The sequence below is a fragment of the Bacteroides acidifaciens genome, from assembly GCF_024623065.1.
Classification (GTDB): Bacteria; Bacteroidota; Bacteroidia; order Bacteroidales; family Bacteroidaceae; genus Bacteroides; species Bacteroides acidifaciens.
Genome location: NZ_JANJZR010000004.1, coordinates 1 through 115343 on the forward strand (window position 1 = coordinate 1; position 115343 = coordinate 115343).

Consider the following 115343-nt stretch of genomic DNA (forward strand, 5'->3'; position numbering starts at 1 on the left):
TCAGGGACTTTCGCAAATTTAATCACTTAAAAATTAGATGTTTAACAGCATAAATTTAAATTTTGTCATCTACAAAAATATCAGCTATAAAATTATGACTGAAGAGAATTTAAACAGGATCTGAGATTTCATGTTCTTCTTCCTCTTCCTCGTCCGCAAAAGGTTCCGGTCGCTGAGGCCCGTGGTTCACGAATGCAAATGCACAGAGCACTCCCATGATTCCACCGCTGAGATGTCCTTCCCATGACATATTGGCGGGGGAGAAATAAGGAAACATATGCCAGATAATCCCCCCATATAGAAAGGTGACAAGTAGGGAAATAGCAATCAGTGGGACGTATTTGCGGAGAATACCGCTGAAAAAGAGAAAGAAGGCAAGTCCGTAGATGAGTCCGCTGGCACCGATGTGCCATCCCGGTTTGCCTATAATAAAGGTAAGCAGTCCCGCACCAAGCCAGATTAGGACAAAAATCTTGCCGGCTATCTCTCGGTAAAAATAAAAAAGACACCAGGAAAGGAAGAATAAAGGAATTGTATTTGCCAATAAATGGCTGAATCCGCTGTGTATCAGCGGATGAGCCAAAATGCCTGTTACACCTCGCTTTTCCATGGGATATATCCCCAAGTGAGAGAAGTCCCAGTCCATCCCGATTTCCAGAAACTTGAGTATATATAAGATGAAAATTAAGAACAAGGGCTTTGCGGCAGCCACCGTGATACGCTGAATATCTTGCTTCATGACATTCTTTTCTTTAGATATTTTGCGCAATACTACGAATATTTGCACAAAATCTGAAAATAAAAAGGCTTTTTATTTTTGTTTTTATCTATAATTTGTACATTTGGGCGTTATACCTGTTATGTATGGGGCTACAACTATTTAATATACAATGTGGCGATAAATATCAGGTGCGATATAATGACCAATAATTAACCTTTAAATAATGCACAACTATGAGTTATTTACGATTTGACAAGACCCTCATGACGAATCTGGAAGAGTCTCTTCAGAGAGAAATTCTCCGGACGAACAAGGCAGGAGCTTATCATTGTACAACGATTGTTGATTGTAACACACGCAAATATCACGGACTGTTGGTAATTCCGGTTCCCAATCTCGACGATGAAAATCATGTGCTGCTATCTTCTCTTGATGAAACGGTAATTCAACACGGTGCAGAGTTTAACCTGGGGTTGCATAAATATCAAGGAAACAACTTTAGTCCGAATGGGCACAAGTATATCCGTGAGTTTGATTGTGAGCATATTCCGGCGACAACTTACCGTGTTGGAGGTGTGGTTCTCCGCAAAGAAAAAATCTTTGTACATCATGAAAACAGAATCCTGATTCGTTATACTCTACTTGACGCGCATTCGGCAACGACTTTGCGCTTCCGGCCGTTCCTCGCTTTCAGAAGCGTACGCGAGTATACCCACGAAAATGCACAGGCAAGCCGTGAGTATCAACTTGTGGAAAACGGTATAAAGACTTGCATGTATCCCGGCTATCCGGAACTTTATATGCAGTTGAACAAAAAGTGCGAATTCCATTTCCAGCCCGATTGGTATCGCGGCATTGAATATCCGAAAGAGCAGGAACGCGGGTACGACTTCAATGAGGACCTGTACGTTCCGGGATATTTCGAGGTGGATATCAAGAAAGGAGAGAGTATTGTATTCTCTGCCGGAATTTCAGAAACAACTCCGCGTAAACTGAAACAGACCTTTGAGGCGGAAGTGGCCGACCGTACGCCACGTGACAGTTTCTACCACTGCCTGAAGAATTCTGCCCATCAATTCCATAACAAACAGGAAGGTGAGCATTACATTCTTGCCGGTTATCCTTGGTTCAAATGCCGTGCACGTGATTTGTTCATTGCTTTGCCGGGTCTGACACTCGCTATTGATGAAGTTGACGAGTTTGAAGACGTGATGAAAACGGCAGAAAAAGCGATTCGTAACTTTATCAACGAAGAGTCTGTCGGGTACAAGATTTATGAAATGGAGCATCCGGATGTCCTGCTTTGGGCGATCTGGGCTTTGCAGCAATATGCCAAGGAGACTTCCCGCGAGCAATGCCGTCAGAAATACGGTGAACTTTTGAAAGACATCATGGAATTTATCCGCCAGCGGAAGCATGACAATCTTTTCTTGCACGAGAACGGATTGCTTTATGCAAATGGTACTGAGAAAGCAATTACATGGATGAATTCCACGGTGAACGGACATCCGGTGATTCCTCGTACAGGATATATTGTTGAATTTAACGCATTGTGGTATAATGCATTGCGCTTTATAGCCGATTTGGTACGCGAAGGTGGTGATGTATATTTGGCAGATGCGCTTGATGCACAGGCAGAAGTGACTGGAAAGTCATTTGTCGATGTATTCCGTAACGAATACGGATATCTGCTCGACTATGTTGATGGTAATATGATGGATTGGAGTGTACGCCCCAATATGATATTTGCCGCAGCATTTGATTACTCTCCGTTAGACCGGGCACAAAAGAAACAAGTGCTTGATATTGTGACTAAAGAATTGCTGACTCCTAAAGGAATCCGTTCTTTGAGTCCGAAGAGCGGGGGATATAATCCGAATTATGTAGGTCCGCAGGTACAACGTGACTATGCATATCATCAGGGAACGGCATGGCCTTGGCTGATGGGATTCTATCTGGAAGCTTATCTTCGGATTTATAAGATGAGCGGATTGTCATTTGTTGAACGCCAGTTGATTGGTTATGATGATGAGATGACGAGCCATTGTATTGGTTCCATAGCCGAACTGTTTGACGGGAATCCACCTTTCAGGGGACGTGGTGCTGTGTCATTTGCGATGAATACGGCAGAAATCCTGCGTGTTTTGAAGCTGCTGTCTAAATATTATTAAAGAAAGGAGGAACGAAGATGAAAGTTTTAATGTTTGGTTGGGAATTCCCCCCAAAAATATATGGTGGTCTTGCAGTTGCTTCTTACGGAATAACTAAAGGATTGAGTTTGCAAGGTGATATGGAAACGATTTTCTGTATGCCCAAGCCTTGCGGAGAAGAAGAAAAGTTCTTGAAAATCATCGGTATGAATCAAGTGCCTATCGTGTGGCGTGATGTCAACTATGACTACTTGAAATCCCGTTTGCTGGAGATGTCGCCGGAAGAGTATTACTCTTTCCGTGATCATATCTATGCCGATTTTTCTTATATGCATGTCAATGATTTGGGATGTATGGAGTTTGCCGGCGGTTATCCTGGAAACTTGCATGAAGAAATCAACAATTTCTCCATAATAGCCGGAGTAGTTGCCCGCCAGCAGGAATTTGACATTATCCATGCACACGATTGGCTGACTTATCCTGCCGGTGTACATGCCAAGATGGTAAGTGGCAAACCGCTTTGTATCCATGTGCATGCAACAGATTTCGACCGTTCCCGCGGTAAAGTAAATCCTACTGTTTATTCGATCGAGAAGAATGGCATGGATCATGCCGATTGCATCATGTGTGTGTCCGAACTTACCCGCCGAACGGTTATTAACGAGTATCACCAGGATCCGCGCAAGGTATTTGCCATGCACAATGCCGTCTATCCGTTGTCGCAGGAATTGTTGGATATTCCGCGTCCCGATCATTCTAAAGAGAAGGTGGTTACTTTCCTCGGACGTATCACCATGCAGAAAGGGCCGGAGTACTTTGTGGAAGCTGCCGCACTTGTATTGAAACGCACCCGTAATATCCGTTTCGTGATGGCGGGTTCGGGTGATATGTTGAATGCCATGATTAACCTGGCGGCAGAACGCGGCATTGCCGACCGTTTCCACTTCCCGGGCTTTATGAAAGGTAAACAAGTATATGAGGTTTATAAGAATAGTGATGTGTTTGTCATGCCTTCCGTTTCCGAGCCTTTCGGTATCGCTCCTTTGGAAGCTATGCAGTGTGGGACGCCTTCCATCATTTCAAAGCAGTCGGGTTGTGGTGAAATTCTCGACAAAGTGATTAAGACCGACTACTGGGATATACATGCTATGGCCGACGCCATTTATTCCATCTGTACCAATCCGTCGCTTTTCAGTTATCTGCAGGATGAAGGAAAGAAAGAGGTGGACGGAATTACTTGGGAAAAAGTCGGTTTGAGAATCCGTGCTCTCTACGAGGATGTGTTAAGAAACTATGGTAAATAACGAAACAATATATAAAAATGAGAACTATCTGTCTTTATTTTGAGATACATCAGATTATACATTTGAAACGCTACCGTTTCTTTGATATCGGTAATGATCATTATTATTATGATGATTATGCGAATGAAACGGGCATGAATGAAGTGGCCGAACGTTCATATATTCCTGCTCTCAGCACATTGATTGAGATGGCGAAAAATTCAGGCGGTGCCTTTAAGGTTGCGCTGTCTATTTCGGGAGTAGCTTTGGAGCAACTTGAAATCCATGCTCCGGCAGTGATTGACTTATTGCATCAGTTGAATGATACCGGTTGTTGTGAATTCCTTTGTGAACCTTATTCGCATGGCTTGTCCTCACTTGCCAATGAAGATTGCTTCCGTGAAGAAGTGCTTCGTCAGCGTGATAAGATGAAACAAATGTTTGGAAAGGAACCGAAAGTGTTCCGCAATTCCAGTTTGATTTATTCGGACGAGATTGGTGGTCTGGTGGCTTCTATGGGGTTCAAGGGAATGTTGACAGAAGGTGCCAAGCATGTGTTGGGATGGAAGAGCCCACATTATGTATACCACTGTAATCAGGCTCCGAGCCTTAAACTTCTATTGAGAGATTTCAAACTGTCAGATGATATAAGTTTGCGTTTTTCTAATTCGGATTGGGCGGAATATCCTTTGTTTGCGGACAAATATATCAATTGGATTGATGCATTGCCACAAGAAGAACAAGTTATCAATATCTTTATGGAATTGAGTGCGCTGGGTATGGCTCAGCCGTTATCTTCCAATATTCTCGAATTCCTGAAAGCTTTGCCGGAATGTGCGAAAGCGAAAGGCATTACTTTCTCTACGCCAACGGATATCGTGACGAAGTTGAAATCTGTTTCTCAGCTTGATGTTGCTTATCCGATGTCATGGGTAGATGAAGAGAGGGATACTAGCTGCTGGCTGGGCAATGTAATGCAACGTGAAGCTTTTAATAAACTGTATAGTGTAGCAGAGCGCATTCATTTAAGTGACGACCGTCGTATCAAGCAGGACTGGGATTATTTGCAGGCCAGCAATAATTTCCGTTTCATGACTACAAAGAATAACGGTATGTGGTTGAATCGTGGTATCTATGACTCTCCTTATGATGCTTTCACTAACTACATGAATATTCTGGCTGACTTTATCAAACGGGTGGATTCATTGTATCCTTCAGATGTTGACAGCGAAGAACTTAACTCTTTGTTGACTACGATTAAGAATCAAGGTGACGAAATCACTGAGTTGGAGAAAGAGGTTGAGAAATTGCAGGCAAAGGTTGCAAAGGAAGCTGCTAAAAAGACTACGGCAAAGAAGCAGACTGCGGCTGCTGCTGAACCTGTAGTAAAAGAGTCTGGTGCTAAAGCTGCTAAACCTGCCGCCAAGAAAGCTACCGCTAAAAAGGCTACTGAACCAAAGAAACCGGCTGCAAAAGCTAAGAAAACTACAGCAAAGAAAGAAGGATAAGATAAGTCGCTCTTAATATAAAAAGCCGTGAATCTGATGAAGGTCAAATTCACGGCTTTTTCATTATATCATTGTCTTTTGAATATTTCTATAAAATAATAGCGCGAATTACATTCAAGTAATCCGCGCTGATATTTTATAGATGTGTCTCTATTATTTTTTATTTTGATATTGGTTCAAAGTTAGTGGATACAACTTCTAATTTTAATACATTATTAGGGTATTCATGTATCATTTTAGGAGTTCCATCTTGGTTGTATTGAGGTTCTCCATTTTTTACTTCTTGAATCATTTTTTCTCCATTTTTACCACCTTTCAAACGTACATAACCAGGCTTTAAGTCATGTTGTATGCTTATTATGTTAGAAGAACTTCCATAATAACTATTACTTGAAGAAGAATCTTTGGTAACAAGTACTGGGATAAGTATGAACTTGTTCCATTCACTTAATTCTTCCCATTGTTCGATGGTAGTTGCTATTTCTTTTTTAGGTTCTTCTTCAGGATCGTTTGGATCGGGGATATAAAATGTTATAGGTAATGCTTTTCGGGCAGCTTCTCTATCCGCTAAACAATTGTTAATCATTTGAGTGATATTGTTGAATGTATATTGGGTAAAGCTAAGTGAATTATTTGAATAATCAAATAGGGCTGAAGTTGTACCATCACTAAGTTGATTCTTTTCAAAAAAAGTATCTTTGTACTTTTTGCGTATCAATAAAACATTTCTTGGTTTGGACATTTCAAATTTCTTATCATTCGTTTCATTATAAATGGGAATTCCAAGTTTTACAGCATTCAAAGTGTCCCCTTGTAATTCTTTTGCTATTTCGCTAACAGGAATAGTTACCTGAGTGAAAATGCCAGCAGGACTTTTTATATAAGTCAAATCGGGATTTTCAATGCAACTCTCAATAGCATCTTGTTCATTATTCAAACTGTTTGCTTGAATAATTTCACGGGTAGAAGTAAATGAACGTCTACTATATACTACAGAGTCTTTTCCAGTAGATGTATGTAGTAGACCACCTGTAACGCTATCTCTTGCATGTTCCAAAAATGTCACATCCATTTGTATGGTATTGATATAGAGAATCGTTCCATCACCATAGTCGCTTTTTACATATAATCCAGGAAATATATTTTGAAATTTTTGATATAAATCCTTAGTGCGGCCTTCTTTAAGGAGTTCTTTTCCTAGTTCTTTTGTTTTTTCTTGATCCAATGTAATTTTAACATAAGGGACGTATGTAGAAAGGTTACGTATGGAGTCGCTGATAGATAAGTCAACTGCTGTATAAGCTTTATTACCTAATAAACTTGTTGTTTTGTCATAATATGCTGCAGGGTTAATATTAGTATAATATGCTTTTGGGTCTTCATACCAATAATGTTTATTTCCCTTATCATCTACCTTTTTCTTGTCTAATTCATACATACTTAGGCGACATGCTGTCAATGAATCTCCAAAATAACTGTCATACCAAAGATAAATATTAATTTGGCAGTTACCGATAGGAGTACTTCCATCTTTAATGATTGTGTAGTTTTTAGATACGGCATCTTCTACATTACTGAAACTTGTCATCATCTTTCCTGTTCCACTTGTGGTAGTCCCAGAAAAAGCTTCAGGGAAAGTCATTCCTTGCGGACAATTTAGTTGAGCCAGAAATCCTGCTTCATAAGTTCCAAATGTTGCATCTGTGAATTTCCCAACATATCCAATATTTGTTTTGGCGTAAATTTCTCCTGCAGGAACGGATTCCGTTGTAACATCAAATGTCGTCAGCTTTCCATTAATATCTCGGTCGCTTCCCGGAAACATTCCCAATCCCAATCCTGCTGTGTTGTCATCACAACCGAAAAAAGAGATTGCCAGTAAAGCTATTAAGGCGTATTTTGCTTTCATGATCGTCGTATCTTGATTTTTTTATTCTTCTTTTTCGTTTGCAGTGGCTTCCCATACCTGGTCGTAGAACTCGTTGCAAGCATCTGCGTAGTTTTCCGGGTTCTGGTAGTCAAGTACCAATTTGCCTGATTGGCGGGCGTATTCAATAATAGACTCGTCTACCTTTTCGCTATTCTGTATAACTCCGTCAGAGTAGTCGACAGCTAGTTTGCAAAGAGCGGCGTAGTCCATTGGTACATTCAAGTCGCCTAAATCTTTCTTTGAAATACCTTTTAGCATCAGCTTTGCGGCGAAGTCGTCGCTAAGTGTATTCTTGAAGTCGTCCTCATAAACCGAGAATACTACCTTGGCATCACGGAAAGAAGGCTCGTCTTTGTAGGCTTTCTTAATATAAAGAGGAGCCAGAGCCGTCATCCAGCCATGGCAATGGATTACATCCGGACACCAACGAAGTTTCTTCACTGTTTCCAGTACACCCCGTGCATAGAAGATGGCGCGACTGTCGTTGTCATCATATTCCACACCATTTTCGTCCGCTGTCTGCAAGCGGTTCTGGAAATAATCATCGTTGTCGATGAAATATACCTGCATACGTGCGGATTGGATAGAAGCGACTTTTATAATCAGTGGGTGGTCAGTATCATCGATAATCAGGTTCATCCCGGAGAGACGGATCACTTCGTGCAGTTGGTTTCTGCGCTCGTTGATGTTTCCCCATTTGGGCATGAAGGTTCTGATTTCACGGCCTTTTTCTTGTATTGCCTGTGGAAGGTTTCTACCTATATTGGCCATTTCGGATTCTGAAACGTAAGGTGTAATCTCTTGAGTAATAAATAAAACTTTATTCGCCTTTGTCATAATAACAATAGTTCTCTATAATATTCTGCAAAGATACGAAAAAAAAGACACATTAAATAAGATATTCTTTCTTTATGTGGCAAATATTAGTTTATTTTGCAGAGTTTTTGCAAACGAGTAAAACATAAACCAATTGACGAAAATGAAAATAGTGCACACTATCAAGGACTTACAGGCAGAATTGACTGCCTTGAGAGCCCAAGGTGAAACGGTAGGACTGGTTCCTACAATGGGTGCTTTACACGCGGGACATGCATCTCTGGTAAAGCGCAGCGTAAGTGAGAATGGTGTAACTGTTGTGAGTGTTTTTGTGAATCCCACACAGTTTAACGATAAAAACGATTTAGAGAAGTATCCGCGTACATTAGATGCAGATTGCCGTTTGTTGGAAGAATGCGGAGCGGATTTCGCTTTTGCTCCTTCGGTAAGCGAAATGTATCCGGAGCCGGATACTCGTCAATTTAGCTATGCACCATTAGATACGGTGATGGAAGGTGCTTTCCGTCCGGGACATTTCAATGGGGTTTGCCAGATTGTCAGCAAATTGTTTGATGCTGTACAGCCGGACAAGGCCTATTTCGGTGAGAAAGATTTCCAGCAATTGGCGATTATCCGTGAGATGGTGCGCCAGTTGCAATATGAGTTGGAGATTGTAGGTTGTCCGATTGTCCGTGAAGAGGATGGTTTGGCATTGAGCAGCCGGAACAAGCGTTTATCTGCACAAGAACGTGAAAATGCTTTAAATATTTCTCAGACCTTATTTAAAAGTCGTAACTTTGCAGCCACTCACACAGTGAGCGAAACGCAGAAGATGGTGGAAGATGCGATTGAAGTTGCTCCAGGCTTGCGGTTGGAGTATTTTGAAATCGTAGACGGAAATACATTGCAGAAGATAAATAATTGGGAGGATACTTCTTATGCAGTAGGATGCATTACTGTATTCTGTGGGGAAGTCCGCTTGATTGATAACATTAAATATAAAGAATAACTAAAAAGACGAAACCTTATGATGATTGAAGTGTTGAAGTCGAAAATTCATTGTGCACGTGTCACGGAGGCCAATCTGAACTACATGGGTAGTATTACGATTGATGAAGACCTGTTGGACGCCGCGAACATGATTGCGGGAGAAAAAGTGTATATCGCTGATAATAACAACGGTGAACGCTTTGAAACCTATATTATCAAAGGTGAACGCGGTTCGGGTAAGATTTGCCTGAATGGTGCTGCCGCCCGTAAGGTGCAACCGGATGATATTGTCATTATCATGTCTTACGCATTGATGGATTTTGAGGAAGCCAAGTCGTTCAAACCGACTGTCATATTCCCGGACCCCGCGACGAACAAAGTGCTGTAAACGATTAACGGAGTAGTGGCCGGTGATTGACAATCGCACCATTACTTGATGATAAAAAATAAGCGGTGGATAAACTTAATTATCCACCGCTTATTTTTTATCATCAACTTCAGCCGTTAATCACTAACCGTTAACTGTTCATTCATGGCAGCGGCAGCCTTGCGGCCGTCTCCCATAGCAAGAATCACGGTAGCTCCACCGCGAACGATGTCGCCACCTGCATAAATCATCGGGATAGAAGATTCCATATTTTCATTGACGGCAATCGTTCCTTTGCGTCCCAATTCCAGTCCTTTGATTGAACTTGGGACAATCGGGTTGGGAGATACACCGACACTTACGATAGCCAAATCAATGTCAATCGTCTCTGTCGCACCGGGTATAGCCACAGGGCTACGACGTCCGGAAGCGTCCGGTTCGCCCAATTCCATCTTTTGCAGGATTACCTGTTTCACGCATCCTTGTTCGTCTGCGATATATTCAATCGGATTATGTAGTGTCAGGAATTCCACTCCCTCTTCCTTGGCATGTTTCACCTCTTCGATACGGGCGGGCATTTCCTCTTCCGAGCGGCGATAGATAATCATGGCGCGTTCAGCTCCCAGGCGTTTTGCCGTACGGACGGAGTCCATAGCGGTATTACCGCCACCAATCACAGCTACGTTCTTGCCGAAAGCTACCGGAGTATCAGATTCTTCGCTGGCAGCATCCATCAGGTTGACGCGAGTGAGGTATTCGTTCGAAGACATGATATTGATGGAATTCTCTCCGGGGATATTCATAAAGTTGGGCAGACCGGCGCCGGAAGCCACGAATATACCTTTGAAACCTTCTTCTTTCAGGTCTTCTACGCTGATAGTCTTTCCTACGATGCAGTCTTTGACGAAGTTGACCCCCATCTTGGAAAGGTTGTCAATCTCCACATCTACAATCTTGTTGGGTAGACGGAATTCGGGAATACCATATTTCAATACACCGCCGATTTCGTGCAAGGCCTCGAATACAGTTACATCATATCCATATTTCGCCATATCACCGGCAAATGCCAATCCGGCAGGTCCCGAACCGATAACAGCTATTTTGATGCCGTTTTTATCTGCGATGACAGGAACGGAAATCTGTCCGCTTTCGCGTTCGTAATCGGCTGCAAAGCGTTCGAGGTAACCGATAGCTACCGGCTTTTCGTTCATCTTCAGATGGATACATTTGGATTCACACTGTTTCTCCTGCGGACAAACACGACCGCAGACAGCCGGAAGTGCACTTGTCTCTTTCAGTGTCTTGGCTGCTTCGAGAAATTCTCCACGTTCGATGTTTTTGATGAAGCGGGGGATGTCGATACCTACCGGACAGCCTTCCGTACATCCCGGATTAGCACAGTCAAGGCAACGTTTTGCTTCTGTAACCGCCTGTTCTGCCGTCAAGCCTTGGTTTACTTCTTCTTTGCGGCTATGTGAACGGTATTCTGCATCGAGTTCGTTCATCTCAACGCGGGGAATAGCCGTACGTTCTTTCGGTTTCATTGCTTTACGCAATTCCTGTCTCCAGACGGCGTTGCGGCTCTTTTCGTCGATTTCTTTAGTCGCTTCACATTCGGGTTGCAACTTGTGCATTTCTTCGCGTTCTACTTTTTTGAACGCGCCCATGCGTTTCAGCATTTCGTCAAAATCTACTTGGTGACCGTCGAATTCGGGTCCGTCCACGCAGACGAATCTTGTTTTTCCGCCCACAGTAATACGGCAGGCACCGCACATACCTGTTCCGTCCACCATGATGGTGTTCAATGAAACATCAGTCGGAATCTCATATTTTTTAGTCAGCAAACAAACGAATTTCATCATGATGGCAGGGCCGATAGCGAAGCACTTATCTACTTTTTCGCGTTTGATAACTTCTTCCACGCCTTCTGTCACCAGACCTTTGCGGCCATAAGAACCGTCGTCTGTCATAATGATTACTTCGTCAGAGCTTTCGCGCATTTCTTTTTCCAGGATAATGAGGTCCTTGTTACGTCCGGCCAGCACAGTAATCACACGGTTGCCGGCAGCTTTCAAAGCCTGTACGATAGGAAGCATCGGAGCTACACCTACACCGCCACCGGCGCAGACTACTGTCCCAAACTTCTCTATATGTGTAGCTTGTCCCAGCGGACCTACTACGTCGGTAATATAGTCACCCTCGTTCAGTTCACAAAGACGGGTAGAGGACAGCCCGACTTCTTGTACAACCAAGGTAATAGTGCCTTTTTTCACATCGGAACCAGCGATAGTCAAAGGCATACGTTCTCCCTTTTCGCCTACACGTACGATGACGAAGTGTCCGGCCTTGCGGGATTTAGCAATTAGAGGGGCTTCAATTTCAAATTTGAATACTTTCTCTGAAAAACGTTCTTTGCTAATGATTTTGTTCATTATCTAATTAATTTGTTGGTTTTATTACGTAACTGCTGGCAGAATGTTATAAATTTTGGCAAAGATACGGCTTATTTACGAAAAACAAAAAGAAAAGCCACTCTTTTGATGAGTGGCTCCCTATATATAAGTGAATATCTCTTTTTATTTCGTTCTGATTTTGTATCCGGCTACTCCATAATATAAGATAAACAGGAAGCAGGGGAGACACAACCAGTATGCCTGTTGCGGAGTGGCTATGTCTTTCAGCCAACCGTAGAGGGTAGGGATAACGGCTCCGCCGAACATTGCCATGATGAGTAATGACGAGCCTGCTTTTGTAAACTTGCCGAGGTCTGCCATAGCGAGCGGCCACAAAGCCGGCCACATCAGCGAGCATCCCAATGCCATAAACGAGATGAAATAGATAGAAATATGACTTGGTGCGAGTACAACCAGCAGTGAACCGATAATTGCCAGAATGGAGCAAATCTTTAAGGCTGTAGCCTGACTGAGGTATTTCGGGATAAAGATGATACCGCAGATGTAACCGATGACAATACCGATAGGAGCAATCCATGCATAGTTGGCAGCACCTTCCAGGCCGAGTTCTTTGGCATAATCGACCAGCGTGCCGAGTGAAACCGTCTCAACACCTACATAAAGGAACAAAGCCAGGCAACCCAACAGCAAGTGCGGGAACTGGAAAACGGAAGTTTTACTTGCAGCATACGGACAGGCTTCGGCTTCGTCCTCGTTTTCATCTTCTCCGGCAGCTTTTACTTCGGGTAGCGGTGCGAAGAATGCCATGACACCCAGGGCGACAAAAGCGCAGATGATGATGATAAACGGCTTGCTCAAGTCTTCAATACCAATCAGACTGACATCTTTGCCCAGTAACCATACAATGAAGATGGCAGGAATAGGCCACGCCAATTTGTTGCAGATACCCATGATACTGATGCGTTTTGCGGCACTGTCCAATGGTCCCAAGATGGTGATATAAGGGTTTACAGATGCTTGCAGATACGCATTGGCGGCTCCGCTAATGAAAGATGCCAACAGGAATAAGGTGAAGCTTTCCTGTGATGCCGATAGGATAAACAGGTAAAATGCCACAGCAAAAATAAAGAAAGACAGTGACATGGTGCGTTTGTAGCCAATCGCCTTGATGGTGAGCCCGGCAGGATAGCCGAATACAAGGAATGGAATAAAGGTTGCAGCAATAATAAGGTAAGAAGCCGTGTTTGAGATTCCCAGTGATTTTTGTAATACGGGAACTAATAACGAGTTAATTCCTAACGCGAAACCAATCGCAAAGAACATGATGCCGATGAATGTCAAAGGCAGTACAAAACTTTTTGTGTTTTTTGTCATGGGGGTAAATGTGTTAAAAGGTTATATAAAAGCTCTTGTAAGAAGAGGAACTTCCTGATTCTTACAAGAGTGAAATTTTCTTTTCTTTAGTCTATGATGTCGAAACCGCAGTACGGAACCAATGCTTTCGGAATTCTGATACCTTCCGGAGTCTGGTTGTTTTCGAGCAGGGCGGCAACGATGCGTGGCAGTGCCAATGCGGAACCGTTCAACGTGTGGCAAAGTTCGGTTTTCTTGTCTGCATTACGATAACGGCATTTCAGACGGTTCGCCTGATATGTGTCGAAATTGGAAACGGAACTTACTTCCAGCCAACGTTTTTGTGCTTCGGAATATACCTCAAAGTCAAAGCAGAGCGCAGCAGTAAAACTCATGTCACCACCACAAAGACGGAGGATACGATAGGGGAGTTCCAGTTTTTGCAACAATCCTTCTACATGGTCCAACATTTCCTGGTGAGACTGCTTGGAGTGTTCCGGCTTGTCAATGCGCACTAATTCTACTTTAGAGAATTCGTGCAGGCGGTTCAATCCACGTACGTCTTTACCGTAAGAACCTGCTTCGCGACGGAAACATTGCGTGTAGGCGCAGTTCATAATCGGCAATTGCTTTTCTTCCAGGATGACATCACGATAGATGTTAGTGACAGGGACTTCTGCTGTCGGAATCAGGTATAAGTCGTCCACTTCACAATGGTACATCTGGCCTTCCTTGTCGGGAAGCTGTCCTGTGCCATAGCCGGAAGCAGCGTTGACCACTGTCGGCGGCATGATTTCAGTATATCCTGATTTGCGTGCTTCGTCGAGGAAGAAATTGATAAGGGCGCGTTGAAGCTGTGCACCTTTACCTTTATATACAGGGAAGCCAGCGCCTGTGATTTTAACACCCAGGTCAAAATCAATCAAGTCATATTTCTTTGCCAGTTCCCAGTGAGGGAGTGCATCCTTGGGAAGTTCGGTTTCCATACCACCCATTTTTTCTACGACGTTGTCTTCGGCGCCTACACCTTCGGGCACTTCATCATAAGGAACATTGGGGATGGTATAGAGAATATTCTGCATATCAGTCGCAGCCTGTGTCATGGTGGCGTCCAGCTCTTTGTTGCCTTCTTTCAGTTCGGCAACACGGGCGCGTGCAGATTCAGCTTCTTCTTTCTTGCCTTCTTTCATCAGTTGGCCGATGGTGCGTGAAAGCGAGTTTACCTCTGCCAGGTTTTTATCTAATTGATTTTGCGTGCTACGTCTCTTGTCGTTTAGAGCGATCACTTGTTCGATCGTTTCTTTTGCATTCTTGAAATGCTTCTTTTCCAGTCCGCGGAGTACCGCCTCTGTGTTTTCTGTAATTTGTTTAATGGTAAGCATATCTATACTTTTTATGTACTTTCGTTTAATGGATGCAAAGATAAAGAAAAAACGAACAATCAAGCAATGAAAACGGACATAAAAAAAGAAAGGAGATGCAATCCTTTTCGGATTACATCTCCTTCTCTCAAATATTTTTGGTTGTGCAATTATGCTTCAGTTGCAGGAACTACAGAAACATATCTTCTGTCTCCTTTGCCTACTTTGAAGTTAACTGTACCATCTACTAAAGCGAAAAGAGTGTGGTCTTTACCCATTCCCATGTTTTCACCCGGGTGGAATTCAGTACCTCTTTGACGAACGATGATGTTACCTGCTTTGCAAGCTTCGCCACCAAATATCTTAACGCCTAATCTCTTACTTTGTGATTCGCGGCCGTTCTTAGAACTACCGACACCTTTCTTGTGTGCCATTTCTTCTTACTGTTTTAAATTGATTAAGCTACTACTTCTGTGATTGTTAACTCTGTAAACTGTTGACGGTGACCGTTCAGTTTTCTGTAACCTTTTCTTCTTTTCTTGTGGAAAACAAGAACTTTGTCGCCTTTTACCAAGTTTGAAACAACCTGACAAACAACTTTTGCGCCTTCTACAACAGGGGCACCTACAGTTACATTTCCGTCTTTGTCTACCAAAAGAACTTTTTCAAATTCTACTGTTGAACCGTTTTCTGCACCTTCGATGTGGTGAACGAACAACTTCTGACCAGCTTCTGCTTTGAATTGCTGACCGTTAATTTCTACAATTGCGTACATCTTATATATAAATGTATAAGTTAGCTCCGGCGGGTGGTCTTTAATCACTTAAAGAGCTCTTTGTCGAACCCGTTGCGGAATAATCGGGCACAAAAGTACTGCTTTTATTCAATCTGAACAAATGTTTCCGCTCTTTTTTTATTGTTTTGGGATACTTCTCCCTCTTTCCCGTAGTAAAAAATGCATTTTCTCTTTCAACCTATCACCTGATGTTACAAATCATTCATTTATAATGCTTTGCCTGGTGATAGGTTGTGTTTATAACCTATCACCCGCATCTATCACCTATCACCCGTTTTTTGCCTTCGCGGAGATGCTTATGCCATTCCCTATATTTCTATTGGCCGATTTACTATGGCTTTCTACTCCTGTCTGGCTAGGTGTGTCGAATGTTTCAAAATGATTGTCCTATAGCTAAGTCAAGAAAAAGGCAAAGTTTTATTCTTATACGATGTGATTGTTTTAAAAAGATAGTATATTTACAATACCTAACATTACACGTATAACAGTGAATCTGTTTCAATTTCAGTAGTAGGTATATTTTATGTCTACTGCTGTTAGAGATATGTGGTTCTTCTATCACAATCCGGTCGGTTGATAAGCCAATTAACTACTTTTTGCCATGAGGAGTCCGGAATGTTGAAGAAGTGGATGGATGAAAATAAAAAGTAATCCATCTAATCTACTTTTTGGGTATTGCTATATCATTTATTGGATGTAAACAGGTCATTTATCAGCTATTAATACTTGACTTCTCAGCTATTACTAGTTGGGAAGTCAAGTATTAATAGTTGAGATGATAACTGTTAACATCCTGTGATTCAAGCATTATTGTTTGGAATTGCAGTCGGGAAGAGTCGGTGATGTATGAGAGTAACTTTTACCCTCATAGTTACCCTCATAGTTGCTCTCATAGCTGAAACGTCGATGAATAAAGGGATTCAGACGAACTATGAGAGTATGAGGGCAAAATCGCTATTAAACTTTTTTTCGTGGGTGCGGGAGAGTCGAATTGTTGTCTATAACAGTCCATGAGCTAGTTACAGAAAGTTAGTGCGACATTTATAGATGTTGGCTATAGAAGATAATGAAGAAGAGAACTCAAACGAGAAAACAAGTAAGATGCTTGTTCCATCCCGTTGCCGGATACTTTCCATAAAAGTTGCGCATTTGCGCTGAATGCCACGCAGATAAATATGACAGCTCCGATAAATGACTTTATAATGATATATTATTGAGAGTTGATGATTAACGTATTCTGCCACCGCATATCCAATGCCTGCTATAATATTCTTCGCCCAACCTGCTGACGATTACTCCCCGGCTCGTACTGGAATGGATGAACTTCCCGTTCTTCAGATAGATGCCTACATGGGCTACTTTCTTTTTGGAACGGTTGCTGCTGAAGAATACCAAATCACCTTCTTTGAGGTTACGCTTGGCTATTTTATTGCTTTTGTTTTTCAGTTCTTCCGAGTTTCGAGGCACTTGGGTACGATATACTTTCCGGTATATCTGACAGACCATGCCCGAACAGTCGGTTCCCTTTTTCGAATCTCCGCCACTGCGATAAGGGGTGCCTATCCAGTCGGCAGCTTCCATATAGAGTTTATGGTTGTCTTCAAGGTTGATGTCTACGCCCAATAAGATGGAAGCCTGCGCCAATGCCTGGTAATCCAAACGGGGGGCGGACGTGCGGCAGGAACTAAGAATGGCGGTCAGTCCTATCAGTAAGAATATCAGTTTGAATTTTGCTTTCATCATCTGTACTTAACTTATAAACAGCAAAAGTAACTCATAAATAGTCAGTCGTAACTTGTAAATAGTCAATCCCCTTACTCTTCCACGTTGAAATAAGCTTCGAGCTCTTTCTCTGCTGAATTATCCTCATTGATAATGTCACGGATGATGAACCCGTATTCCAACAAAGCAATTCGCGGACATATATCTACGGTATGGTTCAGGTTATGGCTGGAAATGATGACCGTAGCCCGATGCTCTTCATTGTACTTTTTGAGCAGGTGCTTGATGATAGATTGCGAACTGGGGTCGAGGAAATTGAACGGCTCGTCCAATATCAATAATTGCGGATAATGAAGCATGGCGGAGATAATGCCAATCTTCTGTTTGTTTCCGGCAGAGTAGTTGCGGATTAGTTTTTTTTGTCCGATGACTTCTCCGTTCATGAAACGTTCGAAGGGAATGAGACGTTCGTCCACTTCCTCTTTCTTCAATCCGTACATCTTTCCGATAAAGTAGAAATATTCTTCGGGAGTGAGGTAATCAATCAAAAAGCCGTCGTCGATAAAAGCGCCGGTGAAGGCTTTCCAATCTTCGTTTTGGCTCACATCAATGTCGTTAATAACCACTTTCCCATCTTCCGCTTTCAGCAAGTCCAGCATTAACCGGAAGAGAGTCGTCTTTCCTGCACCGTTATTTCCCACCAATCCGAGCATATCGCCTTGATTGATTTCATAGTGTTCTATGTTTACGGCAACCTTCTCACCGAAATTCTTTCTAAGTTTGTCAATGGTAATCATGATTTTCTATGTTTATATAGTTAATGCTCCATGAAGGTCTATTGGCGGCTGTCTCTGAAACCTTCCATGTTTTCATATCTCCGTTTCATGAAGCGATGATATACATTCTTTATCCATAAAGGAGACGTCAGGGTAAATCCAAGGCCGATAGCCAACAGGATAATATAAGTAACTGTTTCACCTAAAAGTGCATTTAATATACTGTACAAGATGAGCGGCACCCCGAACGCTCCGAAGTTAACCAGCATTTGTATCGCGCTGTTGGTCTGGCGGCCTGTCACTTTTTCGTTCAGGGGGACGGTCTGCTTGTTGTAGACTGCCAGTTGGAAGAAGCAGAAATAGATAAAGCCGATGGTATAGAAAAACCAGGCGAAAGCCCCCAGCAGGGTAAGCTTGTTCATGATGATGGCGGGAATCATTAATATGAAAGGTATGATTTCGCCGATGCTGTATGTATAATATTTCGCTTTCAGCAGGCTCATGATTGATTCTTTGCGAGACATCAGTCCATCGATGTAATTGCCTTCGAACGACATTAGCTGCGAAAGGATAATCATTCCGAATACGGCAAAGTTATAAACACAGATAAAAGAGGTCATAAAGTTTCCGTCGTAGACACTAGAGAAACTGAGAGCGATGGAGAAAGCCAGGACTATGATACCTATACTACGCAGCGCACCTTTGCAACGGCGGTTGCGTAAAAGCATTTTCAGTTCCAGTCTCATGTATTCGCCGACTTCTCCGTAGCGTTCGAAGAATTTGTATTCGGAGACATTTTTAATTTGGGTATCGTCTGTTTTTGCCAGTTCTGCATAGATAAGGCCCGACATAATCTTGCGGTTTATCAGCCATAAAAGGAAGATAACCAGTATAGTGCCGAGAAAATAGAGAATGTTTCCCTGAATATACCCGTCGCCCAAATCCATGAAGAAATAGAAGAGAGGGCTATCCTTGGGAATAAAAAGAAGGCAGCCTATTCCACCGTAGAAAGCGATGGGTAATAGAATCCACCAAATACGTTCGTTGATAAGTGTGCGGCACAACAGATACCAGTAATTGTTGGCAAGAATCAGAAGTAGGATACCTATAAGATAGGTGATGACACCGAGGACACCAAAATATTTGGTAATAGTGATGAAGGAAAAAGGGACAAACAGGAACAACCAGAAGAGGTTGAACAGGCTGAGCCCGGAGCGGATAAGCAGGAAGTCGATGACACGGTTTCGTTTAACCGGCAGCAAGAGGTAAGGTTTTACCTCCTGTGTCGGTGTTTTTTGTAACGGAACACGTAACAGGAAGTCCAGTGCCAGGATAAAGATCAGAACCACTGCGTTCATTACATGATATGGTTCCCGGTTGGGAACCATATCTGAAAATCCGAACGCGAACGTCGTACCGAAGAATATCAGGTAACCGGCCCAAAATGCGCCCATGACATAACCGAGTATTTTAGCGACTTTGTTCTTTTCATACATCGGATGCCGTTTGGCGGCGAGCCTTCCATGTTTACGTAGTTCGTTGAGTATCATCATTCTGTTGATATGCTAGAGAATATTATTTGCTTTCTTCCGGCATAGTCATAACGACTTGGATTTCGTTGTTCTGTTTCAGCAGCTTGGCAAGGAAATTCTGGACTTCTTTTGCTGTGATGCTGTTGACCAACTTTTCATAGTCTTTTGTATTGTCGATGCCGGTGTAGAAGAATTCGTCCAGATTATTGAGCCAGTAGCCGTTTTCTTTCTGAGCATCCTTGTACTTCTTCAACATATATTCCTTAATCTTCTGCATGTGTTCGGCAGACGGGCCTTCTTTAGCCATCTTGTTCAACTGTTCTACAACAACGGCAGACAGTTTTTCTGTTTTGGCAGGGTCGGTCTGGAATACAATCTGAAGAACTAGTTCCTCTTTCGGATATTTGCTAAGACTTCCGTTACAGTTCACGCCGTATGTACCGCCTTCTTTTTCACGGATTTCTGCTGTGTAAACCATATCCAAAGCCTGGTCGAGGAAGCTGAGCAGGATGTTGTTGCGTAAGTCATATTTGCAAGTGCCGCTGTAAAGGAACATGATGGTAGCCATCGGAGTTTCCTGTTTCTTGGCAAATTCATTCTTGTATTGTCCCTTGCGGATATCCATCTTGTTATCCTTGAAAGTCTCTTTGCGGTTGATAGACGGCAGAGCGCCCAAGTATTTGGCAATCATCGGTTTCATCTGTTCCAGATTTACGTTTCCTACCAGATAGAAGGTAAAGTCGCTTGCATCTTTGAAACGGTCTTTGTACATTTCAATGATACGGTCATAGTCGATTTGGTCTACCATGCTTTCTCTCATCTTGACAGCACGTGGGTGGTTGCCGTATAAAGCACGTGTCACTGTATCGCTGAACGCAGTCATCGGGTTGGCATCTGCATTTTGAAGTTGCGCTTTCAGGCGGTTCTTATAAGATTCGAATGCTTCATTGTCCTTACGCGGAGAAGTGAATGTCAGGTAAGTAAGTTGCATCATTGTCTCGAAATCTTTCGGAGAACAGCTACCGGAAATAGTTTCGGTAGCATTGCTGATGCCTGAACCTACTGACGCACGTTTGCCGGCAAGAGCCTTGCCCAAGTCTACTTTGCTGAAATTGCCGATTCCACCTACCAGGGCTACACCGTTCAACTGGGAGATATTGATGATTTCTTCGTTCGGGAATACGCTTGTACCACCGAAGCTTACACCTTTCATGATAATCTGGTCGGCTTTGAAATCTGTCGGCTTCACATATACCTTCACACCATTGGAAAGTACCAGTTTCGTACTGCCATAGATATCTCCTGCTTTTTCGGATACAATCTTTCCGCCTTTGATGTCTTCGGAGATAAGCGGTTCGTTAGAAACTTTGTCTTCATACGGTTTCAGGTCGAATGACTTCATCTCTTTCAGCAGGGCAGCTATTTCTTCCTTGCTGGGATATTTCACACCTTCTTTTTCGGGACCGGCAAGCAGCACCACTTGGTTGTTGTCGGTGATTAGCCGTTGCATAAACTTGTTGATTGCATCTACCGGAATGTTCGGTGCCATCTGATTGACAAGCATATATTCGAATTCGATGCCCGGAATCGGTTCTTTGTCAAGGAAGTTGTTCACGTATTCGTCAACGTATGCGCCGCTCTTTGTCTTTTCGCGTTCATTGTAAGCAGATTCTACGACTTGCATATAGTTGGCGCGTGCACGTTCGTATTCTGTGGCAGTGAAACCGAAACGGCGTGCGCGTTCAGCTTCTTCCAGTACAGTTTTCATCGCCAGTTCGATACCGTCTATTTTGCTGCTTGCGCTCAGGCTGAATGCGTCTTTCGTTTTGGCAAGGAAGAACTCACCATATCCTGCACCTGCGCTGGTGAAAGGCGGGTTGGCTGTCTGGCGAAGTTCGTTCAGACGGTTGTTCAGCATATTCGTAGCCATGTTCAGCATATATTGGGTAGCATAATAGGCGATGGTATTCTTCATGGAATCCGGTGTAGCGTCTTGCTTGAAGAAGATGTTTACAGAAGGATTTTTCACTTCTTTGTCCGTACCGATGTAGATAAGCGGTTCCTGATTGTCCGCTACCGGATAGTAGATGCGTTCGGCAGGATTTACCGGAGCTTTCACGTCGGCGAAAACCTTTTTCAGTTTCGCTTCTATCTCGTCTACGTTGATGTCGCCGACGATGATAATTCCCTGTAAGTCTGTGCGGTACCATTTCGCGTAGTAGTCGCGGATATCCTGATAAGGGAAGTTGTTGATAACGTCGATGCTTCCGATAGGCATACAGTCAGCGTATTTGGAATCGGGGTACAGGGTGGGCTGCGCATCTGTCATGATACGGAGCATACCGCTGTTGCGGCTTCTCCATTCTTCACGGATGACGCCACGTTCTTTGTCGATTTCTTTGTCGGCAAGGTTGATGGCATTTGACCAGTCGTGAAGGATAAGCAGGCAGGAGTCTATGACATTGATGTTCTCTGTCGGCACGTTGCTGATATTATAGACAGTTTGTTCGACACCGGTATACGCATTCAGGTTCGTACCGAACTTGATACCTTTGGTTTCGCACCAGGGCACGATGCCCAGTCCGGTTTCATCACCTGGGAAGTGTTTGGTCCCATTGAAAGCCATGTGCTCCAGGAAGTGAGCCAGACCGCGTTGCTGCGGTTCTTCGAGAATAGAACCTACTTTCTGGGCAATGTAGAATTCTGCACGCTTCTCAGGGAGTGCGTTGTGCCGAATGTAATAAGTAAGTCCGTTGTCCAACTTGCCGATACGGACATTCTTGTCCACAGGCAGTTGTTGCATGGGTTGTGCAAGTACGGGCTGAAAATTGCAGCATATGATAAGAACTGCAATGGATAATCCACGTAATAAATGTTTCATGTTCTATTTAATTTAAATAAATGTTTCTGAGTAATTTGTCGTTGTATTTAGCCGCAAATCACAAATAGACAGGGAAAAAACGTCATTTTATAGCTTCGCGTATGCGGACTAACTTAGTTAACAGCCCTTCCAACAGGTCTAATTTGAGCATATTGGCACCGTCACTTTTGGCTACAGCAGGATTTTCGTGCGTTTCGATAAAGATGCCGTCAACGCCTACGGAAATGCCTGCTTTGGCTATGGTTTCTATCAGTTGCGGCATTCCACCGGTCACTCCGCTGGTTTGGTTGGGCTGTTGCAATGAATGGGTGACATCCAGGATGACAGGATAACCGAATGTCTGCATTTCGGGGATACCGCGATAGTCAACGACCAAATCCTGATAACCGAAAGTTGTTCCGCGTTCGGTCAGCATCACATTCTTGTTTCCGGTTTCCACTACTTTGTCGGCAGCAAACTGCATAGCCAAAGGTGAGAGGAACTGTCCTTTCTTGATGTTAATCGTCTTTCCGGTCTTGGCGGCTGCTACCAACAGGTCTGTCTGGCGACAAAGGAAAGCAGGAATCTGAAGAATATCCACATATTCGGCTGCCATTTCTGCTTCTTCGGCACTATGGATATCTGTTACGGTAGGAACTCCGAACGTATCGCGTACCTTTTGCAGCACTTTCAGCGCTTTCTCATCGCCGATACCTGTAAACGAATCCAGGCGTGAGCGGTTTGCCTTGCGGTAAGACCCTTTGAATACATAAGGAATCTGCAATGCTTCGGTGATTTTAACCACTCGTTCGGCAATACGCATTGCCATCTCTTCGCCTTCTATCACACAAGGACCGGCAAGTAGGAAGAAATTGCCGGCAGGATTGTTTTTAAGTTCTATCATTTTTATGCTATTATTAGTTTATTTCTTAAGCACGGATTACGCGCGGCTGATTACACAGTTTGTGCAGATTATGATTTACTGGAAACCGTGTAATCTGTGCCTGATTTTATTAGTTCGGAATAATAAGTGTTGTCTTTTCAGGAAGTATGCCCACTTCCAAAGGAAAATGCTTAGGCAATAAACGTCCGTCCAAATCCACAGACGCGTTTTGTGCCCGGAGTACTTTCACTTTCTTTGTCCGGTAGCTTTTCACTACTTTGTGATTCAGTATTCTTCCCTGAATAAGCATCCATAAGCCGGAAATGATTTGCAGGAATTCCGGGCGGTAGATGACGGATACGTCCAGCCATCCGTTGTAAGGAACGGCACTCGGAGTCTGTCCCCATCCCCATGCGCTGCCTACGCATACCGTCATGATGCGTCCGCGGATGTGCTCGTCATTGATGCGTAGATGCATTCTGTATAGTTTCCGTTCGAATATCAACGAGAACAGGGCGGCAACATACGAAAGGAATTTCACTCCCCAGAAACGTTTGGTCTGGTCGGTGATTTTTACGATTCGTGCACCCAGTCCGATATTGACGGCATTGAGGAAGTAGCGGCGATGATGTTCTTTGCCGTCATAGAAGTTGCAGTATCCTACGTCTATCTTTTTCAGCCGGTGATTGATGATACAGTCGACAGCCGGTTTATATTCGGTACTAAGCCCCCAATATTTGGCGAAGTCGTTTCCGATACCATTGGGAATTATGCCGAGAGCGATGTTTTCTTTATCTTCGGCATCGGATAGCATAATGCCGTTAATGGCATCGTTCAAAGCGCCATCACCACCCACAACGACAATCGTGCGATAACCGTTGTTTGCTAAAATCTTAGCGAGACGTTCTACTGAGCCGAAACCTTCGGATTGCACATAGTCATAGTCGACACCTTTGCTGTCCATGTATTCCTTGATTTCTTTCCAGCGTTTTTTTACCTTTCGGGTGCCGGCTTTCGGGTTATAAATCACTCCCCATTTCTTCGGTTCTACACTCATATCCGTATTTCTATCCTACTGTATTTAAAATCTCACTATAAATAACTGCCAAATATACTAAATCCCTTCCAGTTTTTCTTTGACAAAGGCTATCTTTTCTTCCATCGGCAGCTTCGCGCTCATCCAATGGATGGTAAATCCTCTTCTTTCCATGCCCCGGAACCAGGTCATCTGCCGTTTGGCAAATTGGTGAATGGCTATTTCCAGACCATTGAACATTTCTTCATAAGTCAATTCGCCTATGACGTACAAGGTCAAGTACTTGTATTCCAGTCCGTAGTATATCAAATCATCCGGTGCGATACCTTGTTCAATTAAATGTCGCACTTCGTCGACCATGCCTTCGTCCAACCGTTGTTTCAGTCTCCGGCTAATCTTTTCGCGACGCAGTTCCCGATCGATATCCACACCAATGATGAGGCTGTTCAGTTTCGGAAACTCCCGTTCGGGAACCGGATGGGCAGCATAATACTCTTCAATCTCTATTGCACGGATAGCACGTTTCACGGTATCTACGTCGGTGGAGTTGTGTAATGTTTTGTACCGACCTAATATTTCCGTCAGTTCTTCCAGAGAATGATTTGCCAAGCGGGCACGTAATTCAGGGTTTTCCGGCACGGGCATCAGTTTATATCCTTTCAATACGGATTCCAGATACATGCCTGTCCCTCCACATAAAACGGGGAGACAACCTTTTTGTTTGATGGCTTCGTAAGAAATCAGGAAATCGCGTTGATATTCGAATACATTATATTTATATCCGGGATCTGCAATGTCGATTAAGTGGTAGGGGATTGTACGTCCGTTTACGGTATAGTCTGCTAAGTCTTTTCCCGTACCGAGATCCATCCCACGATATATCTGTCGGGAATCGGCACTGATAATTTCTGTGTTAAGTTCATAGGCCAAGGCAGCGGCAAAGGGAGTTTTACCCGAGGCTGTAGGTCCGAGTATGGCGATTAAATCATAGTCCGGCATAGCTTCATTCTTTTATATCTGCAAAATTACGAAATAATTTTAACCTGTTTGATATTCAATCACTTTTTTATTTCGTTTTCCTTTTCTATCTGATATCTATTGTATAGATAGATGTATATCTTTGTGTTATTCTGCCGGAGTCTTTATGCTTTTTAATCAAACGTGTGGATTCTTTATGTTTTTAGATAAAATAGTGGCTTTTTACTTGAAGATGCCCATTAGTTCTAATTGTCCCATATATTGTGGGAAAACTTTCCCTCATATTAAGGGAAAACTTTCCCGAGCAGTTGGGAATCTTTTCCCAAGCAGTTGGGAATCTTTTCCCACAATATGTGGGACTAAAACACTGTATATGGAAACATACAAAAGGAATACATAGTTTTGTTTATTGCAACACTAGTTTCCGGCACACGACACTATGAGAAATACCTTGAAACACTATGAGAATATGGTCTGTTTTAAGCTAAAATACGGGTAAACTTATGAGAAATACCGTTTTTAAAAAGTATTTCTCATAAGATATCTGTTTGATTATCTTTTGTTTATCTGAAAATTATGAGAATATGAGAAACGAAAATGAAAAATCGTTCGCAGGGAGTACGGAATAGACTCAGTTTCATTTATGATTTATGCATCCAGATAGAAAGTACCTTTCTCTTTACTGCCAGTATGTTGATTACTGATACGACTATGAATAGAAGAATGCCCATGCTGATAGCCGCCCACAGTGATCCGGTTTCCAATTGTGGAAACAACAATCGGATGCTATCTATGTAATAACTGCGTAGCCAGGAAACTAATCCGATGGATAATACAAGTACGATAACATTCAGTCCTACCGTGAGTAACTGATAAGGCAAGGCTACTTTGTTGGGACTGTATCCGATTAATAACAGGCTTTCCAGCTTAGTCGTATTTTTCTGCAAGAGCAAGAAAATGCTCAACATCAGGATATAGAATGAAAGAATACTGATAAATAAACCTACTCCCAATACGATGCCTATGATAAGACGTAGGAAATAAGTCGTTTTTCCGGCATCCAGTTTCCCGTCTTCCGTTTCGTATCCTTTCTTTTGAAAATAGCTGGCGATGGAAGAATCTGCCGGATTGTTGACTTCGATAATCAGTCGTGCAGGTTGTGCTTCAGTGTTCGGAGCGAAATTTTCGTTGGCCCATTTCATAAAGGATTGGGGTACAAGAATAGTATTCAATCGGTTGGAGAAGCCGACAATGTTTCCTTTGTACTGTTCTACCCGTCCGTTGCCGCGCATCATAATATCCATTTGTATCAGTCCCATCAGTCCTTCCGATAATTTGGGCAGACTCCGGCTTTGCGCAAAACCAAAATTATAAAGGTTCAGATAGTTGCGGGGAATGATAATGGGGATGGTATGCGTGCTTTCATCGAAGTGCCACTTGTCGAGTTTGATGTCGACAAACTCATCGGGAACAGACTCAAAAAACATATCCGTGGAAAGATGGATACCAGCTTCCTGCATGCCCAATCCTGCCGATACTTTGAATTGAGAAGGAGTGAAGGCCCCTATTGTTTTGGTAAATGGTTGTTTCTTCAAATCCGCAATATCTTCGGCAGAGAACGTATTACTCTTTCCGGCAAAAGAACCAAGTGTGCTGATTTTCTTGGTAGCTATGATGAAATCCTTTTTCATAAAGCTGTCGCCCTCGGTGAATACCGGAATGACATCTTTATAAAACTGCACACTAAGCAATACAATCATCATGCCGAATAGATTGGCTAAAAAGAAACCGGCCAGTTGACCGATACTGATATGTTGGCGGAGGAGCTTCCAGACAAGAGTTGGCATTTTATTTATGATTTTACGATTTACGATTTGAAATGATGCAGTAATTACTCGTTATAGTTGAAGTATATGGTTGTAAGGCAACTCGATATGCTTTCCGATGGAGGTTGCGATTACACCGGCTCCTTGTGCCTTTGCCTCGGCAATGATAAGTTCGCCCATGATGCGGCTGTTGTCATTATCCAAGTGGCTGATAGGCTCATCCAAAAAAAGAAAATCGAATGGCTGGCAGAGTGCTCGGATAAAGGCGACACGCTGTTGCTGTCCGAAAGATAGTTTGCCGGCTTTCACATTTATTTTATCTGCGATACCCAGTTGCTCGAAGAATGATAGGATTTCTTTTTTCTTTTTGCATCCGGTAAGGTTATTCTTCAATTGCACATTTTCAAGAGCGGTCAGTTCGGTGAAGATGCGTAAATCTTGAAAAAGCATACTTAGTGAATGCTTTCTTAGGTCGACCCATTGTTTCACGGAGTATGCTTTGATATTGGTTTCATCGAAATTAATAATCCCCTGATAGTCGTTGCGATAACCATAGATATAGCTACACAACGAAGATTTGCCGGTGCCGGAAGCTGCTTCAATCAGATACATTTCTTCTTTCCGGAAGATCAGATCCTGGTGCCATACATCCGAAGTCACCGAATTACGGTCAGCAAACACTTGGGGAAGTGTTTGCTGCAGGTGAATACTATTCATACCGTTTGTTTACAAGTTAATTACATGCCGGCAAATTGCTTGGCAAAGTCTACGATTTGTTTGAGAGCGTTGACGTCTTTGTCTTTCAGGCAAAGGTCGATCTCGCTGATTTCTCCTTCTGAACTCATTGACAGATAAGAGACTTTATTGGCTAACTCAATATATGTTTTAACTTCCTGTCCTCCGAAACCTGCTACCATTTTAACAACAGGCAAGTCCAGTATTGCGTCAGCGTTGATTGCTACAAAGATGTTTTTTCCCTTCATATCCGATGCGTATGGAGCATCTTTTATTGATTTGTCGGCAGCTTTGCCCACGTTCTTGTAGAGTAATTCATCATTGGTAGCATACATTTGTTTATCCTTCATACCGAAGAATATATTCATGCCTTTTGTTTTGTAGACATATTCATCCTTGCCAAGTTGAATGATATCTTCCCCTCTTTTCAAGCCTAGTGATTGTTTGTTCTTGTAAAGAGCTTCGAGTGCGTTTCCGTTCTTTACGTCTGCGTATAGCATGAATGTTGGAGCGATGTTCCTGGTAACGTTAATCAATCCCGCAGAAATATCACCGTTAAACGAGCCGAACAGTTCTTTCACTTCGTCAGCCTTAGCGATGGATATTGTGTTTCGGAATTCCTTATTCTCGCTCAACAAGTTGTAAAGCCCTTCTCCTTTCACACCTACATTGAAGAACATCAGTGTGGAAGACGGGAAGTATTTAACGAAAGTGTTGTTTGCTTTTCCAAACGATTCCATTTGCTTTTTCAACAATGCCTTAACAGCATCATTTTCTGTATAGTTTTCTGATTTGAGAGCAATCTTTCCTTTCTCAAAATTCAGTCCGCCTACAAGGGTAATGTCTTCCGGTTTTACTTCAGCGGGCAGCCCCATACTTGCTTGATTGCGGTAGGTTGCCGGGATAGTTTTCATAGAAGCGAAGAAGTTGACATCACTCTTTTGTTGTTCCATTTTCTGGAAAGCACCGCATTTCACGATACTGTTGTCTGCTGTTTGTTTCATCAAGTCGGTGATACCTTTTTTTGCTTTGTCTGTTTGGGAAGTACCGTTTACGGTGACGATCATTACAGTAGAGTTATTGAAAGCAAGCAGGATACCATTCATGGTGGTGAAACTGTATCCGTCTGCTTCGCTGACCGGCTGACAGATTTGTTCTTTAGTCATCACGTCTAATGAAGTGTGCAGGTTATCTTCATTGCTCACTTTACCTACGATGGCTGGATATGGGAAAGAAGATGAAGAAAATACATAGAATGGGGATTCTATATCAATACCCGATTCGCTGGGATTCTTCATGACTTTTTCCAATTGCTGGAAAGTAGCGGCGTTCATTCCGCTTTTCAGTGCTTCCAATACTTTTTGTTTGGCAGTTTCATTCTCCTTGTCATTCAATCCTGCTTTACTGGCAAGGGATTTAAGGTTGATAGAAGCGACTACCGAAGCATCAGCCGGTATCACATTAGTGTACTCTGATGTCTTGGAACATGCTGTCAGAAAAACAATCAGTACCGTCAGTACCGATAGTCGTGAAATCATTTTCTTTGCCATACTTATGTTATTTTAAAAAAAAAGTTGTATAATCATGGTTCGGACGGTTGCTATGGTTATTGATTTAGCAGGTTTAGCGTGTGGCAAGCTACCAGTGCCGCTGTTTCTGTACGAAGCCGTGATTTGCCGAGACTGATGGGGACAAATCCCTGCTCAATGGCTTTTTTCACTTCTTCTTCACTGAAATCTCCTTCGGGCCCTATCAGTACAAGTGCGTCTTCTCCAGGTTTCAGGACATTCTTTAATAAAGGTTTTTCACCTTCATAACAGTGGGCGATGAACTTCTGTCCTTTGAATTCCTGGACAATGAACTTATTGAAATCTGTCATTTCATTCAGTTTGGGCAGACGGGCTTTGAGTGACTGCTTGATTGCTGAAACGAGGATTTTTTCGATTCGTTCGGTCTTGATGACTTTACGTTCAGAGAAACGGCAGTTGAGAAAAGTCAACTCATCAAAACCTATTTCAGTAGCTTTCTCTGCAAACCATTCGTTGCGGTCCATGTTCTTGGTCGGTGCCATGGCAATGTGTAAATGGCAAGGCCATAGCGGTTCCTGAAAGACTGTCTCTTTAACGGCTACCTGGCAACGTTTGTTGGTCGCAGCCGTGATTTCCGCTTTGTAGAAGTGACCCTTGCCATCGGTAAGGGTGATCTCATCTCCGATACTTAACCGCAGAACACGGGTGCAATGCTGTGCTTCCTCTTCTGGAAGCTCATTACTTTTTTGTATATCAGGAGTATAAAATACGTGCATAATAGTAGTTACTGATTTTTATTTCTTGAATTGATTTGGTCCCGTATCTGTGCCGCCAGTTCGTAATTCTCATCTTTGATAGCCTGTTGTAATGTCTCTTCGAGAGAGAAAGGCGTAGGAGCAGATGACCGATGTTCTTCTTCGGAGCCTTCGTCTGTATCCGATTCTTCGGAACCAACTCTTTTTTCTTCGGATATATGCAGACATTCCTGTTCAAGGATGGATTCATAAATCAGAATCGGACAGTGATAGTCGGCACGCACTGCCAAGGCTATTGCATCCGAAGTGCGTGCGTCGATACGTATTATTTCCTCGTCTCTTTTAAGATAAACATAGGAGTAGAAAATACCATCTTTAGCTTTGTAGATTAATACACGTATCAGACTGGCACCCAACACTGTGAGAGCGGTAATGAATAAATCATGTGTTAACGGACGGGGCATCTTGATTCCTTTCAGATACAAAGCTGTAGCCTGGGCTTCTGCCGGACCGATGATGATTGGTAGTTGCCGTTCACCGTCTACCTCGCCTAGTAGCATAGCGAATGCACCTACCTGCGCCTGGCTGTTTGTGATATTTATAACTTGTAATTCTATCTTTTTGTCCATTGTTTTTCTTGCTTAATTTGTTTGACTCTCTCGCTGGTGCTTGTACTTGAATACTAAGGCAAACAAAATACCGATGACGAGTGCATAAGCTGCAAATATCAGCCAGATGTCTGTCCATTCGCGACTTACCAGTTTACCGTCGGTATATACAGAGAATGCATCCACTACGGCGCCGCTGGCATATCCGCCGATGATTGCTCCCAGTCCGTTGGTCATCATAAAAAATAATCCCTGTGCACTGGCACGGATGGAAGAACTGGTTTCCTGTTCAACAAACAACGAACCGGAAATGTTGAAGAAATCAAAAGCCATTCCGTAAACGATCATGGAAAGGATAAGCATCCACAGCCCGTTGCCCGGATCTCCGAAGCCGAACAAACCAAAACGGAATACCCATGCAAACATACTGATAAGCATTACTTGCTTGATGCCGAAATGTCTCAGGAAGAAAGGTATGGCGAGAATGAACAGTGTCTCGGACATTTGGGATATGGATAACAGAATAACCGAATGTTTCACTCCAAAGGATTCTGCAAATTCGGGAATGCTGGCAAAACTACCCAAAAACAGGTCGCCGTATGTGTTGGTAATCTGTAAGGCTGCTCCCAAAAGCATAGAGAAAAGGAAGAAAATTGCCATTTTCTTTTTTTTGAATAATACCAGTGCATCCAGTCCGAAAGCGGAAAGCAAAGATTTGTTTTCCGATTTAGTGGGGAGGCAAGCTGGCAAAGTGAAAGAATAGAGTCCGAGCAACAATGCAGATGCGGCACCTACATAAAGCTGTGCACTCGAATTTTTGAATCCGGTAAGGTCTACCGCCCACATGGCACAGATAAAGCCGATTGTTCCCCATACACGAATAGGGGGGAAGTCTTTAATGAGGTCGCACTTATATTGTTCCAGAGAATTGTATGATACAGTATTGGCCAATGATAAAGTCGGCATATATACTAAGAGGTTAAGTAACATTGCCCAATACATCTGGTCATAACTCGTTGCTGTAGAGGCATAGAAGAGGCAGGCTGCTCCTGCAATATGGCAAAGTCCGTATAAACGTTCCGCATTAAACCATTTATCGGCAATAATACCGATAATACCAGGCATTACTAAAGAAGCGATACCCATAGTGGCGAAAATAGCTCCGATCTGTCCACCTTCGAAGTGGAGTTCTCTACCCATGTAACCACCTAGTGATATTAACCATGACCCCCAGACAAAGAATTGCAGGAAGTTCATAATAATCAAACGAACTTTTATACTCATGACTTTTTTAATTTGTGTTTCTCTTTTGTTGATAATAGATGCAAATATAATATTTTCATTGAATAGGTAGACTAGATATTGGATAAAAAGGCGATAAAAAAGGCATAAATGTGGAAAAAAGGGGGAGATTTGCTTTCGAAAAAGTAAATGGAGGGGGTATAAAAAAAAGAAGGCTATCTATCCCAGACAGCCAATCTTTGTTAACCTTAAATCTAATACCATGAAAAACACAGTGCAAAGATAAGGGGTTTTATGTTATACAACATAATGTTTTGCTATAAATCTTCTGTTTGTTAACTCTAATTAACTTTGAAGCTTCCTTTTTTCTGTTACTGTCCTCTTTTTTACTCTACATAGAGTACCAGACCTTTCAGGTATTCTCCTTCAGGATGGTAGATATTTACCGGATGGTCGGCAGGCTGGGTTAGTTGGTGCAGGATGCGCACACTGCGTCCCGACATGGCGGCTGCGGTAAACACGGCAGTGCGGAAATTATCCTTGGTCACTACCTGTGAACAGGAGAAAGTAAACAGGATGCCGCCCGGTTTGATTTTCTCGAATGCTTTGGCATTCAGTTTGCGATAACCTTGCAAAGCATTCCGCAGGGCATCTTTGTGTTTGGCAAATGCGGGCGGGTCGAGAATGATTAAATCATACTGGTCGCCTATGCGGTCGAGATATTTGAATGCGTCTTCGGCAAAAGCCTCGTGGCGAGGATCACCGGGGAAGTTCAACTCTACATTCTTATTTGTTAAATCGATGGCTTTGGCAGAACTGTCGACAGAATGGACGAGCGTTGCGCCGCCGCGCATGGCGTAGAATGAGAACCCGCCGGTGTAGCAGAACATATTCAGTACCGAACGGTCTTTGGCGTAGCGTTCTAGTAAAGAACGGTTTTCACGCTGGTCTACGAAGAATCCTGTTTTCTGGCCTTTCAACCAGTCCACATGGAACTTCAATCCGTATTCTTGCGCGATATTATCACTGCTTCCGCCTTTTAGGAAACCGTTTTCAGGGAAAAGGTCGGCTTTGAAAGGGAGTGTTGTCTCTGATTTATAATAAATGTTCTCTATTTTATCTCCCATTACTTCTGATAAAGCTTCAGCGATTGCTATGCGGTCTACATGCATTCCTGCCGAATGTGCCTGCATGACAGCGGTCTTGGCGTAAACGTCGATAACCAACCCGGGAAGGTTGTCGCCTTCACCGTGTACGAGACGATAGGTATTGTTTGTTGGATTCGTGGCGATACCGATGCTGCGACGCATGTTGTATGCAATTTCCAACTTACGTTTCCAGAACTCGTGGTCGATAGGTTCCTGGCGGAAAGAAAGTACGCGTACGGCGATACTTCCGATTTGGAAATGTCCTTCAGCGATAAATTCTTTTTTTGAGGTATATACTTCCACAACTTCACCTTCTTCGGGTTCTCCGTCGAAACGGGAGATTGCACCGGAGAAAATCCAGGGGTGAAATCTTTTGAGAGACTCTTCTTTGCCGGGTTTGAGGTAGACTTTATGCATGATGTTCTATTTATCTGATTCGATTAAATGTTCTTCTTTCTTTTCTTCGGGGGCTATTTCATAATTGCCCGTTTGCTTCAGTTCTTGTAGCAGGTTATAGATGTTGAGACAAGCCCAGGCATCGGTGGCGGCATATTGCTTTTGTCCGTCACTCAGTACATCGGCCTCCCAGTTGGACAGGCGTTGTGATTTGGAAATCTTTTCTTTAAACAGGATTGCGTAAATCTTTTGCAGGCTTTTGTCTTGGATGCCGAACTGGCGTACATAATCTTGCAGTTCGATGCAACTTTGCTGGGTGAAAGGTGCACGTTTATGCAGCATCATAAAATCATCTTTTAGTGAAAGGCCGACTTTAATCACGCCTGGATTTTCCAACAAGTCAACTAATGGTTGGGTTAATCCTGTCATATTAAGACGAAACAAAAAACAACATTCTTCGGAAGAAACCTGAAGGAGTGCTACTTTGTGCGACTGTCCTTTCGTGAAGGAAGGGCGCGTTTCGCTATCGATACCTATCACAGTTCTGGATTGCAGGTAGGCTACCGCCTTTTTCGTTTCCGCTTCCGATTGGATAACATGGATTCGTCCCGGAAAAATAGTTTTCGGGAGCTCCTTTAATTCATCTTTATCTATGGTTCTTCTTACAATCATTTCTAATTTATTCATCGTGGTGGCAATGGCAGCCGTCTTCGTGATAATGGTAATCGTCATCGTGGCAATGGCAACCGTCCTCTTCTTGTTGGTTGTATTTCACGTCGTGGAGTGCACGCAGCGTGTTTACCAGCTTCTGTCCCCACAACATTCCGAAATTCTCCTGGCAGAGTGCCAATGAGTCGTTCATCGTTTCATTCAGTCCCAGTTGGAAAACGAAGATAAAATCTCTGATATCCTGATAGATATCTGTCAAATCTTCCGAGATGGATTTTTTGATGGGTTGGTCGCTATAAACCATATCCTGTACGAATACGTCTAGATAATCATCCTTGTCGCCCATCAATTCTGCAAGATTGATACGCAGGATTTCGTAGATTTCCTCTGTCACATACGTTTCGAGTACCTCATCCCCGATAGTCTCGCACTCCGGGAGCATAGATGCTTTGAGATAGAGCAGGGGAAGTATTTTCAGGGATGTATCAACGAAGTCGCTACGCTTCATGCGTTCGGCACGTTCGAGAAATGCGCAAAATTCAGCGGCTACCGTTACGAACTCAATTACATTCTTATCAAATATCGTTTGACTTTCTTTTTCCATAATCAGTATTGATTTGAAACGCAAAGGTAAGAAAAAGGATTGAATGAGCGTAGTGCTCGTTATTTTTTTATTATTTTTGCGGCTTAGAATATGATTCCAATTTTATAAAAAGAATAAAAAGTCATGGCAAAGAAGAAATTAGATAAGGAGACGGATCGTACTCCCTCTTCCCCAAGTAAAATCGTTGCAATATTGAAGAATGAAACTGTCCATTTTGTCATCGGATTGATGTTGGTCATCTTTTCCGTTTACTTGCTGTTAGCTTTTTCCTCGTTCTTTTTCACGGGAGCAGCAGATCAGAGTATTCTTGACAGTGGAAATCCGGCCGACCTGTCGGTTGTTGACAATCATGTGAAGAACTATGCCGGTTCGCGCGGAGCACAGTTGGCGAGTTATCTGATTAATGACTGTTTTGGTATCTCTTCCTTCTTTATCCTTGTCTTTTTGGCTGTGGCGGGATTGAAACTGATGCGTGTGCGTATTGTCCGGCTATGGAAATGGTTTATCGGATGTACGTTGCTGTTGATCTGGTTCTCCATATTCTTCGGATTTACCTTTATGGACCATTATCAGGATTCTTTTATTTATTTAGGCGGTATGCACGGATATAATGTCAGCCGTTGGTTGGTTTCCCAAGTGGGTGTGCCCGGAGTATGGATGATTCTGTTGATAACGGCTATCTGTTTCTTTATATATATCAGTGCGCGTACAGTTGTTTGGTTGCGTAAACTTTTCGCATTGAGTTTCTTGAAACGTAAGAAGAGAGAAGAAGTGGAGGCGGCTCCGGCAGTAGGTGGTGAACCGGAATTTGCAACCTCTCAGCCGCAAGAAGTGGAATTTGAGTTGAAACGGACTTATAAGCAGACGCCGCCTGCGCCTGTGATGGATATACAATCTGAAGAGCATGAAGAAGAGGAAGACTTTCCGGTGAATCAGCAGGAAACGGAAGAATCCTCCTCTTTATCTGAAGAAAGCGAAGGGGTTACTATGGTGTTTGAACCGGCTGCTTCTAATTCTGTTGTATCACTCCCGAAGGAAACTGCTGAGGATGAAGAACCTGGATTTGAAGTGGAATCTGCTGCTTCGGAAGAAGAGTATCAGGGCCCGGAAGTGGAACCTTACAATCCGACCAAGGATTTGGAGAACTACCGTTTTCCTACTATCGACTTGATGAAACATTTCGAGAATGACGACCCGACGATTGATATGGATGAGCAGAATGCGAATAAAGACCGTATCATCAATACGTTGCGCAGTTTCGGTATTGAGATTAGTACGATTAAGGCAACGGTAGGGCCCACGGTCACTCTCTATGAAATCACTCCTGAGCAAGGAGTACGTATTTCCAAGATTCGCGGATTGGAAGATGATATTGCGTTGAGTCTTTCTGCTGACGGTATCCGTATTATCGCTCCGATACCGGGTAAAGGAACTATTGGTATTGAGGTGCCGAACAAGAATCCGAAGATTGTTTCCGGGCAAAGCGTTATTGGCAGCAAGAAATTCCAAGAGTCCAAATTTGACCTGCCTATTGTGCTTGGTAAGACTATTACGAATGAAGTCTTTATGTTCGACCTTTGCAAGATGCCGCACGTGTTGGTGGCAGGTGCAACCGGGCAGGGTAAGTCTGTCGGATTGAATGCGATTATTACATCCTTGTTATATAAGAAACATCCGGCCGAACTGAAATTTGTTTTGGTCGATCCGAAAAAAGTGGAATTCAGTATCTATTCGGTTATTGAAAATCATTTCCTTGCCAAGCTTCCCGATGGTGGTGAACCGATTATTACAGACGTAACGAAGGTTGTGCAAACCTTGAATTCTGTTTGCGTGGAAATGGATACACGCTATGATTTGTTGAAAATGGCGCATGTGCGTAACGTTAAAGAATATAATGAAAAGTTTGTCAACCGTCGCCTGAATCCGGAGAAGGGACATAAATTTATGCCGTATATCGTAGTCGTTATTGATGAGTTTGGTGACTTGATTATGACGGCTGGTAAGGAAGTGGAACTCCCGATTGCCCGTATCGCCCAACTGGCGCGTGCTGTCGGTATTCATATGATTATCGCTACGCAGCGTCCGACTACTAATATTATTACAGGTACGATTAAGGCTAACTTTCCGGCTCGTATCGCTTTCCGTGTATCTGCTATGATGGACTCTCGTACTATTCTTGACCGTCCGGGAGCAAACCGTTTGATTGGAAAGGGAGATATGCTCTTCTTGCAGGGAGCTGATCCGGTGCGTGTGCAGTGTGCCTTTATCGATACGCCGGAAGTAGAAGAAATTACAAAATTCATTGCCCGTCAGCAAAGTTATCCTACTCCGTTCTTCTTGCCCGAATATGTGAGTGAAGATAGTAATAGTGAAGTAGGGGATATTGATATGGGACATCGCGATCCGTTGTTTGAAGATGCTGCCCGGTTGGTCGTTATTCATCAGCAAGGTTCGACTTCGTTGATTCAGCGTAAATTTGCTATCGGTTATAATCGTGCCGGCCGTATCATGGATCAACTTGAAAAAGCGGGAATCGTTGGACCCACGCAGGGAAGTAAAGCGCGTGACGTGCTTTGTATAGATGATAACGACCTTGAAATGCGTTTGAACAATTTGCAGTAATCAATTGTTTATTTATCAAATGAGAAAATATATTTTTAGTGTTTTAATAGCTTTACTGTCATTGCCTGTGATTGCTCAACAACAGCAGTCGCAGGCTAAAGTTGTTCTTGATAAGACGGCTGAGGCATTTCGTAAAGCAGGCGGCGTGAAGGCTGATTTCATTATAAAGGCGGTGACAAACGGACTTGCAGAAGGGGCGGAGAGCGGAACTATTCAGTTGAAGGGTGAGAAATTCGTATTGAAAACCTCTGATCTGGTCACTTGGTTTGACGGGAAGACGCAGTGGAGTTATGTGGCGAAGAATGATGAAGTGAATGTCAGCAATCCGACTCAGGAAGAGTTGCAGCAGATTAATCCGTATACGTTTCTTTATATATACCAAAAAGGATTCTCTTACAAACTGGGAGCAGTGAAAGTATTTTGTGGAAAAACTGTTTGGGAGGTAGTTTTGACGGCTAAGGATAAGAAACAGGAATTGGAACGCATTACTCTTTATGTAACGAAGGATGCTTACGAACCTCTGTATATTCTGCTTCAACAACGTGGGCAACAGACGCGTAATGAAATAACCATTATGAATTATCAGACAGGGCAGGATTATGCGGATGGCATTTTTGTTTTTAACAGAAAGCAATATCCGAGTGCAGAGATTATTGATTTGAGATAAAGTGTTTTTCTTGAATAACAAAATAATAAAAGTATAATAAAATGGCAGAAATAGAAAAAGTGAAGTGCCTGATTATTGGTTCAGGACCTGCCGGATACACGGCAGCGATTTATGCAGGACGTGCAAATTTGTGTCCGGTGCTTTATGAAGGATTGCAGCCCGGTGGACAGTTAACTACGACTACGGATGTTGAAAATTTCCCCGGTTATCCTGAAGGTGTCAGTGGTCCGCAGTTGATGGAAGACTTGCGTGCGCAGGCAAGCCGTTTCGGGACAGATGTTCGTTTTGGCATTGCTACTGCGGCAGATTTGAGCAAGGCTCCTTATAAAATAACGATTGACGGAGAAAAAGAAATCGAAACGGAAACATTGATAATTTCTACGGGGGCGACAGCTAAGTATCTGGGACTGGAAGATGAAAAGAAGTATGCTGGAATGGGTGTCAGTGCTTGTGCCACTTGTGACGGTTTCTTTTATCGTAAGAAAGTGGTTGCCGTTGTTGGTGGCGGTGATACAGCCTGTGAAGAGGCGGTTTATCTTGCGGGACTTGCGTCAAAAGTATATCTGATTGTCCGCAAGCCTTTCCTGCGTGCGTCGAAGATTATGCAGGAACGTGTGATGAATCATGAGAAGATAGAAGTGCTTTTCGAACATAATGCTGTCGGTCTGTACGGTGACAATGGTGTAGAAGGAGTAAATCTTGTGAAACGTTTGGGTGAACCGGATGAAGAACGCTACAGTTTGCCTATTGACGGTTTCTTCCTGGCTATTGGCCATAAACCGAATTCAGATATATTCAAGGATTATTTGGATACTGATGAAGTTGGTTATATTATTACAGACGGTGGTAGTCCGCGTACGAAAGTTCCCGGAGTGTTTGCTGCCGGAGATGTAGCTGACCCGCATTATCGTCAGGCTATTACAGCAGCAGGTAGTGGTTGCAAGGCTGCTATCGAAGCCGAACGTTATCTTTCTGCAAAAGGAATTATCTAAGATAAGAAATTATCCGATAACTTCTTCCGGTTATTATCAAATACAAAGGCTGACTAAGAGCCTTTTAGAAAGAATCGCTTAAATTTTACCTAAGAATACGTTAGAATCCGTAAACCTGGGTAAAGTTCAGGCGATTTTCTTTTGTCTTTTGGCAACTGGGGGTAAATGATAAGTTCCAATTATATGGAAACAAAAAAACGGAACTTGAAAGGCTCCGAAATTTAAAAATAATGTTTATCCTTTTAACTGGGATACTGTATTATCCGATCTTACTTATTTTCTTCAGTTTTTCTTCTTCGATGATTTTGATCTTTCTTCCGTCGATTGTAATCAGGCGTTCCGTAGCAAACTGAGACAGCGTGCGGATAGCATTCGAAGTAGTCATATTAGAGAGGTTTGCTAAATCTTCGCGTGAAAGATAAATGCTCAAGGTAGATCCGTCTTCTTCCAAGCCGTAGCTTTCTTTCAGGAAGATGAGAGATTCGGCCAGGCGTCCGCGGATATGCTTTTGTGTCAGATTGACGGTGCGTTCGTCCGAGATGCCGAGATCAATAGACAACTGGCGGATAAAAAACATGGCGAGGTCATTGTTCTGGGCAATTAAAGTTAAGATAGCATTCATGGGAATCAGACAAACAACAGAGGGTTCGAAAGCTGCTGCGGCAGTTACAAAATCTTGTTTGGCAAAATAAGCACGGTAGGCAAAGTATTCGCGTGGTTTAATCATGCGGATAATCTGACTTCTACCTCCCACACCATCTTTGAAGATTTTTACTTTCCCACTGATAAGGCACATCAGATGAGAAGGTGTTTCTCCTTCGCAGTAGATAGTTTCATTTTTTTTGTAGGTCTGTATCGTATAGTTGTTCATCAGAAACTCCTTTTGTTCGTTATTTAAAGGAGCTAACATATCGGATAACGGCTCCGAAATATCGATGTCTGACATATTCATTTTTACCATGAGTGCTATAAAACTGTGTTATACAGCACAAAAGTAAAAAGAAAAAATGAGAAAATGAACGAATCTATAAAAAGATTGCACAAAAGTGGGAGCTTTCGTGCAATCTTGAAGACATTTTATTTGGTAAATAACAGTTCCCTGTATTTGGGTAACGGCCATATTTCGTCGTCCACTTCCATCTCCAGATGATCGATGTGGTCGCGGATTTGATCGAGGTATGGACGTACTTTTTCTTCGTAGGCAAACGCTCTTTCCTTATAGTTCTCCAGATGGTTGGCAACTTTTCGTGCTTCGGTCATTTCGCGAACCAGTACTTTGATGGAAGTCACCCGGTGTGAAATCTCACGAATCAGTTCTTTGCGGTCGGCACTCAGCACTTCGTATTCTTCGGCAGGGAATATTTCTTTCAGTCCGCGAAGATTTTCGAGCAACCGGTTCTGATAGGCAACGGCAGTCGGCACGATGTGGTTAATGGCGAGGTCGCCCAATACACGGCCTTCGATTTGCACCTTCATGGTATACTTTTCCAGTTCCACTTCCAGGCGGCTGTTCAACTCTGTCTCGTTGAAGATACGTTCACCGATAAGTACAGCTTTGGATTGGTTGTCAACGTAGTGCATCAGGGCTTCCGGTACGTGGCAGATGTTAGTCAGTCCGCGGCGTGCGGCTTCCTGTTTCCACTGTTCTGAGTAACCGTCGCCTTCAAAGCGAATCGGTTCGGAGGCGATAATCGTTTCTTTCAGCAAGCGGAAGATGGCTTCGTCTTTGCCTACTCCTTCTTCCATCAGCTTTTCTACCGATGCGCGGAATTCGTTCAACTGGTTTGCCATGGCAGCATTGATTGCAATCATAGAAGCGGCACAGTTGGAAGAAGAACCTGCGGCACGGAATTCGAAACGGTTTCCGGTGAATGCGAAAGGAGAGGTGCGGTTACGGTCGGTAGTATCCAGCAGGATTTCGGGGATACGTCCGATACCTAACTTCAGGGTGGTTTTTGCTTCCGGTGTCATTTTCTCGTTACCTACCTGGCGGACAATTTCGTCGAGAGTGGACGAGAGTTGTGAGCCCAGGAAACAGGAAAGAATGGCGGGAGGAGCTTCGTTGGCTCCCAAACGGTAGCTGTTGCTGGCGCTCATGATGGAGGCACGCAGTAAATCCTGGTTTTTATAAACCATCATTAAGACGTTTACCAGGAAAGTAAGGAATAGCATATTTCCTTTCGGATTCTTTCCGGGCGCGAACAGGTTGATGCCGGTGTCGGTGCAGAGCGACCAGTTGTTGTGCTTGCCCGAACCGTTTACTCCGCTGTATGGTTTCTCGTGCAGGAGTACATTGAAGTGATGTTTCCTTGCGATACGTTTCATCAAATCCATGACAAGCTGGTTGTGGTCGTTCGCCAGGTTGCAGTTTTCGAAGATAGGGGCCAACTCAAATTGGTTGGGGGCTACTTCGTTATGACGGGTTTTGGCGGGAATTCCCAGTTTGTGACACTCAATTTCGAGTTCTTTCATAAATGCGGTGACACGTGGAGGGATGGAGCCGAAATAGTGGTCTTCCAATTGTTGGTCTTTGGCAGAAGAGTGTCCCATCAGTGTCCGTCCTGTCAGGCAGAGGTCGGGGCGTGCATTATATAAGGAAGAGTCGACTAGAAAATATTCCTGTTCCCATCCTAAATTGGTATATACGCGGGTGATGTTCTTGTCGAATAGTTGGCAGACTTCCGTTGCTGCTTTATCTACAGCGGCAAGTGCTTTCAATAAGGGAGTTTTGTAATCCAGCGCTTCACCCGTGTAAGAAATGAAGATAGTGGGGATACAAAGAGTAGTATCTACTACGAATGCTGGTGAAGAAACATCCCAGGCTGTATATCCTCGTGCTTCGAACGTGTTGCGGATACCGCCGTTAGGGAAAGAAGAGGCATCCGGCTCTTGCTGGATCAGCAGTTTTCCGGAGAAGCGTTCGATTACTCCGCCGTCTTCGCCGAATTCGATAAAACCGTCATGTTTCTCGGCTGTTCCGTCTGTCAGAGGCTGGAACCAGTGTGTGTAGTGAGTGACGTTGAGCGACTTGGCCCAACTTTTCATGCCGTTAGCAATCAAGTCTGCTATTTCGCGGCTGATAGGTGTCCCTTTTTCGATAGCATCGGTTACAGCTTTATAGGCTTCTTTAGGAAGATACTCTTGCATCTTCTTGCGGTCGAACACGTGGCTACCATAATAATCAGAGAGTTTGTTGGAAGGAGCAGTTACTTCCAGAGGTTTCCGGTTGGAAAGCTCTTGTAAGGCATAAAAACGCATTTTTGACATAAATGGTCTAATTTTTATCGGTTGATGGCGCAAAATTATATGTTTTTTCTGAAAGTACCCCTATTTTGAAGGGGGTATTTTAAGAAATTGATGTATTTTTTTTGAAGATACCCCCTCTGCTGATTCTCCAACTAACCCAGCTATCCCTCTATGTGTATTTTGGGATTTCCCCTCCGACTCCCCCGTTATCGGGGGAGAGCAACCTTTCAGAAGGAGGAGAAGCTATGCAGAGCACTTGCGAAACTTCAGTAACAAGAATAAAGAAACAACTAGTCAATCATTACCTGAGAAGTACAGGTTCTCTTTGTCCCATATATTGTGGGAAAGTATTCCCTGTTAATTGGGAAAAGATTCCCTATTAGTTGGGAATAAATTCCCATAATATGAGGGAATACTTTCCCACAATATGTGGGACAATCGGAACTAGTTTATCTCTTTTTTACTTACTTTCATAAGAAAATATAGGCACTGACTAAATGAACTGAATGATCGGAGCGTGAGAGCAAACGTTTGCCCTCACTCTGCTATCATACTTGCCCTAACAGCGGAAAACACCATGAATAAAGGGATTGAGAGGAAATATGAGGGCATGAGGGCAAAAATGAAAAAAAACTTTTATGGGAGAATTACAAAAGCTTCTCTAGTAGGGGCGGAATTCTCAACTGATGTATTCATGACTGAACCGTTCTTAGTTGAACGGTGAAATATAAATTTTAGTAGCTTAATCCCATTGCTTTTCGATATTCTTTTTTATATTTGCCTGCGTTAATGGAGGAGATACGATAATTGAGAGATAAAATATTGATAGGATGCATATTGTGTCTGTTCTCTTTTATTCCAAAGGGGGCAGCCAATAATTATATAATGAATCCTTATACTCGTCAGGAGATCTCCGTCGATTCCATCATTGAGCGTGTGATGACTTTTGCGCCTTTGTATGAAACAATAGTCAGTGACTATCGCGCGAACCTATATATAAAAGGTAGGATGGATATTCAGAAAAAGAATTTTATTCTCCGTTATGTGCCTTCTATGTTTCGTTTGCAAAAAGGAGTTCGCGAATATCTGCTTGAAACATACAGTGACCTCCATTATACGGCTCCCAATATTTATGACCAGAAAGTGAAAGCCTCCCAAGGAACAGTGAGGGGAAACAGGGGATTACCGGGTTTGCTCGAATACTTTAACGTAAATATCTACTCTTCTTCTTTGCTGAACGATGAACGCTTGTTGTCGCCGCTGGCTAAAAACGGACAGAAATATTATAAATACCGGATAGACAGCGTGATGGGAGATCCTAATAATCTGAATTATCGGGTCCGCTTTATTCCCCGTACCAAGAGCGATCAGTTGGTAGGTGGATATATGGTAGTTAGCAGCAATGTCTGGAGTGTGCGTGAGATTCGTTTTTCCGGAAGGTCGGAATTGATAACGTTTACCTGCCGGATAAAAATGGGAGATGTCGGCAAGAAAAACGAATTCTTGCCGGTACGTTATGACGTAGAGGCTCTTTTTAAATTTCTCGGAAATGAGGTGGATGGTAATTATACCGCGTCTTTAGACTATAAATCCATCGAGTTGAAAGAAATAAAGGTGCGTAAGAAAGAAAAGAGGAAATATAATCTTTCGGAATCTTTCTCCTTGCAGTGCGATACGAATGCCTATAAGACGGATGCCTCTACCTTTGCTATCTTGCGCCCGATTCCTTTGAATGAGAATGAGAAGAAACTATATTCCGACTATGCGCTTAGACGTGACACGGCTACCATACAAAAGCCATCCAAGAGTCAGACCTTTTGGGGAACAATCGGTGATTTGATGATGGAAGATTATAAATTCAATTTGTCTAATATCGGAAGCGTACGGTTCTCTCCCTTTATAAACCCGCTTTTATTCAGTTATAGCGGAAGTAACGGTTTGTCTTATCGGCAGGATTTCCGCTATAACCGTCTTTTCAGAGGGGATAAAGTGCTTCGTATTGTACCTAAGCTCGGATATAACTTTACACGTAAGGAGTTCTATTGGTCGTTGAATGCCGACTTTGAATACTGGCCGCAGAAACGGGGATTCTTCCGGTTGAATGTGGGGAATGGTAACCGCATTTATAGTAGTAAGGTGCTGGATGAACTGAAAGCTATGCCGGACAGCATCTTTGATTTCAATTTAATTCACCTTGATTATTTCAAGGACTTGTATTTTAATCTCCGCCATACAGTTGAGGTGGTTAATGGACTGGATGTCGGGCTGGGTTTCTCTGCCCATAGAAGAACCGCCGTAGAGCCTTCCCGTTTTGTGATAACCGGTGATTATCCGATGCCGCCTCCGGAATTTATGGATAAATTCAAGAACACTTATATCAGTTTCGCCCCCCGTATCCGAGTGGAATGGACACCGGGACTCTATTATTATATGAATGGAAAGCGAAAGATTAACCTGCGTTCCATCTATCCAACCTTCTCGGTCGATTATGAACGGGGAATAAAAGGAGTATTTAAAAGTACGGGCGAATATGAAAGAATAGAGTTTGACCTTCAGCATCAAATCCGGATGGGATTGATGCGTAATATTTATTATCGTTTCGGATTCGGAGCATTCACTAACCAGGATGAGTTGTATTTTGTGGACTTTGCCAATTTCTCCCGTCATAATCTTCCCGTAGGCTGGAATGATGAAATCGGCGGAGTATTTCAGGTGCTTGACTCACGTTGGTATAACTCCTCCCGCCGTTATGTGCGGGGGCATTTCACCTACGAAGCTCCGTTCCTTATTCTCCGGCATCTGATGAAGTATACCCGTTATGTGCAAAATGAGCGTATATATGTCAGTGCGCTTTGTATGCCGCATCTTCAGCCTTATATGGAAGTCGGATATGGCATCGGTACGCATGTTTTCGATGTGGGAGTTTTTGTGAGCAGCGAAAACTGGAAATTCGGAAGAATAGGCTGTAAGCTCACGTTTGAGTTGTTCAACCGATAGTGTTTCTGTATCTGTGGGTAGTGAGTTTTGACATACCACCCACAGATACAGAAAGATTAGTCATTGTGTTTTACAGACTTTGCCCATTCCAGTAATTTCTCCGTACTTTGAGCGCCTACCATTCGTTCTACGATGTTGCCTTCGTGGTCTATCATCAGCAGGGTGGGGAAGGCACGCACCTCGTATTTTTTAGCCAGGTCTCTACCTTCGCCTTTCTCCATGTCGATTTTGACATTGATGAAGTGAGCGTTGAAATAGTCGCCTATTTCCGGACGGGTAAATACATTGTTCGCCATCATGCGGCAAGGACCACACCAGGAAGTGTAGCAATCTACAAATATCAGTTTCTTTTCTTCTTTGGCCTTTGTCAATAGGCTGGCGAAAGGAGCGTGCTGGAAGTCGATACCTTGCGAGGTATTCTTTTCGAGTTGCTCAATCAACTCCTTCAGACGTCGTGAAGTCGTTCCTTTCTCCCGTTCCGATGCACGTTGCAAATAGCTGATAAGTTCTTGCTTTTCTGCATCCTTCATGCCCGGCTGGGGGAGGTTCAGTTCAACGAGCGAACGTATTCCCCGGTGGTTGTCCAGGTATTTGCCGTTTTCGTTCAGATATTGCAGAAGGTCGTGCATTTTTCTTTCACCGCGCAGCAGGGCTACGTTGTAAAGAATCTCACAAGCACAGGTGTCGGGCAATGCCGCTTCGCGCATTTCGCCGTGCAGGCGGTTGAGTGCTTCCGCATCGTATTCGGTGCTGCCGGTGGCGTAGCTCAATATCTCCGAACTGAACAAAGAGGTAAGATAGCCGTTGACCTGTTTCTCGCCCACGTTCTTTATGAACAACGGTTTGTTGGCAACCATATACCGGTAGTAGGCGCCCTGGCGATTTTTGTGGAGATGGGCGAATATCCAGTTTTCCGGTTGTGCATATTCCTTTTCCTCCATCATTGCCATATATTCTTTAGCAAGCGATTTGAATAGCGAGTCGGACCCTGCCACTCGAAGCGCTTTCAAGTAGTTGTAAAGGTCTTTCTTGGAGTATTTGCCGCTCTCGTATTTGAGGCGGGTTCCTGCCAGCGACGTTTTCTTGTTGAGCGACAAGTTTACCATTTCTTTAAACTCCGGCAGCTTGCTTCCTCCTTGTATGCGCTGTATTACTTCCCCCTTGTAGTTGAGTATCAGATATTGCGCGAATACGTCTACGCCATACTCTTTTCTTATTTCCTTCCCTTCGGGCGAAGACATATCTACAAACAGGTTGACGAACGTTTTGTCCATGTAGCGGCAAAACTCCTCGTCGCTGAACACAAACTGGTTCATACCCAGGCAGGGAGCCGCCCAGTCTGCATGGCAGTTGACGAATATCAGCTTCTTTTGACGATAAGCATCTTTGCAGGCCTGCTCCAACGAATGTACATAATTCATTTTCACTTCACGGGTTTCGTCTCCGTACATTTCCCGTTGACGGTTTTGTGCGTATCCTGTCCATGAAGCCAGCAAGCACACGGTTAATAAAGTCAATACTTTTAATTTCATATTAAAATAGTTTGTTAAAATTATCTTGCATCTTTTACGCAGCGTACGCTGTAGCACACCGGGCGTCCGTTGCCGTCCAATCGGGTAGTGCCGCGCCATATCATCGGCGAATAGAGAGCTACTTGGCGTATGATACCTTGTCTTACGTTTTCCTGGCTGCTACCTTCGTTGTCGTCCGAATCGGTATTATTGCCGACATGGATGGTAGTCCACTCCTCGTCGGTCCAGAAGTAGCCGCATTCTCCCTGAAGAATGTATTGGTGACCTGAACTCGACCAGGCATTGCAACCGCCCATTTTGGCTTCGAATAGGGCGGAACCGCCTACTTTGATGAAGTCTCCGCAGCCGTCTCCACGCCATGCGTCTGTCTTTTCCAATTCGGAGGCAGGCATACCCAATGTGGTTTCCAGCTTCATCCAGTCTTTGTCCGAAGGTATTCTCCAGCCTTCGGGCACCGCCTTTCTGGCTGCATCCAATGAGTAGAGCAGTCCGTATGCTTTTGAATATTCGCCGTTGGCGGCTTCTGCATCCCTTAAATGCGCTTTGGCTGCTTCTTTGATGAATTGCGGTTTGAGTTTTTCTTTTTCTTCGGATATTTTTTCGTTTAATAGGTTGAAAAATACGGTGTATCTTCTTGTTACTGATAAAACAAGAGATTGTGTATATCCTGCTGCACCATTTTCCAATTTGGTGAGATAACCTCTCATTTTATTGATGTCCATATCCGGTTGTTCTACACTCCAGTCATGATTGGGGCTGTCTAATAAATCGCCATATACTTTGATGAATTGCTGATTGGTAATCGGAATTGTTATTTTATTAAAATCAAAAATCAATTCATCCCAAGTAAAGCATCCTTCGTAAGAACCTTTGTCCAGGTGGTAGGCAAGATTGTCCATCATCCATATCTGGTCGCCTATTTGTACACATCTGTACACGTGTCCGTCGCGTTTGTCCACAAAGTCTTCCACCTGTCCGACTTTGGATGTGTCGAACGAAATAGCATCGTCATTATTGCAGGCACTTACCAATAGAAGTGACAGCATTGACATGAGTATTTTAGTATTTATTATTCTTTTCATAATCATAATTCTTTTGTCAGGTATTAAAATTCGATGCCTAATACATTATTAATATAATTGGCAAGAATTGTGTATTTCTTCACTACTAAGGGAGATTCTCCATAACGTCTTAGAAACTCTTCGCTACCGATTTCGAGCATTTGATCTATGTAATAAGCTATATCTTCGTCGACTTTTTCCGGAGAATTTGAGTGGTCGAGACTCTTGCTGTAATTACCGCAAATGAATCCGAACCGACCTATTTGTTGAAATACAATCGTACGTTCTTTTTCAAAATCTTCAACGGAATTTATTCCTGTTTTGAATCCCCACATTATATATTCTTCACACGTACCTTCTTTATAGAGAACTGTGGGGCCCCAGTAAGTTCCAGGGTGTTCCCTTCCCCATTTACAACCCAATTCTGCTACCCATTCTTTACCATAATATTTGTTTTTATCGGAAACTTCGCCGAATTGGCTGATGATATCCGCGTTTGCCATCACTTTAGCTTTTACCATACTAAGCAGGATTGACGGAATTGTCTCTATAGACATATTGGGAACTTTGGGGATTACAAGTGTGCGGAAACCGAACCAGAATTCGGGCTTTTCAATTGTATTTTTATTTAGGTCTTTTATAGTTAACATACTTGGCAGGAAGATGGAAAAGGGGCGCATCGGCTTGGAAGATTGTTCCAGAAACACTTCTATAAACTCCAGTCCTTTCATTTGGAGTTCCGGGTCGGTATAATAATCGACAGTGTACTGGATTGCTCGATTAGTGTGCGAAGAGAAACTCCAGTTCAGGTCGAGGGTTTCATAACGGTAGACAGGTTTTCCATCGTTATCGTTGTAGATAAATGTCTTTGATATAGTATCATTGAAAAACACGGGAATCCCATATTTCTGAAAAATCAGGTAACGACGATGCTGTATAGGGTCGTCAGGGTTGTCTTCAATTACATATGGAGAGGAAAAATCAATTTTGTTTTCCAGTATCTCTGTGTCGTCGCACGCTATTAGCAGGACAGACAGTAAGAAAAGGCTGTATATGATATGTACGTATTTCATAATTCTATGCTGTTTTTAATGAAAGACTGTTGATGTTATTGTTCGGGTGTCTCCGTTTCTTCTTCGGTGTCGGCTTTCAGTGGCTCTCTGCTGTCGCGGGGGTTGTCCTCCATCGGTACATTATCGAATTGGATGACAGATTCCGGCAGGGCAAACGTGTAGGCCTTGTCGTTTTTCTCCAAACGGAATATCTGTGTATGAGATACTCCCTTGTTGCCACAGACGTGATATACATGGATGATTTCTTTGGAGTAAGGATAAGACTCACATACTGCATATCGCCGCAAGTCGAACCAGCGATGCCCCTCAAAGCAGAGTTCTTTCCGACGTTCGTCGCGTATCTGGGTTACCAATTCTTCGCCGGTGTAGCTTTGTGGAGTGTACCCTTCGATGCGTTGTTTGCGAAGGGCGTTCAGCGTTTGATTGGCTTCCTCTGCTTTCCCTTGTATGGCGCAGGCTTCCGCTTTGTTCAGATAGGCTTCTGCCATTCGGAGGGTGAATACATCGGAGATATGAGAAACCATACTTCCTTTTTCGTATTTATTTTTCATAATGATGCTGTCGCCGGTTGCCAATAGCTTACCGAAGAAGCAGTCGCGGCGGCAGTCGTTTTCGTCATACATATCATACAACTCTTTTGTTACGCAGAAATCACCCGGTCTTGCCATGAAAACAAGGTCGGTGACGAGCGAGTTGTGTCCTTGTGAGAAGAGAATCTCCGGATTGTCTTCTGTCAGGAAGGCCTTGTCAGAAGTAAAGGCTTGGATGGAACTCAGTGTAGCTGCTGTGCTTCTCATCACCTCGTCCGCCTCTTTTTCTGCCTTTTCCCACTCTTGCATATACAGATAGACACGACTGAGCAACAGTCCTACAGATTCCATCGATGCACGGTGCAGGCGGTGGTGGTCGGCTTGGGGACTACGGGTCAGACACTCTTTTGCTTGGAGCAGGTCGGCGATGATTTGGGCATATACTTCCTTGAGTGTAGCCCGGTGAAACTGTGTGTCCTTGTTTTTATCGTGTTCAACGTAAGGAGTCAGTTTCAGAGGTACGCAGAGTTTGGTGTTGCAGGTGGCCGGTGTATATGCATCGCCGTAGAGATTGGCAAGCATGAAATAGAATTGGGCGCGCAGGAAGTAGGCTTCGCCGTGTATTCTTATGTAGGCAGAGAGTTCGTCGTCTGTTTCGTGCGGCAGTTGTGTGATTTCATCTAAAAGGATGTTTATCACATTGATTCGGTTATACAAATCATTCCATGTCGCATTATCGTTCCGAAAGTAAGAAGCGTCGAAGTTGCTTCCTATGCGTAGCTGCCATGCATAAATTCCGTATATGGAAGAGAGACAGGTACCCCAGGTTTTGCTGGTTTCGTCACCAATGCTTCCGGTGTTGACATCATCGTCCAGTATGTTGAGGAAACCGGCAGTCCGGTGAATGGTAGGTCCTTCGGACATCGCTTTACTTTTGATGTATACGCCTCCTAATAATACTTCGTCAAGGTCGTACACCGTTTTGGCTACTATCATCGTTTGGGAGTAGGCACTGAGGAAGTCGCTGCAAGAGGTTCCCGTCAGGATAGTGGCAAGTGTTAGGGTAATTGTATATAATATTTTTTTCATATTCATCCGTTTTTAAAATGATATGTTGATGTTAAATGTATATGAAGGACGAGTTGACATACTTACTCCGGCGAAACCGGCTTGCGTCGGGTCTTGGCCGTCCAGTTTCTTGGATGCGATGGTAAACACATTCGTGGTAGACAGGCTCATGCGCAACGCTTTGATGAAGGTTTCTTTTAACTGTTCGGGACGGAAATCGTAAGAGAATACCAGATTGCTTAGTTGCAGATAGTTGCCCGATACAACTCGCAGGTCGGAATTATCGTACATACTCCAAGTATTGCCGGCAAAAGCAGGAATCTTTTCGGTTACTTTGGCAGATGCCGTAAGACACCAGTGCGACATGGTTGATTCGTAATTCGGGTCACTGGGGCTTAGCAACACGGGAATATTGGTATGTTTTTCATCTCCCGGCTTCATCCAACGGTTTAAGAACTCTTTGCGTACGTTTTTGTCCGAAGAGATACCTTTTGAAATGGGGCCGTAGAGATTGAACAGTCGTATTTTGCTGCCGATGCGGTAGTTGAAACTCAGATTGGCAGACAGTTGCTTCCATTTCAGGGTGGTGTAGAACGAACCGGTCAGTTTCGGGTCGCGATTGCCACTGGTGGTCATTACAAGGGGAATAACGTCTGCTAATTTCTTGTTGGCAAGCAGATGGCGGCGGTCGCGATAATCTTCAAACATCGGGATACCGGTGTTGGGGTTCAGCCCCAAGTACTTGTAAGAGTAGAATGTACCTATTGCTTGTCCGTTTACTATTGCCGTTCCGCTGAGGTAATCGTCAAGGCTGAAATTCTCGTTAGTGCCCGAGCGTACCGTGTTGTCTGCCCACGAATAGCCTGTCGACAAGTACAGCGACCAGTCTTTGGTACGTATCGGATAGCCGGAGATGTAGAACGAGTATCCTTTGTTGTCAATCGTACCGTTGTTCATCTGGTAAGACGATATTCCGTTTACAGTAGAGATATTGATGGAAGAGAAGGCATCGGTAGTATGTTTGAACCATACGTCACCGCTCAGAGTCAGCCGTCTTTCAAACAAGGAAAGTTCCAGTCCGAGGTTTGTTGTACCGGTTTGTTCCCAGCGCAGGTTCGGGTTGGGGAAGGCCACTACTTCAGAAATGTACTGTCCGTAATAACCATCCATAGTACCTTGTTTGATAAGCATATTTGCCGTCTGGTTATCGAGCATATTTCCGGTTTTACCGTACGAGAAACGGATGTCGAAAAGATCCAGCCAGTCGCATTTGTTCAACATGGTTTCTTTCACATTCAGACGTCCGGACGCCGACCATACGGGAAGGAACTTTTCGTTGCTCCGGCTACCGAATTTGTTGGAGGCGTCGAAACGTCCGTTCATTCCCACAGTGAAGAAGTTCTTGTATTCGTAGGCAAGTGTGAGGTAACCGCTGATGGTGTTGGTCTTGGCGGCGGTTATCTGCCGGTGTCCTTTGGCGAGCCAGTTTTTATAATACGGGAAGTCGTCGAGGTCGGCACCTTCCATAGTGGCATATTGCATACCGCGTTTTTGGTACAAGCCGCGTGTTTCGTCGGCAATGGCATTCGACCGGTAGGCACTGGCTTCATATCCCAATGTAGCGGTGATGAGGCTGGTGTTTTCCGAGTCGAGGAAACGGTGGAAGTTGGCTTGCAGACGTCCGGTGATGCTTTCGGTGATGGTGTTTGTCGTGTTGTACACACCGCCGTAAGGCAATTCACATACACCCGATTCGCCGGTTTGGGGGATGTCTTTTGCTTCGCCGTTTTTCAGAATGGCTACGTAATTGGTGTTTTCGCCGAACCATACAGACTGCGCGGTCGAGCTACGGCTGTAGGAACCTCCTGCCGTGAAATCAATCATGTCAAGCAGATTGTACTTCACTTCTCCGCTTGCGTTGAATGTGTTGCCGGAATAATCACTGGAGGTATTCTCCATTTCGTTCAGTATGTTGTAGTTGTACTGATTGTTGGCCTTTTTATTTTCACCCACGCTGTAGCCGTGTTTCTGATGATAGAACAGTGAACCGTCGGGGTTGTAGGCAGGCAGGGCACGCGTGGTTTCGTAAGCATATTGCAATGCGTTTACCTCGCCCGGAAGGTGGTTCTTCTTTTGGATGTTGGCGTTGATGCGGAAGTTGGTGCGCAGTTGCTTGCTGATGTTCGTGGTCAGGTTGAGGGCGGTGGTATAGCGTTCGGTATATTCGGTGTTTACCGTACCGTTTTCGCGCGTATAACCTACGGAGCTATAGTAGCGTGTGGATTCCGTACCGCCGGAGAGGCTCACCGTGTGCGAGTGCGTCACGGCATTGCGGCACATGAGGTCGAACCAGTCGGTGTTGGCCGTTTCGTAGTTTTTCACTTCGTTGAGGAACTGCTCGTAGGAGATGACTCCTGTCTGAAAGCGGTGGAAAGCACCCTCGTATCCCACCATCGTCATGTATTGTGGAAATACGTAATGCAGGTCGCATAGGTCTTTACCGAACTGCATACGTTCTTGGGAGTTCATCAGGTTGATGTTCTTGTCCGAGTAATGGGGGCGTACCACCAGTTTGGTCTGGTTGGAGTAACGTATCACGGGCGTGCCTACGTGTCCTTTCTTCGTAGTCACCACAATTACACCGTTGGCGGCGCGCGTACCATACAGTGCCGTTGCCGCAGCGTCTTTCAGTACGTCGATGCGCTCGATGTCCTGCGGGTTGATACCACTGATGGCGTTACCTATGTAGTTGATGTAGTCGGGGTCGTTCAACTGCTCGATGCTGACGTTGACGGGGTCTTGAAGGATGAAACCGTCCAATACCCACAACGGCTCGCGGTTGCCCACAAGGGTCGACGTTCCACGTACACGCAGACGTGCTGTAGCACCCACGTTGCCCGAGTTCTGCGAAAACAGAAGGTCGGGGATGCGTCCCTCTAAGGCTTGGTCGATGGTGGTCATGTCAGGCATCAGTACGTCGTCCATCTTCACAGAACTGATGGCGGCGGTTGTCTTGCGGCGGTCGATGGTCTGATAGCCCGTCACCACTACTTCGTTGATGTTTTGGGCGTCGTCTTCCATCTTGATTCTTAAGGTATTTCCTTTCCAGGTGACTACCTGCCGCTTCATACCGATGTACGACACTACGAGCTGGATGTCTTTATTGCCGAACGATTCCAGAGCAAACCGTCCGTCGAGGTCGGTCGTCGTGCCGTGCAAAGTCCCTTTTTCCTGAATTGCCGCGCCGATAATCGGTTCGCCCTGGGCATCTACCACCACGCCGGTGATGTCTTTCATCCCTTTCTTCTTTTTGATGATGATATTCTTGTTATCCTCTATTTCAAAAGTCAGCATACTGCCCGTCAAACTGTAGGCAATAACCTTCGAGATAGCTACATTCTGAAAATCATAATCCTTTCTAGGCAGTGTGCTGATGGCGGAGTTGCTGTAGATAAATCCGACATTCGCCTGTTCTTTGATTTTGTCGAATACATTCCGCAAGGAAGCGTTTTTCAACTGAACGGTTACGTTCTTGTCTGCCTGCGCCCTGCCTTCCATGACAGAGCCGCATAATAGTATCAGAAGGCATAGCCATCTGATACCGCAAAATCTGGTTCTTTCTTTCATAAAGTACTCATTTGTGGTTAATTTTATTTTCCGAAATAATTATAGTGTTGTTCTTCTTGATTTGTATCTGAAGTTCGTTCATCTTGCGGATGGTCTGCGCCAGTTTGTTGAACGTTTCATATTTGTCCATATTCATCGTGATGTGGAAATCGCGGGCGGCAACGTCGGTAAACGAGACGTCCATATCGTACCATCGCGCCAGTTTTTTCACGATTTGGTGGATGGGGCGGTCTTCAAATATCCAGCGGTTGTGGTGCCAAGCGGTGCATTCGGCGATATTGGCGGCGGCTATCTTCACCTCTTCTCCCTCTCCGGCGCTGATGATACCCATGTGTCCCGTGGGCAACTCCTGGCTTATTCCCTGTGGAGTCCGCAGTTCGGCTTTGCCGTTCACTAACGTGATTTGGGTCTCCCGCTCGTCGGGATAGGCTTCCACGTTGATTTCCGTTCCTCTCACCACGATGTCAACATCGGTGGAGTGGATGTGGAAAGGATGCAGGCTGTCTTTATGGACAACGAAATAGGCTTCACCGGACACTGCCAGCCGGCGGTTGTGGCACGAGAAGTCTACGGGAATGGTCAGCGATGACTCCGGCCCCAAGTGGATAAACGTGCCGTCCTCCATCTGAATCTTGTATTCGCCGCCACGGGGCACGATGATTTTCCGGTCCGGTGCGGCACTTAATTGCGCCCGGTTCTGCGCCGGTGGTAGGTCGAGAATGTAGCGGGCGTAATTCAGCACCTCCCCCTTCAGGATATACGTAGAATCTACCGTTTGGAGAAAAGCCTTCGAACAGCCCGAGTGAATAAGGGTTTCGCGGTTCAGCAAATAAAAACCACTGCCCAACAGCAGGCAAATCATGGCCGCTACGGCTATCCACTTGCGGAAAGAGGTGGTCAGTGGGCGTACATATCCTATTTTATAATATAGTTTCTGCCATTCCTCTTGCTGCTTTCTCTCATTTCTGTCCAGTACGGCTTGCGTCAGAAACTCTTCGGATAATATTTGTTCGATAAAGGCCTGATGCTCTTCTGCCGCATCGGCCCATTCCTGTAGCTTTATCTTTTCTTCCGGAGTGATGCTGCCGGTTATCTCTTTCAGCAGATACTTCTTTACCTCTTCCAATTCTTGTTGTAATGCCATATGGGTCGTCTTTTTATATAATACGACCGAACTCCGCTTTTGTGTAATGGCAAACTGAAACTTTTTTTTATTCCGGTGGAAATTTCTTTTCACTCCGTTGCCTGTGAGAACTTGTTTCGTCGGGCACGATTGTTTCGTTCCACTACAGTTTCCCGTTCGTTTCACTATAGTGTTCCGTTTGCCCTGCTATAGTAGAACGCAAAACGTGTGGCAGGAAAAAACAATCCTCTTTCTTATAATTACATTAATATATATACAGCAGCAAAAGGCAGGGAGACTATCGGAAGGAGAGAATAAACAGCAGGAAGTCTTTCAGGCGTTTCCTCATATAATGGTTGGCATTGTTGATGTGTTTCTTCACTGTATTGATAGAGATGTTGAACTCCTCTGCTATCTCTTTATACGATTTTCCGTTGAGGCAGGCGGCATACACGCGGCGCGAAGCATCCGGCAAATCGTCGAATACCTGGTTGACCGCCTGGTAGATTTCGGCTTTTATGATTTTGTAACTGATTTCGGGTTCTGTCATTGCGTTTTCGCTCGACAACTTCTGGGAGTATTCCCTTACCACGTTGTTGTGCTTGATGTAATCCAGAATGCTCCGGTAAAGCCCTTGAAATAAATATTGCTTGAAGGTAGCTTCGTTGATGCGGTTCTCTTTTCTCTCCCATATTTTCAGCCAAAGGTCTTGGATTAGGTCGCAAACCACCTCCTCATCCGCAATATAATGCATCCCGAAATATTTCAGTTGTCTGAAATATAAGTTGTATTGCTGCTGAAATATGTGCGCATCTGCTAAATTTATCCAATGAACGGTTTCTTTATTCCATATGGATTTCATTGTTAAGACTATTTTTTTTAAATTGCATCAAAAGTACATTCTTTAATTTTCTTAGTTATATTATATTTCAATTTTTAAGTATTATTGGCAAATAAGTAAGAGAATGAAGATGTGTCGCCGGGAAAGCCGGTGCAAAAAAAAAGAGATACAACTATCTTTTATTCAGCCATTTTTTTTGTCGGTCAAGAAAATATTTCTACCTTTGCGCCCGATTTATAGATAATATAATGTCTTATTTAATTAAAGTATTAAACAATTTTATTATTAATGGAAAACTTAAAGAACGTAGCTCCTATTGAAGATTTCAACTGGGATGCTTATGAAAATGGCGAAACAGTAACCAACGTTAGCCACGATGAACTAGAAAAAGCTTACGACGGTACGCTTAACAAAGTAAACGACCGTGAGGTTGTTGACGGAACCGTAATCGCAATGAACAAGCGTGAAGTAGTTGTGAACATCGGTTACAAATCAGACGGTATCATCCCTTTGAATGAATTCCGTTACAATCCTGACCTGAAAGTAGGTGACACTGTAGAAGTATACATCGAAAACCAGGAAGACAAAAAAGGACAGCTCGTTCTGTCACACAGAAAAGCCCGCGCTACTCGTTCTTGGGATCGCGTTAACGCTGCTCTGGAAAATGAAGAAATTATCAAGGGTTACATCAAGTGCCGCACGAAGGGTGGTATGATCGTTGACGTATTCGGAATCGAAGCATTCTTGCCGGGTTCTCAAATCGACGTTAAACCGATCCGCGACTATGATGTATTCGTTGGCAAAACAATGGAATTCAAAGTGGTTAAAATCAACCAGGAATTCAAAAACGTTGTTGTATCTCACAAGGCTCTTATCGAAGCTGAACTGGAACAACAGAAGAAAGAAATCATCGGTAAACTCGAAAAAGGACAAGTTCTTGAAGGAACTGTTAAAAATATCACATCCTACGGTGTATTCATCGACCTTGGTGGCGTAGACGGTTTGATCCACATCACTGACCTTTCTTGGGGACGTGTTAGCGATCCGAAAGAAGTGGTTGAACTGGATCAGAAGCTCAACGTTGTTATCCTTGACTTCGATGACGAAAAGAAACGTATCGCTCTTGGCTTGAAGCAACTGACTCCGCACCCATGGGATGCTCTTGATACTGACTTGAAGGTTGGTGACAAGGTGAAAGGTAAAGTGGTTGTTATGGCTGACTACGGTGCATTCATCGAAATCGCTGCCGGCGTAGAAGGTTTGATCCACGTTTCAGAAATGTCTTGGAGCCAACACCTGCGTTCTGCACAAGATTTCATGAAGGTAGGCGACGAAGTGGAAGCTGTTGTTCTTACACTTGACCGCGAAGAACGTAAGATGTCTTTGGGTATCAAACAACTGAAACAAGATCCATGGGAAACAATCGAAGAGAAGTATCCTGTAGGTTCTAAGCATACTGCAAAAGTACGTAACTTCACTAACTTCGGTGTATTCGTAGAAATCGAAGAAGGTGTAGACGGCTTGATCCACATCTCTGACCTTTCTTGGACTAAGAAAGTAAAACACCCGTCAGAATTTACTCAGATTGGTGCTGACATCGAAGTTCAGGTATTGGAAATCGACAAAGAAAACCGTCGTTTGAGCCTTGGACACAAACAACTCGAAGAAAATCCTTGGGATGTATTCGAAACTGTATTCACTGTAGGTTCTGTACACGAAGGTACTATCATCGAAATGTTGGATAAGGGTGCTGTTGTAGCTCTTCCTTACGGTGTAGAAGGTTTCGCAACTCCGAAACACCTTGTAAAAGAAGACGGCTCACAAGCACAGTTGGATGAGAAACTTGAATTCAAAGTGATCGAGTTCAACAAAGACGCTAAGAGAATCATCTTGTCTCACAGCCGTATCTTCGAAGATGTAGCTAAAGCTGAAGAAAGAGCAGAAAAGAAAGCTGCTTCTGGCGCAAAGAAAGCATCTTCTAGTAAGAGAGAAGATTCTCCGATGATCCAAAACCAAGCTGCTTCAACTACGCTGGGCGACATCGATGCTCTGGCTGCATTGAAAGAACAGTTGGAAGGAAAGAAATAATCTGAACAGAATATTTTCTGATGAAGGCGTTCCCAAACGGGGGCGCCTTTTTTTATTCACCACAGAGGACGCAGAGGATACAGAGGGTAGGGAGGACATAGAGAAGGTAAGAAGGGTAAGGAGGATATGGGGAATACAGAGGATGTGAAGGATTGATTTAGCAAACTAACGATGGCGATATATTTATTTATATAAATCTACCCTCTTCTTCTCCTCCGCATCCTCTCCATATCCTCCTTACCCTCTGTGTCCTCCGTGTCCTCTGTGGTGAATAGAAAAAAAAGTTTCTTCCTTTGCAAGATTGAATCTGAAATGCTTTATCTTTGCATACCATGGAAAAATTTGAGTTATATATATTGGGATGCGGTTCCGCTTTGCCTACCACGCGACATTTTGCGACCTCTCAAGTCGTAAACCTGCGTGAAAAACTATTTATGATTGATTGTGGCGAGGGAGCACAAATGCAGTTACGCCGTTCGCGACTGAAATTTTCCCGATTGAATCATATCTTCATCTCTCATCTACATGGTGACCATTGTTTCGGATTGTTGGGGCTGATCTCTACATTCGGATTATTAGGAAGAACAGCTGATTTGCATATTCATTCTCCACGAGGACTGGAAGAACTGTTTGCCCCGATGCTTGCTTTCTTTTGCAAGACTTTGACTTATAAGGTGCTCTTCCATGAATTCGAAACGAAAGAGCCGATGCTTGTCTACGATGACCGTTCGGTGACCGTAACCACCATCCCTTTAAAACATCGAATTCCCTGCTGCGGTTTCCTTTTTGAAGAAAAACAATGTCCCAATCATATTATCAGGGATATGGTAGACTTTTATAAAGTTCCTGTCTATGAGTTGAACCGTATCAAGAACGGAGCGGATTTTGTAACTCCCGAAGGAGAAGTAATACCCAATTTGCGTCTGACCCGCCCTTCGGCTCCAGCTCGTAAATATGCTTATTGCTCCGATACAATTTATCGCCCGTCGCTTGCCGAACAAATCTGCAATGTAGATTTGCTTTTCCATGAGGCTACCTTTGCGCAGACAGAGCAGGCACGTGCCAAGGAAACTTATCATACTACGGCTGCGCAAGCCGCACAACTTGCTTTGGACGCAAACGTGAAACAATTGGTGATCGGACACTTTTCAGCCCGTTACGAGGATGAATCTATTCTATTTGATGAAGCGTCCGCCATTTTCCCGCGAACTATTTTAGCGAAAGAGAATATGTGTATTGACATTGATGGAGGAACTGTATATGAGAAATAGACGCCTGCTTTGGGGAGCGGTAATCCTGTTCGTCGTTTGTTTGGCAGCTTGTAAGAAAGAGAAACCCCAATCTCTGATACCAGATTCGCTGGCTTTCCTGCAAGAGCTGTTCAACCCTGCTTATCAAATAGATGCCGACAGTATTCGTCTGATGATTCGTTCTTATTTGAATGAAAACCCCGTAACTCCTTGGGATTCGGCTTTGCTGGCTCATTATCGGGAAAAGGATGAATTTTTCTGGTTGAATGACTCGCTTGTGTTCGATAAACCTGCCACACAGGTGGCAGACTCTATGTTGTTCTGGTTGGGAGACATCTCCCGGCATGGTATTAACCCGAATCTTTATCCTGTCAATAGCATCCGTGAGAGATTGCAACAGATACGTTCTTTGAAGTTGCAGAAAGGAAAAACAATGAACCGTCTGTTGGCAGATGTGGAATATCAGTTGACAGCCGCATATCTTTCGTATGTGTGTCAGTTGAAGTTTGGTTTCTTGCCTTCGGAACGCAGATGGAATGATTCGATCAATCGTATTCCTTTAAAACATTGTGATGTTACTTTTGCAAATGCTGCTCTCGATTCATTGCGTGCAAATCCAATTGCTGCTTTTCACAGAGCACAACCTTCTTCTCCGCTTTATCGCAAGATGCAGGAAGAACTGGAACGTGTGAATGCTTGGGGGAAGACAGATACTACGGATTATTACCGCAACCGCCTATTGGTAAACATGGAACGCGCACGCTGGCAATATGCTTTGGAGAAAGGAAAGAAATATATAGTAGCCAATGTAGCGGCATTTATGTTACAAGCTATCAATGAAGAGACGGATTCAATCTTGGAAATGCGTATCTGCGTGGGAAGCGTGAAGAATAAAACACCCTTGCTGTCGAGCAGAATCTACTATATGGAACTGAATCCATATTGGAATGTCCCTCAAAGTATTATCCGTAAAGAGATTATCCCTACCTATCGCAGAGATACGACCTATTTTACCCGCAACCGCATGAAGGTATATGATAATAAGACCGGTCTGCAAGTAGACCCTCATAGTATCAGATGGGCTAAGTATGCAGGAAGAGGCGTGCCTTATACTGTAAAGCAGGATAATAAGACAGGAAACTCATTGGGACGCATCATCTTCCGTTTCCCCAATCCTCACTCTGTCTATTTGCATGACACTCCTTCCCGTTGGGCTTTCACACGCAAGAACCGGGCGGTAAGTCATGGCTGTGTACGTCTTCAAAAAGCACTCGACTTTGCTTTCTTCCTGTTGAAAGAGCCGGATGAATTGTTGGAAGACCGTATCCGCATTGCAATGGATATCAAACCGGTGAGTGAAGAGGGAAAGAAGCTGTCTAACAGTGCGACCTACAACGAACTGAAACATTATAGTTTAGAGAAATATATACCTTTATTTATAGATTATCAGACAGTTTATTTGTCTGCCGATAATAATTTAAGGTATTGTGAGGACATTTATAAATATGATTCGTCTTTATTGAAGGCAATGGACGACCTGAATTTGAAACCATAAATAAACATACAGATAACGAGAGATTATGACCCTTTATAACGAACGCGAAGTTCTGAAACTTCTTCAAGAGGAGAGTACCCAGCGGCAAGGATTCGAGATGATTGTGGCGCAGTATAGCGAACAATTGTATTGGCAAATCCGTCGGATGGTACTGTCGCATGAGGATGCGAACGATCTGCTGCAAAACACTTTTATCAAGGCATGGACAAATATCGATTATTTCCGTGCCGAGGCGAAGCTGTCTACCTGGCTCTATCGCATCGCGCTGAATGAATGTCTTACCTTTCTAAACAAACAACGTGCCATGACTACCGTAGCTATCGACGACCCGGAAGCAATGGCTGTACAGAAACTGGAAAGTGACTCCTACTTTTCGGGAGACGAAATACAGTTGTGTTTGCAGAAAGCTCTATTGACTTTGCCGGAAAAACAGCGTATGGTGTTCAACCTGAAATATTATCAGGAAATGAAATACGAAGAGATGTCGGAAATCTTCGGCACAACGGTTGGTGCGCTCAAAGCGTCATATCATCATGCGGTGAAGAAAATAGAGAAGTTTTTAGAAGAAATAGATTAAACCTTTTAAATTGGACGTTGTCTAAGTAAAAGAGAGGAGAAAAACGTATGAAAGAAGAAGATACCCTATTGAAGAAGCTTGGTAAGGAAAATTCCTTCAAAGTGCCTGATGGCTACTTTGAAAATCTGACTTCGGAGGTAATGAATAAACTTCCTGAAAAAGAAAAAGTTGTTTTTGAGGAAGAATCTGTCAGCACATGGACAAGACTGAAACCATTGCTCTATCTCGCCGCTATGTTTGTGGGTGCGGCCCTGATTATCCGGGTAGCGTCGACAGAACACAAACCTGCTGCGGTCGATGAAGTGGCGGTGACGGAGGTAGATACTGAAGTTGTATCGGACGAAATGCTGGATGTGGCACTAGACCGTGCCATGCTGGATGATTATTCGTTATATGTTTATTTGAGTGACGCAAGTGTAGAATGATTTATTAAAATTGATTGAATACAGAAAATGAGAAAAGTAATCGCATTAGTCGTTTTGTTGTGTGGCTTTATGCCTGTTCTTTGGGCTGCTGACAGATGTGATCAGCATTTATCCCGGGAGGAGTTCAGGGCAAAACAAAAGGAATTCATTATCGAACAGGCTGGATTGAGTAACAAGGAGGCTGCTAAGTTTTTTCCCGTCTATTTTGAACTTCAGGATAAGAAGAAGAAGCTGAATGATGAATCGTGGGATTTGATGCGCAAAGGTAAAGATGATAAGACGACGGAAGCTCAATATGCCGAAATCAACGATAAGATAGCCGACAATCGTATTGCTGCCGACCAACTTGATAAGACTTATCTGGGTAAGTTCAAGAAGATTCTTTCAAGTAAGAAGATATTTCTCGTGCAGCGTGCAGAAATGCGCTTCCACCGGGAGATGATAAAAGGGATGAATCGTGGCAAGGATAAAGGAAACGATTCGAAGAAGAAATAAAGAAAAACAGAGCGTCTATTTATGAATCAGATGCTCTGTTTGATTTAATAAAGGCTCTACTCGCACAGAATAGAGCCTCCATTAAATCAATGTTACTCATAGGTCTTACAGTCCTTTTTTCTTTGCTTCATTCCAAATAGCATCCATCTCTTCGAGAGACATATCTTTCAGGCTTTTTCCTTCCTTGATAGTATGTTCCTCCAAATAATTGAAGCGACGGATAAACTTTTGATTGGTAAGTTCCAAAGCATTATCAGGATTGATCTTGTAGAGACGCCCTGCATTGATAAGACTAAACATGACGTCACCGAATTCAGCCTCCGCCTTGTCCTTGTCCATATTAGCTACTTCATCCTGAAATTCTCCGATTTCTTCCTTCACTTTATTCCATACCTGTTCACGCTCTTCCCAGTCGAAACCTACATTACGGGCTTTGTCTTGAATACGATAAGCCTTGATGAGCGAGGGGAGGGCAGTAGGTACACCGCTCAAGACACTCTTATTGCCGTCTTTCTCCTTTAGCTTCAACTGTTCCCAATTCTCGGAAACTTGTCCTGCCGTTTCCGCCTTTACTTCTCCGAATACATGGGGGTGACGGAAAATCAGTTTGTCGCACAGCTTGTCGCAAACATCTTTGATATCGAAATCTCCTGTTTCCGAACCTATCTTGGCGTAGAAAGCAACGTGCAGCAATACGTCTCCTAATTCTTTGCAAATATCCTTTTTGTCATCTCTCATCAGGGCGTCGCAAAGTTCGTAAGTCTCTTCTATGGTGTTTGGACGCAGACTTTCGTTGGTCTGTTTGCGGTCCCAGGGACATTTAACACGCAGTTCGTCGAGGATATCCAAGAAGCGTCCGAAGGCTTCCATCTGTTCTTGTCTGGTATGTGACATAAATCTGTTTTTTATTAAGGTTTTCGTATAATCTGTCCATGATTAGCATCTATTTATATGCAAATATACGTCAATTGCACCATAAAAGTGCAGAAAAACATAGTTTTCTGCACTTTTGTTGTGCAATAGAACTCTCGTTGCATGATATATTTGGGGAAATGAGGAGGATTCGGACAGCCTGAAAAATAGTCTGTATAACCACAGAAAACCGTATGGATGATGAATGACAGGGGGATGTAGCAAGGGATAATCTTTACCTGGTTATTTTCGTCCCTCTGTTAAAATAATCTTTTTTCTGTTTGATTTTATCTGATTATTGCTACTTTTGTACATAACGCCTTGGAAAGGTTATTAAGGCATTTCAAAGGGAGGTCCATATATTGGTTATACGAAGGAGCGGGGTTGGAATTTCAAACTATAAAAATGGAAAAAGACATGGGAATAGAAGGAATACAGGATAAATATGTGAATCCATATACCGATTTCGGATTCAAGTTGCTTTTTGGTACAGCAATGAATAAGGAATTGTTGATTAGTTTTTTAAATGCACTCTTATTTAAGGAGGAGGTAATCAAGGATGTCACTTATCTAAATGCGGAACATCTTGGAACGCAGGAATATGACCGTCGGGCCGTATTTGATGTCTATTGTGAGAATGAGAAGGGTGAGAAGTTCCTGGTTGAGATGCAGCGTGGCGAGCAGCAGTTCTTCAAGGACCGCAGTGTCTTTTATTCCACTTTCCCTATTCGTGAACAGGCTAAACGTGGGGAATGGGATTATGAGTTGAAGGCTGTCTATGTGGTGGGTATCCTGAATTTCTCCTTTGACAATTCTGATGAGGAGTATTTCCATCATGAGGTGAAGCTTGTAGACCTTTATACCCACAAGGTTTTCTATGACAAGCTTACCTTTGTCTATCTTGAAATGCCTAAATTCAATAAGACCGAGGATGAGTTGGAGAGCATGTTTGACAAGTGGTTGTTTGTTCTGCGTAATCTTGCCTCTCTGCTTGAACGTCCGAGAGCATTGCAGAACAGAGTTTTTGACCGCCTTTTTGAAACTGCGGAAATTGCAAAGTTTACCAAGACTGAACTGAGTGAGTACTGGGACAGTTTGAAAAATTTCCGTGACTGGTATAGTGTCATATCTACGGCGGAAAAGAAAGGTAGGGAAGAAGGAGAGAAAAAGAAAGCCATAGAAGTAGCCCGTTACTTAAAATCATCAGCAACTTCAATAGAGTTAATTATCGGAGCAACCGGCCTATCTAAAGAGGAAATAGAAATTCTATAGTGTGAATCTTGAATATGTTATTTTTCGTATCATCTGTCCATGATTGGCATTTATTTATATGTAAATATTCACCAATTGTAAAACAAAAGTGCAGGAATTATGGTTTTCTGCACTTTTGTTTTACAATTGGTGAACTATTATAATAAAATGTTTTCTTGAGAAATTTATTTGGCTCAATCCGCTAATAATTCTGCTTGTATATATAGAACATAGCTGTCTATCCAAAAAACAATAAAAGATACGATTGCATTAGTCATGCTAAATTCATCTTCTGATATTAGAGCGATGGCAGATATACCTATGATTAGAGATGCCAATATTCCCCATCCTAATTTATTTAATAGTCCGTTGAAGTGTCTGATAAATTGGACTCCGATCATGACCAGCACAATAAATGCGACTAATGCGGTGAGAACTAAAATAATTATTCCGAAATCATCATCTTCTTTTATTAGATCTGAGAATAAAGTAGAAATGTATATCAGGACAGTGATTATAATATTGGTTATTAATAAACCACTCATGGGTCTGGTTTGTTGTTTCATCCCTATGTATAAGGCGTAAGCAAATATTATATCGACCAAGCCAGACAAAAAGTCAGCCACCCATTCTGGAATATAGGTTGCCCACTGCATGATTTGTAGCCATTTTTGTGGATTGGTAAGGTGGCATACTCCACTTTGATGTGACATTGAAATGAATGTTGCAATGACTCCTGTCCAAAATAGGATTAGGACAAAGTCAGAAATGGGAGTTTTTAAATGATTCACTTCTGTTTTATGATTGTTTGAATCCCCTTGAAAGGGTATTTCTGTGGTGGCTTGATTGTGTGTATTGGCAACAGAGTCTTCCAACCATTCTCCGCAGTGTCTGCATTTCTTTGCAGTTGCTTGTATCTCTTCCCCACAGAAAGGGCATTGTTTGGTATTATTTATCATGTTTTCAAGTTTTATTTTATTCTTATCAGTTTAATAACTCCATCTGACGCATCGAACGACATATTGTCTCCTTTAATATTCACATTCTGGTAACAGTCTTCGTTGTTTTCGTTTTCTGAATACCAATTATAGAGCTGTTCTTTCAATTCTTCTATTGATTCTTGAATGAGTGATTGCCCATAGTTTTTAATAAAACTTTGTGCAAGAGATTCGGATAATCTATCTGCGCCCAGGTAACTAATATCCTCAAAAGTGACTTTTAGAGTCGACAGGTCGTAAGTGAAATAGATGTCGCCGGCCAGTATTTCCCATGTACCTTTAATAACACTTTTGTATTGCGCTTTATATTCTTGTCCGTCCTCAACTTCTCCACGTTCAGTGAAGTAGGTTGTCTCTTTTAAATCTCCTCCGGAAGTATCTCCTTTCACAGGACCAAACTCATAATAGGTTTTCTCTTTGCATCCGTCTTCTTCGACTATGCGGATGCTTTCCCATGTGCCGCACGCTTTTTTTGCCATTTCCATATCGTTGCATGAGGTGCAGAAAATACACAAAAGAGATAATAGAGTGAATGATGTAAGTAAGTTGTTATGTTTCATGATGGTAAAATTTAATTCGTTGTAATGGTAAGTCCGTTGGCATAGCTGACGTTATATACGAAATTGGGAGATATGTTGTGAAAGCCATCGAATACAACCTGATATTCCTTATTTCCCAAATTATGAAACTCTTCTATTTGCACTTCGTCACGGGGCAGATAATTGTCGAATATCTCAAACCATTGGTTGTTGAAAACAACTTTGTGTTCTTTAAGACACTCTATCGCTATATGCCCCAAGTCACTTTCGGTGAAATCACTTCTGAAACTCCTGTTACCGCTTGCGTATGCCCGTAATAGTCGGGAAAAGTTTGAGAAATCGAATTGTTGCAATAACCATTTAAATTCGGTATTGGAGATGACAAGCAAATCGTCGTTTTCTACAAGTTCTTCGGTGAGGGTTAGCAGACCTTCTCCTTTGTATCCTTTAGTTATGGCTTGTTGCATATTGTAGCAGAAGGTATAAATGGCATAATAGCAAGAGAAATCGTGTATAATGCGTTTTTTTATTTCCGCATCATTTTCGCCATTGATGCTTTTCCTGCTTTCTGGGTAACCTATATTGTCCAATGTATCCACTCCTGCGGTGTCTCCGTCAAGAGTCCAATCGCTGTGTTGAAGTTGAGGCTTTTGGAGATGGTTGGCAGATTTGAAATAGGTGAGTACAACCAGAATGGCTACAACTATTATCGACACATTGAGCACAATCTTGTCGGTAGTGGTCAGAGGAGTGGAGTCGTTAGCTGCATTTCCTTTCTTGCACAGCAGGAAGAGTAGCCAAAAGATACCGACTAAGGGGATGAGGACAATCAGAAACCACCATCCGCTTTTTCCAATGTCGTGCAAGCGACGTATACCGATGGCAAGTGAAGGAATGGTGAGAGCCAGTGAGACGATTGTGAATAGCCAACCATAGCCGAGGCTTTCGCCAAATAGTTGGAAGTCAATTCCCAATAAGATGTCTATGCATGATGCGGCAATAGCTATGACGCTGTAGAACAGGATGTAAAGCCAATACTGCTTTCTTGTGGCCGTTCCGATAAAGTCGGCATATTGCTTGTATACGACACGGGTGAAATAGTGGGATAAGAAAGAGGTCAGCGGGGTCTCTTGGTTCTCACGGTTTGTGGCTTTCGGCTGTTCTTTTGCTATCGTGGCGCGATGTGACGAAGGTATTGCTTTAGGCGTTAACGGTTCGTGGCAATAAGGACAAGATACACTGTCTTCTTCTATTTGTTCGGCGCAAATAGGGCAGGCAACCATTTTCTTAGCTACCGTTTGCTTTTCTTCCAACCATTCACCGCAGTGTTTGCATTTTTTGGCTACAGCCAAAATCTCTTCTCCGCAATAAGGGCATTTTTTCATTTCTTTTTCCATAATATTTTATTTCTTTTGAAGTGAAGAAATTGTATATAAAACATTTTTTTTCTCATTGACAAAGAATGAAACTTTCACGCTAAACGTTTCTTTTCCTTCATTATTACGGAATTGATAGGTGAAGTTGGTTCCGTCTATTCTTTGTATGGTATATTCCCCGATTAATGGATTGTTATCAGCACGTAATTGTTCCAGATATCTTTTCCCTGCATTTATTTCCGGACTGTTACTATCCGCCATTTCTTGATATACCGTTCCGGTGAATTTGGCACCCAATTTTGTTTTAATTCTATTGTAGGTGTTCAAATCAATTTCTCCTTTGCGTAGTCTTTCTTGTGCTATACGGAGTTTGCTTGCATTGGCTATCATCTCTTTATATACAGGACTGTCAGTCGGCTCCAGCTGTTTTTTAAGTCCTAATTTCAGTTTTATGTATTCCTGGGTTTTAGGTGATTCTTTTTGTATCTCATATTTGTTATTCAGAAAATCCTGTTGGCATAAAAAAGTCATCACGTCTATGCGAAAATGACGTTCTTGTTCGCCATGGTCTTTATTGTTTTTAGCCGGATGGCATACTCCTACTAATTTCCCATTCAGATAGGCATTTTGGTCTATTACTTGATATTGGGGAAATAGTGAATTTATCTGGTAATGTTCTTCTTTTGGATATGAACGGTCTATTGTTTCCCATTTTCCTTTCTTATCATGTAACCATTCCCATGTTTGGGCGGCCCGAATTAAATATAAAGAGTCAGCTATTCTTTCTTGTACTATTCTTGCGGCATCATTGACCTTTTGGATGGAGTCTGCACTTTTTTGCTCTAACTCTTTCTTGATAATAGCATTTTCTATTTCTACTTTGATTTTCTCGAATTCTTTTGATTTGGCTTTTAAACTTTCCATTGATTCACCTAAGTAAATAGTTGGAAATTTATATTTGAAATCTTCTAATTTATGTATTTCGCAGATTCTTAGAAGTGAATCTCTCGTATTTTGTAATTTTTGAGAGAATACTTCTGTCTTGTTTTTCTTTGCCTTAACGAATTTTGATAAGTCTACTATTTGTGCGTTTGTCTTACATATTCCTGTGCAGAGGAATAGGCATATTAATAGAAATTTTCCCATAGTTACCAGTATCTTAACCAAAACTCGTTAAACAAATCGCTTTCCGAATCTTGCTGTTCATAATCATTTAAATCTCCCAGGCAGAATGGAGTATATCCGTTCTCTTTACATTCCTTTGTAAGCATAGCCGGCATCTCATCCAAGGCGGTGATTAGTATATAATGCCTTTTGGCATCAGGCATATATTCTTCACATACTTGGTCGAAAATTACCTTGTATCTTGCTAATTGATTATGGTGAGTCGGTGTATATGCTTTGTTCTCAATCAAAACAGCATGAAATTCTTCTTTTCCATTATATGTAATCCGTATGTTTGCCCAAAGGTCGATGTATTTCCATTGTTTCCAAGTCTCGACAGAGATGACTTGTACGTCGTCTGTCATTTCGATGCCAATCAGTTTGCCGAGAATTTTTCTGCAATATTGATAAAGGACAGGTTTCTCTCCACTGTATTGCTGCATAGATCTACGTAAGGTCCATGACAGAATAAAATCTATCATGGTTTCTTTTTGGGAATCTCCTTCGGAGGAATCTTTCATTAGTAATGATACTTTTTCCATATTTTTTATAGTTTGAAATTAATGTACGGGTACAAAAAAGAGCGTAAAACTAACTTTTATCCTTATTTATTCGCTTAGGCTCTCGCATTGCCTGAATCTCAAATAAGGTAAAAGCAGTCCACGCCCTATTCGGGTGTGAACGCTACTTTAACCTACTATCCCTGAGATTCATTTTAAATTTGCGAGATTTAAGCGAATGGGATAATACGTTTTAACGTTCAATCAATATGTCTGAAAATCTTTGTTTTCTGTTTCTTACTACTTGTTTTTAATGGTTGTATATCGCAAAACTAAGAAACATTTTTTAGAATTGAAAGAATTTTATCAGAAAATATGACCGGACTGCTTTAATATTTACTAATGAATACTTATTTCGATACACCTATGATGATATTTATTCATATAGTTGATTCATTTTTTGAATAGTTGTTCCAATTTGAATTCTGAACCATTGAGGCTCCAAGACTTCTACAAAATCTCCATGTGATAAGATGGCTTGGCAGAAATCATAGGTAGGGCGCAATCTAAAAGTAAAAATGGAATAGTTGCTGTGTGTTTCGCTTTCTTTTTGAGAATGATGCAGCGGGAGAGAACGGAAATATTTGCATTGATTTCCATATACTTTTATGCTGATTTTTTCTACGCCATATTCTTCATCAACAATAACCCCGAAACTATCATCAAAGTAGGCTTTAGGATGAAAGGTTTGAGGATACTCGAACGGTAAGTCTGTTTGTTCCATTTCGAGTATCCGGTCGAGGGAGTAAATCAATACTTTGTCATAATACGGACTTCTTGCTGCCACATACCAACGTTGTTTGAAGGCCTTTATACAATAAGGTTCAATTTGAAATGTATATGATTTATCCTGCCAATGACCTTGATATGTTATTTCCAATGTTTTATGATTGTCAATAGATTCAATGATTGGTATCAGATACTGTTCTCCTGAAGGATATTCTTCCGGTAGTATTTTATCTCTTAGTTTACGGCTTTCGTTAAGGACTGTATTGACTGCAAATATATTTAACATCCATTTTCTGAGTCCTTCCTTTTTAAGTTCTTCGGTGTTTTCTATATAATAATTGCCTCCGTTGTGTCTATCGCATTCTATGTTTATGTCGAATAGTTCTTCAATGGCTTTCCGGTGATTGTGGAAAGTTCTGTTGGGGATTTTCTCTCCGTTACTCATTTCACATCGCAGCCATTTACGGTTAATTTCATCTAGTGTTATTGTTCCGGCCCGATAGATTGTATCTACCAACCAGAGATATCTGTTAAAAAGATCTTTTGCCATAAAAAAATTAGTTTTCCGTTTTATATTAGTGCTGCAAATATCGTGAAGTGATGTGCCAAAACAAGGCACAATCTACATCTGTTTTTTCCATTCCCGATAAGAAATCAGCAGTCCCACTACTTCCGAATAGTTCTGCCGTCCGCTTTCTATCTTATTCCCTTTCAGATAAAGGTCATATATCCAATCTTGCACAGCACCGACTATCGGGCTGTACTTGGCAGCCCAATACGCCTGATTATCCTTTGCCAATTCGATAATTTCCGGTCGGATACGATGGAAGAGTTGTGTATATTCTTCTTCGGACAGTAGTCTTTGTGCATTCCGCAGTACATGGCCGAGCACGGAGAAGTAGCCGGAGAAACGGATGCCCATAGCCTGAGAACGGGTGCAAACCTGATAAGCGTAGAAGTTTGCTTCCGCCTCGCTGGTGATGCCAAGCAGATGAGCCAGCTCATGTGCGTAAGTAGCCGGATAATTGGCAGGAAGTAAATCACCGTTCAGCGTGAACTCACAGAAGAAAGGACCCATGCTGCCGGTCACGCCCACCATTGAGATGAACGGAGTAAACAGCATTGTCTTTACTCTGGGAGCATCGTGTGGAGGACGGTGTACGCCAAGACTATCGCTTAACTGATGATAGAGCCGCACGGTTTCCTCACGCACCAAATCCTTGGCGATACTATTCAACGGGGTATACGAACGATTGAGTTGTGTGATATAATCATTTACAAACTCTTTGAAATTCTCCGGCGTATAGGTTGTATAAGGAATTTCAGTCCGTTGATAAAAGTTCTTTTGCGAATAATTAAGTCCCCAAGCGAGGTAGAACCATACGTACACCCATAACAAATACTCGCCGTCGCGCCGCAAAACTCTTTTCCAGGATAATTTCTTGCGAAAGCGGCCGTAGAAAGGATAAACAATGACACCTGCAATGCTGATGAAAATAAATAAATCACCTATCGCAAAGGGGAATAAGTTGGAAAAGAATGACAAGACATAAGAAACAAGCGGATAAATCGTGTGGGAATATAGCGTTGCCAATGCAGGAACCAACTGCGTCATCCATACCAGAAGCAATAATACTCCCAATACTATATGTCTAATTTTCAACCTCCGTTTCATCTTCTATTCAGATTTTAATCGACAAAAATATGCATTAATTAAACGTCACGCGAGAAAATACCTCTATATTTGCAAAAAATCTGTTAACGTCCGCTCGCCCGTTTCATGTAAATGCGAGGAGCGTTCGACATCAACTAATTAATTGTTCAATATAGGCACAATAAAAAGATGGCTACCACAGAAGAAATTGAAAAGTATTGCAGGAATTGCGTATCGCGCGATTTCGTGAATGGAAAAGGATTAGTTTGTTCACGTACCAAAGATCTTCCGGCGTTTGAAGAAGAATGTGAAGACTTCAAGAAAGACGAAGATCTGGAAAGATGGGCACCTCCCAAGCCCGAAGACTTTCCCGTGTCGATGACCAGAGAAGAAATGCTGGCAGAAGAAAATTTGCCTAAAGGAATATTGTATGCAGTTGTTGCCTGCCTTGTGGGAGCGGCGGCATGGGGATTGATATCCGTTTCAACCGGTTATCAGATAGGATATATGGCTATCGGTATCGGCTTTCTTGTCGGTTTTGCTATGCGCCAGGGGAAGGGGATACGGCCCGTATTTGGAATTATCGGTGCGGCACTGGCTTTGATTAGTTGTGTGTTGGGCGATTTCTTTTCTATCATCGGATATATTGCCAAAGATTATGATATGGCATATACTGACGTCTTGTCCGGTGTGGATTATGCTGAAATCTTTTCTTTGCTGATTGAGAATTTGGCATCCATGACTATCTTATTCTATGGATTTGCAGTTTATGAAGCCTATAAATTCTCTTTCCGTCCACAGAATCAGCCCGAGGGTGGCAAGATTTGAATTTAAATTATTAATTTTGCACCCGTTATTTTTGAATATACAATCTATCATATACATAAAACAATATGGAATTAGCAAGTAAGTACAATCCCGCTGACGTGGAGGGAAAGTGGTACCAGTATTGGCTGGACCACAAATTATTCAGTTCAAAACCCGATGGTCGTGAACCTTACACCATCGTCATCCCGCCCCCGAACGTCACCGGTGTGTTACACATGGGACACATGCTTAATAATACCATTCAGGATATTTTAGTTCGTCGTGCCCGTATGGAAGGCAAAAATGCTTGCTGGGTGCCGGGAACTGACCACGCTTCTATTGCTACCGAAGCTAAAGTTGTAAACAAACTCGCTTCTCAAGGTATCAAGAAAACCGATCTGACTCGTGACGAATTCCTGAAACATGCTTGGGAATGGACAGACGAGCACGGTGGTATTATCCTGAAACAACTCCGTAAACTCGGCGCATCTTGCGACTGGGATCGTACTGCTTTCACTATGGATAAGAAACGTAGTGAAAGTGTAATCAAAGTATTTGTCGATCTGTTCGATAAAGGATTGATTTATCGTGGTGTCCGCATGGTAAACTGGGATCCGAAAGCCTTGACTGCTCTTTCTGATGAAGAAGTAATCTATAAGGAAGAACATGGAAAACTGTATTACCTCCGTTATAAAGTAGAAGGTGATCCGGAAGGTCGCTACGCGGTTGTTGCAACCACCCGTCCTGAAACAATTATGGGTGATACGGCTATGTGTATCAATCCGAACGACCCGAAGAACGCGTGGCTGAAAGGAAAGAAAGTAATCGTTCCGCTGGTAAACCGTGTCATTCCTGTGATTGAGGATGATTATGTAGACATCGAATTCGGTACGGGTTGTCTGAAAGTAACCCCGGCCCATGATGTAAACGACTATATGCTGGGTGAAAAATACAACTTGCCTAGTATCGATATCTTCAATGACAATGGTACATTGAGCGAAGCTGCCGGTATGTATATCGGTATGGATCGTTTCGATGTCCGTAAACAGATAGAGAAAGACCTTGAAGCTGCCGGATTGCTCGAAAAGACGGAAGCCTATACCAATAAGGTAGGATATTCGGAACGTACCAACGTGGTGATTGAGCCGAAACTCTCTATGCAGTGGTTCCTTAAGATGCAGCATTTGGCGGATATGGCATTGCCGCCTGTAATGAACGACGACCTGAAGTTCTATCCGGCAAAATATAAGAACACCTACCGTCACTGGATGGAGAACATCAAAGACTGGTGTATCAGCCGCCAGTTGTGGTGGGGACACCGTATTCCCGCTTACTTCCTGCCGGAAGGTGGTTATGTAGTAGCCGCTACTCCCGAAGAAGCATTGGCAAAAGCCAAAGAAAAGACAGGCAACGCAGCCCTGACAATCGAAGAACTCCGTCAGGATGAAGACTGTCTGGACACTTGGTTCTCTTCTTGGTTGTGGCCTATCTCTTTGTTCGACGGCATCAACAATCCGGGCAACGAAGAAATCAAATACTACTATCCGACAAGCGACCTTGTGACAGGACCGGACATTATCTTCTTCTGGGTAGCCCGCATGATTATGGCAGGTTATGAATATGAGGGGCAGATGCCGTTCAAGAACGTTTACTTCACGGGTATCGTTCGCGACAAATTAGGGCGTAAGATGTCCAAGTCGCTCGGTAACTCTCCCGACCCGTTGGAACTGATCGAAAAGTATGGTGCCGACGGTGTGCGTATGGGTATGATGCTTTCGGCTCCTGCCGGCAACGACATCCTTTTCGACGACGCACTTTGCGAGCAGGGACGTAACTTCTGCAACAAGATATGGAATGCTTTCCGTCTGATTAAAGGATGGACGGTTGACGATAGCCTCCAAGCCACAGAAGCGGCAAGACTGGCTACCCACTGGTTTGAATCCAAACAGAACGCAGTTGCGGCAGAAGTGGCAGACTTGTTCAAGAAGTATCGCTTGAGTGAAGCGTTGATGGCTGTTTATAAATTGTTCTGGGATGAATTCTCTTCTTGGTATCTGGAAATGATTAAACCTGCCTACGGACAAGGTATTGACCGCGCCACTTATAACGCTACACTTGGTTATTTGGATAACTTGCTGCATCTTCTTCATCCGTTTATGCCGTTTATCACCGAAGAGTTGTGGCAGCAGATGGCGGAACGTAATGTCGGAGAAGGTGAAAGCTTGATGGTAAGTGCCTTGAATATGAATACAACTGTCGATGCCGATAACGTGGCACAGTTTGAAGTAGTGAAAGATATCATCAGTAATATCCGCAGTATCCGCCTTCAGAAGAATATTGCACAGAAAGAAGCGCTTGAGTTGCAAGTATTGGGCGAGAATCCGGTGGCGGCATTCAATGCGGTCGTTCAGAAGATGTGCAATCTTTCTTCTATCGAGGTGGTTGAAAGCAAGGCGGAAGGTGCCGCTTCTTTCATGGTCGGTACCACTGAGTTTGCCGTACCTTTGGGCAATATGATTGACGTGGAAGCTGAAATCGCCCGTATGGAAGCCGAATTGAAACACAAGGAAGGTTTCTTGCAAGGCGTATTGAAGAAACTCAGCAATGAGAAGTTTGTCAACAATGCTCCGGCAGCTGTTATCGAGATGGAACGCAAGAAACAAGCGGATGCCGAAAGTATTATCAAGTCTTTGAAGGAAAGCATTTCCGCTTTGAAGAAAGCATAATTCTCCAACACTTAATTTTATGTAATATAAGGCATCTCAATTGGATTTGGGATGCCTTTCTTTTTGAATATATCCGTATTCTCTGGAAAGCATACGGGCTGCCTGAAGCAATGGAGAAAGCGGAGCAGGCCAATCAACTGCAATCTGCTTTCTTGGCAAATATGAATCACGAAATACGTGAGTATCAGACATGTGAAATCATGTCATTCCATTTGTCGGATACTCTTTGTTTTCCCATAAGCTATTAATAGATAAGTTATTGTCTCCTTGATGCAAACTTCTTTTTCTTTAATGGCAAAGTTGTTTTTGCTTTATTCCAAACTATAATTGCAGGCTTTGTTTTTATAAATGCAACTTGCGTTTATAAAAACAAAGCCTGCAATTATATAATCAGAAGTTGCATTTATAGTTTTCATCGGGTCAAGATGAAGTTTGGTATTAAGGGAAAGCAAGTTTACCCTTAATACAATGAAAGTTATTCATTAATACTTTGAGAGACAGGTAGGGGTAGACAAGGCAATGCCTGGCAGAAACTTGTATAATCAGCCTGCTTCAAGGAAATAAGAGTGGTAGTAGTAACGGAAGATAATCCTTTAAATCCGTACGCAATTGTTTTAATGCCTGTTGGATACGGTAATCTATTGTTTTGGGAGATACTCCCAGTGTTTCCGCAATCTCCTTGTAGCTCATATCCCGGAATCGGTGCATCACAAAAGCTTCCCGATAACTTTCGGGCAGTGCTGCGATAGCTTCCTCAATCCGTCTGGTGAGTTCTTCAACCTGATAGTAGTCTGTATCTTGCAGCATTTCCTGCATTTCTTCGTAGAATCGTGTATCGGCCCGTTGGGTGGCGTCGATATGCGCAAGTTTGTTTAACGCCCTGCGGTACACCATCTTGAAGAGATAGGAATTAAGAGAAGACTCGATAACCAGTGTTTCCCGATTTTCCCAAATCCATAAAAGAGAATCTTCCACGATTTCTTCTGCATCTTCCAACTCAACAAACCGATGGCCATAAGCGCACAGCATCGGATAATATCTCCGAAACAGTGTGTCGAATGCTTTCAAGTCCCCGTGTTGAACAGCTGATAACAGGAAATCGTTGTTTGATTGGTAGGTTTCTTTCATGTATTAGTTTTGCTATTTTACTGCAAATATAGCCTTTTTATAAGAAAACAAAGATTTTCTGAAAAAAAATGGTTTTTAGTTTAGGAGTTTTCCGCTTTTCCCTTGTCTTATCATAAAAGGCAATAAAAACGGTATATGGATAATATTGACAAAAATAAGATAGAAGAATTGCTTCCCCGTTATTGTGAAGGACAAGTGACGGAAGCAGAACGTCTGCTGGTCGAAAATTGGATGAGTGAGTCGGAAGAGAATCGACGGACGGCAAAACAGGTTCATGCGCTTTATCTGGCTACGGACACCATTCATGTAATGAAGAAAGTTGATACGGAGAAGGCATTGTCAAGGGTAAAAAGCAGGATGACAGGTAAGAAGAAAACGATGTGGTGGGAATGGGCACAACGTGCGGCAGCAGTTCTGTTCATTCCACTCCTCGTTACTTTGATGGTGCAGCATTGGGGAGACGGCGGCAAAGAATTGGCACAAATGATGGAGATAAAGACCAATCCCGGAATGATGACCTCATTGACATTACCCGACGGCACACTTGTTTTCCTGAATTCAGAATCTACATTAAGTTATCCTTCACGCTTCGACGGAGATACGCGAAACGTAAATTTGCAGGGTGAAGCTTATTTTGAAGTAGCCAAGGATCCGGAGAAGAAATTCATCGTTTCCACTTCCCATCAGTCGCAAATAGAAGTACTGGGAACTCACTTCAATGTAGAAGCTTACGAAAAAGAAAATAGAGTTTCAGCTACATTGGTAGAAGGGAAAATCGGTTTTATCTACAAATGCGATAATGCTTCGAAGAAAGTACTAATGGCTCCCGGCCAAAAACTGGTCTATGACTCGAAAGACAGTAAAGTACAACTTTATGCCACTTCGGGCGAATCGGAAATAGCCTGGAAAGAAGGGAAGATTATATTCAGAAACACTCCCTTGGAAGAGGGGCTGCGGATGTTGGAAAAACGGTATAATGTGGAATTCATTATTAAAAATGATCGTTTGAAAGGAGACTCCTTTACAGGTACATTCACCAACCAACGCCTGGAACGCATTCTTGAATACTTCCAGCTTTCTTCTCAAATCCGCTGGCGCTATCTTGATTCTCCGGATATAACAGATGAAAAGAGTAAGATAGAAATATATTGATTGAATAACCTTAATACAGAAATGCAATGAAAGACAGACCCCCTTAAATAAAAAAACATACGGGATGATATTGGCGTATCTTCCCGTATGAAAATCGGTAAATCTTTTTGAGCTTGTTTGGCGACAAGCCTAGATAAACTTTTTATTAACTTTAAGTCATCACAAATTTATGCAAAATTATTTTAGCATCCAATTTTTATGGGTGGTAAAGTCGCTTTGGCTAACCTCAAAAAAAATCCCATTATCTATGAGACTATTAGTTTTGTTCTTAGTATGTTCTATCGGGCTGGGGTATGCGGCCGATAGTTACGCTCAGAAAGCTATGATTAGTATCGATGCCCGCAATCAGCGTGTAGAGGATATTCTGAAAGAGATTGAAGCACAGTCGGACTTTGACTTCTTCTTCAACAACAAGCATGTTGATTTGAATCGCCGTGTATCAGTCTCGGCTGATAAGAGTAATATTTTTAATGTATTACAAGAAGTCTTTGCCGGTACGAATGTGAAATATTCCGTGCTGGATAAGAAAATAATATTGTCTGTTGAAGCGCAATCATCACAACAGGAAAAGAAAGTAACAATATCGGGTATGGTACTGGACACTCATGGTGAACCGATAATTGGAGCCAGTGTATTGGAGAAAGGCGTACAGGGAAATGGAACGATTACAGACATTGACGGTGTCTTCAAACTTTCCGTATCTTCATCGAAAGCACTATTGGATATTTCCTATATCGGCTATCAGTCACAGACTGTTGCGGTGCAGGTCGGTAAAAATCTAAAAATCATTTTACAGGAAGATTCCAAGCAATTGGAAGAAGTAGTCGTGGTAGGTTATGGAACACAGAGTAAAAAGACATTGACAGGTGCTGTCTCTATGGTGAATATGGGGGATGTAGAAATGAATACTGTTCCGAATGTATCTCGTGCATTGGCAGGTAAGGCTGCCGGATTTCGTGTAAATCAGATCTCTGCGCAACCTGGTGGTGAGGCTAAATTCCGTATTCGTGGTGAGACTTCTATTAGCGCGGGTAATGAACCCTTGTTTGTTATTGACGGTTTTCCAGTGTCGTCTTCCGGTAATTTAAGTTCGGGGAACGGCTATTATGAATCTGGTAATATTGATAATGTGTTGGAGTCTTTGAATCCGGATGATATTGAATCAATTTCAGTATTGAAAGATGCCGCTTCTACGGCTATTTATGGAGCACGTGCCGGTCATGGAGTTGTTTTGATTACAACAAAACGAGGTAAGAGTCAGAAGCCCAGAGTGACTTATTCCGGTATGGGATCTGTGCAGGTAGCCCGTTCGAATTATAAGATGCTTGATACTCGTATGTATATGGATATGTACAACAAACAGCAGTATGAAGAATGGATGAAACTGAACGGTATGGGCATTTACGAAGGATACGTGACAAAGTCGGAAAAACCGACTCAGTATAAACCGGCTTTCAATAATGACGAGATTTTGTTGGCAAGCGGTACCGATTGGTTGGATGCAGTGATGCGCAACGGTTATACGCAGCAACACAATCTTTCCGTGAATGGCGGTACGGAGAAAACCCGTTATCTGGCTTCCGTCAACTATATGGATCAAGAAGGTATTGTGAAGAATAATGGCGTTAGCCGTTTTTCCGCTCGTTTGAATTTGGATCAGGAACTGAATGAATACGTTTCTTTCGGATTGACTGCCACATACACACAGAACAGATACGATAATGTTCCCTTGGGCGATGGACAGAATGAATATTCCGGCGTGCTGACCGGTGCCATTGAATCCAATCCTACTATTCCTATTTATGATGCGGAAGGAAACTATTATATCGATCCGAAACGACCGTTTGTAGCCAATCCGGTATCGTTGTTGGAAATACAAGACAATACGGTGAAAGACCGTTTGATGGGTTCGGCATTCGTCTCAGTGAAACCTTTGAAAGAACTGGAAGTGAAACTGCAATTAGGGGCCGACCGCAGTTTTCAGAAACGTTCCAGCTACTTGCCTAAAACAACTTTGCAAGGAGCTAACAAGAACGGAAGAGCGGATATTTCTCAATCGACCAACACTACTTATCTGATGGAGTTGACAGCTCAATATGCGAAGAGTTTCGGCGACCATAATGTGAAAGTAATCGGTGGCTATTCGTTCCAGAAATTTAAGAATGATGGTTTTAGTGCCGGCAATTCGGATTTTTTGGTAGACGGGTTTGGTTACAATAGCTTAGGTTCGGGCAATTACAAGAAACCTTCCGTAGCTTCATGGGCTTCTATCAATAGTATTGCTTCGCTGTTTGCCCGTGCCAACTACTCTTATCAGGGAAGGTATTTGCTCGAAGCTACGTTACGTGCCGATGCCGCATCCAATTTTGCACCGGAAAACCGTTGGGGATATTTTCCTTCTGTATCGGCAGGTTGGATGATTAGTGAAGAAAACTTTATGAAAGGGGCTTCCAAATGGCTCTCTATGTTGAAGTTGAGAGCTTCTTATGGGCAAACCGGTAATTCCAACGTTGGTTATCGCATTTATGACTATTATGAGGTAGGCAAGAACTCTATTATAGGCGGAGCGGAGTCGACGGGAGTATATGCTTCGGATTTGGGAAACAAAAGCATTACATGGGAGACAACGACGGAATTTAACCTCGGAGTGGACTTCGGAATATTCAACAACCGCTTCAAGTTGGCAGCCGAATACTTCAAACGTAAGATTACAGACCTGCTCCGAACGGACAAGCCATTGCCTTTCTATAACGAGATAAACAAAATCGCCGGAAATATAGGAGCCACGCAAAGTCAGGGTGTGGAAATCACTCTGAATACAGTGAATATTGTTACAAAAGATTTTGAGTGGGATACCACATTGACCTTGTCACATTATAACGACCGTTGGCTGAAACGCGACCCGAACTGGAAACCGAGAGCTTATGAGAAAGAAGACGACCCGATACGTGCGTGGTGGGAATATGAAGCAATCGGCATCCTGCAACCGGGCGAAAAGGCTCCCGAAGCACAAAAAGACTTGGTACCAGGTATGATGAAACTGAAAGACCAAGATGGAAACGGTGTGTTGGGAGATGAAGATAAAGTGTATATGGGTAATGGCGACCCCAAAATCATTTATGGTCTGAACAACTCGTTCCGCTACAAAAACTTCGACCTGAATATTTACTTCTACGGTGAAGCGGGCAGGAAGCGCGGAGCCAGCTATTACGAAGGATGGACACGCATGGATAACGGCATCAACGTTTCTACTTATGCATTGAAAGCATTCAACAGCAACAACCTTTCTGCTACAGACCCTACTTATGTAAGAGGGGGAAACGGTTGGGGCGATTATTACGTGAAATCTATCTATTATGTTCGTTGCGGAAGTATAACGTTGGGATATAAAGTGCCGATTAGTCAAAAGATTGTGAACAATCTTCGGGTATACGTAGATGTGAACAATCCGTTTGTGATTACCAACTGGACAGGTCTGGATCCTGAAACGGATAACGGAACATATGCATATCCGAATGTGACTTCTTATAATTTCGGTGTATCAATCTCTTTCTAATAAGTCGTAAATATGAAAAGGATAATTTATACAGCAATAGCAACACTCTTGTTTCTTGTTTCGTCTTGTACGTTGGAACAAGAAGTCTACAATAAAATAAACCCGGGAATGTTCCCGCAAAACGCTGAAGATGTAAATGCGCTAGTCAATGCGAGCGCCTATCACGTGTTCTCCCCGTGGGGGATTTTTGAAGTGGCGGCAGGTTATGTGACGACTTCGGAAATGGTGACCGATTATGTGGAGAATACATGGGGATGGACTACCGTATACAATTCATACGAAGCCAACGACTGGCACATCGACGGAGATTACCGCCGCGTGTATGACTACTCCCAATACTTGGCTTCCATGACGCTGACGATGGAACGTATCAAGAACGTAAATATGGATGAAACACTGAAAGCTCGTTATATGGCAGAGTTGAAATGCGGACGTGGCTTTCTTGCTTTCCTGATGTATGACATGTATGGTCCGATACCTATTGCCGATTTGGAAACGTTGCAGAAACCGGAAGCGGAGATTGTCATCCCCCGCTTGTCTGAAGAAGCGATGCGTGAATACATTGTTACTAATCTGAAGGAAGCGGCTGACATATTACCTTATAAATATGAAGATACGGATTACGGACGTTTTACGAAAGGGCTTGCCAACACACTGTTGCTGAAGTTTTATATGATGACCAGGCAGTGGGACGAAGCGGAGAAAATAGGACGTGAACTGACCAAATCAGAATACGGTTATAAACTGGTAGACGATTATCATTCTTTGTTTTCTTTATCCGGAGAAAAGAACTCGGAAGTCATCTTTTCTTGTGTAGCCGAAGCTGGTGTAATGGAGCAAAAATGGTTTGCACACGTATTGACATCTGATTATCCTGTGCCAGCCGGAATGGCAGTGACGGCATGGGGAGGATACAAAATATCATGGCCTGCCTACGAATCGTTTGATCCTAAAGATAAAAGACGGGAAAGAATTATCGGTGAGTATACCGGTACGAAAGGTGTATATCACAGTCGGGCTACCGACCGTGACGGGGGGACAACTGGTGTGCTCTTTTATGGCGCAATCCCGGTGAAGTATAAAATCGAAGGAGTGATAGGAGAACAGTGTGAAATAGATATGCCGATCTACCGTTATGCTGACGTATTGACTTTACTTTCGGAAGCAATTGTCCGCAATGGAAATAGTATCACTCAGGAAGCGGTTGGTTTATTGAATCAGGTACGTGTAACCCATGGCGGACTGAAAGCCTGGCAATTGAGTGATTTCGCTTCCGTAGATGATTTCCTGGACAAGTTGTTGGAAGAACGTGGGCATGAATTCTATTTTGAAGGTGTACGTAGACAGGATTTAATCCGTCATGGTAAATTCATAGAAGCGGCACTTGCCAAAGCGAGATTTGCCGGTCAGCCGACAGGTAAAATCGAAACGAAAGTGGACGGGCAATATAAATATGAGAAGTTCCCGTTGCCTACTCATTTGATTACTGAAGGACAAGGTCTTATAGTTCAAAACCCCGGTTATTAAAAAAAGGAGAGTATTATGAAACATTTATTATATAGTCTGGTAGGTATTTTGTTACTTGCCGGATGCAAAGAGGACAAGTATAATGTGATTGTTCCCATGTCGGATATTTACCTGAGTGCGCCTCAGGATGGAACGACTATTGATTTGAATGATTTGTCAACCGATGAATATAACTTCTCTTGGGATAAGTCTTTGGAGAAAGGTGCCAAACTAATTCTTTGTGCTACAAGAGACTTTAAAAATCCGGTGAAGGTCGATGCAGGTAAATCGACTTCTTTTACCATGTCCGTATTGGCTGCCGATCAATATTTCTCCCGGTTAGGAATAAAAGCCGGTCAGGAAGCGCTGTTGTATTGGACTGTTAAAGAGACTGGCAATACTACGGCTGCTGCGTCGGATGTGCATACGATTCATGTGAAACGTATGTCTACCAAGTTATTACAACCTGAGGATATGACTGAGATTGCTTTGGCTGAAGATAAACCGGAAACTGCCGTACAGTTTGAATGGGATACGGAAGGAATGGCGGAATCAACTTCGTATTCGCTCTGTCTGTCACTTGATCCTGAAATGAAACAGACTGTGGCCGAGCAAAGTGTAGGTGTCGTAAAAGGCAAATCCTCTCTGACTCACGAAGAACTTCAGACATTACTCGACCAACTTTCTATCAAACGTTGGACATCCAACGCTATATATTGGAATGTGAAGACTGACGGCGGACAACTGGTGTCACGTTCTTCCGGAGTATTGAATATGACGGAAATGATGCGCTTCATTGACGTTCGCGGTGATGAGAAAATAACCTATCGTGTGGCACGTATTCCTTATAGAGACGGGACCTCACTGGTTTGGCTGGCGGATAATCTGCGGACGACCAAGTATCCTGACGGAACCGACATTGAAGCAAATAACTATAAGGAGACACCGGCATCCTTTGGAGAAGGAAGGGTGAAAGCATACGGAGTTCATTATCATTATGACATCCGCGACAGGATAGCTCCTGCTGGATGGCGTCTACCGACTATGCAGGAATATAAGACTCTGTTTATCGAAGCAGGGATGGCCGAAGGGCAATGGAATGTATTGAAAGACCCTGAATATTATGAGTCAGTGAAAGGGCAGGCTCATCTGAATGACTGGAAATTCAATTTGTGCGCTTCCGGTCAGTGGGTGGAACCGAATATCAATAATCACACCGGGCCATATTGCTATTTGTTGGTGACCGATAATGCGGAGCATGCATGTATGCTTCATGACGGTGGAGCGACATTGTATACTCCCTGGACAACGGGAGCTCCTGCACGTTTTATCTTTAATGAAAATTAATCAGGTGAAAATTAAAAGTATATCAATCATGTTAATCAATATAAAGAAAACTATGACCCTATTATCTACCTTATTATTAAGTATTATGTGTAGCTTTTGTTCTGATACGATAGATGTGTATGCAGGACAGTATGGAGAGGAAGAGGGTACGAATGAACCGGAAACTCCGGAAGTTGTAGGTAAAATCATACCTATCGAGCCATTGAGAAATCCCGATAGAGGATTTCATTTGGAATGCAATCTGCTTGCCGATGAGATGAAGAGTCCGTATAATGAATATGAGGTCTACGGTGAGGACTTATATACGAAGAAAGTAGAGCAGTTCGATGCGAAAGATGATAATCTGACTCTTGTGCAGCAGTATATTTATCTGACCAAGTGGGTGAGTAAAGACCTTGATGATGAGGCTTTGGATAATATCCGCAAGGTGTTTGAGTTGATGAAAGCGCAGGGATATAAAGCCATTCTTCGTTTTGCATACAATCATGCGGGGCTTAATACGTCTGGCGGTGAATCTAAACAATGGATTCTTAGGCATATTGAACAACTGACTCCTTTGTTGAATGAATATATCGGTCAGATCGCTACGGTGCAAGTTGGTTTTATCGGTGCTTGGGGAGAGTGGCATACGTCTCCGTTGGTGAATGATCAGGATGCAAAAAATGCAATTGTCAGTGCGTTGCTAAGGGCTTTGCCTGTTCCGTATTGTGTAGAAATGCGTTATCCGAGCCATAAGAAAGCACTGACATTGGAGCAAGAAGAATATCGCGGACGTATCGGTTATGCGAACGATTATTTTACGGCCGGTGAACATTCTCACGCACCGGGCAATGATTTTGTTCCTAATACGGATGATTATAAGCAGATAACAGAAGAAGTAAAAGCGAATAACTTCTATATGAGTGGTGAAATCCCTTATGATGAAGATACTGAATGGGGATTGTCTGCACTGATTACTCCGATGAAGTCGTTGCGTATTTTGCGTGAGCACCGTTATTCGGCTTTTGATGTGACACAGAATTTTGCTTTGAATATCATGAGCTGGAAGCAAGTGAAAGTATATCCGTCTTTATTGAATGATAATAACATTCTCTTTGATGAGAGTTATTTTAAGGATGCCGAAGGCAATGACGTAGTCCGTTCATTCTATGAATTTGTGCGCGACCATTTGGGCTATCGTCTGAATCTCCAAAGTGAATCGAAAGTAGAGGCAAAGGATGGAAATCTGGAATATGACCTGACGATAACCAATACAGGATTTGCTACGGTGATTAACCCGAAAGAGGTTTATTTAGTGCTTGTTTCCGGTGACGGTCAGGTGGTAAAAGAGATAAAACTGGATGTAGAGCCGAAAAACTGGATTCCTTCTACCAATGAAGAACCGAATAAGGCGGCGGAGTATTCCATAAAAGGAAGTACGGCTGCCGGATTGAGCGGGACATATAAGGTAGGAATCTGGATGCCGGAGAAAGTTGACGATTTGAAATACAATCCGGTTTATGCCATAAAGTTTGCTCTGACAGAGAAACTGACTCATTGGTATGATGATGCAGGAAAGTATGCCGTGAATATTTTTGGTGAGGTTACATTCTGATAAAGATTGATGAATACTCCGGTCGGACGGATAAACTTTAGTGAGGCCGACCGGAGTATTTAATATTTATGATATAGTTTGAATGAAGATGAATAAAAATCGAAATAAGGTATTTATTATACTTAACTTAATTGTATCATTTTTTATTTCTGCCTGTTCCGCCCCCACGGAACAGGTTAAAATAGCAAACGGTACTTTTAATATCAACGGAAAAGATGTGCAACTGATTTGCGGAGAAATGCACTATTCCCGTATTCCACGCGAGTATTGGCGTGACCGTCTGCATAGGGCACGTGCAATGGGGTTGAACACTGTCTCTGCCTATGTCTTCTGGAATTTCCACGAACGGCAGCCGGGTGAGTTTGACTTCAGCGGGCAGGCGGATATAGCCGAATTTGTACGTACTGCACAAGAAGAAGGTTTGTATGTCATTCTTCGTCCCGGCCCATACGTGTGTGCAGAATGGGATTTTGGCGGCTATCCTTCATGGCTTCTGAAAGAGAAGGATCTGGTTTATCGCAGCAAAGACCCTCGTTTCTTGTCCTATTGCGAGCGATATATCAAGGAACTCGGCAAGCAATTGTCCCCTCTGACTATCAACAATGGCGGTAATATTATTATGGTGCAGGTAGAAAATGAATACGGTTCGTATGCGGCAGATAAAGAATACCTCACCGCTATCCGTGATATGCTTCAGGAGGCTGGATTCAATGTTCCGTTGTTCACCTGTGACGGTGGCGGACAAGTGGAAGCCGGACATATTGACGGTGCATTGCCTACTTTGAACGGTGTATTCGGCGAAGATATATTTAAGATTGTAGACAAATATCATCCGGGGGGTCCATACTTTGTGGCGGAGTTTTATCCGGCCTGGTTTGATGAATGGGGAAAACGCCATTCATCCGTAGCCTATGAGCGCCCTGCCGAACAATTGGATTGGATGTTGAGCCATGGCGTATCTGTCAGCATGTATATGTTCCACGGAGGAACAAATTTCTGGTACATGAATGGTGCTAATACCAGCGGTGGATTCCGTCCCCAGCCTACCAGTTACGATTATGACGCTCCGCTTGGAGAATGGGGTAACTGCTATCCGAAATATCATGCATTCAGAGAAGTGATTCAGAAATACCTGCCCGAGGGGACTGTATTGCCGGAAGTGCCCGCCGATAATCCGACCACTACTTTCGCTACAGTCGAATTAAAGGAAAGTGCTCCTTTGACTACCACTTTTCATCAGACTACACAATCGGAAGAGGTACTGTCAATGGAAGATGTAGGAATGGATTTCGGATATATCCACTATCAGACTACAATCAATACACCGGGAAAACAAAAGCTGATTATTCAGGATTTGCGTGATTATGCTGTTATCCTGGTAGACGGCAGACAAGTGGCCAGTCTTGACCGCCGTTATAATCAGAACAGCACGACACTGGACATTCATAAAGTTCCCGCTACACTGGAGATTTTGGTTGAAAATACCGGACGTGTCAATTATGGTCCCGATATCCTTTTTAACCGTAAAGGGATTACAAGTCAGGTGCTTTGGGGAAATGATAAATTGACAGGCTGGTCCATCACCCCGCTTCCACTTTATAAAGAAGAGGTATCTTCTCTGGCTTTCGGAAAAGAAATCAAAGGCGTTCCGGCATTTCACAGGGGAACGTTCATGATAGAAAAAGAAGGCGATTGCTTTGTTGATATGAGCCAGTGGGGTAAAGGGGCTGTTTGGGTAAACGGTAAATCGTTGGGACGTTTCTGGAATGTCGGCCCTCAACAGACTCTCTATATACCTGCTCCCTGGCTGAAAACAGGCGAGAATGAGATTGTTGTTTTCGAAATGGAAGATACGGGAAAGAGGAGTTTACGGGGATTGGATAAACCGGTACTTGACAGTTTGGGCGTGGATAAAAACAAGCCGGAGAAACAGCTACGCAACCAGACAGGCAATCCGATTCTGGAAGAAGGAGATATTTTGCTGAAAACCACCTTAACAGAGACGAACGACTGGCAGCAATTTGATTTGCCGGTTGTGAGCACTTTGCGCCATTTTTGCATTGAAACACTTTCTTCATATACGGAAGACAACCAGGCATGCATTTCGGAAGTTGACTTGTTGGATGACAAGGGGCAACCGGTGGATAAGACCAAATGGGAAGTTGTTTATGTAAGTAGCGAGCAGGCAGACAAGAATCTGGGCGTGGCGGAGAATTTGTTCGATGGGGATATTTCTTCATTCTGGCATACTGATCCGGCAACGGAATCCGGACAGCCGCACCGTATCATTATTGACTTAAAGGAAATCTATAAAATATCAGCCCTTCGTCTCAAAGTCCGTAAAGGTTCTTTCTTGTCAGGGAAGGTAAAAGAGATAAATGTATATGGTCGTCCGCAATTCTTCTTGTTTCATTGATTTACTTGTTTCATTGATTAAAAATGTACATGAGATGAGAAATATGATTTCTATTTGCTATCTTTGGCAAATCTAAAAAAAACACGATTATGAACATACGTATTTTGATAACCTTATTACTTGGAGTGACTCTATTGTGTAGCTGTCAGCCTAAGCAGTTGCCTGTAAATTCTTTGGCGGAACGTGTAACGGAAGGGACTTCGAAAGATCGGATTCTTTTTCAGATGATACCGCAACAGGATAATCCGTCTGAAGACTATTTTGAGATAACGCCCAAAGACGGCAAAGTCCTGATAACCGGAAATTCCGATTTGTCATTGGCAACGGGATTGAACTGGTATTTGAAGTATGTGGCGGGCATCCACCTTTCTTGGAATAATCCAACGCAAAAGTTACCGGAAACATTGCCTCTCCCCACGGAGAAAATCCGTCAGGAGACAGATATGAAGCATCGTTACTATCTGAACTATTGCACCTATTCCTACTCTACAGCCTTTTGGGATTGGGCACGTTGGGAGAAAGAAATCGACTGGATGGCCATGCACGGAATCAATATGCCTTTGAGTGTCACAGGGATAGAAGTAGTATGGTATAATCTCTTGAAACGGGTGGGATATACCACAGAAGAGATTAATAAATTCATTTCCGGTCCCGCCTTTATGGCCTGGTGGCAGATGAATAACTTGGAAGGGTGGGGAGGTCCTAACTCCGACAGTTGGTATCGGCAACAGGAAGCACTTCAAAAGAAGATTGTATCCCGTATGCGGGAACTGGGAATCGAACCTGTATTTCCCGGATACTCAGGAATGGTGCCCCGCAACATAGGCGAGAAACTGGGGTATCAGATTGCCGATCCAGGCACCTGGTGCGGATTTCCTCGTCCGGCTTTCCTCTCCACAGAAGACGAACACTTCGATTCCTTTGCAGCCATGTACTATGAAGAGTTGGAGAAACTCTATGGAAAGGCCAACTATTATAGCATGGATCCCTTTCATGAAGGTGGAAATACGGAAGGGGTGGATTTGGAAAAAACAGGTACCTCTATCATGGCAGCTATGAAAAAGGCGAATCCCGAAGCTGTGTGGGTGATTCAGGCTTGGCAAGCCAATCCACGTCCGGCGATGATTGATGCCTTGAATGCCGGCGATATGATAGTGCTCGATTTATATAGTGAGAAACGTCCTCAATGGGGCGATCCGGATTCGGAGTGGTGTCGGGAGAAAGGTTTCGGCAAGCATGACTGGCTTTATTGTATGTTGCTCAATTTCGGTGGAAATGTGGGCTTGCATGGCCGGATGGACCAACTCGTCAACGGATACTATGACGCCCGTGCACATGCCAATGGAAAAACAATGTGCGGGGTAGGTACAGTGCCCGAAGGAATAGAAAACAACCCGGTGATGTTTGAGCTTCTTTATGAGTTGCCTTGGCGTGAACAGCGGTTTTCTTCCGACGAATGGCTGCAAACATATCTGCAAGCCCGTTATGGTGGTGAAGTACTGCCTGAAGTGGCAGAAGCCTGGCGCACTTTACAACATACAGTCTATAATGCCCCGAAAAACATTCGGGGAGAAGGTACTATTGAGTCTTTGCTATGTGCCCGACCGGGATTTCACCTCGACAGGACATCGACATGGGGATCGGCAAAACTTTTCTATTCTCCCGATTCCACGGCAAAGGCTGCCAATCTATTACTTGCAGTAGCCGACCGGTATAAAGGAAACAACAACTTTGAATATGACCTGGTGGATATCGTACGTCAGAGTAATACAGATAAAGGTAATGCATTGCTCGAGGACATCTCCCTAAGTTATGACCGTACAGACAAAGAGAGTTTCCGGAAGCAGACACAGCAATTTCTTGAGCTCATCTTGTCACAAGACAGCTTATTGTCTACCCGGAAAGAGTTCTCCGTATCTTCTTGGCTGGCCGCCGCACGTTCTTTGGGTACTACCGATGCGGAAAAGAAACTCTACGAATGGAATGCATCCGCGTTAATCACAGTCTGGGGAGACAGCATCGCTGCCAATCAGGGTGGTTTGCATGATTATTCTCATCGTGAGTGGAGCGGGCTTCTGAAAGATTTGTATTATCCGCGTTGGAAGGCTTTCTTTGAGCAGAAACAGCAGGAATTGGACGGCAAGTCTGTTGGTGAGACGGTTAATTTCTATGAAATGGAAAAAGCCTGGGCAGAGAAATCGCATGGATATTAATCTAAAAGTATAAGATAGTAGCGATTCTTTTCTTGTACTTTTAGCGAGGGTTCATCGGGTTCACCCTGTTGCTGGAACCCTGATGGATAAAGCGATAGCGGGTGAAAGAGAGGGGAAAATTCCGGTTGGAACCGTTCTTCACTCTTTCACCTTTGTTTTTTCGATATGCTATGAGCTAATTCAATTATGCTATAAGCTAAAAGAAATATGCTATAACCAAAAAGAAATTAGGTAATGGCAAATAATCTGTCAATCAATATGTTAATAGTTGAGTTGTCAAGTATTAATAGCTTAATTATCAGGTAGTATTACTTGATATGTTGGGTATATATAGCTGACGTGTTGGATCTATATGCCCAACGTGTCAGCTATATATATCCAACATATTGGATCTATATGTCCAATAGACACTGCAAGCGAAACGATAATGAAGGTGAAAGCGATGAAAGGTAATTTCTCTTTGTCTTTTTTCCTTGCTTTCACCCGCTATGGCTTTATTCATCGGGTATTTAGCAATAAGGTGAAACCGGTGAACCTCCGGTTAAGCGCATAGAGGACTTTCTGCCGACAAACCACAATATTATTGCCGTATATGAGATTTTACTTTTCCAGCAACTCTTTCAGGAAATCATCCAACTCCTTATCCAATCCTTTCAGCAGCTCGTCATTCACCAATATCGTATCATCATCTACCAGCAGCAATTCCGTCACCGTTTCCTTATCTTCGTCCACCAATACGAACGAGTAAGGTTTCAGGATAGTCACCTTGTCAAAGTCGTCTGCATCTTTCATTCTGCAGAGGATATTGCGCAGGGAAGGCTCTATGTTTTCCAGGAAATCATCACTGTCATATGTAGTCCATTCTTCTATCATGATGTTTGCCAATTCTTCATCATCATCATTGTAAATAGTAAGCTGTCCCGAAGCTTGGTCCGGTTGAAGATGGATGTCAGTAACAATAGTTTGTTCGCAGTTACATGTGTATTTAGCGACTGCCTTTTGGATAGTCGCCTCGATAATAGATTGTGATTGCTGGCTCAATTTCATGGGTTCCTTCTTTTTGTTAGTTCAAAGGTATAAAAAAAATAAGATTTGATACACGATTTTCTTAAAAATCGTCATTAAATCGACTCATTTGCATCTTTAACTTAGCTAATTGGCTATTTCTCTCCTTTAACTCCGCCAAATACAAGCTGGTGAGATAATAATTCGGCACATCGTTAATGGTGGCATGCATATTTTCCGATACATTTTTTTTCTCAATCTTCTTGGCTAGTTGCTGGGCTTTTTCAGCCCATTCCTGTGCTTGGGACAAACTGTCTTTCATTTCATAGTAAACTGCGATATTAAGTGCAGCCCGCATTTTCTTCTTTTCACTTTTCGTACCTTCGAAAACCTGGCGCCAAAGTTCGTATGCGTCATCCCACGAATTTTCGCGTACGTAAACGGCTGCGTCCCGCATCGGTACCGAACCGCCGGTATATAGATACCGTGTTCCTTTTTTCCACATCGGAACAATATACTTCACCGGAATCGTTCCTGCAAATTCGGCGGCTTCCTGCAACATTTTCTTATCGGGAATCATATGCGTGGCAGCTTCTACTGCCGAAGCTCCGAATTCTTCCCAAAAGATGCTGTCGTTAGGGTGAAGCGTATTCATCGGTCTGCTTCGTTCGGGCAGGTAAATTCTGACCGTAGGATAAGCCTTGACATCCACAGCCCCTTGAAAACAATTGAACTCGTCGAGGTAACGGATAGTCTTTGTCGCTTTGAGTTGCAGGTTTTCTAGGGCAATGATTAAATCCACCTCTAAATCTGAAGCCAACTTACGGACTTCTTCCTGACTTAGTATACTTTCACGCGGCAACTTATCATTTGCCCGCAAAGCGGAATCGCAAATCACCACTTCGTCAAAGTAGTTCTGATGCGCAATCTCTTCGGCCAGTGCCTCTGTTGCGACTTTAGTATCTCCATTCACATAAGCCGTTGCGTGGCTTACTATCGGCGAGTTCTCTTTGATTTTATCAGATTGCGTTATCAGTTTGTTATCCGGCGCATTGCTGGTGTTATTCACGATTGCCACTTTTCGAAGTTGTGGTGGGAAGCTAAGGTCGGCAGCTTGCAGATAATCAATGGAAATCTGCTCCAGGCTTTGGCAGCTACTCAATGCCAACAGGAATAAAGAAACGAAAGCCGGTGAATAAGATTTTGCCATAGTTTTGTTCTATTTAGTAATTTGAACAAAAGTACGATTTTGAAAGAATAAAAGAAAGTCTCAAACAGTTTTTAACCGTTTGAGACTTTCTTTTATAAATAGAGAATTAAGAAATGGAAAACTCTTGTTTCTCAATTTTTAATTTTCAATTCTCAATATCTTCAAGCATTCTTACCGTGGCAGTTTTTGTACTTCTTACCGCTTCCGCATGGACAAGGATCATTACGTCCTACGGTCTTTTCCGCACGGATCGGTTCGCGCTTCTGCTGTTCGCGAGTATCCTGGTTGGCAGCAGCCTGCTGATTAGGATCATTCAAGTCTTGCTTGTTTTCACGATACTTGCTCATGTCCTGGCGTTGTTCGGGAGCAGCCTGGCGTACTTCTACATGGCGTGCAGCTTGTTCGTCCGGTGCTTCCTGTACAGGAATTTGTCCGCGCATCAGGATAGATATGGTCTGGTTATTAATCTTGTTAACCATAGCATCGAACAAAGTAACAGACTCAAGTTTGTAAATCAACAGCGGGTCTTTTTGCTCGTAGCTGGCATTCTGTACGGAATGTTTCAGTTCGTCCAATTCGCGCAAATTCTCTTTCCATGCCTCGTCAATAACGTGAAGCAGGATTGACTTCTCGAATGCTTTCACCACTTCTTTGGATTCCGATTCGTAAGCCGCTTTCAGATTACAGGAGATGTTGTACATACGTTTGCCGTCCGTGATAGGAATCAAGATGTTCTCGTACATATGTCCCTGGTGCTCATATACCTGTTTGATAACCGGATTAGCAATTTGAGCCAGACGCTCAGTCTTGCGCTTGAAGTTCTCCATCGCGATGTTGAAAGTCTTTTCGACCAACTTATCCTTCTTCTCGTTGCGGAACTCTTCTTCGGTGAACGGAGTCTCCATCGCCAATGTCTGAAGCAGTTCCATTTGGCAACCTTCATAATCATTGTTTTCGATAGCATTGGCACAACGGTCCCAAATCATGTTCACAATGTCCATACCGATACGTTCACCCATCAAAGCGTGGCGACGTTTGGTGTAAACCACTGTACGCTGCTTGTTCATCACGTCGTCATATTCCAACAGACGTTTACGAATACCGAAGTTATTTTCTTCCACCTTCTTCTGGGCACGTTCGATAGAATTGGAAATCATCTTGTGCTCGATCATTTCGCCTTCCTGGAAACCAAGTTTGTCCATTACGTTCGCGATACGGTCGGAAGAGAACAGACGCATCAAGTTATCTTCCAGTGACACGAAGAACACGGAAGAACCCGGGTCTCCCTGACGTCCTGCACGACCACGCAACTGGCGGTCTACACGACGGGATTCATGACGTTCCGTACCGATAATTGCCAAACCGCCCGCAGCTTTCACTTCCGGGCTTAGCTTGATGTCGGTACCACGACCAGCCATGTTGGTAGCAATGGTTACTGTTCCACTCAAACCGGCGGTAGCAACGATGTCCGCTTCTTTCTGGTGAAGTTTGGCGTTCAATACCTTATGCTCGATATGGCGCATGGTAAGCATTTTGCTTAGCATTTCGGAGATTTCCACCGAAGTGGTACCTACCAGTACCGGACGTCCTGCCTGAACCAATTTTTCGATTTCCTCGATAACAGCTTTATATTTTTCACGTTTAGTTTTGTAAACGCGGTCATTCATATCCTTACGGGCAATCGGGCGGTTGGTCGGGATTACGACTACGTCCAATTTATAGATGTCCCAAAGTTCGCCTGCTTCCGTTTCAGCAGTACCGGTCATACCGGAAAGCTTGTGATACATACGGAAGTAGTTCTGCAAAGTAATCGTGGCGAAAGTTTGTGTAGCAGCTTCCACTTTCACACGTTCCTTAGCTTCAATAGCCTGGTGCAATCCATCAGAGTAGCGGCGACCTTCCATGATACGGCCGGTCTGTTCGTCTACGATCTTCACTTGTCCGTCGATAACTACATATTCGTCGTCTTTCTCGAACATCGTGTAAGCTTTCAGCAACTGGTTGATAGTATGTACACGTTCTGATTTAACGGCATAGTTAGTCAACAATTCATCTTTCTTCTGAAGTTTTTCTTCATTGGTCAGGTTCGGCACATTTTCCAGTTCCGAGAGTTGTCCGGCAATGTCGGGAAGAACGAATAAAGTAGGATCTTCGGAATTACCGGTAATCAGGTCTACCCCTTTATCTGTCAGGTCTACACTGTTTAGTTTTTCGTCGATTACGAAATACAACGGGTCGGTAACTTCGTGCATACGCTTGTTGTTCTGCTCCATGTAGATTTCTTCCGTTTTGAGCATGCCGGCTTTGATACCCTGTTCACTGAGGAACTTAATCAGAGCCTTGTTTTTCGGCAAACACTTGTGGCTACGATACAAGGCAAGAAATCCTTCTTCCACCTCTTTCTTGTCATTCGACGCGATAAGTTTCTTGGCTTCAGACAGATATTTGGTTGCCAATACTTTTTGTGCTTCTACCAGACGCTCAACCAGCGGGCGGAGTTGCTCGAACAATTGGTCGTCACCTTTTGGTACAGGACCTGAGATAATCAACGGAGTACGTGCATCATCAATCAATACGGAGTCAACCTCATCCACGATAGCATAGTTGTGCGGGCGTTGCACCAAGTCTTTCGGGCTGATAGCCATATTGTCACGTAGGTAGTCGAAGCCAAATTCGTTGTTTGTACCGAACGTGATATCAGCCATATATGCCTGGCGGCGTGCATCGGAGTTCGGTTGATGACGGTCGATACAGTCCACACTCAAGCCGTGGAACATATAAAGAGGTCCCATCCATTCGGAGTCACGTTTGGCGAGGTAATCATTCACGGTAACCACGTGCACACCGTTTCCGGTCAGAGCGTTGAGGAATACCGGGAGAGTAGCCACCAATGTTTTACCTTCACCGGTTGCCATTTCCGCAATCTTACCTTTATGCAGAACGACACCACCAAAGAGCTGTACATCGTAGTGAACCATGTTCCATACCGTGTCGTTACCGCCGGCTATCCAGTGATTCTGATAAATTGCCTTATCGCCTTCGATGCGTACAAAATCCTTCGTAGCGGCAATCTGACGGTCGAATTCCGTTGCAGTCACTACGATTTCCTCATTTTCAGCGAAACGTTTGGCAGTAGCCTTGACGATGGAGAAAGCGACAGGTAGAACTTCGTCCAGCGCCTTCTCATATTTTTCCAAGATTTCTTTTTCTATCTTGTCAATTTGTGCAAAGATTTCTTCGCGGTTTTCCAGTTCGATACTTTCGATACTCGCTTTTAATTCTTCTACTTTCGCACGTTCGGCAGTAGCCGATTCATGGATATATTTTTTGATTTCTTCCGTTTTGGCACGGAGGGCATCGTTGTCCAGTTTCTCAATCTCCGGGTAAGCAGCTTTGATTTTCTCTACCCAGGGCTTGATTTCTTTCATGTCTCGCGTGGATTTGTTTCCGAAAATCGAGCTTAAAAATTCATTGAATCCCATTTGTATAAGTATGTTTATTATTTATCTATTTAAAAATTCTTGCGCAAAGTTACATTAAAATGCTGATTTATTAATGTTTTGCACCCTGTTTTTATGAGTAAACTTTTACCGTAAGTCGGTGATGGGTGCAGCGGAACAAGCATTGGGAGCCCGGATGCGCATGAAATGTGCCAGTGTAGGCGCGATATGTTCGATTGTTACAGGAGTCTGTATGATAGCCGGTTTCACCGAGTGACCGATGAAAATCAGCGGTGAAGGTATAAATGAATGGCGTACTACTTTGCTTTCACTGGTGTTTTCGTCCACCATAGTCCATCCGGGAAGGACGTCAATCACCAAGTCGCCCGAACGTTTACGATGATATCCGTTACGTATCTTGTAAATCTCCGGTGTCCATGAACCCAGTAAAAGTCTGTTGGCGGAATACGCTTCGTTCACCCCGCTGAATTGCATGAGGAATTCGGCGGACTTCTCTTGTACTTCTGTCAGGTTCAGTTGCTTTTGTTCCAGCAACTTATGGTTGAGGTAAATCTGCTGGTTATGATACGTTTCCACATACTTGCCTTCACCATATGTAGCCATCAGGTACATATTCAACAAAGCTGCGCAACGGTTCAGGTAAAACTCTCCGCCGGGAATCTTATACAGTCCCGAATCAGCCGATTCGCTGTCTGTATATCCGGTAGAAGTGATGAAGACAAGCACATTCTGTAAGCCGACTTTCTTGTCGAGTAATTCGAGTAAGTCAGCGATGCTGCGGTCGAGACGTACATACGTATCTTGTATCTCCATGGCACATTCCTGTACGGATTTATGTGCATAATTGCCAGCATAGTAGGTTAGTGCCAACAAGTCAGTAATGTCATCCATGCCGATTGAACTTTTGTTCAGTGCTTCTTCGGCAAGAGCGTTTACTTCATCGTTCACAAAAGGGCTTGTGATGAAACGTCGGTACTTATTGTTACGGTCATCGTCAAATTTATATTTGAAAACCATGTCCCGCCAATCTGGCAGGAAAGTGTACATCCCACGTGGAAAAACAGGTTCCCAAGTTATGTTTGCAATACGGAAATCGACAGCTTGGCGGTCATTGTACTGGCTTGCCCACCAGGGAAATTCTCCATAATAAGTGGTTCCGCTCCATTTTCCCGTATTGGGATTCATCCAAAAAGCACCGTTTCCGGCATGTCCGGCAGCAAAAATCGCTGCGTCACATTTGGGGGCGATGGCATATACAAGTCCTTTGCCTTGAGTCGCAATTTTGAGCTCGTCGGCAATGGTGGAAGTCAGTAATTTGGCAGGTGAGCACGTTTGGTCTGTATAATAGCCCATGAATGCCGTATCGTCCGTGCTATTGACAGGGCGCAGGGTAGACACGTCCATCCATCGTTTGGAAATGATTCCGTTTACGGAAGGAGTTGTGCCGCTGTATATGGCGGCTATGGCCGAAGAACGGTCTACACCGCTGAAAGTATATTGGGTGTTATAGAATACTCTTCCCTCTTTCCATAAGCGTTTAAAGCCTTTTTCACCGTAGAGTGATGAAAATGTTTCCAGATAATCCGTACGTAGTTGGTCAATCGTCAGTCCTACTACGAGTTTAGGGGCAGTAGGAAGCGACTGAGCTTGTAGCCCTGTGAAGGTAAGTACGGTGATAAGGGAAGTTAGTAGTCCTTTCATTATATCTTTTTAGATGTCACTATTAAGTTGCTCGCTGAACGTATTAGCAAACAGAGTGCCAAAGGTACAACAGCAAAGTCAAATCTCTGTGGAATTAGTGAAAAAAGCGCTATAAAAAGTGTTAAAACGACTAGATTCAGGGTTAAATACCAACATTTCTTCTTTTTTCGGTCACAATAAATGATGTATGGAAGTAAAAGAAGTTGCCCCGGATGGAACACCAGTAACAAGAAATTGGAACTGACAGCCGGATGTTCGGAGAAGAGGGCAAGAAAAGCAAGGACGCATCCCACGATACCTGCCGCACCAAAGAGAAACAGGTCGATTCCCCATAAACCGGTTCTCCGTCGGATACCGTAGATAGTGGCGCCGGCTGTTAGTATGAATAATAGTAACGCGCATTGTAGCGGGGTGAGTATCCAAGTGCTTTCATCCGGTTCGGGAGTTGCATCTACCACCAACTCAGCGGCTTCGGCAAGCGGACGTTGGATGGAATCGTTCTTAATCTGTGCGCCGGCGAAAGCGTCCATCAGATAAAAAGGTGCAAACATCATCTGTCGTTGTGTGATAGGTTGGTCTGCTTCACTTCCGATACATAAATCGATACCGAAGCGTGCCCACGGATGTCCTTTGCAATATTGATGTACAATATCACGGAAAGAATGAGAACCGTCTTGTGGATCTGCCGGATAAATCACTTTCTCTGTGATGCTTTCCTCTATCTTGTCACGGGGGCGGGTTGCACAATTATCGTAAAAGAAATTATAACGGTACACCCGATTCTTGGGGTGGTAGTTCTCTTGCAGTAAGCGGATTAATTCGACTTTCTCTTTATTAGTCAAATTTAAAGTCTGCTGCCATACACTGCGTCCGAAAAAGGCGTATTCTCCTGCAAAGTAGGAATAATCAGTCGCCCCCAACTGGTAGTCCGTCTCTCCAAGTGAAAAACGGAGAATGAAATTGGGGGTGTTGAAACTGAATAATCCGTAATTGAACACAATATCGATGCCTTGTGAAGGATTTTCGTAGCGGATAGCTGTGTGTCCGAATAGGGAATATATCTCTTCTCCGGGGGCACAGGTCAGCAGGCTGAGGCGGATGGAGTCATTGCAGTTGGCAGTTGTTTGTCCAAAGGGCAGGAGCAACAAGCAAAAAGAAAGAACTATATATAAAAAAGGTCGTTTCATCAGTAGATTCGTTTTATTTTGGCAGCGAATATACGAAGATTTGTTGGATTCGGGAAACAGAACGTCTGTTTTATCTGAAATGAAAAAATAAGATAATTTCTTCTCTATGCTTCAATTTCCCTTTTTTTACTTTACCTTTGCGCCCGCTTAAAGATGAATGCATTGAACTTAATTATCGACATAGGGAATACAATGGCGAAAGTCGCTCTCTTCAATAATAATGGGGAGATGGTGGAAGTGTTGACTGAATCCAATCAATCATTGGATTGTTTGCGAACTCTTTGCTCCAAATACCCGATGGAGCAGGGGATTGTGGCCACTGTTATTGATTTGAATGAACGGATACTTGCTGGTTTGTCAGCTTTGCCGTTTCCTTTGCTGTGGCTTAATCATAAAACACCTTTGCCGGTGGCCAACTTGTACGAAACTCCCGAAACATTGGGATACGACCGTATGGCTGCTGTGATAGGTGCTAATGAGCAGTTTCCCCACAACGATATATTAGTCATCGATGCAGGAACTTGCATTACTTACGAATTTATTGACTCGAAGGGGCAGTATCATGGTGGTAATATTTCTCCCGGCATGCAGATGCGCTTCAAGGCGCTTCATCAGTTTACCGGACGTTTGCCTATGGTAGATACTGATGGGCGTAAACTCCCGATGGGACGAGACACTGAAACCGCTATACGTGCCGGAGTGTTGAAAGGTATGGAATACGAAATTTCAGGTTATATTGAGTCTATGAAACATAAATATCCTGAACTTTTGGTTTTTTTAACGGGCGGAGATGATTTTTCTTTTGATAGCAGCGCAAAAAGTGTCATCTTTGCAGATAGATTTTTAGTGTTGAAAGGATTAAATAGAATTTTAAACTATAATAATGGTAGGATTTAAACACACACTATGTGCGCTTTTGCTCACAATGGTTACCGGAGTGGCAATCGCTCAAAATAATACAAACTCTCCTTATACACGATATGGTTATGGTGACTTGTCCGATCAAAGTTTCGGAAATAGCAAGGCGATGGGCGGAATTGCTTTTGGACTCCGGGATGGAGCGCAGATCAATCCGTTAAATCCTGCTTCGTACACAGCCATTGACTCGTTGACTTTCATTTTTGAAGGGGGTGTCAGTCTACAAAATATGAATATTAGTAATGGCGTTGATAAACTAAACGTTAAGAACTCTAGTTTTGACTATTTAGCAATGCAATTCCGTTTGCATCCTAGAGTAGCTATGAGCATCGGATTATTGCCGTTTTCTAATGTAGGATATAGTGTGTCAAGGGATCATGCAGCCACACCGGAAACACAACCTGATGCGAATGATGCCACACCGGATTATACAAGTGTTTTTTCCGGAGATGGCGGATTGCATCAATTGTATGTAGGCGCGGGCGTGAAGGTGTTAAAGAATCTCTCTCTTGGAGTTAATGTATCTTATTTTTGGGGAGACATAACTCGTTCTTTAACGATGCTTTATCCGAACACGGCTTCGGCTAATTCGTTCATAAGACAGACTACTGTGTCGATTTCAGACTATAAACTGGACTTTGGGGCGCAATATACACAAAATTTGAGTAAAAAACATTCAGTAACTATTGGAGCGGTATATTCCCTTAAGCATAAACTGAATAACGATTATACAGTTACTAAACAGGCTAGTGCGACCAGCAGTGATAAGTTGGATGCTACGTTGGAACTTCCGAATATTTTCGGAGTAGGATTTACATACAACTACGACAAACGTCTCACAGTTGGTATGGATTATAGTTTGCAGCAATGGTCTAAGGCTAATTTTGGTGTAACTACCACAGATGATGTTATGCGTAAGGATTTTAAAGAAACTTATGCCTATTGCGATCGTCATAAAATATCAGTGGGAGCGGAATACATTCCTAATTTGATAGGACGTTCTTACCTATCCCACATCAAATACCGTTTGGGAGCTTATTATACGACTCCGTATTATAAGATCGGCGACAAAAAGGCTTCCCGCGAATATGGCGTAACTGCCGGTTTCGGTTTGCCTGTACCCCGTTCACGTTCTATCCTTAGTATTAGCGGACAGTTTGTCCGTGTCAGTGGGCAAGAAGCAACTTTTGTGAATGAGAATGTCTTCCGTGTGAGTATCGGATTGACGTTCAACGAACGTTGGTTCTTCAAACGCAGGGTAGAATAATTAAGTTGAAACAACGTGAGAGAGAATAGACGACTTTATAATAACAACTAAAATTTAAATACAATGAAGATTAAAACGCTTGTGGCTATGTTGGTCCTTTCAGCAGGGGCAACCACTGCAATAGCACAGGATGCGTCTAACTGTAATTCAAACAGTAGTATTTCGCATGAAGCTGTGCGTGCAGGTAATTTTAAAGATGCGTATACTCCTTGGAAAGCTGTGTTGGAAAACTGTCCGACGCTTCGTTTCTATACATTTACTGACGGATATAAAATTCTGAAAGGCTTGATGGGACAAATCAAGGACAAGAATAATCCGGAATACCAGAAATATTTTAATGAATTGATGAATACGCATGATTTGCGTATTAAATACACACCTGACTTTTTGGCTAAAGGTACCAAAGTATCTTCTGCTGACGAAGCATTGGGTATCAAAGCAGTAGATTATATTGCTTTTGCTCCGAAAATTGACGTAAATCAGGCTTATCAATGGTTGAGCCAGTCTGTTAATGCAGTGAAAGCCGAATCGGCTGCTGCTACTTTGTTCTATTTTCTGCAAATGTCATTGGACAAACTGAAAGCAGATCCTACTCATAAGGAACAATTCATTCAGGATTATCTGGCTGCTTCCGAATATGCCGATGGTGCTATTGCTACTGAAACCAGCGAAGCGAAGAAGAAAAACTTGCAAGGAATCAAAGACAACTTGGTTGCTTTGTTTGTAAACAGTGGTACTGCTGATTGCGAATCATTGCAAGGTATCTATGGCCCGAAAGTGGAAGCAAACCAGAACGATTTGGAATACTTGAAGAAAGTAATCGACATCATGAAAATGATGAAATGTACTGAAAGCGAAGCTTACCAACAGGCGGCTTATTATTCATATAAGATAGAACCGACTGCAGAAGCTGCTACCGGATGTGCTTACCAGGCATTTAAGAAGGGTGATATTGACGGTGCTGTGAAGTTCTTTGACGAAGCTGTGAATCTGGAAACAGACAATATGGCGAAGGCTGAAAAAGCATATGCTGCTGCTGCTGTTTTGGCTTCTGCCAAAAAACTGTCTCAAGCAAGAGCGTATTGCCAAAAAGCTATTAGCCTTAACGAAAACTACGGTGCTCCATATATCCTGATTGCCAATCTTTATGCAATGAGCCCTAACTGGAGCGACGAATCTGCTTTGAACAAATGTACTTATTTTGCAGTGATCGACAAACTGCAACGTGCAAAACAAGTAGATCCGAGCGTAGCTGAAGAAGCTAACAAATTGATCGGTAGATATTCTGGCCATACTCCGCAAGCTAAAGACCTGTTTATGTTAGGTTACAAACAAGGCGATCGCATCACTATCGGCGGATGGATCGGAGAGACTACAACGATTAGATAAATGTATGTTGCGAAAACGAAGTAAACGTTTGTTGCATAAAAGCATGAGCATAACAATTGTCCTTGGGACAATTGTTATGCTTCTTTTATTTCCCTCATGCGGCGGTAAGACGAAAGCGGTGGGTGAGGCTATCACCGAGCGCGATTCTCTTCCGATGATGAAAACATTGGGGGTTACAACTCTTATATCCGATTCCGGAGTGACGCGTTATAGGGTGAGTACGGAAGAGTGGGAGGTCTACGACCGTAAGAAACCTTCTTATTGGGCATTTGAAAAAGGAGTATATCTTGAGCAGTTCGACTCTATCTTTCATGTAGAAGCCAGTATCAAAGCGGATACTGCCTATTATTATAATAAAGAAAGGCTTTGGAAGCTGATAGGGAATGTCGATATACAAAATCGGAAAGGCGAACGTTTTAATACGGAACTGCTTTACTGGAACGAAGCCACTCAAAAAGTATATTCCGACAAGTTCATACGTATCCAACAACCGGATAGAATTATTACCGGACATGGCTTCGACTCCAATCAACAAATGACTGTTTATACCATTCATAATATAGAAGGCATCTTCTATGTGGACGATGAAGCGGGTGCCCCGTCTCAGCCGGAAACAAAAGCATTGCCGGATTCTGTGAATAAAGATGCTGCGAAATAGGCGAAGTAATATCAATTGTACCTCGTGAATCGTCTAATCGTAAATCAAAACTTATGAATATTTATATCTCGCTTATAATCACCATGGTCTTCTCCGCTTTCTTTTCGGGAATGGAGATCGCTTTTGTCTCAGTAGATAAACTGCGTTTTGAAATGGAACGCAAGGGCGGAATAACGTCCCGTATCCTTTCTGTCTTTTTCAAGAATCCAAATGAATTTATCTCTACCATGTTGGTGGGGAACAATATCGCGCTGGTTATCTACGGTATCCTGATGGCGCAGATAATCGGCGATAATCTGTTGTCGGGATTCATAGAAAATCATTTTTTGATGGTGTTGGCGCAGACCGTCATTTCTACCTTGATTATATTGGTGACTGGAGAGTTCCTGCCGAAAACGCTCTTCAAGATCAATCCCAATCTGGTATTGAATATTTTTGCAGTTCCGCTGATTGTTTGTTATGTTGTTCTGTATCCTGTTTCTAAATTTGCATCCGGTGTGTCCTGTTTGTTCCTTTGGCTTTTTGGAATGAAAATGGATAAAGATGCGTCTGATATAGCTTTTGGAAAGGTGGATCTGGATTACTTTGTGCAGAGTAGTATCGACAATGCTGAGAATGAAGAGGAACTGGACACGGAAGTGAAAATCTTTCAGAATGCGCTTGATTTCTCAAATATAAAAATCCGTGACTGTATCGTCCCGCGCACGGAAGTAGTGGCTGTTGACCTGACTACTTCGTTGGATGAGTTGAAGAGCCGTTTTATTGAGTCCGGCATATCCAAGATTATCGTATATGATGGGAATATCGACAATGTGGTCGGATATATCCATTCGTCAGAAATGTTCCGTGCTCCGAAAGATTGGCACGACAATGTGAAGCAGGTGCCGATTGTTCCTGAGACGATGTCTGCCCATAAATTGATGAAGTTGTTCATGCAACAGAAGAAAACGATTGCTGTAGTGGTGGATGAATTCGGCGGGACGTCCGGTATTGTGTCGTTGGAAGATTTGGTAGAAGAAATTTTTGGTGATATAGAAGACGAGCACGACAATACTTCTTATATCTGCAAGCAGATTGAGGAACGCGAGTATGTATTGTCCGCCCGTTTGGAAATAGAAAAGGTCAACGAAACTTTCGGGCTTGATTTGCCCGAGTCGGACGAATATCTGACGGTGGGTGGATTGATTCTTAACCAATATCAGAGTTTCCCGAAATTGCATGAAGTCATACAAGTAGGACGCTATCAGTTCAAGATAATTAAGGTTACAGCGACAAAAATAGAACTTGTGCGCTTGAAAGTTTTGGAATAATAGCGATATTCAAGAAATTTTTGGCTAATAAATGGATGCATATTAGCATTTTTTGTATCTTCGTGCGCTAAAACGACAAAAGAAAGAAATAATAATAAACATAAATCGTATTAATCAAAATGGCAACGTTACAAAACATTAGGTCGAAAGGACCTTTATTGGTGATTGTTATCGGCTTGGCGCTGTTTGCTTTCATTGCGGGTGATGCATGGAAGGTAATGCAGCCGCATCAGGCGCATGACGTAGGTGAGGTGAACGGAGACGCTCTTTCCGCTCAGGAGTATCAGAATTTGGTAGAAGAATATACTGAAGTGGTGAAACTCATGCGTGGAGTGACCGCCTTGAACGACGACCAAACCAACCAGGTGCGCGACGAAGTATGGCGTTCCTACGTAAACAATAAACTGATTGAAAAAGAAGCTAAAGCATTGGGACTGACTGTCTCTACTGCTGAAATTCAGGATATCCTGAAAGCTGGTGTTCATCCTTTGCTGAGACAGACTCCTTTCCAAAATCCGCAAACAGGAAACTTCGACAAAGATATGCTGAACAAGTTCCTCGTTGAATATGCGAAAATGAGTGAATCCCAGATGCCGGCACAGTATGCAGAACAGTACAACAATATGTATAAATACTGGTCGTTCATCCAAAAGACATTGATCCAAAGCCGTCTGGCAGAAAAATATCAGGCATTGGTGTCTAAGGCTCTTCTTTCTAATCCGGTAGAAGCACAGGATGCTTTTGACGCAAGAGTAAATCAATACAATGTACTGTTGGCAGGCGTTCCTTATTCTTCGGTAGTAGACTCTACTATCGTAGTGAAAGAATCGGAACTGAAAGAACTGTACAACAAGAAGAAAGAGCAATTCAAACAATATCAGGAAACTCGTGACATCAAATACATTGATGTGCAGGTGACTGCCAGCGCAGAAGATAGAGCTGCTATCCAGAAGGAAGTGGACGAAGCGACTGCACAGTTGGCTGCTACGACAGGCGATTATACATCTTTCGTTCGTTCAGTGGGTTCCGAAGCTCCTTATGTAGATTTGTTCTATAACAAGACTGCATTCCCGTCAGATGTAGTGGCACGTTTGGATTCAGCTTCCGTAGGTACTGTTTACGGTCCTTACTATAATGGCACTGATAATACTATCAATTCTTTCAAGATAGTTGCCAAGGCTGCTGCTGCCGATTCTGTCGAATTCCGTCAGATTCAGGTATATGCAGAAGACGCAGTGAAGACAAAGACATTGGCTGATAGTATCTACAACGCTATCAAAGGTGGTGCCAATTTCGCAGACCTGGCTAAGAAGTACGGTCAGACAGGTGACGCTAACTGGTTGACTGCCGCACAGTATGAAGGTGCGCAAATCGACGGTGACAACCTGAAATTCATCTCTGCTATCAATAATACAGGTGTGAATGAACTGGTGAACTTACCGATGGGACAAGCAAACGTAATTCTTCAGGTGACTAACAAGAAATCTGTAAAAGACAAATATAAAGTAGCTGTCATCAAGCGTGAAGTAGAGTTCAGCAAGGAAACTTACAATCGTGCTTACAACGATTTCAGCCAGTTTATCGCTGCTAATCCTACTGTAGAGAAGATGGTAGCCAGCGCTGAAGAAGCCGGATACAGACTGCTTGATAGAGCAGACTTGAACAGTTCAGAACACGGTATTGGTGGTGTGAGAGGTACAAAAGAAGCCTTGAGATGGGTCTTTGATAAAGCTAAACCGGGTGAAGTTTCGGGTCTGTACGAATGTGGCGAAAGCGACCACATGGTCGTAGTAGGTCTGGTGAACATCAAGCCGGAAGGATACCGTCCGTTGAAAGCCGTACAGGAACAGTTGAGAGCTGAAATCGTTAAAGATAAGAAAGCGGAAAAGATTATGGCTGACATGAAAGCTGCCAATGCAACTTCATTCGACCAGTATAAGTCTATGACCAACGCTGTAAGCGACTCTTTGAAGATGGTTACATTCGCAGCTCCTGCTTACGTATCTGCATTGCGCAGCAGCGAACCGCTGGTAGGTGCTTATGCTTCCGTATCCGAAGCGAACAAATTGAGTGCACCTATTAAGGGTAACGCCGGAGTATTTGTTCTGCAAGTATATGGCAAAGATAAACTGAACGAAACTTTCGATGCAAAAACAGAAGAAGCTACATTGGCTAATATGCACGCTCGTTTCGCCAGCCGTCTGATGAACGACTTGTATCTGAAAGCGAATGTGAAAGATACACGTTTCTTGTTCTTCTAAGATTAAATCGTATAAACGATAACTGCAAAAGGTCGTTCCTCTTTCGGGAACGACCTTTTTTTGTTAACTTTTACATTATCGCTATACGGAAATCGACTTTATTTCCTTACATTTGCAAATATAAACCATGAACGGAAAGAATAATGTCTAAATATCCTCTTTTAGGAATGAACCTTGTGGAGCTTCAATCGTTGGTGAAAAGACTCGGTATGCCCGGTTTTGCCGCCAAGCAGATTGCATCCTGGCTTTACGAAAAGAAAGTGACTTCGATTGACGAAATGACAAATTTGTCATTGAAACATCGGGAGTTGCTCAAGCAGAACTATGAGGTAGGGGCAGCCGCTCCGGTAGATGAAATGCGTTCTGTAGACGGCACAGTGAAGTACTTGTACAGGGCCGGCGAGAATCATTTTGTCGAATCGGTTTATATTCCCGATGACGACCGGGCGACGCTGTGTGTCTCTTCGCAGGTAGGCTGTAAGATGAACTGTAAATTCTGTATGACGGGAAAACAGGGATATACCGCTAACCTGACTACCAATCAAATTATTAATCAAATCCATTCATTGCCGGAACGTGACAAGCTGACCAACGTAGTGATGATGGGAATGGGAGAGCCGCTCGATAATCTCGATGAAGTATTGAAAGCATTGGATATAATGACTGCTTCCTACGGATATGCATGGAGTCCGAAGCGCATCACTCTTTCCACGGTCGGCCTACGGAAAGGATTGCAGCGTTTTATAGAAGAGAGCGATTGCCACCTGGCCATCAGCCTGCACTCTCCGCTGACCGCTCAGCGTTCTGAACTGATGCCGGCGGAAAAGGCGTTCTCTATCACAGAAATGGTGGAACTGTTAAAAAACTATGATTTTAGCAAACAGCGCCGACTTTCATTTGAATATATTGTTTTTAAGGGGATTAATGATTCGCAAGTCTATGCAAAAGAGTTGTTGAAGCTTCTTCGCGGACTGGATTGCAGGGTGAACTTAATTCGTTTTCATGCCATACCGGGGGTAAATCTCGAAGGCGTGGATATGGACACGATGACCCGTTTTCGTGATTATCTGACATCACACGGGCTTTTCACCACTATCCGCTCTTCAAGAGGAGAAGATATTTTTGCAGCTTGCGGCATGTTGTCGACAGCGAAGCAGGAAGAGGAAAATAAAAGTTAACATATAAAACCGAATATCATGAAAAAGTACTTTTTTTATTTAAGCATCACTTTAGTGACTTTTGTGGTTAATTCTTGTGGTCTGAAAGGAAATCACACTTCTAGTGGACGTGCATATGAGCTCTTGGTAGTAGTAGATCATGGTGTTTGGGAACGTGCGGCTGGGAGGGCTTTGCATGATGCACTTGATTCTGATATGCCCGGTTTGCCGCAATCGGAACCTTCTTTCCGTATTATGTATACTTCGCCGAAAGATTATGATTCTACGTTGAAACTGATACGTAACATTATTATTGTAGATATACAAGACATATATACGAAAGCCTCTTTCAAATATGCGAAAGATGTGTATGCTAATCCGCAGATGATTCTGACTATCCAGGCTCCGAACGAAGAAGAGTTCGAGAAATTTGTAAAAGAGAACAGAAATACGATTATAGACTTTTTTACCCGTGCGGAAATGAATCGTCAAATCATTTTGCTTGAAGAAAAGCATAGCAATTTTATCTCGCAGAAAGTAGATAGCTTGTTTGGATGTAACATTTGGCTGCCTGCCGAGTTGACCAACTCCAAGACCGGTGAAGATTTCTTTTGGGCTTCTACCAATACGGGTACTGCCGACCGTAATTTCGTAATGTACTCTTATCCTTATACTGACAAGGATACATTTACCAAAGAATATTTCGTTCACAAGCGCGATTCTGTGATGCAGGCCAATATTCCCGGATTTAAGGAAGGTGTTTATATGGCGACCGACAGCTTGTTGACAGATGTCCGCCCCATCAACGTACAGAACAGCTACACACTCGAAGCGCGCGGACTATGGCGTATGAAAGGCGACTTCATGGGTGGTCCGTATGTATCGCACACTCGCTTGGACGAGAAGAACCAACGGATTATTACAGCAGAAATATTTGTTTATTCACCGGATAAAATGAAACGCAACTTGGTTCGCCAAATGGAAGCATCTCTTTATACACTGAAACTTCCTAATGAAGTTCAGCAGAATCAGATTCCATTGGGCGGAGTAACCAAAGAGGCGGAACAAACTAATAAATAAAAGCATGGAAGATAGCAAAATAAGAATTGGTATTACTCAGGGAGATATAAACGGGGTAGGCTATGAAGTGATTTTAAAGACATTTTCAGACCCTACCATGTTGGAATTTTGCACACCGATTATTTACGGCTCACCAAAAGTGGCCGCTTATCATCGGAAAGCATTGGATATACAGACTAACTTCAGTATTATCAATACGGCTTCCGAAGCAGGATACAATCGTTTGAGCGTATTGAATTGTACGGACGATGAAGTGAAAGTAGAATTTTCCAAACCCGATCCAGAAGCAGGTAAAGCTGCATTGGGAGCTTTGGAACGTGCCATTGAAGACTATCGTGAAGGCTTGATTGACGTTATCGTAACGGCTCCTATCAATAAACATATGATCCATTCGGAAGAGTTCTCATTTCCCGGACATACGGAGTATATCGAAGAACGTCTGGGCAATGGCGACAAGTCATTGATGATCTTGATGAAGAATGATTTTCGTGTAGCTTTGGTGACGACGCATATTCCTGTCAGGGAGATTGCGACTACGATAACCAAAGAACTGATTCAAGAGAAACTGATGATATTCCATCATTGCTTGAAACAGGATTTCGGAATCGGTGCACCGCGCATTGCAGTGCTGTCTCTCAATCCTCATGCCGGCGACGGTGGACTGTTGGGGATGGAAGAACAGGAAGTAATTATCCCTGCAATGAAGGAAATGGAAGAAAAAGGAATTCTTTGCTACGGCCCTTATGCAGCCGATGGCTTTATGGGCTCGGGCAATTATACGCATTTCGACGGTATTTTGGCTATGTACCACGATCAGGGTCTGGCTCCGTTCAAGGCATTGGCTATGGACGATGGAGTGAACTATACGGCAGGTCTTCCGGTTGTGCGCACTTCTCCGGCTCATGGCACTGCCTATGATATTGCAGGTCAAGGACTGGCAAGTGAAGATTCTTTCCGTCAGGCAATCTATGTTGCCATTGACGTGTTTCGCAATCGTCAGCGGGAGAAAGTGGCCCGTGCGAATCCGTTGCGGAAGCAGTATTACGAGAAGCGGGATGATAGCGATAAACTAAAACTGGATACAGTAGACGAAGATTAAAAGAAGTAATGACAAGAGCGGAGATACAACAAGTGAAACAGCGTTTCGGTATTATTGGTAATACCGAAGCATTGTCACGTGCCATCGATGTTGCCATTCAGGTAGCTCCTACCGATTTGTCCGTGCTGATTACAGGAGAAAGCGGTGTTGGAAAGGAGAGTTTTCCACAGATTATTCATCAATACAGCCGGAGAAAGCACGGGCAGTATATTGCCGTCAACTGCGGGGCTATCCCCGAAGGTACGATTGATTCCGAACTGTTCGGCCATGAGAAAGGCGCTTTTACTGGTGCTATCGGTGAACGGAAAGGATACTTCGGTGAAGCGGACGGTGGTACTATTTTCCTCGATGAAGTAGGAGAGTTGCCGATGCCTACTCAGGCACGTTTGCTTCGTGTCTTGGAGAGCGGTGAGTTTCTGAAAGTAGGTTCATCCAGGGTGCAAAAGACGGATGTGCGTATTGTGGCGGCTACCAATGTCAATCTTGTACAGGCCATTTCAGAGGGACGTTTCCGTGAAGACTTGTATTATCGGTTGAACACCGTGCCCATTCAGATACCGCCTTTGCGTGAGCGTGAAGAAGACGTGCTCCTGTTGTTCCGTAAATTTGCGGCGGACTTTGCGGAGAAATACCGGATGCCGGCTATTCAGTTGACGGAGGATGCGAAAAAGGAACTGCTGGCTTATTCGTGGCCGGGCAACGTGCGCCAGTTGAAAAATATCACGGAACAGATTTCGATTATCGAAACGAATAGGGAGATTAACGCTGCTATCTTGCAGACCTATCTTCCTACGCAAAATATGCAACGCCTTCCGGCATTGATGGGAACGCGTGAAAGCAAAGGCTTTGAGAGTGAACGGGAGATTCTTTATTCTGTTCTGTTCGATATGCGTCAGGAAGTGGCGGAACTGAAGAAGATGGTGCACAACCTGATGGCTGAACGTGCCGGACAAGTAAGCCAAGTAGGAGCGGTGGTTACCACTCCAGTGATGACGGCTGCCCATCAACCTTCCGTGCCTGCCATTATTCATGCTGTACAGCCACCTCAACCCACTGTTTGCAGGGATGACGATGACATACAGGATACGGAGGAGTATGTTGAAGAAACACCGATGTCATTGGATGAAGTAGAAAAAGAAATGATACGCAAAGCGCTTGAGAGACATCACGGAAAACGGAAGAGTGCGGCTAAAGATTTGAATATTTCTGAGCGTACACTTTATAGAAAAATAAAAGAATATGATTTGGATTAAGAAGATAATACACCCTTTATTGCTGGTTGTTTTGCCGGTAGTGGTTATCGCATGTACTGTTTCCTATAAATTTAACGGTTCGTCTATCAATTATGATAAGGTGAAGACGATTTCCATTGCCGACTTTCCTATAAAGTCGGAGTACGTATACGCTCCGTTGGCAACGAAGTTTAATGAAGACTTGAAAGATATATTCATCCGCCAGACCCGTTTGCAGCTACTGAAACCAAACCAGAATGCGGACTTGCAGATTGACGGAGAAATCACGGGTTACAATCAGTACAATCAGGCAGTATCCGCTGATGGTTACTCTTCGGAAACGAAGCTGACCATTACAGTCAATGTACGCTTTGTCAACAACACAAACCATGCTGAAGACTTCGAACAACAATTCTCAGCTTTCCGTGTCTACGACTCCAGCCAACTGTTGACAGCCGTACAAGACGGGTTAATTGCTGAAATGTCTAAAGAGATAACTGACCAAATTTTTAATGCAACCGTAGCAAACTGGTAATTTAAATGACTTCCGCTAATTTTCAACAATGGATTCAGCATCCTGAAACGCTGAACAGGGACACTCTGTATGAACTGCGCAATCTTCTTGCAAGATATCCGTATTTTCAGTCGCTTCGCTTGCTGTATCTCAAAAACCTGTATATTCTGCATGATATTAATTTCGGTGGTGAACTGCGGAAAGCCGTTCTTTACATAGCCGACCGACGAAAGTTGTTCCAACTGATTGAAGGTAGCCGCTTTGACCTTCAATCCCGAAAAAAAGGGGTAGCACTGACGGAAGTGTTGAAAGACGAGCCGTCTGTAGACCGCACACTGGCATTGATTGATGCTTTCCTGTCCACGGCTCCCGAAGAAGTAACCGCCCAAACCGGATTTGACTACTCGATGGACTATACTTCTTACTTGCTCGAAGAGACTTCCGCTACGGATGCATCGGTAGAAGAAACTCCTAAACTAAAGGGGTTTGAACTGATTGACAACTTCATAGAAAAAAGCGAGAGTGACTCTCCCCGTACAATGAAACCTATGCGGGAAGAAACCGAAGCACTTGTTACTCCTTCAGATGAAACATGTGCGGAAGAAGAGTCAGATGATAGCTGTTTTACAGAAACTTTGGCTAAAATCTATGTTAAACAGCAACGATATTCGAAAGCACTTGAAATAATTAAAAAATTAAGTTTGAAATATCCAAAAAAAAATGCTTACTTTGCAGACCAAATCAGATTTTTGGAGAAATTGATTATTAACGCTAATTCAAAATAACTAAAAATGTACTTATTATTCGTTATCTTAATGGTGATTGCAGCCCTGTTGATGTGCTTCATCGTGCTGATTCAGAACTCAAAAGGGGGCGGACTTGCTTCCGGTTTTTCTTCATCCAACGCTATTATGGGCGTACGCAAGACTACAGATTTTCTGGAAAAAGCAACATGGGGTCTGGCTATTTTCATGGTTGTAATGAGCATTGCTACCGCTTATGTTGTTCCTCGTTCTGCCGTTGCTACAGACGCAGTGTTGGAACAAGCACAGAAAGAACAACAAACTAACCCGTATAACTTACCCGCAGGTACGGCTGCACCGCAGACAGACGCAGTTCAGCAGGATTCTGTTAACTAAGTTTTGTTACGGAGCTAAAATATTGGGGTTAAATCCGTTCAAAAGAGATGTGGGTATTGCTTGCATCTCTTTTTTATTAACATAAAACAAAAAAAACTGTGAAAACAACATTAAGAGATTCGGCAGCGATGCGATGGACCGTATTGCTGTTTCTGGCGTTTGCCATGTTCTGTTCATACATATTTATGGACATACTTTCTCCCATTAAAGATTTGATGCAATCCACACGTGGTTGGGACTCTACCGCCTTCGGTACGATGCAGGGTTCGGAAACTTTCTTGAACGTATTTGTATTCTTCCTTATTTTTGCGGGAATCATTCTCGACAAGATGGGCGTGCGTTTTACGGCTGTTTTATCGGGTGTGGTGATGTTGGTCGGAGCGGTTATCAATTGGTATGCCGTGACTACTGCCTTTGCCGGAAGCAATCTGGAGACTTGGTTTAATAACAATCTCAATTATATCCCGGTGTTCGATGAACTCGGTATTTCTCCTTTCTACAGGGGGATGCCTGCATCGGCAAAACTGTCTGCTGTGGGCTTCATGATATTTGGTTGTGGAGTTGAGATGGCAGGAATAACCGTTTCACGCGGTATCGTGAAGTGGTTTAAAGGTCGCGAGATGGCGTTAGCTATGGGGTCGGAGATGGCACTGGCACGCTTGGGAGTGGCTACATGTATGATTTTCTCACCGGTGTTTGCCAAGTTAGGTGGTGTCATTGATGTATCCCGTTCGGTAGCTTTCGGAGTTGTATTGTTGATGATAGCACTAATCATGTTCATTGTTTACTTCTTTATGGACAAAAAACTGGATGCACAAACCGGTGAAGCGGAAGAGAAAGATGATCCGTTTAAGATTAGTGATTTGGGTACGATTCTTAAAAGTAGCGGTTTTTGGTTGGTGGCGTTATTGTGCGTGCTTTACTATTCAGCCATTTTCCCGTTCCAAAAGTATGCCGTTAATATGTTGCAGTGTAATCTGACGTTTACCGAAGTGTCGCCCGATTCTTTTTGGGCTACCAATACGGTGACTATTATTCAGTATTGCATCATGTTGGTGGTGGCTGCTGCTGCGTTTGCCAGCAACTTCTCGAAGAATAAGAATTTGAAATCGGGGCTGTTGATGTTGGCGGTGGTAGCTTTGGTGGTGTTCTGTTATATGGGGTATATGCGTCAGAGTGCAGAGACGGTATTTGCCGTATTCCCTCTTTTGGCTGTTGGCATTACGCCGATTTTGGGTAACTATGTAGATCATAAAGGAAAAGCGGCGTCCATGCTGGTCATGGGATCTGTGCTGCTTATCCTCTGTCATCTTACTTTTGCATTCGTGTTGCCTGGTTTCAAAGGCAATCCGGTGGGTGGAATCATCGTTGCTTACCTCACTATCCTGGTGTTGGGAGCCAGTTTCTCGTTGGTTCCGGCTTCTTTGTGGCCGAGTGTGCCGAAATTGGTGGATGCAAAGATTATCGGTAGCGCGTATGCATTGATATTCTGGATACAGAACATCGGGTTGTGGCTTTTCCCGTTGCTTATCGGTAAGGTGCTCGACCGTACGAATCCGCAACTTGTCAGCGATTTGAAGAATGGTGTGATTACTCCCGAAGAGGCGGCTACTGCATATGACTATACGGTACCGTTGGTGATGTTGGCATGTCTTGGAGGGGCGGCACTGATTCTTGGTTTCGTGCTTAAGATAGTCGACAAGAAGAAGGGCTACGGACTGGAAGAACCCAATATAAAAGAATGATGTTATATGTAATAAAGAAAAACTGATGGCTGCTAAAGAGAAGATCAACCTGTTAGAGGTCATTCCCTGTCGCAGTGAACATATTACAGCAAAAAGGGAAGGGGAGACAATGGTGCTCTCCTTTCCTCGTTTTAAATATCCGTGGATGCAACGCTTCCTTGTGCCGAAAGGAATGTCGAAAGAACTTCATGTGAAATTGGAAGAACACGGTACGGCTGTATGGGAACTGATAGATGGAAAACGCAATGTTCGTGAGATTATAGAAAAACTCGCAGACCACTTTCAAAATGAAGAGGGTTACGAGTCGCGTGTATCGGCTTATCTTTCTCAAATGCAGAAAGATGGATTTATAAAACTGGTGATACCAGTCGTATAGATGGGAATTTTCAATTTCACCACAGAGGACACAGAGTTTTTCTCTTTCTCTCTTTCCGCAAGTAAAAACAGAGTGATAGATACGATTATATCGAACTGACGTTAAATACGTGAGACTCTGTATTACTCTGTAGTGAATAAAAAAGATTAAACCTCTGTGTCCTCCGTGTCCTCTGTGGTGAACTTATTTGATAAATACAGCCCAAAGTATGACCGCAATTGCTATCAGGACCCCCATGATAATAAGTGT

The 115343-nt window shown here is 43.2% G+C and carries 89 protein-coding genes and 1 pseudogene (1 of these 90 running past the window's edge); 41 read left to right on the plus strand and 49 right to left on the minus strand.

The window, feature by feature from the left end; genetic code table 11:
- Window positions 1-109: 109 nt before the first annotated feature.
- On the minus strand, window positions 110-739 hold the full coding sequence (locus NSB03_RS01655; protein ID WP_242357324.1) for a rhomboid family intramembrane serine protease: 630 nt from the start codon (window positions 737-739) through the stop codon (window positions 110-112).
- A 215-nt stretch (window positions 740-954) separates the two neighbouring features.
- Here NSB03_RS01655 and NSB03_RS01660 point away from each other — a divergent pair, with 215 nt between their 5' ends.
- Genes NSB03_RS01660 through NSB03_RS01670 form a run of 3 tightly spaced genes read left to right on the plus strand, consistent with a single transcriptional unit; the run spans window position 955 to window position 5662 of the window.
- Window positions 955-2892, plus strand: coding sequence for a glycogen debranching enzyme N-terminal domain-containing protein (locus tag NSB03_RS01660; RefSeq protein ID WP_024986334.1), 1938 nt, complete (start codon window positions 955-957; stop codon window positions 2890-2892).
- A gap of 17 nt (window positions 2893-2909) precedes the next feature.
- Window positions 2910-4175 (plus strand): glycosyltransferase family 4 protein, encoded by a 1266-nt coding sequence (locus NSB03_RS01665; RefSeq protein ID WP_121765649.1) that lies wholly within the window; start codon window positions 2910-2912, stop codon window positions 4173-4175.
- 17 nt (window positions 4176-4192) lie between these two features.
- Window positions 4193-5662, plus strand: coding sequence for a glycoside hydrolase family 57 protein (locus NSB03_RS01670; protein WP_136015122.1), 1470 nt, complete (start codon window positions 4193-4195; stop codon window positions 5660-5662).
- 160 nt (window positions 5663-5822) lie between these two features.
- Here NSB03_RS01670 and bamH read toward each other — a convergent pair whose 3' ends face one another.
- On the minus strand, window positions 5823-7571 hold the full coding sequence (gene bamH / locus NSB03_RS01675; RefSeq protein WP_024986332.1) for a BamH family beta-barrel-assembly machinery protein: 1749 nt from the start codon (window positions 7569-7571) through the stop codon (window positions 5823-5825).
- 21 nt (window positions 7572-7592) lie between these two features.
- Window positions 7593-8429, minus strand: a complete 837-nt coding sequence (locus NSB03_RS01680; RefSeq protein WP_024986331.1) for a glycogen/starch synthase — start codon at window positions 8427-8429, stop codon at window positions 7593-7595.
- Between the two features lie 142 nt (window positions 8430-8571).
- Between NSB03_RS01680 and panC the strand changes: the two genes are divergently transcribed.
- Both panC and panD read left to right on the plus strand, forming a co-directional pair.
- Entirely contained in the window at window positions 8572-9417 is an 846-nt protein-coding gene (gene panC / locus NSB03_RS01685) for a pantoate--beta-alanine ligase (RefSeq protein ID WP_024986330.1), read from the plus strand.
- An 18-nt stretch (window positions 9418-9435) separates the two neighbouring features.
- On the plus strand, window positions 9436-9786 hold the full coding sequence (gene panD, locus NSB03_RS01690; protein WP_121765654.1) for an aspartate 1-decarboxylase: 351 nt from the start codon (window positions 9436-9438) through the stop codon (window positions 9784-9786).
- 116 nt (window positions 9787-9902) lie between these two features.
- Here the strand turns inward: panD and NSB03_RS01695 are convergent, their stop codons facing one another.
- The 22 genes and pseudogenes from NSB03_RS01695 to NSB03_RS01800 all read right to left on the minus strand — a co-directional run bounded on the left by NSB03_RS01695 (window position 9903) and on the right by NSB03_RS01800 (window position 34988).
- Window positions 9903-12197 carry a bifunctional dihydroorotate dehydrogenase B NAD binding subunit/NADPH-dependent glutamate synthase gene (locus NSB03_RS01695; protein WP_257466175.1) on the minus strand — a complete coding sequence of 765 codons (2295 nt, stop codon included), beginning with the start codon at window positions 12195-12197 and terminating at the stop codon, window positions 9903-9905.
- 144 nt (window positions 12198-12341) lie between these two features.
- Complete coding sequence (locus NSB03_RS01700; protein ID WP_024986329.1) at window positions 12342-13553, minus strand: MFS transporter; 1212 nt, start codon at window positions 13551-13553, stop codon at window positions 12342-12344.
- Window positions 13554-13639: 86 nt separating this feature from the next.
- Complete coding sequence (serS, locus tag NSB03_RS01705) at window positions 13640-14914, minus strand: serine--tRNA ligase (RefSeq protein WP_024986328.1); 1275 nt, start codon at window positions 14912-14914, stop codon at window positions 13640-13642.
- Between the two features lie 149 nt (window positions 14915-15063).
- A complete protein-coding gene (rpmA, locus tag NSB03_RS01710) occupies window positions 15064-15327 on the minus strand; it encodes a 50S ribosomal protein L27 (RefSeq protein WP_024986327.1) in 264 nt (87 codons plus the stop codon).
- A 23-nt stretch (window positions 15328-15350) separates the two neighbouring features.
- A complete protein-coding gene (rplU, locus tag NSB03_RS01715; protein WP_024986326.1) occupies window positions 15351-15668 on the minus strand; it encodes a 50S ribosomal protein L21 in 318 nt (105 codons plus the stop codon).
- Window positions 15669-16782: 1114 nt separating this feature from the next.
- Window positions 16783-16890 (minus strand): annotated as a pseudogene (locus NSB03_RS01720) (TraB/GumN family protein); the annotation flags it as partial.
- A gap of 26 nt (window positions 16891-16916) precedes the next feature.
- Window positions 16917-17429, minus strand: a complete 513-nt coding sequence (locus tag NSB03_RS01725) for a C40 family peptidase (RefSeq protein WP_024986325.1) — start codon at window positions 17427-17429, stop codon at window positions 16917-16919.
- Between the two features lie 74 nt (window positions 17430-17503).
- Entirely contained in the window at window positions 17504-18208 is a 705-nt protein-coding gene (locus tag NSB03_RS01730) for an ABC transporter ATP-binding protein (protein WP_024986324.1), read from the minus strand.
- 38 nt (window positions 18209-18246) lie between these two features.
- Window positions 18247-19740: a DUF5687 family protein gene (locus tag NSB03_RS01735; protein ID WP_024986323.1), complete on the minus strand. Its 1494-nt coding sequence runs from the start codon at window positions 19738-19740 to the stop codon at window positions 18247-18249.
- 22 nt (window positions 19741-19762) lie between these two features.
- On the minus strand, window positions 19763-22600 hold the full coding sequence (locus NSB03_RS01740) for a M16 family metallopeptidase (protein WP_257466176.1): 2838 nt from the start codon (window positions 22598-22600) through the stop codon (window positions 19763-19765).
- Window positions 22601-22682: 82 nt separating this feature from the next.
- A complete protein-coding gene (kdsA, locus tag NSB03_RS01745; protein WP_024986322.1) occupies window positions 22683-23483 on the minus strand; it encodes a 3-deoxy-8-phosphooctulonate synthase in 801 nt (266 codons plus the stop codon).
- A gap of 109 nt (window positions 23484-23592) precedes the next feature.
- The gene (locus tag NSB03_RS01750) at window positions 23593-24519 is read right to left on the minus strand and encodes a diacylglycerol/lipid kinase family protein (protein WP_024986321.1); all 927 of its coding nucleotides are present in this window, start codon (window positions 24517-24519) and stop codon (window positions 23593-23595) included.
- Between the two features lie 57 nt (window positions 24520-24576).
- Window positions 24577-25497: a tRNA (adenosine(37)-N6)-dimethylallyltransferase MiaA gene (gene miaA / locus NSB03_RS01755; RefSeq protein WP_024986320.1), complete on the minus strand. Its 921-nt coding sequence runs from the start codon at window positions 25495-25497 to the stop codon at window positions 24577-24579.
- A 620-nt stretch (window positions 25498-26117) separates the two neighbouring features.
- Complete coding sequence (locus NSB03_RS01760; protein WP_024986319.1) at window positions 26118-27323, minus strand: transporter; 1206 nt, start codon at window positions 27321-27323, stop codon at window positions 26118-26120.
- Between the two features lie 51 nt (window positions 27324-27374).
- A complete protein-coding gene (locus tag NSB03_RS01765; protein ID WP_024986318.1) occupies window positions 27375-28019 on the minus strand; it encodes an ATP-binding cassette domain-containing protein in 645 nt (214 codons plus the stop codon).
- A gap of 20 nt (window positions 28020-28039) precedes the next feature.
- Window positions 28040-29587 (minus strand): DUF4836 family protein, encoded by a 1548-nt coding sequence (locus tag NSB03_RS01770; RefSeq protein WP_024986317.1) that lies wholly within the window; start codon window positions 29585-29587, stop codon window positions 28040-28042.
- Between the two features lie 56 nt (window positions 29588-29643).
- Window positions 29644-30342 carry a 16S rRNA (uracil(1498)-N(3))-methyltransferase gene (locus tag NSB03_RS01775; protein ID WP_024986316.1) on the minus strand — a complete coding sequence of 233 codons (699 nt, stop codon included), beginning with the start codon at window positions 30340-30342 and terminating at the stop codon, window positions 29644-29646.
- Window positions 30343-30350: 8 nt separating this feature from the next.
- Window positions 30351-30950 (minus strand): bifunctional nuclease family protein, encoded by a 600-nt coding sequence (locus NSB03_RS01780; RefSeq protein ID WP_024986315.1) that lies wholly within the window; start codon window positions 30948-30950, stop codon window positions 30351-30353.
- 12 nt (window positions 30951-30962) lie between these two features.
- Complete coding sequence (locus NSB03_RS01785) at window positions 30963-32213, minus strand: nucleoside permease (RefSeq protein WP_024986314.1); 1251 nt, start codon at window positions 32211-32213, stop codon at window positions 30963-30965.
- Between the two features lie 344 nt (window positions 32214-32557).
- Complete coding sequence (locus NSB03_RS01790; RefSeq protein WP_024986313.1) at window positions 32558-33736, minus strand: class I SAM-dependent rRNA methyltransferase; 1179 nt, start codon at window positions 33734-33736, stop codon at window positions 32558-32560.
- Window positions 33737-33742: 6 nt separating this feature from the next.
- Window positions 33743-34387 carry a 3'-5' exonuclease gene (locus tag NSB03_RS01795; protein ID WP_024986312.1) on the minus strand — a complete coding sequence of 215 codons (645 nt, stop codon included), beginning with the start codon at window positions 34385-34387 and terminating at the stop codon, window positions 33743-33745.
- Window positions 34388-34394: 7 nt separating this feature from the next.
- Window positions 34395-34988: a DUF5063 domain-containing protein gene (locus tag NSB03_RS01800; protein WP_024986311.1), complete on the minus strand. Its 594-nt coding sequence runs from the start codon at window positions 34986-34988 to the stop codon at window positions 34395-34397.
- A 123-nt stretch (window positions 34989-35111) separates the two neighbouring features.
- On the opposite strand from NSB03_RS01800, the gene NSB03_RS01805 reads away from it, so the two are divergent.
- From NSB03_RS01805 to trxB, 3 genes are read left to right on the plus strand one after another with little or no spacing between them, the layout of a single operon-like run.
- A complete protein-coding gene (locus NSB03_RS01805; RefSeq protein ID WP_024986310.1) occupies window positions 35112-37610 on the plus strand; it encodes a DNA translocase FtsK in 2499 nt (832 codons plus the stop codon).
- A gap of 19 nt (window positions 37611-37629) precedes the next feature.
- Complete coding sequence (gene lolA1, locus NSB03_RS01810) at window positions 37630-38277, plus strand: outer membrane lipoprotein periplasmic chaperone LolA1 (RefSeq protein WP_024986309.1); 648 nt, start codon at window positions 37630-37632, stop codon at window positions 38275-38277.
- A gap of 41 nt (window positions 38278-38318) precedes the next feature.
- Window positions 38319-39269, plus strand: coding sequence for a thioredoxin-disulfide reductase (trxB, locus tag NSB03_RS01815; RefSeq protein WP_135034778.1), 951 nt, complete (start codon window positions 38319-38321; stop codon window positions 39267-39269).
- Window positions 39270-39528: 259 nt separating this feature from the next.
- Here the strand turns inward: trxB and NSB03_RS01820 are convergent, their stop codons facing one another.
- A complete protein-coding gene (locus NSB03_RS01820; RefSeq protein WP_024986308.1) occupies window positions 39529-40230 on the minus strand; it encodes a Crp/Fnr family transcriptional regulator in 702 nt (233 codons plus the stop codon).
- 116 nt (window positions 40231-40346) lie between these two features.
- A complete protein-coding gene (locus NSB03_RS01825) occupies window positions 40347-42536 on the minus strand; it encodes a glutamine synthetase III family protein (protein ID WP_135034776.1) in 2190 nt (729 codons plus the stop codon).
- A 556-nt stretch (window positions 42537-43092) separates the two neighbouring features.
- Here NSB03_RS01825 and NSB03_RS01830 point away from each other — a divergent pair.
- Window positions 43093-43239 carry a hypothetical protein gene (locus tag NSB03_RS01830; RefSeq protein ID WP_162222339.1) on the plus strand — a complete coding sequence of 49 codons (147 nt, stop codon included), beginning with the start codon at window positions 43093-43095 and terminating at the stop codon, window positions 43237-43239.
- Window positions 43240-43322: 83 nt separating this feature from the next.
- Window positions 43323-45512 (plus strand): DUF5686 family protein, encoded by a 2190-nt coding sequence (locus NSB03_RS01835; RefSeq protein ID WP_162222338.1) that lies wholly within the window; start codon window positions 43323-43325, stop codon window positions 45510-45512.
- 56 nt (window positions 45513-45568) lie between these two features.
- Here the strand turns inward: NSB03_RS01835 and NSB03_RS01840 are convergent, their stop codons facing one another.
- The 7 genes from NSB03_RS01840 to NSB03_RS01870 all read right to left on the minus strand — a co-directional run bounded on the left by NSB03_RS01840 (window position 45569) and on the right by NSB03_RS01870 (window position 56388).
- Window positions 45569-47044: a thioredoxin family protein gene (locus tag NSB03_RS01840; protein ID WP_162222337.1), complete on the minus strand. Its 1476-nt coding sequence runs from the start codon at window positions 47042-47044 to the stop codon at window positions 45569-45571.
- Between the two features lie 20 nt (window positions 47045-47064).
- A complete protein-coding gene (locus tag NSB03_RS01845; protein WP_159102118.1) occupies window positions 47065-48126 on the minus strand; it encodes an FISUMP domain-containing protein in 1062 nt (353 codons plus the stop codon).
- Between the two features lie 23 nt (window positions 48127-48149).
- Window positions 48150-49178 carry a hypothetical protein gene (locus tag NSB03_RS01850; protein WP_136013494.1) on the minus strand — a complete coding sequence of 343 codons (1029 nt, stop codon included), beginning with the start codon at window positions 49176-49178 and terminating at the stop codon, window positions 48150-48152.
- Window positions 49179-49213: 35 nt separating this feature from the next.
- On the minus strand, window positions 49214-50797 hold the full coding sequence (locus tag NSB03_RS01855; protein ID WP_162222336.1) for a RagB/SusD family nutrient uptake outer membrane protein: 1584 nt from the start codon (window positions 50795-50797) through the stop codon (window positions 49214-49216).
- Window positions 50798-50809: 12 nt separating this feature from the next.
- Complete coding sequence (locus NSB03_RS01860) at window positions 50810-54403, minus strand: SusC/RagA family TonB-linked outer membrane protein (RefSeq protein WP_257466177.1); 3594 nt, start codon at window positions 54401-54403, stop codon at window positions 50810-50812.
- 7 nt (window positions 54404-54410) lie between these two features.
- Window positions 54411-55547 carry a FecR family protein gene (locus NSB03_RS01865; RefSeq protein WP_024986299.1) on the minus strand — a complete coding sequence of 379 codons (1137 nt, stop codon included), beginning with the start codon at window positions 55545-55547 and terminating at the stop codon, window positions 54411-54413.
- 277 nt (window positions 55548-55824) lie between these two features.
- The gene (locus NSB03_RS01870) at window positions 55825-56388 is read right to left on the minus strand and encodes a sigma-70 family RNA polymerase sigma factor (protein WP_024986298.1); all 564 of its coding nucleotides are present in this window, start codon (window positions 56386-56388) and stop codon (window positions 55825-55827) included.
- 267 nt (window positions 56389-56655) lie between these two features.
- Between NSB03_RS01870 and rpsA the strand changes: the two genes are divergently transcribed.
- The 6 genes from rpsA to NSB03_RS01900 all read left to right on the plus strand — a co-directional run bounded on the left by rpsA (window position 56656) and on the right by NSB03_RS01900 (window position 62757).
- Window positions 56656-58455 (plus strand): 30S ribosomal protein S1, encoded by a 1800-nt coding sequence (gene rpsA / locus NSB03_RS01875; protein ID WP_065537920.1) that lies wholly within the window; start codon window positions 56656-56658, stop codon window positions 58453-58455.
- A 332-nt stretch (window positions 58456-58787) separates the two neighbouring features.
- Window positions 58788-59726 (plus strand): ribonuclease Z, encoded by a 939-nt coding sequence (locus NSB03_RS01880; protein ID WP_024986297.1) that lies wholly within the window; start codon window positions 58788-58790, stop codon window positions 59724-59726.
- Complete coding sequence (locus NSB03_RS01885; protein ID WP_024986296.1) at window positions 59716-61260, plus strand: L,D-transpeptidase family protein; 1545 nt, start codon at window positions 59716-59718, stop codon at window positions 61258-61260. Before NSB03_RS01880 ends, NSB03_RS01885 begins: the two co-directional genes overlap by 11 nt.
- 25 nt (window positions 61261-61285) lie before the next feature.
- Window positions 61286-61837, plus strand: a complete 552-nt coding sequence (locus NSB03_RS01890) for an RNA polymerase sigma factor (RefSeq protein ID WP_257466178.1) — start codon at window positions 61286-61288, stop codon at window positions 61835-61837.
- 47 nt (window positions 61838-61884) lie between these two features.
- Window positions 61885-62262 carry a hypothetical protein gene (locus NSB03_RS01895; RefSeq protein WP_024986295.1) on the plus strand — a complete coding sequence of 126 codons (378 nt, stop codon included), beginning with the start codon at window positions 61885-61887 and terminating at the stop codon, window positions 62260-62262.
- Window positions 62263-62289: 27 nt separating this feature from the next.
- The gene (locus NSB03_RS01900) at window positions 62290-62757 is read left to right on the plus strand and encodes a hypothetical protein (protein ID WP_024986294.1); all 468 of its coding nucleotides are present in this window, start codon (window positions 62290-62292) and stop codon (window positions 62755-62757) included.
- Window positions 62758-62862: 105 nt separating this feature from the next.
- On the opposite strand, the gene mazG is transcribed toward NSB03_RS01900, so the two are convergent.
- On the minus strand, window positions 62863-63651 hold the full coding sequence (gene mazG / locus NSB03_RS01905; protein ID WP_024986293.1) for a nucleoside triphosphate pyrophosphohydrolase: 789 nt from the start codon (window positions 63649-63651) through the stop codon (window positions 62863-62865).
- Between the two features lie 435 nt (window positions 63652-64086).
- Between mazG and NSB03_RS01910 the strand changes: the two genes are divergently transcribed.
- Entirely contained in the window at window positions 64087-64941 is an 855-nt protein-coding gene (locus NSB03_RS01910) for an Rpn family recombination-promoting nuclease/putative transposase (protein ID WP_024986292.1), read from the plus strand.
- Window positions 64942-65114: 173 nt separating this feature from the next.
- Here the strand turns inward: NSB03_RS01910 and NSB03_RS01915 are convergent, their stop codons facing one another.
- The 7 genes from NSB03_RS01915 to NSB03_RS01945 all read right to left on the minus strand — a co-directional run bounded on the left by NSB03_RS01915 (window position 65115) and on the right by NSB03_RS01945 (window position 71901).
- A complete protein-coding gene (locus tag NSB03_RS01915) occupies window positions 65115-65879 on the minus strand; it encodes a zinc ribbon domain-containing protein (RefSeq protein WP_257466179.1) in 765 nt (254 codons plus the stop codon).
- Window positions 65880-65890: 11 nt separating this feature from the next.
- Entirely contained in the window at window positions 65891-66397 is a 507-nt protein-coding gene (locus NSB03_RS01920; protein ID WP_257466180.1) for a hypothetical protein, read from the minus strand.
- A gap of 92 nt (window positions 66398-66489) precedes the next feature.
- Window positions 66490-67854, minus strand: a complete 1365-nt coding sequence (locus NSB03_RS01925; RefSeq protein WP_024986290.1) for a DUF805 domain-containing protein — start codon at window positions 67852-67854, stop codon at window positions 66490-66492.
- Window positions 67855-67860: 6 nt separating this feature from the next.
- Entirely contained in the window at window positions 67861-68979 is a 1119-nt protein-coding gene (locus NSB03_RS01930) for a hypothetical protein (RefSeq protein ID WP_257466181.1), read from the minus strand.
- A gap of 2 nt (window positions 68980-68981) precedes the next feature.
- Entirely contained in the window at window positions 68982-69539 is a 558-nt protein-coding gene (locus NSB03_RS01935; protein WP_024986289.1) for a PD-(D/E)XK nuclease family protein, read from the minus strand.
- Window positions 69540-69933: 394 nt separating this feature from the next.
- The gene (locus NSB03_RS01940; RefSeq protein ID WP_024986288.1) at window positions 69934-70836 is read right to left on the minus strand and encodes a helix-turn-helix transcriptional regulator; all 903 of its coding nucleotides are present in this window, start codon (window positions 70834-70836) and stop codon (window positions 69934-69936) included.
- 72 nt (window positions 70837-70908) lie between these two features.
- Window positions 70909-71901, minus strand: coding sequence for a DUF3810 domain-containing protein (locus tag NSB03_RS01945; RefSeq protein ID WP_369888684.1), 993 nt, complete (start codon window positions 71899-71901; stop codon window positions 70909-70911).
- A gap of 228 nt (window positions 71902-72129) precedes the next feature.
- On the opposite strand from NSB03_RS01945, the gene NSB03_RS01950 reads away from it, so the two are divergent.
- On the plus strand, window positions 72130-72768 hold the full coding sequence (locus NSB03_RS01950) for a hypothetical protein (RefSeq protein WP_024986286.1): 639 nt from the start codon (window positions 72130-72132) through the stop codon (window positions 72766-72768).
- Between the two features lie 65 nt (window positions 72769-72833).
- A complete protein-coding gene (locus NSB03_RS01955; RefSeq protein ID WP_024986285.1) occupies window positions 72834-75473 on the plus strand; it encodes a valine--tRNA ligase in 2640 nt (879 codons plus the stop codon).
- 552 nt (window positions 75474-76025) lie between these two features.
- On the opposite strand, the gene NSB03_RS01960 is transcribed toward NSB03_RS01955, so the two are convergent.
- Complete coding sequence (locus NSB03_RS01960; RefSeq protein WP_024986283.1) at window positions 76026-76601, minus strand: RNA polymerase sigma-70 factor; 576 nt, start codon at window positions 76599-76601, stop codon at window positions 76026-76028.
- 135 nt (window positions 76602-76736) lie between these two features.
- Here NSB03_RS01960 and NSB03_RS01965 point away from each other — a divergent pair, with 135 nt between their 5' ends.
- From NSB03_RS01965 to NSB03_RS01995, 7 genes are all read left to right on the plus strand, one after another.
- Window positions 76737-77753, plus strand: coding sequence for a FecR domain-containing protein (locus tag NSB03_RS01965; RefSeq protein ID WP_024986282.1), 1017 nt, complete (start codon window positions 76737-76739; stop codon window positions 77751-77753).
- Window positions 77754-77922: 169 nt separating this feature from the next.
- Window positions 77923-81309, plus strand: coding sequence for a TonB-dependent receptor (locus NSB03_RS01970; RefSeq protein WP_024986281.1), 3387 nt, complete (start codon window positions 77923-77925; stop codon window positions 81307-81309).
- Window positions 81310-81321: 12 nt separating this feature from the next.
- Window positions 81322-82836: a RagB/SusD family nutrient uptake outer membrane protein gene (locus NSB03_RS01975; protein ID WP_024986280.1), complete on the plus strand. Its 1515-nt coding sequence runs from the start codon at window positions 81322-81324 to the stop codon at window positions 82834-82836.
- A gap of 15 nt (window positions 82837-82851) precedes the next feature.
- On the plus strand, window positions 82852-84162 hold the full coding sequence (locus NSB03_RS01980; RefSeq protein ID WP_024986279.1) for a SusE domain-containing protein: 1311 nt from the start codon (window positions 82852-82854) through the stop codon (window positions 84160-84162).
- Between the two features lie 28 nt (window positions 84163-84190).
- A complete protein-coding gene (locus NSB03_RS01985) occupies window positions 84191-85756 on the plus strand; it encodes a DUF4874 domain-containing protein (RefSeq protein WP_024986278.1) in 1566 nt (521 codons plus the stop codon).
- A gap of 82 nt (window positions 85757-85838) precedes the next feature.
- On the plus strand, window positions 85839-88172 hold the full coding sequence (locus NSB03_RS01990) for a beta-galactosidase (protein ID WP_371826225.1): 2334 nt from the start codon (window positions 85839-85841) through the stop codon (window positions 88170-88172).
- Window positions 88173-88261: 89 nt separating this feature from the next.
- The gene (locus NSB03_RS01995; protein ID WP_257466184.1) at window positions 88262-90385 is read left to right on the plus strand and encodes an alpha-N-acetylglucosaminidase; all 2124 of its coding nucleotides are present in this window, start codon (window positions 88262-88264) and stop codon (window positions 90383-90385) included.
- 600 nt (window positions 90386-90985) lie between these two features.
- Here NSB03_RS01995 and NSB03_RS02000 read toward each other — a convergent pair.
- From NSB03_RS02000 to lnb, 5 genes are all read right to left on the minus strand, one after another.
- On the minus strand, window positions 90986-91432 hold the full coding sequence (locus tag NSB03_RS02000) for a hypothetical protein (RefSeq protein WP_024986277.1): 447 nt from the start codon (window positions 91430-91432) through the stop codon (window positions 90986-90988).
- Between the two features lie 61 nt (window positions 91433-91493).
- A complete protein-coding gene (locus tag NSB03_RS02005) occupies window positions 91494-92600 on the minus strand; it encodes a DUF6340 family protein (protein WP_024986276.1) in 1107 nt (368 codons plus the stop codon).
- 161 nt (window positions 92601-92761) lie between these two features.
- Window positions 92762-96082, minus strand: a complete 3321-nt coding sequence (secA, locus tag NSB03_RS02010; RefSeq protein ID WP_024986275.1) for a preprotein translocase subunit SecA — start codon at window positions 96080-96082, stop codon at window positions 92762-92764.
- Window positions 96083-96187: 105 nt separating this feature from the next.
- Window positions 96188-97762 (minus strand): alkaline phosphatase family protein, encoded by a 1575-nt coding sequence (locus NSB03_RS02015; RefSeq protein WP_024986274.1) that lies wholly within the window; start codon window positions 97760-97762, stop codon window positions 96188-96190.
- On the minus strand, window positions 97762-98949 hold the full coding sequence (gene lnb / locus NSB03_RS02020) for a lipoprotein N-acyltransferase Lnb (protein ID WP_135036926.1): 1188 nt from the start codon (window positions 98947-98949) through the stop codon (window positions 97762-97764). The genes NSB03_RS02015 and lnb overlap by 1 nt, the downstream gene beginning before the upstream one ends.
- 162 nt (window positions 98950-99111) lie before the next feature.
- Here lnb and NSB03_RS02025 point away from each other — a divergent pair, with 162 nt between their 5' ends.
- The 15 genes from NSB03_RS02025 to NSB03_RS02095 all read left to right on the plus strand — a co-directional run bounded on the left by NSB03_RS02025 (window position 99112) and on the right by NSB03_RS02095 (window position 115094).
- Window positions 99112-99846, plus strand: a complete 735-nt coding sequence (locus NSB03_RS02025) for a type III pantothenate kinase (RefSeq protein WP_024986273.1) — start codon at window positions 99112-99114, stop codon at window positions 99844-99846.
- Window positions 99833-101134: a BamG family beta-barrel-assembly machinery protein gene (bamG, locus tag NSB03_RS02030; RefSeq protein WP_024986272.1), complete on the plus strand. Its 1302-nt coding sequence runs from the start codon at window positions 99833-99835 to the stop codon at window positions 101132-101134. Before NSB03_RS02025 ends, bamG begins: the two co-directional genes overlap by 14 nt.
- Window positions 101135-101197: 63 nt before the next feature.
- On the plus strand, window positions 101198-102523 hold the full coding sequence (locus NSB03_RS02035; protein WP_024986271.1) for a hypothetical protein: 1326 nt from the start codon (window positions 101198-101200) through the stop codon (window positions 102521-102523).
- Window positions 102524-102566: 43 nt separating this feature from the next.
- On the plus strand, window positions 102567-103181 hold the full coding sequence (lptC, locus tag NSB03_RS02040) for an LPS export ABC transporter periplasmic protein LptC (RefSeq protein ID WP_024986270.1): 615 nt from the start codon (window positions 102567-102569) through the stop codon (window positions 103179-103181).
- A 53-nt stretch (window positions 103182-103234) separates the two neighbouring features.
- Window positions 103235-104491 (plus strand): hemolysin family protein, encoded by a 1257-nt coding sequence (locus NSB03_RS02045; RefSeq protein WP_024986269.1) that lies wholly within the window; start codon window positions 103235-103237, stop codon window positions 104489-104491.
- A gap of 119 nt (window positions 104492-104610) precedes the next feature.
- Window positions 104611-106752 (plus strand): peptidylprolyl isomerase, encoded by a 2142-nt coding sequence (locus NSB03_RS02050; protein WP_024986268.1) that lies wholly within the window; start codon window positions 104611-104613, stop codon window positions 106750-106752.
- Between the two features lie 143 nt (window positions 106753-106895).
- Window positions 106896-107930, plus strand: coding sequence for a dual-specificity RNA methyltransferase RlmN (gene rlmN / locus NSB03_RS02055; protein ID WP_024986267.1), 1035 nt, complete (start codon window positions 106896-106898; stop codon window positions 107928-107930).
- A gap of 18 nt (window positions 107931-107948) precedes the next feature.
- Window positions 107949-108989: a DUF4837 family protein gene (locus tag NSB03_RS02060; RefSeq protein WP_135036921.1), complete on the plus strand. Its 1041-nt coding sequence runs from the start codon at window positions 107949-107951 to the stop codon at window positions 108987-108989.
- Window positions 108990-108993: 4 nt separating this feature from the next.
- Window positions 108994-110088 carry a 4-hydroxythreonine-4-phosphate dehydrogenase PdxA gene (pdxA, locus tag NSB03_RS02065; protein ID WP_024986265.1) on the plus strand — a complete coding sequence of 365 codons (1095 nt, stop codon included), beginning with the start codon at window positions 108994-108996 and terminating at the stop codon, window positions 110086-110088.
- Between the two features lie 8 nt (window positions 110089-110096).
- Window positions 110097-111341: a sigma-54 interaction domain-containing protein gene (locus NSB03_RS02070; protein ID WP_024986264.1), complete on the plus strand. Its 1245-nt coding sequence runs from the start codon at window positions 110097-110099 to the stop codon at window positions 111339-111341.
- Window positions 111328-111855 (plus strand): LPS assembly lipoprotein LptE, encoded by a 528-nt coding sequence (gene lptE, locus NSB03_RS02075; protein ID WP_024986263.1) that lies wholly within the window; start codon window positions 111328-111330, stop codon window positions 111853-111855. Before NSB03_RS02070 ends, lptE begins: the two co-directional genes overlap by 14 nt.
- 5 nt (window positions 111856-111860) lie before the next feature.
- Window positions 111861-112619, plus strand: coding sequence for a DUF8458 domain-containing protein (locus tag NSB03_RS02080; protein WP_024986262.1), 759 nt, complete (start codon window positions 111861-111863; stop codon window positions 112617-112619).
- A gap of 6 nt (window positions 112620-112625) precedes the next feature.
- A complete protein-coding gene (gene secG, locus NSB03_RS02085; protein WP_024986261.1) occupies window positions 112626-112973 on the plus strand; it encodes a preprotein translocase subunit SecG in 348 nt (115 codons plus the stop codon).
- A 128-nt stretch (window positions 112974-113101) separates the two neighbouring features.
- Window positions 113102-114718, plus strand: coding sequence for an MFS transporter (locus NSB03_RS02090; RefSeq protein ID WP_024986260.1), 1617 nt, complete (start codon window positions 113102-113104; stop codon window positions 114716-114718).
- Window positions 114719-114743: 25 nt separating this feature from the next.
- The gene (locus tag NSB03_RS02095; protein ID WP_024986259.1) at window positions 114744-115094 is read left to right on the plus strand and encodes a PqqD family protein; all 351 of its coding nucleotides are present in this window, start codon (window positions 114744-114746) and stop codon (window positions 115092-115094) included.
- A gap of 183 nt (window positions 115095-115277) precedes the next feature.
- Here NSB03_RS02095 and NSB03_RS02100 read toward each other — a convergent pair whose 3' ends face one another.
- Window positions 115278-115343, minus strand: the final stretch of a protein-coding gene (locus NSB03_RS02100; protein WP_065537950.1) for a hypothetical protein. 219 nt of this gene lie beyond the right edge of the window; only the last 66 of its 285 coding nucleotides appear in the window; its start codon lies off the right edge, out of view — the gene reads right to left on this strand; its stop codon occupies window positions 115278-115280.

Bases quoted from the DNA above. Each gene is read 5' to 3' on its own strand.
- NSB03_RS01655 (WP_242357324.1), bottom strand. From the start codon at position 739: ATGAAGCAAGATATTCAGCGTATCACGGTGGCTGCCGCAAAGCCCTTG.
- NSB03_RS01660 (WP_024986334.1), top strand. From the start codon at position 955: ATGAGTTATTTACGATTTGACAAGACCCTCATGACGAATCTGGAAGAG.
- NSB03_RS01665 (WP_121765649.1), top strand. From the start codon at position 2,910: ATGAAAGTTTTAATGTTTGGTTGGGAATTCCCCCCAAAAATATATGGT.
- NSB03_RS01670 (WP_136015122.1), top strand. From the start codon at position 4,193: ATGAGAACTATCTGTCTTTATTTTGAGATACATCAGATTATACATTTG.
- bamH (WP_024986332.1), bottom strand. From the start codon at position 7,571: ATGAAAGCAAAATACGCCTTAATAGCTTTACTGGCAATCTCTTTTTTC.
- NSB03_RS01680 (WP_024986331.1), bottom strand. From the start codon at position 8,429: ATGACAAAGGCGAATAAAGTTTTATTTATTACTCAAGAGATTACACCT.
- panC (WP_024986330.1), top strand. From the start codon at position 8,572: ATGAAAATAGTGCACACTATCAAGGACTTACAGGCAGAATTGACTGCC.
- panD (WP_121765654.1), top strand. From the start codon at position 9,436: ATGATGATTGAAGTGTTGAAGTCGAAAATTCATTGTGCACGTGTCACG.
- NSB03_RS01695 (WP_257466175.1), bottom strand. From the start codon at position 12,197: ATGAACAAAATCATTAGCAAAGAACGTTTTTCAGAGAAAGTATTCAAA.
- NSB03_RS01700 (WP_024986329.1), bottom strand. From the start codon at position 13,553: ATGACAAAAAACACAAAAAGTTTTGTACTGCCTTTGACATTCATCGGC.
- serS (WP_024986328.1), bottom strand. From the start codon at position 14,914: ATGCTTACCATTAAACAAATTACAGAAAACACAGAGGCGGTACTCCGC.
- rpmA (WP_024986327.1), bottom strand. From the start codon at position 15,327: ATGGCACACAAGAAAGGTGTCGGTAGTTCTAAGAACGGCCGCGAATCA.
- rplU (WP_024986326.1), bottom strand. From the start codon at position 15,668: ATGTACGCAATTGTAGAAATTAACGGTCAGCAATTCAAAGCAGAAGCT.
- NSB03_RS01725 (WP_024986325.1), bottom strand. From the start codon at position 17,429: ATGAAAGCAAAATTCAAACTGATATTCTTACTGATAGGACTGACCGCC.
- NSB03_RS01730 (WP_024986324.1), bottom strand. From the start codon at position 18,208: ATGATTACCATTGACAAACTTAGAAAGAATTTCGGTGAGAAGGTTGCC.
- NSB03_RS01735 (WP_024986323.1), bottom strand. From the start codon at position 19,740: ATGATGATACTCAACGAACTACGTAAACATGGAAGGCTCGCCGCCAAA.
- NSB03_RS01740 (WP_257466176.1), bottom strand. From the start codon at position 22,600: ATGAAACATTTATTACGTGGATTATCCATTGCAGTTCTTATCATATGC.
- kdsA (WP_024986322.1), bottom strand. From the start codon at position 23,483: ATGATAGAACTTAAAAACAATCCTGCCGGCAATTTCTTCCTACTTGCC.
- NSB03_RS01750 (WP_024986321.1), bottom strand. From the start codon at position 24,519: ATGAGTGTAGAACCGAAGAAATGGGGAGTGATTTATAACCCGAAAGCC.
- miaA (WP_024986320.1), bottom strand. From the start codon at position 25,497: ATGCCGGACTATGATTTAATCGCCATACTCGGACCTACAGCCTCGGGT.
- NSB03_RS01760 (WP_024986319.1), bottom strand. From the start codon at position 27,323: ATGCCAACTCTTGTCTGGAAGCTCCTCCGCCAACATATCAGTATCGGT.
- NSB03_RS01765 (WP_024986318.1), bottom strand. From the start codon at position 28,019: ATGAATAGTATTCACCTGCAGCAAACACTTCCCCAAGTGTTTGCTGAC.
- NSB03_RS01770 (WP_024986317.1), bottom strand. From the start codon at position 29,587: ATGGCAAAGAAAATGATTTCACGACTATCGGTACTGACGGTACTGATT.
- NSB03_RS01775 (WP_024986316.1), bottom strand. From the start codon at position 30,342: ATGCACGTATTTTATACTCCTGATATACAAAAAAGTAATGAGCTTCCA.
- NSB03_RS01780 (WP_024986315.1), bottom strand. From the start codon at position 30,950: ATGGACAAAAAGATAGAATTACAAGTTATAAATATCACAAACAGCCAG.
- NSB03_RS01785 (WP_024986314.1), bottom strand. From the start codon at position 32,213: ATGAGTATAAAAGTTCGTTTGATTATTATGAACTTCCTGCAATTCTTT.
- NSB03_RS01790 (WP_024986313.1), bottom strand. From the start codon at position 33,736: ATGCATAAAGTCTACCTCAAACCCGGCAAAGAAGAGTCTCTCAAAAGA.
- NSB03_RS01795 (WP_024986312.1), bottom strand. From the start codon at position 34,387: ATGATTGTAAGAAGAACCATAGATAAAGATGAATTAAAGGAGCTCCCG.
- NSB03_RS01800 (WP_024986311.1), bottom strand. From the start codon at position 34,988: ATGGAAAAAGAAAGTCAAACGATATTTGATAAGAATGTAATTGAGTTC.
- NSB03_RS01805 (WP_024986310.1), top strand. From the start codon at position 35,112: ATGGCAAAGAAGAAATTAGATAAGGAGACGGATCGTACTCCCTCTTCC.
- lolA1 (WP_024986309.1), top strand. From the start codon at position 37,630: ATGAGAAAATATATTTTTAGTGTTTTAATAGCTTTACTGTCATTGCCT.
- trxB (WP_135034778.1), top strand. From the start codon at position 38,319: ATGGCAGAAATAGAAAAAGTGAAGTGCCTGATTATTGGTTCAGGACCT.
- NSB03_RS01820 (WP_024986308.1), bottom strand. From the start codon at position 40,230: ATGGTAAAAATGAATATGTCAGACATCGATATTTCGGAGCCGTTATCC.
- NSB03_RS01825 (WP_135034776.1), bottom strand. From the start codon at position 42,536: ATGTCAAAAATGCGTTTTTATGCCTTACAAGAGCTTTCCAACCGGAAA.
- NSB03_RS01830 (WP_162222339.1), top strand. From the start codon at position 43,093: ATGAATAAAGGGATTGAGAGGAAATATGAGGGCATGAGGGCAAAAATG.
- NSB03_RS01840 (WP_162222337.1), bottom strand. From the start codon at position 47,044: ATGAAATTAAAAGTATTGACTTTATTAACCGTGTGCTTGCTGGCTTCA.
- NSB03_RS01845 (WP_159102118.1), bottom strand. From the start codon at position 48,126: ATGAAAAGAATAATAAATACTAAAATACTCATGTCAATGCTGTCACTT.
- NSB03_RS01850 (WP_136013494.1), bottom strand. From the start codon at position 49,178: ATGAAATACGTACATATCATATACAGCCTTTTCTTACTGTCTGTCCTG.
- NSB03_RS01855 (WP_162222336.1), bottom strand. From the start codon at position 50,797: ATGAAAAAAATATTATATACAATTACCCTAACACTTGCCACTATCCTG.
- NSB03_RS01860 (WP_257466177.1), bottom strand. From the start codon at position 54,403: ATGAAAGAAAGAACCAGATTTTGCGGTATCAGATGGCTATGCCTTCTG.
- NSB03_RS01865 (WP_024986299.1), bottom strand. From the start codon at position 55,547: ATGGCATTACAACAAGAATTGGAAGAGGTAAAGAAGTATCTGCTGAAA.
- NSB03_RS01870 (WP_024986298.1), bottom strand. From the start codon at position 56,388: ATGAAATCCATATGGAATAAAGAAACCGTTCATTGGATAAATTTAGCA.
- rpsA (WP_065537920.1), top strand. From the start codon at position 56,656: ATGGAAAACTTAAAGAACGTAGCTCCTATTGAAGATTTCAACTGGGAT.
- NSB03_RS01880 (WP_024986297.1), top strand. From the start codon at position 58,788: ATGGAAAAATTTGAGTTATATATATTGGGATGCGGTTCCGCTTTGCCT.
- NSB03_RS01885 (WP_024986296.1), top strand. From the start codon at position 59,716: ATGAGAAATAGACGCCTGCTTTGGGGAGCGGTAATCCTGTTCGTCGTT.
- NSB03_RS01890 (WP_257466178.1), top strand. From the start codon at position 61,286: ATGACCCTTTATAACGAACGCGAAGTTCTGAAACTTCTTCAAGAGGAG.
- NSB03_RS01895 (WP_024986295.1), top strand. From the start codon at position 61,885: ATGAAAGAAGAAGATACCCTATTGAAGAAGCTTGGTAAGGAAAATTCC.
- NSB03_RS01900 (WP_024986294.1), top strand. From the start codon at position 62,290: ATGAGAAAAGTAATCGCATTAGTCGTTTTGTTGTGTGGCTTTATGCCT.
- mazG (WP_024986293.1), bottom strand. From the start codon at position 63,651: ATGTCACATACCAGACAAGAACAGATGGAAGCCTTCGGACGCTTCTTG.
- NSB03_RS01910 (WP_024986292.1), top strand. From the start codon at position 64,087: ATGGGAATAGAAGGAATACAGGATAAATATGTGAATCCATATACCGAT.
- NSB03_RS01915 (WP_257466179.1), bottom strand. From the start codon at position 65,879: ATGATAAATAATACCAAACAATGCCCTTTCTGTGGGGAAGAGATACAA.
- NSB03_RS01920 (WP_257466180.1), bottom strand. From the start codon at position 66,397: ATGGCAAAAAAAGCGTGCGGCACATGGGAAAGCATCCGCATAGTCGAA.
- NSB03_RS01925 (WP_024986290.1), bottom strand. From the start codon at position 67,854: ATGGAAAAAGAAATGAAAAAATGCCCTTATTGCGGAGAAGAGATTTTG.
- NSB03_RS01930 (WP_257466181.1), bottom strand. From the start codon at position 68,979: ATGGGAAAATTTCTATTAATATGCCTATTCCTCTGCACAGGAATATGT.
- NSB03_RS01935 (WP_024986289.1), bottom strand. From the start codon at position 69,539: ATGGAAAAAGTATCATTACTAATGAAAGATTCCTCCGAAGGAGATTCC.
- NSB03_RS01940 (WP_024986288.1), bottom strand. From the start codon at position 70,836: ATGGCAAAAGATCTTTTTAACAGATATCTCTGGTTGGTAGATACAATC.
- NSB03_RS01945 (WP_369888684.1), bottom strand. From the start codon at position 71,901: ATGACGCAGTTGGTTCCTGCATTGGCAACGCTATATTCCCACACGATT.
- NSB03_RS01950 (WP_024986286.1), top strand. From the start codon at position 72,130: ATGGCTACCACAGAAGAAATTGAAAAGTATTGCAGGAATTGCGTATCG.
- NSB03_RS01955 (WP_024986285.1), top strand. From the start codon at position 72,834: ATGGAATTAGCAAGTAAGTACAATCCCGCTGACGTGGAGGGAAAGTGG.
- NSB03_RS01960 (WP_024986283.1), bottom strand. From the start codon at position 76,601: ATGAAAGAAACCTACCAATCAAACAACGATTTCCTGTTATCAGCTGTT.
- NSB03_RS01965 (WP_024986282.1), top strand. From the start codon at position 76,737: ATGGATAATATTGACAAAAATAAGATAGAAGAATTGCTTCCCCGTTAT.
- NSB03_RS01970 (WP_024986281.1), top strand. From the start codon at position 77,923: ATGCAAAATTATTTTAGCATCCAATTTTTATGGGTGGTAAAGTCGCTT.
- NSB03_RS01975 (WP_024986280.1), top strand. From the start codon at position 81,322: ATGAAAAGGATAATTTATACAGCAATAGCAACACTCTTGTTTCTTGTT.
- NSB03_RS01980 (WP_024986279.1), top strand. From the start codon at position 82,852: ATGAAACATTTATTATATAGTCTGGTAGGTATTTTGTTACTTGCCGGA.
- NSB03_RS01985 (WP_024986278.1), top strand. From the start codon at position 84,191: ATGTTAATCAATATAAAGAAAACTATGACCCTATTATCTACCTTATTA.
- NSB03_RS01990 (WP_371826225.1), top strand. From the start codon at position 85,839: ATGAAGATGAATAAAAATCGAAATAAGGTATTTATTATACTTAACTTA.
- NSB03_RS01995 (WP_257466184.1), top strand. From the start codon at position 88,262: ATGAACATACGTATTTTGATAACCTTATTACTTGGAGTGACTCTATTG.
- NSB03_RS02000 (WP_024986277.1), bottom strand. From the start codon at position 91,432: ATGAAATTGAGCCAGCAATCACAATCTATTATCGAGGCGACTATCCAA.
- NSB03_RS02005 (WP_024986276.1), bottom strand. From the start codon at position 92,600: ATGGCAAAATCTTATTCACCGGCTTTCGTTTCTTTATTCCTGTTGGCA.
- secA (WP_024986275.1), bottom strand. From the start codon at position 96,082: ATGGGATTCAATGAATTTTTAAGCTCGATTTTCGGAAACAAATCCACG.
- NSB03_RS02015 (WP_024986274.1), bottom strand. From the start codon at position 97,762: ATGAAAGGACTACTAACTTCCCTTATCACCGTACTTACCTTCACAGGG.
- lnb (WP_135036926.1), bottom strand. From the start codon at position 98,949: ATGAAACGACCTTTTTTATATATAGTTCTTTCTTTTTGCTTGTTGCTC.
- bamG (WP_024986272.1), top strand. From the start codon at position 99,833: ATGGTAGGATTTAAACACACACTATGTGCGCTTTTGCTCACAATGGTT.
- NSB03_RS02035 (WP_024986271.1), top strand. From the start codon at position 101,198: ATGAAGATTAAAACGCTTGTGGCTATGTTGGTCCTTTCAGCAGGGGCA.
- lptC (WP_024986270.1), top strand. From the start codon at position 102,567: ATGAGCATAACAATTGTCCTTGGGACAATTGTTATGCTTCTTTTATTT.
- NSB03_RS02045 (WP_024986269.1), top strand. From the start codon at position 103,235: ATGAATATTTATATCTCGCTTATAATCACCATGGTCTTCTCCGCTTTC.
- NSB03_RS02050 (WP_024986268.1), top strand. From the start codon at position 104,611: ATGGCAACGTTACAAAACATTAGGTCGAAAGGACCTTTATTGGTGATT.
- rlmN (WP_024986267.1), top strand. From the start codon at position 106,896: ATGTCTAAATATCCTCTTTTAGGAATGAACCTTGTGGAGCTTCAATCG.
- NSB03_RS02060 (WP_135036921.1), top strand. From the start codon at position 107,949: ATGAAAAAGTACTTTTTTTATTTAAGCATCACTTTAGTGACTTTTGTG.
- pdxA (WP_024986265.1), top strand. From the start codon at position 108,994: ATGGAAGATAGCAAAATAAGAATTGGTATTACTCAGGGAGATATAAAC.
- NSB03_RS02070 (WP_024986264.1), top strand. From the start codon at position 110,097: ATGACAAGAGCGGAGATACAACAAGTGAAACAGCGTTTCGGTATTATT.
- lptE (WP_024986263.1), top strand. From the start codon at position 111,328: ATGATTTGGATTAAGAAGATAATACACCCTTTATTGCTGGTTGTTTTG.
- NSB03_RS02080 (WP_024986262.1), top strand. From the start codon at position 111,861: ATGACTTCCGCTAATTTTCAACAATGGATTCAGCATCCTGAAACGCTG.
- secG (WP_024986261.1), top strand. From the start codon at position 112,626: ATGTACTTATTATTCGTTATCTTAATGGTGATTGCAGCCCTGTTGATG.
- NSB03_RS02090 (WP_024986260.1), top strand. From the start codon at position 113,102: ATGCGATGGACCGTATTGCTGTTTCTGGCGTTTGCCATGTTCTGTTCA.
- NSB03_RS02095 (WP_024986259.1), top strand. From the start codon at position 114,744: ATGGCTGCTAAAGAGAAGATCAACCTGTTAGAGGTCATTCCCTGTCGC.